The 113706-nt window shown below is 72.0% G+C and carries 100 protein-coding genes (1 of these 100 running past the window's edge); 70 read left to right on the top strand and 30 right to left on the bottom strand.

From position 1 onward, the window contains the following. Positions 1 to 1464 carry the 5' portion of a glycosyl hydrolase gene (locus ACFYS8_RS05455; protein ID WP_387636068.1) on the bottom strand. 1242 nt of this gene lie to the left of the window's left edge, so the window shows 1464 of its 2706 coding nt (coding positions 1-1464); the start codon lies at positions 1462 to 1464; the stop codon falls past the left edge of the window. A gap of 486 nt (positions 1465 to 1950) precedes the next feature. Between ACFYS8_RS05455 and ACFYS8_RS05450 the strand changes: the two genes are divergently transcribed. From ACFYS8_RS05450 to ACFYS8_RS05435, 4 genes are all read left to right on the top strand, one after another. Beyond that, the gene (locus ACFYS8_RS05450; RefSeq protein WP_387636065.1) at positions 1951 to 3318 is read left to right on the top strand and encodes a DUF1254 domain-containing protein; all 1368 of its coding nucleotides are present in this window, start codon (positions 1951 to 1953) and stop codon (positions 3316 to 3318) included. A 260-nt stretch (positions 3319 to 3578) separates the two neighbouring features. Further along, complete coding sequence (locus tag ACFYS8_RS05445; protein WP_387636861.1) at positions 3579 to 6224, top strand: glycosyl hydrolase; 2646 nt, start codon at positions 3579 to 3581, stop codon at positions 6222 to 6224. Positions 6225 to 6381: 157 nt separating this feature from the next. Then, a complete protein-coding gene (locus tag ACFYS8_RS05440; protein ID WP_387636062.1) occupies positions 6382 to 8223 on the top strand; it encodes a glycoside hydrolase family 15 protein in 1842 nt (613 codons plus the stop codon). Between the two features lie 29 nt (positions 8224 to 8252). Further along, positions 8253 to 9278: an alcohol dehydrogenase catalytic domain-containing protein gene (locus tag ACFYS8_RS05435; protein ID WP_387636060.1), complete on the top strand. Its 1026-nt coding sequence runs from the start codon at positions 8253 to 8255 to the stop codon at positions 9276 to 9278. 14 nt (positions 9279 to 9292) lie between these two features. Here ACFYS8_RS05435 and ACFYS8_RS05430 read toward each other — a convergent pair whose 3' ends face one another. Together ACFYS8_RS05430 and ACFYS8_RS05425 are read right to left on the bottom strand one after the other, a co-directional pair. Then, entirely contained in the window at positions 9293 to 11311 is a 2019-nt protein-coding gene (locus ACFYS8_RS05430) for an HAD-IIB family hydrolase (protein WP_387636057.1), read from the bottom strand. A 192-nt stretch (positions 11312 to 11503) separates the two neighbouring features. Next, entirely contained in the window at positions 11504 to 12160 is a 657-nt protein-coding gene (locus ACFYS8_RS05425; protein ID WP_387636055.1) for a TetR/AcrR family transcriptional regulator, read from the bottom strand. 82 nt (positions 12161 to 12242) lie between these two features. Between ACFYS8_RS05425 and ACFYS8_RS05420 the strand changes: the two genes are divergently transcribed. Then, positions 12243 to 12653 (top strand): Dabb family protein, encoded by a 411-nt coding sequence (locus ACFYS8_RS05420; protein ID WP_387636052.1) that lies wholly within the window; start codon positions 12243 to 12245, stop codon positions 12651 to 12653. 81 nt (positions 12654 to 12734) lie between these two features. On the opposite strand, the gene ACFYS8_RS05415 is transcribed toward ACFYS8_RS05420, so the two are convergent. After that, complete coding sequence (locus ACFYS8_RS05415) at positions 12735 to 13631, bottom strand: carbohydrate kinase family protein (RefSeq protein ID WP_387636049.1); 897 nt, start codon at positions 13629 to 13631, stop codon at positions 12735 to 12737. A gap of 146 nt (positions 13632 to 13777) precedes the next feature. Here ACFYS8_RS05415 and ACFYS8_RS05410 point away from each other — a divergent pair, with 146 nt between their 5' ends. The 4 genes from ACFYS8_RS05410 (at position 13778) to ACFYS8_RS05395 (ending at position 18223) form a co-directional block, all read left to right on the top strand. Next, complete coding sequence (locus ACFYS8_RS05410; RefSeq protein ID WP_387636047.1) at positions 13778 to 14509, top strand: SDR family NAD(P)-dependent oxidoreductase; 732 nt, start codon at positions 13778 to 13780, stop codon at positions 14507 to 14509. A 216-nt stretch (positions 14510 to 14725) separates the two neighbouring features. Further along, entirely contained in the window at positions 14726 to 15946 is a 1221-nt protein-coding gene (locus ACFYS8_RS05405) for a UDP-N-acetylglucosamine 2-epimerase (RefSeq protein WP_387636044.1), read from the top strand. Between the two features lie 35 nt (positions 15947 to 15981). Continuing rightward, positions 15982 to 17103 carry a DegT/DnrJ/EryC1/StrS family aminotransferase gene (locus ACFYS8_RS05400; RefSeq protein ID WP_387636041.1) on the top strand — a complete coding sequence of 374 codons (1122 nt, stop codon included), beginning with the start codon at positions 15982 to 15984 and terminating at the stop codon, positions 17101 to 17103. A gap of 19 nt (positions 17104 to 17122) precedes the next feature. Further along, a complete protein-coding gene (locus tag ACFYS8_RS05395; RefSeq protein WP_387636038.1) occupies positions 17123 to 18223 on the top strand; it encodes a Gfo/Idh/MocA family oxidoreductase in 1101 nt (366 codons plus the stop codon). Positions 18224 to 18314: 91 nt separating this feature from the next. Here ACFYS8_RS05395 and ACFYS8_RS05390 read toward each other — a convergent pair whose 3' ends face one another. After that, positions 18315 to 19601 carry a cytochrome P450 gene (locus tag ACFYS8_RS05390; RefSeq protein WP_387636035.1) on the bottom strand — a complete coding sequence of 429 codons (1287 nt, stop codon included), beginning with the start codon at positions 19599 to 19601 and terminating at the stop codon, positions 18315 to 18317. A gap of 16 nt (positions 19602 to 19617) precedes the next feature. Then, on the bottom strand, positions 19618 to 20973 hold the full coding sequence (locus tag ACFYS8_RS05385) for a glutamine synthetase family protein (RefSeq protein ID WP_387636032.1): 1356 nt from the start codon (positions 20971 to 20973) through the stop codon (positions 19618 to 19620). A 290-nt stretch (positions 20974 to 21263) separates the two neighbouring features. Between ACFYS8_RS05385 and ACFYS8_RS05380 the strand changes: the two genes are divergently transcribed. The 10 genes from ACFYS8_RS05380 to ACFYS8_RS05335 all read left to right on the top strand — a co-directional run bounded on the left by ACFYS8_RS05380 (position 21264) and on the right by ACFYS8_RS05335 (position 31238). Continuing rightward, on the top strand, positions 21264 to 21452 hold the full coding sequence (locus ACFYS8_RS05380) for a ferredoxin (protein WP_387636030.1): 189 nt from the start codon (positions 21264 to 21266) through the stop codon (positions 21450 to 21452). A gap of 19 nt (positions 21453 to 21471) precedes the next feature. Further along, complete coding sequence (locus ACFYS8_RS05375; protein ID WP_387636859.1) at positions 21472 to 22668, top strand: NAD(P)/FAD-dependent oxidoreductase; 1197 nt, start codon at positions 21472 to 21474, stop codon at positions 22666 to 22668. A 9-nt stretch (positions 22669 to 22677) separates the two neighbouring features. Next, a complete protein-coding gene (locus ACFYS8_RS05370) occupies positions 22678 to 23490 on the top strand; it encodes an acetoacetate decarboxylase family protein (protein WP_387636028.1) in 813 nt (270 codons plus the stop codon). Between the two features lie 29 nt (positions 23491 to 23519). Beyond that, on the top strand, positions 23520 to 24983 hold the full coding sequence (locus ACFYS8_RS05365; RefSeq protein WP_387636026.1) for an aldehyde dehydrogenase: 1464 nt from the start codon (positions 23520 to 23522) through the stop codon (positions 24981 to 24983). Continuing rightward, complete coding sequence (locus ACFYS8_RS05360) at positions 24976 to 25902, top strand: 3,4-dihydroxyphenylacetate 2,3-dioxygenase (RefSeq protein WP_387636024.1); 927 nt, start codon at positions 24976 to 24978, stop codon at positions 25900 to 25902. Before ACFYS8_RS05365 ends, ACFYS8_RS05360 begins: the two co-directional genes overlap by 8 nt. Positions 25903 to 25915: 13 nt before the next feature. Beyond that, on the top strand, positions 25916 to 26761 hold the full coding sequence (locus ACFYS8_RS05355; protein ID WP_387636021.1) for a fumarylacetoacetate hydrolase family protein: 846 nt from the start codon (positions 25916 to 25918) through the stop codon (positions 26759 to 26761). A 28-nt stretch (positions 26762 to 26789) separates the two neighbouring features. Continuing rightward, a complete protein-coding gene (locus ACFYS8_RS05350) occupies positions 26790 to 27395 on the top strand; it encodes a TetR/AcrR family transcriptional regulator (RefSeq protein WP_387636019.1) in 606 nt (201 codons plus the stop codon). 135 nt (positions 27396 to 27530) lie between these two features. Then, positions 27531 to 28982, top strand: coding sequence for an APC family permease (locus ACFYS8_RS05345; protein WP_387636017.1), 1452 nt, complete (start codon positions 27531 to 27533; stop codon positions 28980 to 28982). A gap of 61 nt (positions 28983 to 29043) precedes the next feature. Beyond that, on the top strand, positions 29044 to 30525 hold the full coding sequence (locus ACFYS8_RS05340; RefSeq protein WP_387636014.1) for an aldehyde dehydrogenase: 1482 nt from the start codon (positions 29044 to 29046) through the stop codon (positions 30523 to 30525). Beyond that, the gene (locus tag ACFYS8_RS05335; protein WP_387636012.1) at positions 30522 to 31238 is read left to right on the top strand and encodes a gamma-glutamyl-gamma-aminobutyrate hydrolase family protein; all 717 of its coding nucleotides are present in this window, start codon (positions 30522 to 30524) and stop codon (positions 31236 to 31238) included. Before ACFYS8_RS05340 ends, ACFYS8_RS05335 begins: the two co-directional genes overlap by 4 nt. Positions 31239 to 31242: 4 nt before the next feature. Here ACFYS8_RS05335 and ACFYS8_RS05330 read toward each other — a convergent pair whose 3' ends face one another. Together ACFYS8_RS05330 and ACFYS8_RS05325 are read right to left on the bottom strand one after the other, a co-directional pair. Next, positions 31243 to 31815, bottom strand: coding sequence for a MarR family winged helix-turn-helix transcriptional regulator (locus tag ACFYS8_RS05330; RefSeq protein WP_387636010.1), 573 nt, complete (start codon positions 31813 to 31815; stop codon positions 31243 to 31245). Between the two features lie 115 nt (positions 31816 to 31930). Next, positions 31931 to 33727, bottom strand: a complete 1797-nt coding sequence (locus ACFYS8_RS05325; protein ID WP_387636008.1) for a zinc-ribbon domain-containing protein — start codon at positions 33725 to 33727, stop codon at positions 31931 to 31933. A 111-nt stretch (positions 33728 to 33838) separates the two neighbouring features. Here ACFYS8_RS05325 and ACFYS8_RS05320 point away from each other — a divergent pair, with 111 nt between their 5' ends. From ACFYS8_RS05320 to ACFYS8_RS05310, 3 genes are read left to right on the top strand one after another with little or no spacing between them, the layout of a single operon-like run. After that, positions 33839 to 35548: a sialidase family protein gene (locus ACFYS8_RS05320; protein WP_387636006.1), complete on the top strand. Its 1710-nt coding sequence runs from the start codon at positions 33839 to 33841 to the stop codon at positions 35546 to 35548. A gap of 44 nt (positions 35549 to 35592) precedes the next feature. Beyond that, entirely contained in the window at positions 35593 to 35811 is a 219-nt protein-coding gene (locus ACFYS8_RS05315; protein ID WP_387636004.1) for a hypothetical protein, read from the top strand. After that, entirely contained in the window at positions 35792 to 35965 is a 174-nt protein-coding gene (locus tag ACFYS8_RS05310; protein ID WP_387636002.1) for a hypothetical protein, read from the top strand. Before ACFYS8_RS05315 ends, ACFYS8_RS05310 begins: the two co-directional genes overlap by 20 nt. 113 nt (positions 35966 to 36078) lie before the next feature. Here ACFYS8_RS05310 and ACFYS8_RS05305 read toward each other — a convergent pair whose 3' ends face one another. Both ACFYS8_RS05305 and ACFYS8_RS05300 read right to left on the bottom strand, forming a co-directional pair. Beyond that, positions 36079 to 36750: a hypothetical protein gene (locus tag ACFYS8_RS05305; protein WP_387635999.1), complete on the bottom strand. Its 672-nt coding sequence runs from the start codon at positions 36748 to 36750 to the stop codon at positions 36079 to 36081. Between the two features lie 631 nt (positions 36751 to 37381). Further along, positions 37382 to 38116 carry a FadR/GntR family transcriptional regulator gene (locus tag ACFYS8_RS05300; RefSeq protein ID WP_387635997.1) on the bottom strand — a complete coding sequence of 245 codons (735 nt, stop codon included), beginning with the start codon at positions 38114 to 38116 and terminating at the stop codon, positions 37382 to 37384. Between the two features lie 54 nt (positions 38117 to 38170). Here ACFYS8_RS05300 and ACFYS8_RS05295 point away from each other — a divergent pair, with 54 nt between their 5' ends. From ACFYS8_RS05295 to ACFYS8_RS05280, 4 genes are all read left to right on the top strand, one after another. Further along, a complete protein-coding gene (locus ACFYS8_RS05295) occupies positions 38171 to 38947 on the top strand; it encodes a gamma-glutamyl-gamma-aminobutyrate hydrolase family protein (RefSeq protein ID WP_387635994.1) in 777 nt (258 codons plus the stop codon). Then, the gene (locus ACFYS8_RS05290; RefSeq protein WP_387635992.1) at positions 38944 to 40374 is read left to right on the top strand and encodes an amino acid permease; all 1431 of its coding nucleotides are present in this window, start codon (positions 38944 to 38946) and stop codon (positions 40372 to 40374) included. The genes ACFYS8_RS05295 and ACFYS8_RS05290 overlap by 4 nt, the downstream gene beginning before the upstream one ends. Positions 40375 to 40534: 160 nt before the next feature. Beyond that, positions 40535 to 42067, top strand: coding sequence for a flavin monoamine oxidase family protein (locus ACFYS8_RS05285; RefSeq protein WP_387635990.1), 1533 nt, complete (start codon positions 40535 to 40537; stop codon positions 42065 to 42067). After that, positions 42064 to 43392, top strand: coding sequence for a glutamate-cysteine ligase family protein (locus ACFYS8_RS05280; protein WP_387635987.1), 1329 nt, complete (start codon positions 42064 to 42066; stop codon positions 43390 to 43392). Before ACFYS8_RS05285 ends, ACFYS8_RS05280 begins: the two co-directional genes overlap by 4 nt. 2 nt (positions 43393 to 43394) lie before the next feature. On the opposite strand, the gene ACFYS8_RS05275 is transcribed toward ACFYS8_RS05280, so the two are convergent. After that, positions 43395 to 44297: a RimK family alpha-L-glutamate ligase gene (locus ACFYS8_RS05275; RefSeq protein ID WP_387635984.1), complete on the bottom strand. Its 903-nt coding sequence runs from the start codon at positions 44295 to 44297 to the stop codon at positions 43395 to 43397. Positions 44298 to 44782: 485 nt separating this feature from the next. On the opposite strand from ACFYS8_RS05275, the gene ACFYS8_RS05270 reads away from it, so the two are divergent. Together ACFYS8_RS05270 and ACFYS8_RS05265 are read left to right on the top strand one after the other, a co-directional pair. Further along, the gene (locus tag ACFYS8_RS05270; protein ID WP_387635982.1) at positions 44783 to 45772 is read left to right on the top strand and encodes a DUF3103 family protein; all 990 of its coding nucleotides are present in this window, start codon (positions 44783 to 44785) and stop codon (positions 45770 to 45772) included. Positions 45773 to 45926: 154 nt separating this feature from the next. Continuing rightward, on the top strand, positions 45927 to 46880 hold the full coding sequence (locus tag ACFYS8_RS05265) for a helix-turn-helix domain-containing protein (protein WP_387635979.1): 954 nt from the start codon (positions 45927 to 45929) through the stop codon (positions 46878 to 46880). A gap of 67 nt (positions 46881 to 46947) precedes the next feature. On the opposite strand, the gene ACFYS8_RS05260 is transcribed toward ACFYS8_RS05265, so the two are convergent. Next, positions 46948 to 47397, bottom strand: a complete 450-nt coding sequence (locus ACFYS8_RS05260; protein ID WP_387635977.1) for an SsgA family sporulation/cell division regulator — start codon at positions 47395 to 47397, stop codon at positions 46948 to 46950. A gap of 440 nt (positions 47398 to 47837) precedes the next feature. On the opposite strand from ACFYS8_RS05260, the gene ACFYS8_RS05255 reads away from it, so the two are divergent. From ACFYS8_RS05255 to ACFYS8_RS05240, 4 genes are all read left to right on the top strand, one after another. Continuing rightward, entirely contained in the window at positions 47838 to 49097 is a 1260-nt protein-coding gene (locus tag ACFYS8_RS05255) for a PucR family transcriptional regulator (RefSeq protein WP_387635975.1), read from the top strand. A gap of 184 nt (positions 49098 to 49281) precedes the next feature. Further along, the gene (locus tag ACFYS8_RS05250; protein WP_387635972.1) at positions 49282 to 50103 is read left to right on the top strand and encodes an alpha/beta fold hydrolase; all 822 of its coding nucleotides are present in this window, start codon (positions 49282 to 49284) and stop codon (positions 50101 to 50103) included. 81 nt (positions 50104 to 50184) lie between these two features. Next, entirely contained in the window at positions 50185 to 51024 is an 840-nt protein-coding gene (locus ACFYS8_RS05245) for a helix-turn-helix domain-containing protein (RefSeq protein WP_387635969.1), read from the top strand. 61 nt (positions 51025 to 51085) lie between these two features. After that, positions 51086 to 51802, top strand: a complete 717-nt coding sequence (locus ACFYS8_RS05240) for an alpha/beta fold hydrolase (RefSeq protein WP_387635966.1) — start codon at positions 51086 to 51088, stop codon at positions 51800 to 51802. Between the two features lie 79 nt (positions 51803 to 51881). On the opposite strand, the gene ACFYS8_RS05235 is transcribed toward ACFYS8_RS05240, so the two are convergent. After that, complete coding sequence (locus ACFYS8_RS05235) at positions 51882 to 52718, bottom strand: alpha/beta fold hydrolase (RefSeq protein ID WP_387635963.1); 837 nt, start codon at positions 52716 to 52718, stop codon at positions 51882 to 51884. 254 nt (positions 52719 to 52972) lie between these two features. On the opposite strand from ACFYS8_RS05235, the gene ACFYS8_RS05230 reads away from it, so the two are divergent. Next, complete coding sequence (locus tag ACFYS8_RS05230) at positions 52973 to 53521, top strand: Dps family protein (RefSeq protein ID WP_387635960.1); 549 nt, start codon at positions 52973 to 52975, stop codon at positions 53519 to 53521. A gap of 125 nt (positions 53522 to 53646) precedes the next feature. Here ACFYS8_RS05230 and ACFYS8_RS05225 read toward each other — a convergent pair whose 3' ends face one another. The 3 genes from ACFYS8_RS05225 to ACFYS8_RS05215 form a co-directional block, all read right to left on the bottom strand. Beyond that, positions 53647 to 54354 (bottom strand): GPR1/FUN34/YaaH family transporter, encoded by a 708-nt coding sequence (locus ACFYS8_RS05225; RefSeq protein ID WP_387635958.1) that lies wholly within the window; start codon positions 54352 to 54354, stop codon positions 53647 to 53649. A 107-nt stretch (positions 54355 to 54461) separates the two neighbouring features. Continuing rightward, on the bottom strand, positions 54462 to 54944 hold the full coding sequence (locus ACFYS8_RS05220; protein WP_387635955.1) for a DoxX family protein: 483 nt from the start codon (positions 54942 to 54944) through the stop codon (positions 54462 to 54464). A 5-nt stretch (positions 54945 to 54949) separates the two neighbouring features. Then, positions 54950 to 55612, bottom strand: coding sequence for a hydrolase (locus ACFYS8_RS05215; protein WP_387635953.1), 663 nt, complete (start codon positions 55610 to 55612; stop codon positions 54950 to 54952). 301 nt (positions 55613 to 55913) lie between these two features. Between ACFYS8_RS05215 and ACFYS8_RS05210 the strand changes: the two genes are divergently transcribed. The 7 genes from ACFYS8_RS05210 to ACFYS8_RS05180 all read left to right on the top strand — a co-directional run bounded on the left by ACFYS8_RS05210 (position 55914) and on the right by ACFYS8_RS05180 (position 65003). Next, on the top strand, positions 55914 to 57005 hold the full coding sequence (locus tag ACFYS8_RS05210; RefSeq protein ID WP_387635950.1) for an LLM class flavin-dependent oxidoreductase: 1092 nt from the start codon (positions 55914 to 55916) through the stop codon (positions 57003 to 57005). Next, positions 57002 to 57610, top strand: a complete 609-nt coding sequence (locus tag ACFYS8_RS05205) for an FMN reductase (protein WP_387635947.1) — start codon at positions 57002 to 57004, stop codon at positions 57608 to 57610. The genes ACFYS8_RS05210 and ACFYS8_RS05205 overlap by 4 nt, the downstream gene beginning before the upstream one ends. A 55-nt stretch (positions 57611 to 57665) precedes the next feature. Continuing rightward, complete coding sequence (locus ACFYS8_RS05200) at positions 57666 to 59564, top strand: amidohydrolase (protein WP_387635944.1); 1899 nt, start codon at positions 57666 to 57668, stop codon at positions 59562 to 59564. A 157-nt stretch (positions 59565 to 59721) separates the two neighbouring features. Beyond that, positions 59722 to 60408, top strand: a complete 687-nt coding sequence (locus ACFYS8_RS05195; RefSeq protein WP_387635942.1) for a YoaK family protein — start codon at positions 59722 to 59724, stop codon at positions 60406 to 60408. Positions 60409 to 60569: 161 nt separating this feature from the next. Further along, positions 60570 to 63302 carry an AAA family ATPase gene (locus ACFYS8_RS05190; protein ID WP_387635939.1) on the top strand — a complete coding sequence of 911 codons (2733 nt, stop codon included), beginning with the start codon at positions 60570 to 60572 and terminating at the stop codon, positions 63300 to 63302. A gap of 128 nt (positions 63303 to 63430) precedes the next feature. Further along, positions 63431 to 64357, top strand: a complete 927-nt coding sequence (locus tag ACFYS8_RS05185; protein WP_387635936.1) for a helix-turn-helix domain-containing protein — start codon at positions 63431 to 63433, stop codon at positions 64355 to 64357. Positions 64358 to 64469: 112 nt separating this feature from the next. Then, a complete protein-coding gene (locus ACFYS8_RS05180; protein ID WP_387635933.1) occupies positions 64470 to 65003 on the top strand; it encodes a DUF2087 domain-containing protein in 534 nt (177 codons plus the stop codon). 184 nt (positions 65004 to 65187) lie between these two features. On the opposite strand, the gene ACFYS8_RS05175 is transcribed toward ACFYS8_RS05180, so the two are convergent. Next, complete coding sequence (locus tag ACFYS8_RS05175) at positions 65188 to 66024, bottom strand: CPBP family intramembrane glutamic endopeptidase (RefSeq protein ID WP_387635930.1); 837 nt, start codon at positions 66022 to 66024, stop codon at positions 65188 to 65190. A 111-nt stretch (positions 66025 to 66135) separates the two neighbouring features. Here ACFYS8_RS05175 and ACFYS8_RS05170 point away from each other — a divergent pair, with 111 nt between their 5' ends. From ACFYS8_RS05170 to ACFYS8_RS05160, 3 genes are all read left to right on the top strand, one after another. Beyond that, the gene (locus tag ACFYS8_RS05170; RefSeq protein ID WP_387635928.1) at positions 66136 to 67377 is read left to right on the top strand and encodes a sensor histidine kinase; all 1242 of its coding nucleotides are present in this window, start codon (positions 66136 to 66138) and stop codon (positions 67375 to 67377) included. Next, a complete protein-coding gene (locus ACFYS8_RS05165) occupies positions 67365 to 68015 on the top strand; it encodes a LuxR C-terminal-related transcriptional regulator (RefSeq protein ID WP_387635925.1) in 651 nt (216 codons plus the stop codon). Before ACFYS8_RS05170 ends, ACFYS8_RS05165 begins: the two co-directional genes overlap by 13 nt. A gap of 118 nt (positions 68016 to 68133) precedes the next feature. Next, positions 68134 to 68856 (top strand): alpha/beta fold hydrolase, encoded by a 723-nt coding sequence (locus ACFYS8_RS05160; protein WP_387635922.1) that lies wholly within the window; start codon positions 68134 to 68136, stop codon positions 68854 to 68856. Positions 68857 to 68863: 7 nt separating this feature from the next. Here the strand turns inward: ACFYS8_RS05160 and ACFYS8_RS05155 are convergent, their stop codons facing one another. The 3 genes from ACFYS8_RS05155 to ACFYS8_RS05145 form a co-directional block, all read right to left on the bottom strand. Then, a complete protein-coding gene (locus ACFYS8_RS05155) occupies positions 68864 to 70510 on the bottom strand; it encodes an MFS transporter (RefSeq protein ID WP_387635919.1) in 1647 nt (548 codons plus the stop codon). Between the two features lie 128 nt (positions 70511 to 70638). Continuing rightward, complete coding sequence (locus ACFYS8_RS05150) at positions 70639 to 72180, bottom strand: nitrilase-related carbon-nitrogen hydrolase (RefSeq protein ID WP_387635917.1); 1542 nt, start codon at positions 72178 to 72180, stop codon at positions 70639 to 70641. A 143-nt stretch (positions 72181 to 72323) separates the two neighbouring features. Further along, positions 72324 to 73547 carry a helix-turn-helix domain-containing protein gene (locus tag ACFYS8_RS05145; RefSeq protein WP_387635915.1) on the bottom strand — a complete coding sequence of 408 codons (1224 nt, stop codon included), beginning with the start codon at positions 73545 to 73547 and terminating at the stop codon, positions 72324 to 72326. 670 nt (positions 73548 to 74217) lie between these two features. On the opposite strand from ACFYS8_RS05145, the gene ACFYS8_RS05140 reads away from it, so the two are divergent. From ACFYS8_RS05140 to tgmC, 3 genes are read left to right on the top strand one after another with little or no spacing between them, the layout of a single operon-like run. Then, on the top strand, positions 74218 to 74460 hold the full coding sequence (locus ACFYS8_RS05140) for a putative ATP-grasp-modified RiPP (protein WP_387635912.1): 243 nt from the start codon (positions 74218 to 74220) through the stop codon (positions 74458 to 74460). Between the two features lies 1 nt (position 74461). Further along, positions 74462 to 75430, top strand: coding sequence for an ATP-grasp ribosomal peptide maturase (gene tgmB / locus ACFYS8_RS05135; protein WP_387635909.1), 969 nt, complete (start codon positions 74462 to 74464; stop codon positions 75428 to 75430). Beyond that, positions 75427 to 76569: an ATP-grasp peptide maturase system methyltransferase gene (tgmC, locus tag ACFYS8_RS05130; protein ID WP_387636857.1), complete on the top strand. Its 1143-nt coding sequence runs from the start codon at positions 75427 to 75429 to the stop codon at positions 76567 to 76569. Before tgmB ends, tgmC begins: the two co-directional genes overlap by 4 nt. A gap of 151 nt (positions 76570 to 76720) precedes the next feature. Here the strand turns inward: tgmC and ACFYS8_RS05125 are convergent, their stop codons facing one another. Beyond that, positions 76721 to 77458, bottom strand: a complete 738-nt coding sequence (locus tag ACFYS8_RS05125) for a VOC family protein (protein ID WP_387635906.1) — start codon at positions 77456 to 77458, stop codon at positions 76721 to 76723. 253 nt (positions 77459 to 77711) lie between these two features. Between ACFYS8_RS05125 and ACFYS8_RS05120 the strand changes: the two genes are divergently transcribed. From ACFYS8_RS05120 to ACFYS8_RS05090, 7 genes are all read left to right on the top strand, one after another. Continuing rightward, the gene (locus tag ACFYS8_RS05120; RefSeq protein WP_387635904.1) at positions 77712 to 78932 is read left to right on the top strand and encodes a sensor histidine kinase; all 1221 of its coding nucleotides are present in this window, start codon (positions 77712 to 77714) and stop codon (positions 78930 to 78932) included. Continuing rightward, entirely contained in the window at positions 78929 to 79609 is a 681-nt protein-coding gene (locus ACFYS8_RS05115) for a response regulator (protein WP_387635902.1), read from the top strand. The genes ACFYS8_RS05120 and ACFYS8_RS05115 overlap by 4 nt, the downstream gene beginning before the upstream one ends. A 111-nt stretch (positions 79610 to 79720) precedes the next feature. Then, positions 79721 to 81934, top strand: a complete 2214-nt coding sequence (locus ACFYS8_RS05110; protein ID WP_387635899.1) for a protein kinase — start codon at positions 79721 to 79723, stop codon at positions 81932 to 81934. A 293-nt stretch (positions 81935 to 82227) separates the two neighbouring features. Then, positions 82228 to 84471, top strand: coding sequence for a PQQ-binding-like beta-propeller repeat protein (locus ACFYS8_RS05105; protein WP_387636854.1), 2244 nt, complete (start codon positions 82228 to 82230; stop codon positions 84469 to 84471). Between the two features lie 73 nt (positions 84472 to 84544). Then, complete coding sequence (locus ACFYS8_RS05100) at positions 84545 to 84994, top strand: DUF523 domain-containing protein (RefSeq protein ID WP_387635896.1); 450 nt, start codon at positions 84545 to 84547, stop codon at positions 84992 to 84994. Between the two features lie 116 nt (positions 84995 to 85110). Further along, positions 85111 to 85740, top strand: a complete 630-nt coding sequence (locus ACFYS8_RS05095; protein WP_387635893.1) for a ClpP family protease — start codon at positions 85111 to 85113, stop codon at positions 85738 to 85740. Between the two features lies 1 nt (position 85741). Next, on the top strand, positions 85742 to 86344 hold the full coding sequence (locus ACFYS8_RS05090; RefSeq protein WP_387635890.1) for a ClpP family protease: 603 nt from the start codon (positions 85742 to 85744) through the stop codon (positions 86342 to 86344). A gap of 127 nt (positions 86345 to 86471) precedes the next feature. On the opposite strand, the gene ACFYS8_RS05085 is transcribed toward ACFYS8_RS05090, so the two are convergent. Both ACFYS8_RS05085 and ACFYS8_RS05080 read right to left on the bottom strand, forming a co-directional pair. Further along, positions 86472 to 86846 (bottom strand): helix-turn-helix domain-containing protein, encoded by a 375-nt coding sequence (locus tag ACFYS8_RS05085; RefSeq protein WP_387635888.1) that lies wholly within the window; start codon positions 86844 to 86846, stop codon positions 86472 to 86474. 91 nt (positions 86847 to 86937) lie between these two features. Continuing rightward, positions 86938 to 87513 carry an SUKH-4 family immunity protein gene (locus tag ACFYS8_RS05080; protein WP_387635885.1) on the bottom strand — a complete coding sequence of 192 codons (576 nt, stop codon included), beginning with the start codon at positions 87511 to 87513 and terminating at the stop codon, positions 86938 to 86940. 106 nt (positions 87514 to 87619) lie between these two features. Between ACFYS8_RS05080 and pip the strand changes: the two genes are divergently transcribed. Next, positions 87620 to 88591 (top strand): prolyl aminopeptidase, encoded by a 972-nt coding sequence (pip, locus tag ACFYS8_RS05075; RefSeq protein ID WP_387635883.1) that lies wholly within the window; start codon positions 87620 to 87622, stop codon positions 88589 to 88591. A 50-nt stretch (positions 88592 to 88641) separates the two neighbouring features. Here pip and ACFYS8_RS05070 read toward each other — a convergent pair whose 3' ends face one another. Continuing rightward, a complete protein-coding gene (locus ACFYS8_RS05070; RefSeq protein ID WP_387635880.1) occupies positions 88642 to 90336 on the bottom strand; it encodes an ABC transporter family substrate-binding protein in 1695 nt (564 codons plus the stop codon). A 396-nt stretch (positions 90337 to 90732) separates the two neighbouring features. Between ACFYS8_RS05070 and ACFYS8_RS05065 the strand changes: the two genes are divergently transcribed. From ACFYS8_RS05065 to ACFYS8_RS05050, 4 genes are all read left to right on the top strand, one after another. Then, positions 90733 to 91719 carry an ABC transporter permease gene (locus ACFYS8_RS05065; protein WP_387635877.1) on the top strand — a complete coding sequence of 329 codons (987 nt, stop codon included), beginning with the start codon at positions 90733 to 90735 and terminating at the stop codon, positions 91717 to 91719. A gap of 154 nt (positions 91720 to 91873) precedes the next feature. Continuing rightward, a complete protein-coding gene (locus ACFYS8_RS05060) occupies positions 91874 to 92848 on the top strand; it encodes an ABC transporter permease (RefSeq protein WP_387635874.1) in 975 nt (324 codons plus the stop codon). Next, positions 92845 to 95031 (top strand): dipeptide ABC transporter ATP-binding protein, encoded by a 2187-nt coding sequence (locus tag ACFYS8_RS05055; protein ID WP_387635872.1) that lies wholly within the window; start codon positions 92845 to 92847, stop codon positions 95029 to 95031. The genes ACFYS8_RS05060 and ACFYS8_RS05055 overlap by 4 nt, the downstream gene beginning before the upstream one ends. 189 nt (positions 95032 to 95220) lie before the next feature. Beyond that, complete coding sequence (locus ACFYS8_RS05050) at positions 95221 to 95664, top strand: rhodanese-like domain-containing protein (protein WP_387635870.1); 444 nt, start codon at positions 95221 to 95223, stop codon at positions 95662 to 95664. A gap of 25 nt (positions 95665 to 95689) precedes the next feature. On the opposite strand, the gene ACFYS8_RS05045 is transcribed toward ACFYS8_RS05050, so the two are convergent. After that, a complete protein-coding gene (locus ACFYS8_RS05045) occupies positions 95690 to 96613 on the bottom strand; it encodes a GNAT family N-acetyltransferase (protein ID WP_387635867.1) in 924 nt (307 codons plus the stop codon). Next, positions 96600 to 98009 carry a KamA family radical SAM protein gene (locus ACFYS8_RS05040; RefSeq protein WP_387635865.1) on the bottom strand — a complete coding sequence of 470 codons (1410 nt, stop codon included), beginning with the start codon at positions 98007 to 98009 and terminating at the stop codon, positions 96600 to 96602. Before ACFYS8_RS05040 ends, ACFYS8_RS05045 begins: the two co-directional genes overlap by 14 nt. A gap of 514 nt (positions 98010 to 98523) precedes the next feature. Between ACFYS8_RS05040 and ACFYS8_RS05035 the strand changes: the two genes are divergently transcribed. The 7 genes from ACFYS8_RS05035 (at position 98524) to ACFYS8_RS05005 (ending at position 106473) form a co-directional block, all read left to right on the top strand. Beyond that, positions 98524 to 99978: a DinB family protein gene (locus ACFYS8_RS05035; RefSeq protein WP_387635863.1), complete on the top strand. Its 1455-nt coding sequence runs from the start codon at positions 98524 to 98526 to the stop codon at positions 99976 to 99978. Positions 99979 to 100070: 92 nt separating this feature from the next. After that, a complete protein-coding gene (locus tag ACFYS8_RS05030) occupies positions 100071 to 101333 on the top strand; it encodes a SidA/IucD/PvdA family monooxygenase (RefSeq protein WP_387635860.1) in 1263 nt (420 codons plus the stop codon). A 29-nt stretch (positions 101334 to 101362) separates the two neighbouring features. Beyond that, the gene (locus tag ACFYS8_RS05025; RefSeq protein WP_387635857.1) at positions 101363 to 102532 is read left to right on the top strand and encodes an aminotransferase class V-fold PLP-dependent enzyme; all 1170 of its coding nucleotides are present in this window, start codon (positions 101363 to 101365) and stop codon (positions 102530 to 102532) included. 89 nt (positions 102533 to 102621) lie between these two features. Further along, positions 102622 to 103272, top strand: coding sequence for a hypothetical protein (locus tag ACFYS8_RS05020; protein ID WP_387635855.1), 651 nt, complete (start codon positions 102622 to 102624; stop codon positions 103270 to 103272). A 147-nt stretch (positions 103273 to 103419) separates the two neighbouring features. Beyond that, entirely contained in the window at positions 103420 to 104622 is a 1203-nt protein-coding gene (locus ACFYS8_RS05015) for an MFS transporter (RefSeq protein ID WP_387635852.1), read from the top strand. Further along, entirely contained in the window at positions 104619 to 105821 is a 1203-nt protein-coding gene (locus ACFYS8_RS05010) for an ATP-grasp domain-containing protein (protein WP_387635850.1), read from the top strand. The genes ACFYS8_RS05015 and ACFYS8_RS05010 overlap by 4 nt, the downstream gene beginning before the upstream one ends. A 178-nt stretch (positions 105822 to 105999) precedes the next feature. After that, positions 106000 to 106473: an Imm1 family immunity protein gene (locus tag ACFYS8_RS05005; protein ID WP_387635848.1), complete on the top strand. Its 474-nt coding sequence runs from the start codon at positions 106000 to 106002 to the stop codon at positions 106471 to 106473. A gap of 24 nt (positions 106474 to 106497) precedes the next feature. Here ACFYS8_RS05005 and ACFYS8_RS05000 read toward each other — a convergent pair whose 3' ends face one another. Continuing rightward, positions 106498 to 107019, bottom strand: coding sequence for a GNAT family N-acetyltransferase (locus tag ACFYS8_RS05000; RefSeq protein ID WP_387635845.1), 522 nt, complete (start codon positions 107017 to 107019; stop codon positions 106498 to 106500). Positions 107020 to 107060: 41 nt separating this feature from the next. Then, entirely contained in the window at positions 107061 to 107387 is a 327-nt protein-coding gene (locus tag ACFYS8_RS04995) for a putative quinol monooxygenase (RefSeq protein ID WP_387635843.1), read from the bottom strand. A gap of 121 nt (positions 107388 to 107508) precedes the next feature. On the opposite strand from ACFYS8_RS04995, the gene ACFYS8_RS04990 reads away from it, so the two are divergent. Beyond that, a complete protein-coding gene (locus ACFYS8_RS04990) occupies positions 107509 to 107709 on the top strand; it encodes a hypothetical protein (protein ID WP_387635840.1) in 201 nt (66 codons plus the stop codon). 10 nt (positions 107710 to 107719) lie between these two features. On the opposite strand, the gene ACFYS8_RS04985 is transcribed toward ACFYS8_RS04990, so the two are convergent. After that, positions 107720 to 108721 (bottom strand): oxidoreductase, encoded by a 1002-nt coding sequence (locus ACFYS8_RS04985; protein WP_387635837.1) that lies wholly within the window; start codon positions 108719 to 108721, stop codon positions 107720 to 107722. Positions 108722 to 108776: 55 nt separating this feature from the next. On the opposite strand from ACFYS8_RS04985, the gene ACFYS8_RS04980 reads away from it, so the two are divergent. Beyond that, on the top strand, positions 108777 to 109199 hold the full coding sequence (locus ACFYS8_RS04980) for a MerR family transcriptional regulator (protein WP_387635835.1): 423 nt from the start codon (positions 108777 to 108779) through the stop codon (positions 109197 to 109199). A gap of 271 nt (positions 109200 to 109470) precedes the next feature. On the opposite strand, the gene ACFYS8_RS04975 is transcribed toward ACFYS8_RS04980, so the two are convergent. Beyond that, entirely contained in the window at positions 109471 to 110553 is a 1083-nt protein-coding gene (locus tag ACFYS8_RS04975; protein WP_387635832.1) for a PRC and DUF2382 domain-containing protein, read from the bottom strand. A 211-nt stretch (positions 110554 to 110764) separates the two neighbouring features. Here ACFYS8_RS04975 and ACFYS8_RS04970 point away from each other — a divergent pair, with 211 nt between their 5' ends. From ACFYS8_RS04970 to ACFYS8_RS04960, 3 genes are read left to right on the top strand one after another with little or no spacing between them, the layout of a single operon-like run. Further along, positions 110765 to 111142, top strand: coding sequence for a hypothetical protein (locus ACFYS8_RS04970; RefSeq protein ID WP_387635830.1), 378 nt, complete (start codon positions 110765 to 110767; stop codon positions 111140 to 111142). A 30-nt stretch (positions 111143 to 111172) separates the two neighbouring features. Next, complete coding sequence (locus tag ACFYS8_RS04965; protein ID WP_387635827.1) at positions 111173 to 112072, top strand: ABC transporter ATP-binding protein; 900 nt, start codon at positions 111173 to 111175, stop codon at positions 112070 to 112072. Next, the gene (locus ACFYS8_RS04960) at positions 112069 to 113628 is read left to right on the top strand and encodes a hypothetical protein (protein ID WP_387635824.1); all 1560 of its coding nucleotides are present in this window, start codon (positions 112069 to 112071) and stop codon (positions 113626 to 113628) included. Before ACFYS8_RS04965 ends, ACFYS8_RS04960 begins: the two co-directional genes overlap by 4 nt. The last annotated feature ends 78 nt before the right edge of the window (positions 113629 to 113706 follow it).

The following is a 113706-nucleotide window of genomic DNA, read 5'->3' as shown; positions in this document are numbered from 1 at the left end:
CTTGCTCGGGTCGATGCTCCAGCAGGAGAACGGGAAGTTCCAGTACGGGCCGGGGACGGTCCAGCTGGCGCCGCCGTTCTTGGTCTCCAGCACCTCCTCCAGACCCGCGTACACGTGGTCGGGGTCGACCGGGTCGACCTGGAGGAACTGGTTGTACCAGGACTGGATGCCCGGCTGGTAGCCCTCGTCCTGCAGCGCCGAACCGGAGTCCTTGAGCTTGTCCTTGTCCGCGATCTGCGTCCACGGGCCGTACGGGGAACCGGACTTGGAGACGTAGATGCCCTTGAGGCCGGAGTCCGGGTCGGTGCTGGTGAGCAGCGGCGACTGGTCGATCGCGTAGTAGCGCGAGCCGTCCGCCGAACGCGCGAAGGTCACGTTGCCGACGTTCGCCGCGTCCGTCGGCAGCTCGCCGAGCGAACCGACGCGCTGCCAACTGCCGTCCGCGGCCTTGCTGTAGAAGCCGTTGTAGGTGTCGCCGCCGCGCCAGCCGATCGCCAGGACGACCTTGGACGGGTCCTTGGGGTCGATCGCGATGTCGTTGGCGATGTTCTTGTACGGCGCGGCCGGGTCCTTGGCCTTCGAACCGCCCGGCAGGTAGTCCGGGTTGGGCGCGAACTCCAGCGTCCACGGGCCGGACAGGTCGGTGCTGGAGTGGCTCCACACACCGCGGCTGGTGGCCGCCCACACCTTGCCGCCGCCGAAGCGCAGCGCGTGGATGACGGTCGACTCCAGCTCGGGGCCACCGACCCGGTTGCGGGGCTCGAACCGGCCGTGCTGCGGGTCGGCGAGCAGGTACACGCCGGTGCCGACGTACGAGGTGGCGCCGGTGTTGGACTCGCCGGTGGCGTACCAGAGCCGCCCGCGCTCGTCGAGGTCCAGCGTGCCGGTCGACAGCGTGGGCAGCTTGTCGGCGATCGGCTCCCAGTTGCCGCCGCCCGTGCGGGAGCGGAACACGCCGCCGTTGGCGCCGCCCGCGTACACGTAGCCGTCGTCGTCGGCGGCGACGCCGGTGATCCGGCCCGTCACGTACCCCGAACCGCCACTGGAGTTGGAGTTGATGTCGCGGTAGCGCGGGTCGTCCGAGTTGTACGGCTTGTTGGTGACGTGGTTCCAGGAACCGCCGGTGTGCGGCAGCGACTGGAGCTGCGCCCAGGCCGCGCCGTACGCACCCGGGGCGATGACGCCCGGGGCGGTGCGGGCCTCGGTGTACTGGGCGACGCCCTCGGCGGAGTTCTCCGCCTCGTCCGCGCCGTCGTCCCCGCCGGCCTCGGCCGCCGCGAACGCGGACCGGCCGGTGACCTTGCCCTGCACCTTCGCGGCGTGCTGCTTGCCGCCCTTGGCGAGTTGCTGCGCCTGACGCGGGAGCTCCTTGGTCGGAGCCGGTGCCGCGAGCGCCTGCGAGGTGGTCAGGCCGAGCGCGGTCAGGGCGACGGCGGGCAGCAGCAGCCGTCGGCGTTGCCTCATGGGCACGATGGTGTCCTTCCCGGACGGGTGGGGGTGCGTGTACGCAGAGCGAAGCTTCGCGGTTCGGCGGGTCGCTGGGAAGGGACTGGAGGCAATGAATGGTTAAAACCCGAACCGCGTCCGGGAGTTCAGCGGGCGGCGGTCGGTTCGGGGCACGGCGGTCCGCACCCCGCCCGGGCCGCGACCGGGCGGCGCCGGATTCGGCCACGGAGCCCGAACCCCTGCGCCGGCGGGCGGCCGGAGGGGCGGGTCGGGGGTGGTCCGGCGCTGCGAGCAGGGGGCTTGCCGCCGCCGGGTGCCGGGTGGCCGCGGATCCGAGGTCCTCGCGGGCTGTGACTGGTGGGACTGGTGTGACTTGCGAGGTGAATCGGAATCAAAACGTCCGATTGTGAGGGATCTTCACAACGGCTTGTTCTCGCGCTGTGGCGGTCCGGCACCGGCCACTAGCGTCGCTGCTCGAACACACCGGGGGAGAGGACAGACGGCATGACGACACCGACCACCAACGAGCAGGACCCGCTGGCCGGGGCGACGGACCTCTACGTCTTCGGCTACGCGCTGATCATGATGGAGCTGACCCGCCGGCTCCAGACCAACACCGAGCAGGTGAACGCGACCCAGGCGCCGGTCAACCAGTTCTGCCAGTACACCTCGCCGCCCACCCCGGAGATGAAGGACGTCGTCCGGCCCAACGTCGACACCCTCTACACCCAGGCGTGGATCGACCTGGCGGACGGGCCGATGGTGCTGACGGTGCCGCAGATGGACGACCGCTACTGGCTGATGCAGCTGATGGACGCCTGGTCCAACACCAGCGAGGACTCGCCCAGCAGCATCACGCCGCTCATCGGCACCAGCACCGACCCCGTGCAGGACATCCCGGTCTACGCCTACGCGCTGACCGGCCCCGGCTGGGAGGGCGAGATCCCCGCCGGCATCAAGCAGGTGACGTTCCCGACCGACACCCTCTGGCTGATCGGCCGCATCGAGCTGCACAACCTCAGCCCGGACGAGGTGCAGACCGTCGTCGGCTACCAGAACCAGATGCGACTGATGCCGCTGAGCGCCTGGACCGACGGCGGCACCTGGGTGGCCCCGGACGGCCACTACGACCCGAACGTGCCCACCACCCCGCCGTCCGAGCTGATCACCCAGTTCAGCGGCACCGAGTTCTTCGCCGAGCTGTCCGCCCTGCTCGAGCACACCCCCCTGGACCCGCCGGACGACAAGACCTCCGCGCTGCTCGCCGACCTCGGCGTCCACCCGCGCGACGAGAGCCGGCTGCCCGACGCCGCCACCCTCGACGCCGCCAAGGACGCGGCGCTGCCGGCCATCACCAACCACCAGGGGGCCCCGTTCATCAACGGGTGGAAGTTCGCCAAGACCAACATCGGCACCTACGGCACCGACTACCTGCAGCGCGCCAACATCGCCATGTTCGGCCTCGGCGCCAACCTGCCGCAGGACGCCCTCTACCCCAGCACCTTCAACACCTCAACCGATGCCGACGGCGCGCCGATCGCCTACACCCTCACCTTCCCCGAGGGCCAGCTGCCGCCGGTGGATGCCTTCTGGTCGCTGACCGCCTACGACGCGTCGAGCTTCCTGGTCGACAACAACGAAAACATCTACGCGATCGGCCACTTCGCGCCCCCGCTGGCCAACGCCGACGGCTCGACCACCCTCTACGTGCAGGCCGAAGAGCCCGCCGACCCCGAGATGGCGACGGCCAACTGGCTGCCCATCCCGACCGCCGGCAACTTCTCCGTCACCCTGCGCCTGTACGCCCCCGTGACCGACGAGGTCCTCCCCGACTGGCCGCCGGCGCTCACCCCGGTGCAGTCGCAGGACTGACCCAGCCGGTTCCCGCTTCCCAGAACCGGCACCCCCCGCCCGCCGTGCCCCCGCACGGCGGGCACTCCCATGTCCTGATGTCCCGTCAATTTCCCTGCCCTGTACCGATTTTTAAGCGTCACTTAGGCGCATGCTCTTTACCCGGACGGTGTGAGCCGGAAAGCTGCGACTGGTTCCGCCGGGTGGCGCGATCGCGCGGCCCGGACCACTTCTGGGGAGGACACCGCATCGTGCCGAACGGGAAGAGACGACGGCTGCTGATGTGCGCCGTCACCATCACGGCGCTCGGACTGACCACCTCGCAGGCGATCGCAGCGCCCGCGGGGCCCAAGCCGCAGCCCTGGCCGGTCCGCCAGATGGCCGAACTCGGCCAGCAGCACGCGCAGCAGGTCAAGGCCCGGACGTCCGCCGCCCTCGCGGGCGGCGAGGACCCGGGCGACGAGGCGGAGAACTCCGCCGAGGCCACCGAGCAGTTCACCGAGGCCCGCACCGCGCCCGGCCTGGTCGCGCCGGGCGCGTACAGCGCGGCCTGGGCGCAGCTCCAGTCGCTGCCGCACACCGGCGGGTCCTGGGGCCACGTCACCGACAAGCCGTACAACTCCGACGACCCGCGCTACCGCGACATCGACTCCAACTCCGGTGCCGGGTCCGGTTTTGTCACCGGCCGGGTCACCGGCATCGCCGCCGACGACGACGGCTACGTGTACGCGGGCGGCGCCAACGGCGGCGTGTACCGTTCCCGGACGGGTGGCGGCCACTGGCAGGCGATCTCGGACAAGCTGCCGTCGCTGTCCACCGGCGCGCTGAGCCTCGACGGTTCCGGCCGGCTCTGGTACGCCACCGGTGAGGCGAACACCGGTGGCACCGCGTACGTGGGCACCGGCGTGTACGTCCTCGCGGACCCGAAGCGCGGCGAGTTCCAGCCCCGGGGCCGCATCGGCGGCACCGAGCTGGAGTCGACCGTCATCCACGCCCTGCGCTTCAACGGCGACAAGGTGTGGGCGGCCACCAGCCGGGGCGTGTGGACGCACTCCACCACCGACCTGTCCGGCCCGTGGAAGCTGGAGTTCGCGCCCAATCCGACGTTCCTGCCGGGCGGCGCCGACTCCAAGGTGCCCAACGCCCCGTACAAGAACATCGCCAACGACATCGCCTTCGACCCGAAGGACCCGTCGAAGGTGGTGCTGGCGTTCGGCTGGCGCAGCGGTGACGCCTACAACGGCTTCTACGGCAAGGCCGGGGACGGCAGTTGGCAGCGGCTGAGCTCGCTCGGCGACCTGCCGACCGATGCCGCGGACGTCGGCAACGTCACCTTCGAACGGTCCGAGGACGGCTCGCGCTACTACGCGATCGACGAGTCGCCGACCAAGCTGGCCGGCGACCCGGACACCAACCTGCAGGGCGTGTACGTCTCCAAGTCCGGTTCGCCGCTGGGCCCGTGGACCCTCGTCGCGGACTCGGACAAGCTCAAGGGCTCAGGCTCCGCGCAGCAGGACGACAACTACCACCCGGGCATCCAGTCCTGGTACAACCAGTTCCTCCAGGTCGACCCGAACGACGCCGACCACGTCTACCTGGGCCTCGAAGAGGTCTACGAGAGCCGCAACGGCGGCACCGACTGGACAACCCCCGGCCCGTACTGGAACTTCTACTTCCCGTGCTGGAACATGGACCCGGCCAAGCGGACCTGCTCGACGACCCCGCACTCCGACCAGCACGCCATCGCCCTCGGCAGCTACCGGGGCAGGACCACCGTGTACGTCGGCAACGACGGCGGCGTCTACGGCCGCCCGCTGAACGGCAAGGCGGATTCGCTCGGCCACGCCACCGACTGGACGTCCCTCAACGACGGCTCCATGGACACCCTCCAGTACTACTCGGTGGGCATCGGCAAGGACCCGGCGGACCGCTCCGGCAAGGGCGTCGTCGTCTCCGGCGGCCTCCAGGACAACGGCCAGTCGATCCTGCGGGCCCGCGACAAGGCGATGGGCTCGAACTTCGGCGGCGACGGCGGCGACACCATCGTCGACCCGAACAACGGCTGCAACATCGTCGCCGAGTACGCGTACGCCGAGCTGCGGTCCACCCAGAACTGCGCCGTCAACGACGGCTCCTGGCAGGACGACCCGTCCAAGGCCACCACCTACGAGATCGCCCCGCCGGACCACGACACCCACGCCGCCCGGTTCATCGCGCCGATGACCACCGACGCGAAGAACCCCGACACCTGGGTGACCGGCGGCCGACACGTCTGGGTGCAGAACAAGGGCTTCGCGATCCGCAGCGGCGAGGAGTGGAACAACGCCTACGACCTCGGCGCCGGGCACTACGCCACCGCCGTCGCCGCCTCCGGCGGCACCGTGTACGCCGGCTGGTGCGGCCCCTGCAACAACCAGGGCTTCACCCGCGGCATCGCGGTCGGCAACGCCGACGGCACCGGCTGGCACCAGCTGAACCTGCCCGTGGACGGCACCCTGCCCAACCGGTACGTCTCCTCGTTCGCCGTCGACCCGGCGAACGCGAAGCACGTGCTGGTCGCGTTCAGCGGCTTCTCCCGGGCGTGGAGCGAGGGACCCGGCGCGGGCTACGGCCACGTCTTCGACAGCCGTGACGGCGGCGCCACCTGGACGGACGTCTCGGCGAACCTGCCCGACGTCCCGACCAACTCGCTGCGCCTGCTGCCGAACGGCGGCCTCGCGCTCGGCACCGACCTGGCCGCGTTCTACCGCGCGCCCGGCGAGAAGAACTGGAAGGTGATCGGCGACGGCCTGCCCACCACCACGGTGATGCAGCTCAAGATCGGCCCCGACGGCCGGCTCTACGCCGCCACCCACGGCCGCGGCATCTGGTCCATCGACCCCGACCGCTTCGGCCGCGTCCACCGCGAGGACGACGACCGGCAGTGACCTCGGCACGCCGGTGCCCGGGCCCGCTCACCCGGGCGGACGCCGGGCACCGGCGTCTTGCGGTCCACGGTCCGCTTCGGCGCTCCGGCGGCATGCGATCTAGCATGAACTGGAAGGTTCGGCTCGATGCCCCGCACCATTCAGGTGAGGAGGCCGCATGGGACGGCCAGGCAGTACTGGCGGATTCGGAGACCTCGGCGGTTACCGGTACCTGCCGATCTCCGAACATGGACTGATCGGCGACCTGCGCACCGCCGCGCTGGTGGCGACGGACGGCACCATCGACTGGTACTGCTGTCCGCGCTTCGACGCCCCGAGCATGTTCGCGTCCGTGCTGGACGCGGACCGCGGCGGCCGCTTCGAACTGGCCGCGGACACGCCGGCCCGCACCCGGCAGTTCTACTTCCCCGACACCAACGTCCTGATCACGCGGTTCTTCGCGGCCGACGGGGTGGCGGAGATCCAGGACTTCATGCCCGTGGTGGACGAGTCCCGCGAGGCGGACCGGCACCGGCTGATCCGGCGGGTGATCTCCGTCCGCGGCACGCTGCCGTTCCGGGCGAAGGTCGCGCCGCGGTTCGGCTACGGGACGCAGGAGCACACCGTCGAGCTCGAGGCCGGCCACGCGGTGTTCCGCTCGCCCGATCTGGACATCGCGCTGACCGCCACCGTGCCGGTCGAGACCGACGGGCGGGACGTGTGGGCGCACTTCAAGCTGCTGGAGGGCGAGTCCGCGGTGTTCGCCCTCGACCGGGTCAGCGAGGAGATCGGCCCGCGCGCCTGCCCCAACCGGGAGGCCGAGCAGCAGTTCGAGGCCACCGTCCGGTTCTGGCGCAACTGGCTGTCCCGCTCGCGCTACCACGGCCGGTGGCGGGAGATGGTGCACCGCTCGGCGCTGCTGCTGAAGCTGCTCACCTACGCGCCCACCGGCGCGATCATCGCCGCCCCGACCACCAGCCTGCCCGAGCAGATCGGCGGCGAACGCAACTGGGACTACCGCTACGTCTGGGTCCGCGACGCCGCGTTCTGCATCTACGCCATGCTCCGGCTGGGCTTCAGCTCGGAGGCCGAGGCGTTCATGGGCTTCATCTCCGAGTACGGCATCATGCGCGGCACCCGGGAGAGCGGCCCGCTCCAGATCATGTACGGCATCGACGGCCGCAGCGACCTGCCCGAGCAGGAACTGTCGCACCTGGAAGGCTACTCGGGCTCCGCGCCGGTCCGGGTCGGGAACGCGGCCACCGGGCAGCTCCAGCTGGACATCTACGGCGCGCTGATCGACTCCGTCTACCTGTACGACAAGTGGGGTCAGCCGATCAGCAGCGCGCACTGGGACGAGGTCGGCGCCGTGGTGGACTGGCTCTGCGACCACTGGGACCAGCCCGACGAGGGCGTCTGGGAGACCCGGGGCGGCCGGCGTGAATTCGTGTACTCGCGGCTGATGTGCTGGGTCGCCCTCGAACGGGCGATTCGGATGGCCAACCGGCGCGGCCTGCCCGCCGACCTGGCGCGCTGGCAACGGTCCCGCGACGCGATCTACCGGCAGATCATGACCCGAGGCTGGTCCGCCGAGCGCGGCGCGTTCGTCCAGGGCCTGGACGACAAGGTCCTCGACGCGTCGCTGCTGATGATGCCGATGGCCAAGTTCATCTCACCCACCGACCCCAAGTGGCTGTCCACCCTGGACGCGCTCACCGCCGACCTGGTCTCCGACTCCCTGGTGTACCGCTACGACCCGGAGTCCAGCCCCGACGGCCTGCGCGGCGCCGAAGGCACCTTCTCGATCTGCTCGTTCTGGTACGTCGAGGCACTGGCCCGGGCCGGCCGGCTGGAAGAGGCCCGGCTGGCGTTCGAGAAGATGCTCACCTACGCCAACCACGTCGGCCTGTTCGCCGAGGAGATCGGCCGCACCGGCGAGCAACTCGGCAACTTCCCACAGGCGTTCACCCACCTCTCGCTGATCAGCGCCGCCTTCAACCTGGACCGCGCGCTCGGCTGACCGCTCGTACCTCTTTCAGGAGTGCTGACATGGGCACCTACCGCGTCATGCAGGCCACCGCCCCCAACGGCCCGCTGGAGCCGGCCGAACGCGCGGTGCCACCGCCGGGCCCGGGCCACGTCCGCATCGCCGTCGAAGCGTGCGGGGTCTGCCACAGCGACGCGCTCTTCCTGAGCGGCGTGCTGCCGGGCGTGTCCTTCCCCGAAGTCCCCGGCCACGAAATCGCGGGCCGGATCGAGGAGTTGGGCGCGGGCGCCGACATCTCTGGCTGGCAGGTCGGGGACCGGGTGGCGGTCGGCTGGTTCGGCGGCAGCTGCGGCCACTGCCGGCAGTGCCGGGAGGGAGACTTCATCGTCTGCCCCAACCTCAAGGTCCCCGGCTGGGCGTACGACGGCGGATTTGCCGAGAAGGTGATCGCCCCCGTCGACGCCCTGGCCCGGATCCCCGTGAAGCTCGACGCGGCCGACGCCGCACCCATGTCCTGCGCGGGCGTGACGGTCTTCAACGGCATGCGACGCAGCTCCGCCCGGGCCGGCGACCTGGTCGCCGTACTCGGCCTCGGCGGCCTCGGGCACCTCGGCGTGCAGTACGCCGCCGCGATGGGCTTCGAGACCGTGGCGATCGCCCGCGGCCACGAGAAAGCCGCCTTCGCCGAACAGCTCGGCGCCCACCACTACCTCGACAGCACCTCCGACACTCCCGTCGCCACCGCCCTCCAAGCCCTCGGCGGCGCCAGAGTCGTCCTCGCCACCGCCGCCAACGCCGAAGCCATGACCGCCACCGCCGACGGCCTCGCCCCGCGCGGCGAACTCGTCGTCATCGGCGGCGACACCGCCCCCCTCGGCATCACCCCCGCCCAACTCCTGATGGCCGGCCGCGTCATCCGCGGCCACCCCTCCGGCACCGCCCAGGACGTGCAGGACACCATGGAGTTCAGCCTCCTGCACGACATCCGCCCCATGACCGAGACCGTCCCCCTCGACCAGGCCGAACAGGCCTACCAGAAGATGCTCGACGGCCGCGCCCGCTTCCGGATGGTCCTCAGCACCGCCTGACAGTGCCGAGGGGCTCAAGTGCGGTGCGGGGCCTGCCGGATGGCGTCGATGACGCGGTGGGCCCAGTCCACCGGGCGGTCGTGGCCGAGGAGGCCGGAGAGGGCCGTCATGCGGGTGCGGCGGTCGGTGGGGGTGGTGGTGAGGGCGTGGGCCAGTTGGGCGGCCAGGTCCTCGGGGGAGTGCGGGTCGGTGAGGAGGGCGGCGGGGCCGAACTCCTCGGCGGCGCCCGCGTGGTGGGAGAGGACCAGGACGCCCGGGCGGGGGAGGGCGGCCTGGGCGGCGATGAACTCCTTGGCCGTCAGGTTCATTCCGTCCTGGAGCGACGTCACCCAGAAGACGTCCGCCGCCAGGTATTCGTCGACCACCTCGGCGAACGGGAGGCTGTGCGGGTGGTAGTCGATGGGCTGCCAACTGCGGTGCTGCCAGCGGGCGTTCACCTCGGCGATGCGGTGTTCGAGCTGGGTGCGGGTGGTGTCGTAGGCGGTGATGCCGGGTTCGGGCGGTGGGCAGATCAGGCGGAAGGTCAGCCGGCCGCGGAGCTCGGGGCGGGTGGCGAGCAGGCGGTCGAGGGCGTCGACCTTCTGGACGGGGGCCTTGGCGTAGTCGAGCCGTTCGACGGACAGCACCAGCTGGCCGGTCGGCGGGCGGCGTGCGGGGGTGCGGGTGCGGGCGAGTGCCTCGATGGCGGGGCGGTCGACGCCCAGCGGGTGGACGCCGGTGCGCGGTGGGGAAGGAAGGGTGCGGCGGAAGCGGGACGCGAAGCCGGCGGTGTGGAAGCCGGCCCAGTCGAGGCGGGTGAGGGAGGCGCGCAGTTCGGCGGCGACCGGAAGGGTGGCGAACACCTCGGGCGGCGGGAACGGCGTGTGGTGGAACAGCCCGATGCGCAGGTCGGGGCGGGCGGCGCGGAGGAACCCGGGGACCAGCCAGAGGTTGTAGTCGTGCAGCCAGACCGTCGCACCGGGTGCGGCCTGGGCGGTGATGTGGTCGGCGAAGCGGGCGTTGACGTCGCGGTAGGCGGCCCAGGCGTGAGGGTCGAAGACGGAGCGTTCCGGTTCGGACATCAGGACCGGCCAGAGGATCTCCTTGCACGCCCGGTGGACGAAGCCGCTCCACTGTTCGGGGCTCAGCGAGACCAGGAAAGGCTGATCGGGGGGTGGTGACGGAGCCGGCGCGGCAGCGACCCAGATGCCCGGTAAGCCGTCGGCGAAGGCGCTGCTCAGGGTGGGCAGGATGCCGTTGGGGCTGGCCGGCGGCCGGTCCTGTGGGGGCGGGCGGTGGTAGCCGACGACGAGCGCTTGGCGGCGCGGCGGCGAGGAGGGAGTCACCCAGCCGAGGGTCTGGAGGGCCGCCAGAATGCCCGCCGCGCCCGGCCGGTCGGGCCGGTGGATCAGCGGGTCGTCGCCGACCGCCGCGTCGAGCGCGGCTTCGGCGCCGCCCACGATCACCCCGTGGGTGCCGAGCCGGAACAGCGACAGGTCGTTGAGCGAGTCCCCGGCCACCAGGATCGACTCGGCGGGCCAGTTCAGCTTCTCGGCCAGCGCCCGGACCGCCCCGCCCTTGGACGCCTCCGGTGGCAGGACGTCGAAGTAGCGGTCCCCGGAGTAGACCCAGGCCAGTCCCAACTCCTCGATGGCTGACAGGAGTTCGCCGGTGAGCCCGTCCGGCGTCAGGTAGTACGAGCAGCGGCCGTCCTGCGGTACCTCGTCCTGGTACTGGAGTGCGGGGAAGGCACTCAGCGCGGCGCGTACCCGGTGCGATCCCGGCCAGCCGGTGCGCAGTTGCTCCTGCAAGGGCTCGACGGGGGAGAAGTCGGTGCCGTCGAGGACGGTGGCGCCGACGTCGGCGACGATCCACCGCGGGCGGGGAACGAGCGGGTCGTGCAGGACGTCCCGGACCGATTCCGGCCCGCGGCCGGTGGCGAAGACCACCGTCACTTCGGGGTGGCGGGCCAGTGCCTCGCGCAGCCGGAGCCGGTCGTCGGCGTTGCCGCCGAGCAGGGTGCCGTCCAGATCCGTGACCAGAATCCTCGACATCTGACGGACGCTAACACGACGACCGGATGTGGTGAAGAGGTCACTTCGGACCGCCAGTACTCCAGCATGGCTTGGTGATCCGTCCGGTCGAGGGATCTGCGAGTCGTCGCCGGTCGTGGCTGCGGCGGCCGGTGGCGCGGTGGTGTCGGTGCCAGTGCAACCCTGGTGATCACCCGGTGTCAGAGGGTGGGATCACGAAGTCGAACCGGAATGCCGACCGGCGCCCGCCCCGTAGGCGCGGAGGAAGACCTCCACGGCCGCGTCCGCGATCACGTCCGGGTCGGCGTCGGGCCGGTACTCCAGTGGGCCGGTGAGCAGGGCGAGGAGGTGCTCGGTGGCGAGCTCCGGGTCGCACGGGCGCAGGTGGCCGGCGAGCGCCAGGCGGGCCAGGCGGTCGGCGAGCGCGGACCGTATCCGCAGGGTCGTGCGCTCGCGCACGCTTGCCGCCAGGCCGGGGAAGCGCCCCGCCTCGGCACTTGCCAACTGCCGTACTGCGCGGGCCTCTTCGCCATGGCATACCTGCAACAGCTCGCGGCTCGCGACCTCGAGTCCGGCGCGAGGGTCGCCATCCGCTGCAAGCTCCCGCAGCTGCTCGACGATGGCGACGCACCGCGCGCCCATCCGGTCGGCGGCGGACTCCACGGCCTCGCGGTAGAGGCTCTCCTTGTCGTGCAGATGGTTGTAGACAGTCGGCTTCGCGACGCCCGCCTCCTGTGCGACCTCCTGCACGCAGGTCTGCGCGTAGCCGTGCCGCGCGAACAGCGTGAACGCGCCGTCCAGGATCGCCTGCCGCCGATCGTCACGTCCACGAGTCTTGCGCCCGTTGCCAGTTGACACTTCTGAACTCATGGGTTCAGTCTAATGCTGAACCAGCCGGACCGGATTTCTGAACCAATGGGTTCAGTCGGACTCGAAAAGGGGTGGGGTGCACGTGATCGTCCACATGCTGCGTTTCTCGTTCAAGGAGACCGTGACCGAGGAGGAGCGCGAGCGCGTGCTCGCGGTGATGGGGCGCACGGCCTCGGTGGAGTCGGTGTCGTTCTCGACGGTGGGCCAGAACCTCGACGACACCGACGGCTTCACCCACGCCTACTGCGTGGGAATCGCGGACCTGCCGGCCTTGCGGCGCTACATGCACGACCCGGTCCACCTGGCCGGCGACCCGGAGATCATGCCGTTCCTGGCCAGGATCGCCATCGGCCCGGACCTGTCCGACGACATGTCGCCCACGCTCGCCCGGGAGATCCTCGCCCTGCACGAAGAGAAGGTCGCGCTCTACCCGGAGTGGGCCGTCGAACTCGGCCCACTGCTGGCGGCCCGGCATTCCGCTTCGGCTTCGTGATCCCACATCGGAGCCGGGTGGGAACGGCAACGGCCACCGCGCGACCATCAGGACTCCTGAAGGTCGCGTGGTGGCCGCGGGTCACTGTGCGAGGTCGGCTGCGTGCAGGGCCGCGCTGGAGCCCGGGCCGGTGACGGCGGCGGTGCCGCAGGTGGTGGCGATGGTCAGGCAGGTGGGGAGGTCGTGGCCGGACAGCAGGCCGTGGACGAGGCCCGCGTTGAAGCAGTCGCCGGCTGCGGTGGTGTCGACGGCGCGCACCAGTACGGCGGGGGCGTCGTAGCGCTTGCCGGACCGGAGCGCGATGGCGCCGTCCGCGCCGCGCTTGACCACCAAGGTCGGTACCAGGGCGGCGAGTTCGGTGATGGCGTCGTCGAGGTCGGTGGCGCCGGTGAGGTGGAGGGCCTCGGCGGCGTTCGGGGTGAAGACGTCGACCTCGGCGAGGATGCGGCGCACCGCCGGGTCCGTCAGGGAGGCCGGGACGTCGTGGCAGTCCTGTACCACCAGCGTGCCGAGCTGTCGGGCGACCTCCAGGGCGGCCAATGTCGTTGAGTCCCAGTGGAGTTGGGGGAGCATCAGGACGCGCGGGCGGTACCGGCGCAGCAGCGGGACGAGCGGCGCGGGCGTCACCTGGTCCTGGTAGCTGACCATGGCCCGGTCGTCCGGGCCGGAGAGGGCGACGGTCAAGCTCCGTACGGGGGACGGGTGGTGGCGGAAGGCGCGTTCGTCCAGGCCCTCCGCGCGGGCCGCCGACAGGACCTCGGCGCTGAAGACGTCCGTCCCGAAGTCGGCGCTCCACACCGCCGTGCGGCCGAGCCGGTGGACCGCCATGGCGAGGGTGTACGCGCCGCCGGGGACCAGGGCGAAGCCGTCGGCGAACACCTCGCCGCCCGGTTGGACCGGGCGTGGCAGACCGTGGAACACCAGATCGGCGAAGTAGGGCCCTGCGACCAGGACTTCACAGCTGCTGTCGCTCTCCATCGGGGGAGCATACGGGTGGCCGGGGAGCGGGCGGGTGGGTTTCGGCCGCCGATCGGGGCGTCTTCGTCGGCGCGTGGGCGGGTCCCCGTACAGGCGGCACGCCGCGCGGCAGCATCGCCATGTAGCCGAAAGCAGAGGGAGTGGACATGGCGGAGTGCATGGCGCTGGTGCTCGGGTCATCCCGGGGGATCGGTGCGTCGACCGCGCGGGCGTTGAGCGCGCAGGGGCATCGGGTGGTGCTGCACGGCCGGGCGCCGAGTGCGGCGCTGGCGGGGCTGGGGAGTGAGCTGGGGGCGCCGACGGCGGCGTTCGATCTGGCGGACGGGGCGGCGGTGCGCCGGGGCGTGGCGGATCTGGTGGCGGAGCACGGGCTGCCGCAGGTGGTGGTGTACAGCGCGGGGGTGAACCGGGTGGTGCCGTTCGAGGACGCGTCGCGCGCGGATCTCGCGGAGGCGTTCGCCGTGAACGTGTGGGGCGCGGTGGGGGTGCTGCAGGAGGTGCTGCCGAAGATGGCCGCGCAGGGCGGCGGGGCGGTGGTGCTGGTGTCCTCGATCCGGGGTGTTGACGGCCTGGCCAGCGACCGCACGGTCTTCTACTCGATGGCGAAGGCCGCCCTGGGCAACCTGACGGTTTCGCTGGCCAAGCGTTTCGCTCCGGCGGTGCGGGTCAACGCGGTGGCGCCGGGGTTCACCGTCACCGACATGGTCGCGACCTGGGACGAGGGCACCTGGCGGCAGGCCCGGGGCAATCTGCTCGGCCGTCCCGCGGAGCCGGACGAGGTGGCGTCGGCGGTGGCGTTCCTGGCCTCGGACGCCGCGCGGCACATCACCGGCCAGACCCTGGTGGTCGACGGCGGGTATGGCCTGGCCGGTAAGTAGCGCGCAAGCGGTGTCACTCGAACGAGTGGCGGCGGGCCCAGCGGCGGGGGCGCCGTCGGGCCCGCGGAAGCACCGCGAAGGCCGGTCCGACGGCCGGGCACCGCCCCCTTGGGCCACCTGGCCCAAGCGCCGGACCGGCCCGCCCCGGCCGAACCTAGGCTCCTCGTAGCTCGGCGAACAGCCTTGCGACAGCTGCCAGGGAGGCAGGTGGGAGACATGGACACCGGCCCGACGATCACCGTGTACCTGGGTGCCCGCCCCAACACGCCCAAGGTCTGGACGCTTCAGCAGGCGGTCGGCAAGATGCGCACGCCAGGCGCCGCCTGGACGTACGTGCACACCGGCCAGCACTTCGACCCACGCCTCGGGCAGGGACTCTGCGACGAGCTCGACCTGCACGTGGACCGGTGGCTGCGCTGCGGCGACGCCGCCAGTGACGCCGAGCAGATCGGCCGGCTGTGCGCCCTGGTCGAGCGCGACCTCGACGAGCACCCGGCGGAGGCCGTGGTGGTGGTCGGCGACGTGAACTCCACCGTCGCCGCCGCGCTGGTCGCCGCCCGCCGGGGCACTCCGGTGATCCACCTGGAGGCGGGCCTGCGCTCGCCCGACCGCACCCCCGAGGAGGCCAACCGCCGCATCGTCACCGCCTGCACCGACCACCACCTGGCCACCACCGCCGAGGCCGTGGACGCGCTGCACGGCGAGGGCATACCGGGCGGGTCCGTGCACTTCGTCGGCAACCCCATGGCGGAGTGCCACCTCGCCCACCACGACCCCGACCAGGACGCGGCGACCCTGAACCGGCTCGGCCTCACCCCGGGCACGTATGTGCTGGCCACGCTGCACAAGCCGGCCGCGCTCAGCCACCCCAAGCCGGTGCTGGACGTGCTGCGCGACCTGGCCGCGCACGGCCTGACGCCCGTCCTTCCGCTGCACCCCCGGGCCGCCGGGCACCTGGCCGAGAACGGCCTGCTCGACCGCAGCCTGAGCGAACGGGTGCTGCCGCCGCAGCCGTACCTGGCCTTCGGGGCGCTGCTGCGCAACTGCGCGTTCGTGGTGACGGACTCCGACGGCGTCCAGGAGGAGGCCGCCGCCGCGCGGGTCGCCTGCCTGGCCACGGTGCCCGGCAGTGCCCGCGAAGTCACCCGGGCCGTCGGCAGCACGCACTTCGCGGACAGCTGGCTGCACCTGCCCACCCGGGACATCCTCGCGCTGGCCGCCGGCCGGCCCACCCGGCGGCCGGAACGCTGGGACTCCCGGGTCAGCGACCGCATCGCCACCGCCCTCGACGGCATCCTGCCCGCGCTGCCGCACCGCGGCGTCCACCCGCGCGCGGAGCGCCTGGGCAGCCGGACGCCGCGCGAGCCGCGGCAGTCGCGGGAGTTGCGGGAGTCGCGGCAGTCGCGGGCCCGCACCCGGGCGCGTTCCGGGCGCTGAGCCGGAAACACCGAGAACCCCAGGAGGGCTGACCCATGAGCAGAGTCCTGCATGTGCCGTTCACCGGAGCCGATCGCGAATTCGACGACATCGGCCACGAGATGATGGCGGCGATCGAGAAGGTGTTCCGCTCCGGCCGGGTGATGAACGGAGAGTCCGTGCCGCGCCTGGAGCAGTCGCTGGCCGAGCTCTCCGGCCGCCGCCACGCGCGCGTGGTCAACTCGGGCACCGACGCCGTGTACTTCGCCCTGGTGGCGGCCGGAATCGGGCCCGGCGACGAGGTGCTGCTCGGCGACATCTCGTTCGTCGCGACCCTGCACGCGATCGTCCGGACCGGCGCCACACCGGTGTTCGTCGACGTGACCGACGAGGGCACCATCGACCTCGACCTGGCAGAGGAGGCTGTCGGGCCGCGCAGCAAGGCCCTGGTGATCGTGCAGCTGTACGGGCGGATGGCCGCGCCCGACCCGGTGGAGAAGTTCGCGCGGGCGCACGGCCTGGCGCTGGTCGAGGACGCGGCGCAGTCGCTGGGCGCCGAGGTGAACGGGCGGCGCAGCGGCACGCTGGGGCTGGCCAGTTGCCACAGTTTCGACGCGATGAAGGTCATTCCCGCACCGGGCACCGGCGGGGTGGTGCTGACGGACGATCCGGCGGTGGCCGAGAGCGTCGAGCAGCTCAGGCACTGGGGGTTCGCGGACGCCGAGAAGCGGCATGTGGTGCGGCTGGGGCACAACTCGCAGATGTCCTCGCTGACCGCCGCCGTCCTCGCGGTGAAACTCGCCCAGGAGGAAAGGTGGTTGAAGCAACGCCGTGCTACCGCCTCGACCTACTCGGCGGGGTTCGGCGACCTCGGGTGCGGCCTGCCGGAGCACGGCTCGCTGCGCGAGAACATCTTCCACAAGTACGTGCTGCGCACCCCGAAGCGGGACGAACTGGCCGCAGCCCTGCGGGCCTCCGGCGTCGAGACGCTGGTGCACTACCCGTACGCGCTGCACACGCTGCCGTTCCTGGAGCGGCACCCGCACCGGGTGGTCGGCGACGGCCGGGCGAAGAAGCACGCCGCCGAGGTGATCTCGCTGCCGATCCACCCCTACCTCACCGACGAGGAGATCGCCCACGTCGTGACCAGCACCCGCGAAGCGCTGCTCGCGGGCTGAGCTACAGGCGGAGGAGACCATGACCACAACGGACTTCGACGGGCACGTCCGCTACCAGTTCGAGTACGAGAACCCGATCCGCTGCGCCTTCATCGGCGCGGGCGGGCACTCGTACCGGAACGTCTACCCGTCGTTCCAGTACGCGCCGGTCGACCTGCGGGCGATCTGCGATCTCGACGGCGACCGGGCGGCGAAGTACGCGCGGATCTTCGGCGCCGCCCACAGCTACACCGACCACCGGGAGATGCTGGAGCGGGAGCGGCCGGACGCGGTGTTCATCGTGACGGCGTACGACAAGGACGGGCGGCTCCAGGCGGTCGATCTGGCGCTCGACTGCCTGGCGGCGGGCGCGCACGTGTGGATGGAGAAGCCCACCGCGACGTCGAGCGCGGAGGTGGAGCTGCTCCAGGAGGCGGCGCGGCAGGCCGGCCGGGTGGTGGTGACCGGAATGAAGACGGTGTTCTCGCCGGCCATGACCCGGGTGAAGGAGATCGTCTCCGGGGCCGAGTTCGGCGGGCCGTCGTCGATCTCCGTCCGCTACCCGCTGTCGATGCCGGCGTTCGAACGGCGCGACAGCCTGGTGGAGATGAACTGGTTCCTCGACTGCATCTTTCATCCGGCCGCCGTGCTGCTGCACCTGATGGGCCCGCTGGACCGGATCAGCCACGAGTGGGAGGAGCGCACCGGCGCCAGCGTCACCGTGATGCGGTTCGAGTCGGGCGCGATCGGCACGCTGCACCTGACGGCGGGGGAGTCGCCCAGCAGCCCGTCCAGCCGGGTGGAGGTGATCGGCCGCAACGCCAACGTGGTGGTGGAGAACGGCAATTCGGTCACCTACTACCGGCCGACGCCGCCCCGTGCGTACGGCCGCACCGGGTCGTACCTGGTGCCGACGGAGGACGCGCCGCTGCACTGGGAGCCCGAGTACTCGTACGGGCAGCTGTACAACAAGAACCTGTTCTTCCTGGGTTACGTGGACGAGATCAGGTACTTCTGCGACTGCGTGCTGAACGGCACGTCCCCCGAACTCGGTTCGCTGGACCAGGCGTTCCACATCCTCCAGCTCTTCGAGGCCTACCGCCGGGCCGAGCCGGGGACGTGGACGACCGTCAAGGTGTAGCGCCCGCTGTTGCGTTCAGGCCCGCCCTGGCCGTTCGGGACGAGGAGAAGCCCCGGACGGCCGGAGCGGCCTTGGTGCGGCCGGCGGAAGGTCAGGCGAGGGTCACCGAGACCGGGAGCTTCTTGATGCCGTTGACGAAGTTGGAGCGGACCCGGGGAACGTCGCCGGCCAGCTTGATGGAGGCCAGGCGCGGGATCAGCTCCTCGAACATGATGCGGATCTCGGTGCGGGCGAGCAGGTTGCCCAGGCAGAGGTGGGGGCTGCCCTTGCCGAAGGTGATGTGGTCGTTGTCCTGGCGGGTGACGTCGAAGTCGTAGGGGTTGCCGAAGACTTCCTCGTCGCGGTTGCCGGAGGCGAACCACATGACGACCTTGTCGCCCTCCTTGATGTTCTTGCCGCCGAGCTCGACGTCGCGCGTCGCGGTGCGGCGGAAGTGGTAGACGGGGGAGGCCCAGCGCAGGAACTCCTCGACGGCGGCGGGGATCAGCGAGGGGTCTTCCTGGAGGCGGGCGAGCTGCTCGGGGTGCTGGAGCAGCGCCAGCATGGAGTGGCTGATGGTGTGCCGCGTGGTCTCGTTGCCGGCGACGACCAGCAGCAGGAAGTAGTTGTCGAAGTCCTGCGCGGTCAGCGGGACGCCGTCCTTCGGGGTCTCGTTGACCAGGCGGGAGATCAGGTCGGTGCCGTTGCCGCCGCGGCGCTGCGCGGCGAGTTCGCGGCCGTAGGCGAACACCTCGAGCGAGGCGGGGGAGCGGAACGGCAGGTCGCGGTACTTCTCGCTCTCCGCGCTGTGCAGCAGGACGTCGGCGTAGTCGGGGTCGGTGTTGCCGATGATCCGGTTGCCCCAGTCGATGAGCTGCTGGTTGTCCTCCGGCGGGACGTCCAGCAGCCGGGCCAGCACGTTGATCGGGAAGTCGGCGGAGACCTCCTTGACGAAGTCGAAGGTGCCCTTGGCGAGCGCGGCGTCCAGCGTGGTGGCGGTCAGGCCGCGCAGGAAGTCGGCGTAGCTGTTGATGACGCTCGCGCCGAACTGGCGCTGGAGCAGGCTGCGCAGGGCGCGGTGGCGGACGCCGTCGAGTTCCAGGATGGAGGCGCGCTTCTTGATCTGGTCGTCGTCGACCTCCTCCAGGTTGACGAACCGGGCGGAGGTGAAGGTCTCGGCGTCGCGGTCGACGCGGGCGATGTCGGCGTGCTTGGTGAGCGCCCAGAAGCCGGAGTTGGGCGCTTCCTCCTCCTGCCAGTGCACCGGGTCCTGGTGGCGCAGGGTGTGGAACATCCGGTACGGGGTGACACCGTCGGTGAAGTTGTCGAGATCGGCCAGGTTCACCTGGTCCAGCGGCATCGGCTCGGCGGCGGCGGACTGGGCGGGCGCGGTGGTCATGGGTTCGCTCCTCGGCTTACAGGTGGTAGGCGTACTCGGTGAACTCCCAGTCGGTGACGTGCCGATGGAAGCGGGCGACCTCGTCGCGCTTGTACGAGAGGTAGGCGGTGGTGAAGTCCTTGCCGAGCACCTCGGTCAGCGCGGTGTCGGCCTCCAGCGCGTCGAGCGCGTCGGGCAGGGACTGCGGCAGGACCGGGGACTTGGCGGGGTCGTAGCCGTAGCCCTCCAGCGGGGCGGGCGGCTCGTCGCCGGCGATCACGCCGAGCAGCGCGGCCGCGAGGGTGCCGGCGATCAGCAGGTAGGGGTTGGCGCTGGCGTCGCCGAGGCGCAGTTCGAAGCGGGAGCCGCCGCCGCGCTCCGGGGGGATGCGGACCATGGCGCTGCGGTTGTCGAGGCCCCAGTCGATCAGCCACGGGGCGAGGGTGTCGGGGCCGAAGCGCTTGTAGGAGTTGATCGTCGGGTTGGACAGCGCGGCGAGCGCGGGGGCGTGCGCGAGGATGCCCGCGACCGCGTGGCGGGCGGTGGTGCTCAGCCCGTACGGGGCGGACGGGTCGTCGAACAGGTTGCCGCCCTCGTCGTCCGTGCAGGACAGGTGCAGGTGGAAGCCGGAGCCGCCGGCGCCCATGAACGGCTTGGCCATGAAGGTGGCCAACCGGCCTTCGGTGCGGGCCAGTTCCTTGATGGCGGACTTGAAGCGGAAGGCCCGGTCGGCGGCCGACATGGCGTCCGAGTGGGTCAGGTTGATCTCGAACTGCGAGCCGTCGAACTCGTGGTTCCCGCTGGTGACGCCGATGTTCAGCTCGCGCAGCCGGCGCAGGGTGCGCAGCAGGTGGTTGTCGCCGTCGGCGCGCAGGCCCGCGGTGTAGACGACACCGGAGGCGTCGCTGTAGCGGCGCCAGCCGCGGGCGGTGTCGGGGGCCGGGTCGCACAGGAAGTACTCGAGCTCCGGGCCGACGATCGGGTGCAGGCCGTACTCGCGGGCCCGTTCGACGACGGCGCGCAGCAGGTCGCGGGGCGACTCGGGGGCGGGGCGTCCGGTGGCGGGGTCGGTGACGTCGCCGAGGCAGGTGGCGACGCCGGGCTCCCACGGCAGCGGGGTGAGGGTGTCGAGGTCGGGGCGCACGCAGATGTCGGGCAGGCCCGCGTCCAGGCCGCCGGGGACGGCGACGACGTCGCCCTGCGGGCTGGTGTGGTAGACGGCGCGGCAGAACGCGAGGCCGTGGTCGCAGGCCGAGGGCAGGTGGTCCAGCAGCACGTCCCGGGCCCGTTCGGTGCCGATCAGGTCGGGATAGGTCACCCGGACCACGTCGATGCCCTGGGCGGCCAGCCGCTCCTGGTGGTGGCGGACGGGCGGGGTGTCGGATGCGCTCACCGGTGTCTCCTGTGGGGAAGTGTGGGGCGCCGCCCAGGACGCGCGGGGTGCGGGCACTCGCGGTGCTGGGGGGAGGGGAGCGGCAGGTTCGGACTGCGGTTGGGCGCAGGAACCGCTCGCTGTTGGTGGCCAACCGTAGAGACGCAGGTCACCGGCCCGCAAGGGGTCCGGCACATAAATTTATCCATCCGTATAGCTATTGACCCGGGGCTGACCGCTTCCTATGTTGTTTGACGCCAAATGACTTTCCGGCGCCCCCTCAGCCCCACCCATCCCCAGGAGGACCGGCCATGCAGGTCGTCGTCGACATGAACAAGTGCCAGGACCACGGCCAGTGCGTCTTCGCCGCCCCCGACGTCTTCTCCTTCGACGAAGCCGGCCGTCTCGCGTACGTCGCCGACCCCGACGAGGCGCTGCGCGCCGACGTCGAGGAAGCCGCCGACGTCTGCCCGCTGCAGGCCATCCGGATCGAAGGCTGAGCCGGTGAACGCCGCACCCATCGTGGTGGCCGGCGCCTCCATGGCCGGCCTGCGCACCGCCGAACAGCTGCGCGCCGCCGGCTGGACCGGCCCGATCACCCTCGTCGGGGACGAACCCCACGCGCCGTACAACCGGCCCCCGCTGTCCAAGGAAGTGCTGGCCGGCAAGGCCACCTTCGAGTCGCTCGCCTTCCGCCCCCGGGCCGCCGTCGCCGACGTCGAGTGGCGCCTCGGGACCTCGGTGGTCCGCGCCGACCTCGCCCGGCAGACCGTCGAACTCTCCGACGGCGAGAGCCTCACGTACGCCGCGCTGGTCGCCGCCACCGGCATGCGCTCGCGCCGCCTGCGCTGCCCCGGCCCCACCGCCGGGCGGCACACCGTCCGCACCCTGGACGACGCCCAGGAGCTGCGCGCCGCACTGACCGCGCCCGGTGCGCGGGTGGTGGTGGTCGGCGCCGGCTTCATCGGCTGCGAGGTCGCCGCCACCGCCGTGGCCCTCGGCGCCGCCGAGGTCACCGTGGTCGACCCGCTGCCGCTGCCGATGGCCGGACCGCTCGGCGAACTGCTCGGCGGCGCGCTGAAACGCCGGCACGAACAGCGCGGCGTCCGTTTCGCGCTCGGCTGCGGCGTGACCGGCTTCGAGGGCGAGGAGCACGTCACCGGCGTGGCGCTCGCCGACGGCCGGGTGCTGCCCGCCGACGTGGTGGTGGAGTCGGTCGGCTCGGTGGCCAACACCGAGTGGCTCGACGGCAACGGACTCGACCTCACCGACGGCGTGCTCACCGACCAGCACCTGCGGGTCGGCGGCCGGCCGGAGGTGGTCGCCGTCGGCGACGTCGCCCGCTTCCCCAACGCCCGCTACGACGGCGTGCCGCGCCGCGTCGAGCACTGGTCGATCCCCACCGACACCGCCAAGCACGCCGCCAAGGTGCTCCTCGCGCACCTCACCGGCACCGGGCACGGCCTCGACCCGTTCGCGCCGCTGCCGACCTTCTGGAGCGACCAGCACGACTTCCGCCTCCAGTCCTTCGGCGCCCCCGCCCTCGGCCGCGAGGACGTGCGCGTCCTGGACGGCGACCCGGACGGGGACGTCCTGGTCGGCTACCACCACGGCGAACGCCTGGTCGGCGTCGTCGCCCTCGGCGGCCAGCAGGCCGCGGCCGCCGCCGCCCGCTACCGCGCCGAGCTGCTCAAGCAGCCCGCCCCCACCGCGTAAGGAACCCAAGTGGCCGATGTCCGTGGATACTTCCACCCCAAGACCGCGACGGGCTCCTCGTCGCTGATCCCCTCGCCGCCGTGGCGCTACTCCGGCGACCTGCTCACCATCGAGTACCGCACCGACCCCGAGCGGGTGCGCGAACTGCTGCCCGAGCCGCTGGAACTCGCCGACGAGGACCCCGGCGCGGTCGCGCTGATCTGGGCCGACTGGCAGTCCTGCTCCGCCTCCGGCCGGGAACTGCTCGACCCGGTGCTCGCCCAGTACAAGGAAGCCTTCGCGGTCGTCCGCTGCAAGTTCCAGGGGCAGACGTACTCCCGCTGCGTGTACATCTGGGTCGACAAGGACTTCGCGATCGCCCGCGGCCTGCACCAGGGCTACCCGAAGAAGCTCGGCTCGATCCACCAGACCCGCCCGCACCCCTACGGCCCCGCGCCGCGGATCGAGGCCGGCGCCCGGTTCGGCGCCACCCTCGCCGCCGCCGACCGCCGCCTGGCCCAGGCCGTGGTGACGCTGCGCGAGCCGTCCGAGACCAACGGGTTCGTCAACGGCCACCCGATGGCCCACCACCGCTGGCTGCCCTCGATCGAGAAGGGCCAGGGCCTCGCCCTGGACGAGCTGGTCGCCTCCGGCGCCGCCTCCTTCGAAGCCGGACCGGCCTGGGTCGGCGACTTCGACCTGGACCTGTTCGAGTCGCCCACCGAGGAGCTCGCCCGGCTGGAGATCCGCGAGCCGATCGCCGCCTACTACCGCCAGGTCGGGGTGGTCTGGGACGGTGGCCGGCTGCTGGCCTCCAACACCACCACCGTCGCCGCCGAGTAACTCCCGTGCCCAGCAAGGAAATTGACGCAATGAGCGGACACCTCACCACCGTCGCCGGGGTCACCGTCGACACCCGGCACTGGATCGGCGGCGAACGCGTCGCCTCCGCCGCGACCTTCACCGACCACTCGCCGATCGACGGCACCGTCCTCGGCGAGATCGCCCGCGGCACCGCCACCGAGGCCGAGGCGGCCGTCGCCGCCGCCAAGGCCGCCTTCCCCGCCTGGGCCGCCACCTCCCGCGAGGAGCGCGCCCGCCTGCTGCACGCCATCGCGGACGGCGTCGAGCGGCGGCTGGAGGACCTGGCCGTCGTCGAGACCGCCGACAACGGCGCCCTGCTGCGCTCGCACCGGCGCGGCGTGATGCCCCGGGTCGCGCACAACTTCCGGTTCTTCGCCGACTGGCTGCTGACCCTCGGCCACGAGGACTTCGACACCCGCGGCCACACCAACCACGTCAGCTGGGACCCGGCCGGCCCCTGCGTGCTGATCACACCGTGGAACGCGCCGCTGATGCTGGCCACCTGGAAGATCGCCCCCGCGCTGGCGGCCGGCAACACGGTCGTCCTCAAGCCCGCCGAGTGGACGCCGATGACGGCCTCGCTGCTCGCCGACATCGCCGCCGAGGCCGGGCTGCCGGCCGGCGTGTTCAACGTGGTGCAGGGCCTCGGTTCGGAGATCGGCGACGCGCTGACCTCGCACCCCGACGTGCGCCGGATCAGCTTCACCGGCTCGGTGCCGACCGCCAAGCACATCGCCGCCTCCGCCGCCGCCAACCTCACCCCGCTCAGCCTCGAACTCGGCGGCAAGTCACCGCTGTTGGTGTTCGCCGACGCCGACCTCGACCTCGCCGTCGACCTCGCCGTCGAGCAGTACGACAACGCCGGACAGGTCTGCCTGGCCGCCACCCGGCTGCTGGTCGAGGAGTCCGTCGCCGAGGAGTTCACCCGCCGCTTCGCCGAGAAGGCCGCCGAGCTGCGCCAGGGCGACCCGCGCGAGCTGCCGACCGACATCGGCCCGAACATCCACGTCCGCCAGCTGGAGAAGATCGACGGCTTCGTGCGGCGCGCCATCGAGGCCGGCGCCCGCGCCGTCATCGGCGGCGAGCGCCTGGCCGGCCAGTTCTACGCGCCGACCCTGCTCACCGACGTCGCGCAGGACTCGGAGATCGTCCAGGAGGAGGTGTTCGGCCCCGTCCTGACGCTCCAGACCTTCCGCGACGAGGAGGAGGCCGTCCGCCTCGCCAACGACACCCGGTTCGGCCTGGCCGCCACCCTCGCCACCGGCGACCAGGAGCGCGCCGCGCGGGTCACCGAGCAGCTGGTCGCGGGCACCGTCTGGGTCAACTGCTTCTTCGTCCGCGACCTGCAGGCCCCGTTCGGTGGCTCCCGGCACTCGGGCGTCGGCCGGGAGGGCGGCACCTGGAGCTTCGACTTCTACTGCGACGTCAAGAACACCGTCACCGCGCCGAAGGGTTGGAAGGACCATGGGTGAGATCGTCGGGGCCGGCCTGCTGGCCCACGTCCCCACCGTCGTGCTCCCCGAGGAGATCCGGCGGGAGCTGAACGAGGGCAAGGAGATCACCCTCGTCACCGGCCTCCAGCAACTGCGCGAGGAGGTGTTCGGGCGCGACGACTACGACACCGTCGTGGTGCTCGACTCGCACTGGGCGACCACCGTCGAATTCGTGGTCACCGCGCAGCAGCGCCGGGCCGGGCTGTTCACCTCCGAGGAACTGCCGCGCGGCATGTGCCGGATGCCCTACGACTACCCCGGCGACCCCGAACTCGCCCACAACATCGGGAAGTTCGCCGACAAGCACGGCACCTGGATCACCCCGATCGACGACCCGTACCTGCCGATCTTCTACGCCACCGTCAACCTGTGGAAGTACCTCGGCGAGGGCCTGCCCGACAAGCGCTGGGTGACCATCGGCGTCTGCCAGACCGGCGACGCGGAGGACCACCTGCGCCTCGGCCGCGCGCTGGCCGACGGCATCGCCGCCACCCCCGGCCGCCGGGTGATCGTGATCGCCTCCGGCGCGCTGTCGCACACCTTCTGGCCGCTGCGCGAGCTCCGGGCGCACGAGTCCAGCGACCCCTCGCACATCTTCACCCCCGAGGCGCGGGCCGCCGACGAGCAGCGGATCGAATGGTTCAAGGAAGGGCGGCACGACCAAGTGCTCGACACCATGGACGAGTTCGCCACCTACAAGCCCGAGGCCAGGTTCGCCCACTACCTGATGATGGCCGGCGCCCTCGGCGAGCGGGCGTGCACCGCGAAGGCCCGCCAGTACGGCGAGTACGAGAACTCCATCGGCACCGGCCAGGTCCACCTCTGGTTCGACCGCCCCGAGGACGGCTGGACCGGCACCGGCCTGCCCGCCCCGCGCAATCCCCACAGCCTCGTCTGAGAAAGGCCCCACCGTGCCCGAGTACCGCCGCATCCTCCTCGACGGCGCCGTCGTCGAGACCGTCCGCGACGGCGACGAGCTGGTCGCCGGTGACGGCCGCCGGGTCGCCATCGCCGACGCCCACCACCTGCCGCCCGTGGTGCCGTCCAAGGTGATCGCCGTCCACCTCAACCACCGCAGCCGGGTGGACGAGTTCCAGATCAACCTGACCGACACCCCCACCTACTTCCACAAGCCCACCTCCTCGCTGAACTCGCACGGCGGCGCCATCGTCCGCCCCGAGGGCTGCAAGTGGCTCAACTACGAGGGCGAGGTGGCCATCGTCATCGGGAAGACCGCGCGCAACATCTCCCCCGAGGAGGCGGGTGGCTACATCGCGGGCTACACCGTCGCCAACGACTACGGCTTGCACGACTTCCGGGACACCGACGCCGGCTCGATGCTGCGCGTCAAGGGCGCCGACACGCTGTGCCCGCTCGGCCCCGGCCTGGTCACCGACTGGGACTTCCGCGGGAAGAAGCTGCGCACCTACGTCAACGGCGAGGTGGTGCAGGACGGCTCCACCGACGAGATGACCTGGGACATGCACTACCTGGTCGCCGACATCGCCCGCACCATCACCCTGTACCCCGGCGACGTGCTGCTCTCCGGCACCCCCGCCAACTCCCGCCCCGTCCAGCCGGGTGACGTCGTCGAGGTGGAGGTCGAGGGCCTCGGCAAGCTGACCAATCACATCGTCACCGGCCCGACGGCGATCCGCACCGACGTGGGCGCGCAGCCCACCGAGTCGGAGGAGGTGCTGTCCACCGCGCTGGGCGGGGACTGGGAGTTCCGCGGCATCCGGCCTCCGAAGCGCTGAACCGGTGCCTCCCGGTAGGGTCACGGCCATGAACGACCCCGACCAGCTGCCTTCCGCGAAGCCCGCCACCCGCAAGCGCGTGAAGAACTACGGGACGGGCCGCACCGCGCTGCTGGAGGCGGCGGTGCGGGTGGTGGCCCGGGGGGGCTTGCGCAACCTCACCTACCGGGCCGTCGCGGAGGAGGCCGGGGTCACCCACGGCCTGGTCGTGCACCACTTCGGCTCGCGCGACGCGCTGATCGAGGAGGCGGTGGCGCACGCCGTCCGCTCCTCGATCAGCAGCAGCGCCCTGGAGTCCGGCGCGGAGAGCCCGGCGGAGTTCGCCACCGGCCTGGCCGACATGGTCGAGGCCGGGCCCGAACTCCAGGTGTTCCAGTACGAGTTGCTGCTGGAGGCGCGCCGCCGTCCGGAGCTGCTGGCGCACCTGCGCGGGCTGTACGAGGAGTACTTCGAGGCCAGCCGGCGCGAGCTGGGCCGCCTGCTGCCCGAGCCGGTGAGCCCCGGCCTGTCCCGGCTGGTGTTCGCCGCGCTGGAGGGCCTGGTGCTGCATCAGCTGGTGTTCGGCGAGCGGGCGGCCACCGAGGACGCGCTGTCCGAACTCCGCGCCCTGCTGGAGGGCTTGGCGGACCGCTGACCTGCGCGGCCTGCTTCAAACCGTTACCGCGGGAGCGGTGCGAAACCCTTGCCAAACGGATCGCCTGCCTCCACGATGAGGCAACTCGTTTGACCTGAAACGATTCCCCCCACTTCGATCTGGCAGGTGATCCGTGTGGACAGTCAGACGGCTTCCCGTGAACGGACCGTGCGGCACGCCCCCACCAGTGCCACCCTCAAGCCCAACGCCCTCGGCGTCCTGGGCATCCTCTTCTTCGTCCTGTCCGGCCAGGCGCCGCTGACCGGCATCGCCGGCGCCGCCCCGATCTCCGTCGCCATCGGCAACGGCTCCGGCACCCCCGCCGCCTACGTGGTGGCCGGCGCCGTGGTCCTGCTGTTCTCCGTCGGCTTCATCGCGATGGGGCGGCACGTCGTCGACGCCGGCGCCTTCTACACCTATATCGGCACCGGCCTCGGCCGGACCGCCGGCGCGGGCGGCGCGAGCGTCGCGCTGTTCTCCTACTGCGTCATCCAGGCCGGCATGTACGGCCTGTACGGCTCCATCGTCAGCTCGCTGGTCGCCGACAACACCTCGGTCGACCTGCCCTGGTGGGTCTACACCCTGGTCACCATGGCCGTGGTGCAGGCACTCGGCGCCGCGGGCATCGAGATGGGCGCCAAGGTGCTCGCCGCGTTCGTGCTCGCCGAGTTCAGCATCCTGCTGGTGTTCAGCCTGGTCACGCTGTTCAAGGGCGGCGGCCCCGAAGGGCTCGGGCTGGCCGAGAGCTTCTCCCCGTCGGCTGCTCTCCAGGGCGCGCCCGGCATCGCCGTGATGTTCGCCCTGGCGTCCATGTTCGGCTTCGAGGCCACCGCCATCTACGGCGAGGAGGCCCGCGAGCCCAAGAAGACCGTTCCGCGCGCCACCTACCTCTCGGTGCTGGTGGTCACCGGATTCTTCGCTCTCACCTCCTGGTCGCTGATCTCCGCGCACGGCGCCTCCAAGGCCCCCGACGCGGCCAACTCGGCGCTGGCCGCTGGCGACTCCGCCGGGTTCGTGTTCGCGCCCATCGCCGACCTGTTCGGCGGCTGGGTGAACGGCGTGCTGCCGGTGCTGCTCGCCACCTCGCTGTTCGCCGGCGTCCTCACCTTCCACAACTCCGCCAGCCGCTACCTGTTCTGCCTCGGTCGCGACGGCCAACTCCCCGCCGCGCTCTGCCGGTTGAACGGCAAGCACGCCCTCGCCGTCGCCGGCCGGGTGCAGACCGCCATCGCCGCGCTGCTGGTCGTGCCGTTCGCGATCGCCGGGCAGGACCCGGTGCTCACCCTGTTCTCCTGGTTCAGCGGCCTCGCCGTCCTCGCCATGATGCTGCTCTACCTGCTGACCTCGGTCTCCGTGGTGGTGTTCTTCCGCCGCAAGCAGGTCGACACCCGGCTGTGGAACACCCTGATCGCCCCGGTGCTGGGCGCACTCGGCATCGCCGGCGCCATCTGGCTGATCCTGGCCAACTTCACCACCCTGATCGGCGGCCAACTGAGCACCGCCCTCTGGCTGGTGCTGTCGGTGCCCGTGGTGCTCGCGGCCGGGGTGGTCAACCAGCGGATCCGGCAACGGCGTTCACTCACCTGATTCAACCTGCGGCGCGCACCCGGCAGTTGTCGGGTGCGCGCCCCCGCTCCTGGAGGACCGCATGACCTACGAGGACTGGCTGCGCCGGGCCGAGGCACTGCGCCCCGTCACCACGCACCTGATCGACGGCGCCGACGAGGCCGGCGGCGGCGGGACGTTCGCCGTGGTGTCGCCCCGCGACGGCCGGGTGCTCGCCCAGGTCGCCGACGCCGGTGAGGCCGAGGTGGACGCGGCCGTCGCCGCCGCCCGCCGGGCCTTCGACCGCGGCCCCTGGCCCCGGCTCTCCCCGACCGAGCGCGGACGGGTGCTGCTGCGCTTCGCCGACCTGCTGGAACAGCACCGGGTCGAACTCGCGCTCACCGTCAGCCTGGAGATGGGCAAGCCCGTCACCGACGCGCACGACATCGAACTGCGCGCCGCCATCAACACCTTCCGCTGGTACGGCGGACTCGCCGACAAGCTCACCGACGAGGCTCCGCACACCGCGTCCGACGCCCTGGCGCTCGTCACCCGCGAGCCCGCCGGTGTGGTCGGCGCCGTCGTCCCCTGGAACTTCCCGCTCACGCTGGCCGGTTGGAAGATCGCGCCGGCCCTGGCCGCCGGCTGCACCGTGGTGCTCAAGCCCTCCGAGAACTCGCCGCTGTCCGCGCTGCTGCTCGGCCGGATCGGCCTGGAGGCCGGACTGCCGCCGGGCGTGCTCAACATCGTCGCCGGCAACGGCCCGGTGGCCGGCCGGGCCCTCGGCCTGCACGCGGACGTCGACGTGCTCGCCTTCACCGGCTCCACCGCCGTCGGACGCCAATTCCTGCACTACTCCGCCGACTCCAACCTCAAGCGGGTCTGGCTGGAACTCGGCGGCAAGTCGCCCAACATCATCCTCCCCGACGCCCCCGACCTCGACCGGGCCGCCGCCACCGCCGCCTGGGGCATCTTCTTCAACCAGGGCGAGATGTGCACCGCGCCCTCCCGGTTGCTGGTGCACCGCTCCATCGCCGAACAGGTCACCGAGGCCGTGGTGGCCCGCGCCCGCGCGCTGCGGGTCGGCGACCCGCTCGACCCCGCCACCGAGATGGGCGCCCTGGTCGGCGAGAGCCACCTCGGCCGGGTGCTCGACCACGTCGGCACCGCGCTCGCCGACGGCGCCCGGCTCCGTGCGGGCGGCGCCCGCACCCTGGCCTCCTCCGGCGGCTCGTACCTGGAACCCACCGTCTTCGACCAGGTCGCCCCCGGCAGCCGCCTCGCCCGCGAGGAGGTCTTCGGCCCCGTCCTCTCCGTCCTCGCCTTCGACGACCTCGACGAGGCCGTCGCCCTCGCCAACGCCACCGAGTACGGCCTCGCGGCCGGCCTGTGGACCTCCGACCTGTCCACCGCCCACCTGGTCTCCCGCAGCCTCAAGGCCGGCACCGTCTGGGTCAACTGCTACGAGGAGGGCGACCTCACCGTGCCCTTCGGCGGCATGAAGCAGTCCGGCAACGGGCGCGACAAGTCCGCGCACGCGCTGGAGAAGTACACCGAACTCAAGACCACCTGGATCCAGCTTTGAGCCACCGCCCGCTGATCGCGATACCCGCCCGCTTCGCCGCCAGCACCTCCGCGCTGCGGTACGCCGCCGAGGTCAACGCCCGCGCCCTGATCGAGGCCGTCTGGCGGGCCGGCGGCGAACCCGCCACCCTGCACCCGCACGCGCCCGGCGGCGTCGCCGACCCCGCCGAGGTGCGGGAGCGGCTCGAGCGCTTCGACGGGCTGCTGCTGCCCGGCGGCGGGGACCTCGCGCCGCACCGCTACGGCTGCGCCGACGTGCACGAGGCCGTGTACGACGTGGACGACGAACAGGACGCCTTCGACCTCGAACTCGCCCGGGCCGCCATCGACTTGAGGCTGCCGGTGCTGGCGATCTGCCGCGGACTCCAGGTGGTCAACACCGCGCTCGGCGGCACCCTGCACCAGGACATGGGCGGCCCCGACCACGAACACCGCCACCTGCGCCACCCGGTCTCGCTCGCCCCCGGCTCCGCGCTTCTTTCGACCACCGGCGCGGACGTCGTGGAGGCGTCCTGCTACCACCACCAGCACGTGGACAAGCCGGGGGAGGGCCTGACCGTCACCGCCCGGGCCGCCGACGGAACCGTCGAGGCGCTCGAACTCGCCGGTCACGAAGGGTGGTTGGTGGCCGTGCAGTGGCACCCGGAGGACACCGCGCACCAGGACGCGGCGCAGCAGTCGATCTTCGACGCGCTGGTCCGGGAGGCTTGCTGAGTCGTCAGCCGCGAGGACGCCGGCCGCTGCGGCGCGGGGCCGGCTCCTCGCCGTTCAGCAGCGACCGGCGCCGGTCCTCGCCGTGCTCCTCGACCTGGAGCACCACCCGGCGCAGCCCGTCGGCCAGGCTGTGGCACTCCTCGTCGCTCAACTGCGCGGTGACGAACGACTCTTCCTCGTTGAACGCCGGGAACACCTCGCGCATGAACTCCTCGCCCTCCGCGGTGAGCGCGAGCAGCACCAGCCTGCCGTCGGTGGGATGGTCGACCCGCCGCAGCAGGCCGCGCGACTCCAGCGTCCGCGACACCCCGGTCAGCGTGCCCTTGGAGATGCCCGCCTCCTCGGCCACCCGCCGCGTCTCGGACTCGCCCCACACCCACACCACCCAGAGCACCACGAACGCGGTCCAGGTCAGGTCCGAGCCGCGCAGCACCGAGTTCTCCAGATGCTGCCGCACCGCGGACGCGGCCCGGTAGATGTTGGCCACCGCCGCCATCCGCTCCGCCCGGACGGGGATGCCGCCGAGCTTCGCCCCGACGAGCCGCTCCGCCTCGTTGATGGACCGTTGGCTGGGCACGGGTGCTCCCTCCGTCCGTTTCGTCATCGGAAGCCGCGGGCCGACCCGCGGCAGTTCGGTGTCGCATTGTACGGGCGCGCGGAACGCGGCCCGGCCCTCCGGCATCCCGGCATTCTCAACTCCGCTCGGCGAGCGCCCAGTTCTTCACCCGCTCGATGACCTCGTCCGGGCGCGGGGCGCTCGAGTGGACGGTGAACTCGGCGTAGCCCGGGTGGTCGACGGGCAGTGGTGGGAGCGGGTGTTCGCGGAGGCGGGCGACCAGGTGGCCGGCGGCGAGCAGGTCGCGGGACTTGTCGGTGTCGAGGGCGGTCTTGTCGGCGTGCCAGTAGGCGCCGTCGTACTCGATGGCGAGGGTGCGGCCGTCGGGGAGGTCGACCGTGATGTCGACGGACCAGCTGTTGCGCCGGACGAAGGCGGCGTGACGTACGGTCCGGCCGGACGAGGCGGTGCCGAAGACCCGTTCCGCGGCCGCGTGGTGGCTCAGCTCCACCTGCGACTTGCCGTGCTCGCGGCACTCCGGGCAGCCGCTGCCGTTGGTGCGGGAGGCGAGCGGCGCCTGCCAGGTGTGCCCGCCGGGGCAGGTCCAGACGGGGATGAACAGGGTCTGCGCGGTGGGGCGGACCTGCCAGGGGGAGAGCGGGTTGGCGGGCGACCACTCGGCGGCGAGGTCGGGGAAGTGGAAGGCCAGCGAGTCGAGGATGGTGCGGCACTCGGGGCAGCGCAGTCGATGTCCCTTTTCGCGCTGCTCGGGCGTGTCCTGCCACTCGTGGCCGCAGACCGGGTCCTGCCACCAGACGGTGCGGCGCGACTTGGGCGAGATCTTGGCCAGGCTGGTGCGGCCGTTGCGGGTCGGGTGCCACTGGCCGGCGAGCTCCGGGCTCAGCCGGAACGGGGCCGCCTCGAGGGCCTCGGCCTCCTTGCGGGCGGCGGCGGTCTTCAGGCTCCGGCAGGACGGGCAGCCCGACTCCAGGTACCGCAGCGGGGTCACCCGGGGGTGGTGGCCCTGCGGGCAGCGGAAGCGGCGCAGCCAGTGGTCGCCGGCGACGCACACCGTGCGCGGGTCCTCCTCGTCGGCCCACGCTTCGAGGAGCTCGGGTATGTCGGCGACCGGCGTCACCTTCAGCCGGGCCAGCTCGGCGTCCCGTTCGGCCCGGCGCTTCGGCTCGCAGGCCGGGCACCGCCGGCTGTGCAGCATGTCGCTGACCCGGGCCCGGAACCGCAGGTCGCAGTCGGGGCAGTGCCAGGCCACCTCGCGCACGGCGGTGACGGTGACGGTCTCCCACTGCGCGGCGTCATTGGCCTCGTGGTCCCACCAGTCGAGCACGGGCAGCCCCGAGTCCTTGAGCAGGTCCCGCTTCTTCTCGCCCGGCGCGTTCGAAGTCTGCCGGGCCCGGCTCGGGTTGGTCCCGCACCGGCAGCCGAACGCGATGTCGCCCATCCGCTCGGCGGCCTGCCGCCCGCAGTAGCGGCAGCGGACGTGGTGGGGGTCGCCCTCCAGCGACGGTTCGGTCAGCGCGGCCAGGTGCTCGTAGCCGTGCTGCTCGGCGTGGGCGCGCGCCTGCTCGACCGGAACGGGCGTCAGGTCCACGTACGGGCCCTGGTTGCGGCGGACGTCCAGCGCCCACTGCCGCCAGTAGCAGGCCCGGCAGGTCGCCTCGCCTTCCTTGTTCTTCTCCAGCGTGTACTCGAGGCGGTAGTGCGCCTCGCAGCCGCAGTTGAGGCACCTGGTCAGCCGCCAGGCCGTCGGCTTCGCGAAGGGCTCGAGCGGCTCCAGGCCGCCGGCGCGCAGGATTCCGGTGATGTGGTCGTCGCACCAGGCGTCGCGGGAGCGGGTGCGGTACGCGGTGGGCTGCGAACAGCCGGGGGCCGCGCACAGCTGGACCGGCTTACTGGGCGTCGATATGGCACTCACCTGCGGATCTTCCCACAGAGGCGGTTCCGGACGCCTATTCGGTGTTGACGGAGCATTTACTCGCGCTTGCCACCCTCTGGGGTACCGCAACTGGAAACCCAGGGGGTCAAGTTGTCCAGACGATTCCTGGCCGCGGGCCGGTCGGTGGCTCTGCTGCTGACCGGCGTCGCCGCCGTCGCATCCGTCCTCGTCGCACCGGGCCGCGCGCAGGCGTCCCCGTTCTGCGACCAGCCCGATCCGCCGCCGATCTGCTTCGAGCAGCCGGACCCGCCGGAGCCCGACCGGGCCGCCGAGGGCTGGCTCGACGCGATGTACGGCGCCAACGGTGGCGTCGTGGTGGCGGGTTGGGCCGCCGACCCCGACACGACCGGACCGGTGCAGGTCAGGGTTCGCCGCAACGGCACGCTGGTTCAGACGTTCACCGCCAACACCTACCGCCCCGACGTCGGCGCCCACGGCTTCTCGCAGACGCTGCCGGCCGCTCCGGCAGGCCCGCAGACCATCTGCCTTGCCGCCGTCAACGTCTACGGCGGCGCACCGCGCCGGGCAGCCGAGACGTCCCTGGGGTGCCGCACCTTCACCGCCGGCCTCTACACCGTCGGCACGGACCCCTACAGCAACGCCGACACCCAGCACTCGGCCGCCGTCGAGGCGGACAGCTTCGGCTGGGGCGGCACCGTCGTCAGCGCCTACCAGGTCGGCCGGGGCTACAGCGGCGGCTCGACCAACACCGGCTTCGCCGCCTCCCGCGACGGCGGACTCAACTGGACGTCCGGCGCCCTGCCCGGCCTCACCGTCGCCGCCGGCGGCACCCACGAACGCGCCAGCGACCCGGTGGTGGCGGACAGCGCCCGGCACGACACCTGGATGGTCGGCAGCCTGGTCTTCGACGGGGGCGACGGCCGCGGCATCATGGTCAACCGCTCCACCGACGCCGGCAGTCACTGGTCCGCCCCCACCTGGGCGATCGGCAACGACGGCGGCGCCTGGGACAAGGAGTGGATCGCCTGCGACAACTGGGCCTCCAGCCCCTCCTACGGCACCTGCTACCTGACCGTCACCAAGCTCGCCGGCTACCAGGTCGAACTCGCCAAGTCCGTTGACGGCGGCCTGAGTTGGACGCCACTCAACGGCCCCCGACCGTCCGCCAACGGAAGCTTCCCGGTGGTCCGCCCGGACGGCACCCTGGTCGTCCTGTACGGGCTGGCCGGCCGCGTCAGCTCCTTCACGATGACCGGCGGCGGCACCGCCTGGACCGGCCCGGTACCGATCAGCAGCGGCAGCCAGTACGACGTCCCGGGCCTGCGCGACGTCTCCGTGGTCTCCGCCGACACCGACAGCACCGGCCGCATCAACGCCGTCTGGCACGGCTGCCGCACTGCGACCGGCTGCGCCTGGAACAACCTCGTCCAGGCCACCTCGACGGACGGCCAGAACTGGACGGTCACCGAGATCGACACCTGCCCCGACACCGCCCTGTGCGCCGCCAGCAACCAGTTCGCCCCGTCGATCACGGCCGACCCGCTCAACCCCGGCCGCTTCGCCATCGTCTACAACGACCTCTGGAACGGCGCCGTCTCGGTCAAGTACCTCTCCTCCACCGACGGCGGCCGCACCTGGAAGAAACGCACCACCCCACTCGCCGACGCCATGCCCCTCACCCGCATGCCCGACACCAACCAGGGCCGCATGCTGGGCGAATACCTCGGCATCGCACCCGCCAACGGCAGCGTGGTCACCACCTTCCCGGTCGCCGCCGCACCCGCCGACGGGCAGGCGTTCGCGCAGACGATGTCCACGTACACACCGCTGGGCTTCTAGGCCGACCTGGCCCATGCGGTACGCCGCCGGTGTAAGTTCGCGGAATGGCTGATGCGACGATCGAGCAACCCACTGCGGAGCAGATCGCCGAGCGGGTGGCCGAGGGCCGCCAGCTGCTGCGCGAGCACTTCGGGATGACCCTCACCGACGCGGAGCTGGACCAGGGACCGGACCTGTTGCGGAGGGTCTACGGCATCGCCACGGCGGATGCTCGCGCCGCTCGACGCGAGTACCGCCGTGCTGGTGGCGACGATGGTCCGTGACGGCTACGGGAGCCAGGGCCTGGCGCACGCGATCGCCGCGAGTCTGCCCACCCCGGCGCGCCCGCAACAGCACCTGATCCTGACGGCCGACCCGGAGCTCTACCCGCCCGGGGTTGTCACCGTCGGCATCGACGATCCCCGGCTGGAGCCGTAGGCGCTGCGGCTCCTGTGCCGGCTCCGGCGACGGTCGCCCCGGCGCCGAGCATCAGGATCGCGGTACCGCCGACGGCGATCCGCGCCGTGTCGCGTGCGCCGGTCTCGGCGAGCTCAGCGCCCCGTGCGGGCGGCCTGCATGGCCGGCGGAGTGGCCGTTGTGGCGCTGTCCACCACGGCGAAGCCGTGGAACGCGTATCCGACGAACTGCGTGCAGACCCCGGTGCCGTTCTGGTTGGACGCAGGCTTCTGCTCGGCCGGGTCCAATGGAACGAACGTGTCGCTGTCGTCCTCCAGGAGCGCCGACCCGCCGCTCTCCATGGCCTGGTAGGTCCCGGCGGGCGCCGTGGCGGTGGCCGCGATACGGAGTGCGAGCGTCAGCGAGGCATCCTTCGGGAGCTGGTACGTCCCGGAATTGATGATGGAAGAGAAGTCACCGGTGCCGAAGTCGACCTTCGTCCACTCACCGCCGGGAGCCTTGAGCTCGACGGCGAAGGAGCCGGCCGGCAACGCGCCGCTCAGGTAGGCGACGTAGAGCGAGGTCTGGAAGTCCTTGACCTCGTGGTCCACAGAGTTCTGGAAGGTGACGGTCGACTCCACGGCCGGGCCGCCCTTGACCAGCTCGGTGGGGAATCCCGGCCAGGTGGTGGCGAGTTCGGGGTGGTTCTGGACACCGCCGAAACACGGCATCTTCGGTGTCACGGTCGCAGACGCGGTGGTGGAGCCGAGGCCGAGCGCGGTGGTGGCGAGAGCCGCGGTGGCGGCCAGCAGGCGGATGGAGCGCATGGGAATATCCCCCCCAGAAACGTGGTGGAACGGGCATTTTGCCCGTGGAGGTAATTGTGCGAACCGTGTTGCGTGCGTGAACGATACACGCGCACGACTGCACGGGGTGGGTGGATACCAAGGTGGACGGCGAACTCATGGGGGTGGGAGGCGAGTTGAGGTGAGGCCGGGGGCCAATGGGGTGGGACGGGCCGTCGGCATAGTCGGTCAGCAGGGCGGCGGGGTCGTGGTTCTGCGGCGCGTGCCAGTACCGGAGTTGACGGTTCGGTAGGTCGCTGGTGCTGCGGCCGCCGGCCACGCCGGTCTCGCGCCATCAGGCGGTGGGGTAGGCGAGGAAGAGCTTCGTCGCGGGGGGCGTGGTGCTGACTGGCCAATCCGCGGGGCACGGCCGTGGGGAGCAGCGGCGTGGCAGCCGGCGGGTGATGGAGCCGGCCCGGGTCCCGGATGGGGGACGGATGCTCGACGACTGGCGGGCGGACCCGTCCCGGCTGCTGCTGGTTCGCGACCACAGCGGACTGTGGGCGCCGGGCGACCGGCTCGGCGCCACCGGGCAATCGAATTCCCCTGACCCCGGCCGGAGTTCATGGCCTGGGAGTTCAGGGCTCGGCCGGCTCCTGAACCCGGCGGGAGTTCAGGACTCGGCCGGCTCCTGGACGAAGGGGAGGCAGAGGTCGGCGGTGGCCTCCGCGTGGATGGTGAACTGTTTGCGGGCGCGGGACGGGTCGCGGGCCTCGATGGCGGCGGCGAGGGCGCGGTGGCGTTGGGAGGGGGTGCTGCGGGATTCGGTGCCGCCGGGGTGGCCGGCGAGGAGGCGGGTCAGTTCGTGCTGGATGCCCTGTTCGGCTTCCAGCAGGCGCCTGGAGCCGGAGAGTTCGGCGATGTACAGGTGGAGGCCGGCGTCGGCGGTGCGGTAGGCCTCGGAGTCGGCGACGACGGCGTCGGCGGCGTCCTCGAGTTCGCGCATCCGGGCCAGGCCGGCGTCGGAGGCGCGTAGTGCGGCGCGGGCGGAGGCTTCGCCGGAGATGGCGATCCGCCAGGCCGTCAGTTCTTCGATATCGGCGCGGGTGTAGGGGTGGAGGGCGGTCAGTTCGCCGATCCGGGTGAGGATGTCGGGGACGACGAAGGTGCCGGCGCCGCGGCCGCGGCGGGTTTCGATCAGGCCGTCCTCGCGGAGGACCGCCATCGAGTGCCGGACGGTCATCACGGCGACGCCGAACAGTTCGGCCAGGGTCTTCTCGGGTGGCAGGCGGTCACCGCCGACCAGGATCCGTGCGCCGATCAGCTCGCCGAGCCGTCGCGCGATGGCCTCGGCCGCCCCTGCGGCGCGCACCGGCTCGATGTGTTGGGTCCACCCCTTGCCATCCATGAAATCTATCTTCTAGATTTCGGATCTCATCCGCAAGCTGTTCATGGAGAGCTTATGAGCGTCACCGATCACCCGGAACCCCTCATCGGGATACCCGTCCGTCTCAGCGACGGCGACGCTCCTGGCGCCGACGTGCGCATCGGCGAGGCCAACGCGATCTTCGAGCAGGTCGTCGACCTGATCCGGGCCGCCGGCGCGCGCCCGGTCCTGCTCCGGCCGGACGCCGAGGGCAACCCGTCGGGCGCCGAACTGGCCGAGTGTGCCGGCTTCGTGGTGCCCGGCGGCGGGGACGTCGACCCGGCGCTGTACGGCGAGGACGCGAACCACCCGTCGCTGTACGACGTCAACCCCGTGCAGGACCGGCTGGACGAGGCCGTGCTGCGGTACGCGCTCGACAATGGCCGCCCGATGCTCGGCATCTGCCGCGGCATGCAGCTGCTCAACATCGTCCGCGGCGGCACCCTGCACGTGGACATGGCGCCGACCGACGTCACGCACAACCCGCAGGCCGGGGTCGAGTGGGCCACCCACGAGGTCTCGCTGGAGGCGGGCAGCGCGGTCGCCGAGGCGTTCGGCCGCGACCGGATCGACATCGCGTCCGGGCACCACCAGGCGGTCGACCGGGTCGGCGAGGGCCTGACGGTCTCGGCCCGGGCCGACGACGGCTGCGTGGAGGCCGTCGAGCTGACCGGCGACGCGGACGCGGCCTGGACGGTCGGCGTCCAGTGGCACCCGGAGGCGCTGGAGCCCGTGGAGGAGCTGCGACTGCCGCTGTTCCGCGCGCTGCTGAACCAGGTGGAGGCCCGGCACGGAGTGGAGCTGCGGTCGTGAGCGAGGTAAGAGAGAACACCGAGGCGCAGCTGCTCGAGGACGCCCACGACACGGCCGTCGCGGCCGGCGGGGCACAGCTGTCGCGGAGCCTGCTCAGCCGCCACATGACCATGATCAGCATCGGCGGCGCGGTCGGCGCCGGGCTGTTCGTCGGCTCCGGCGTGAGCATCCAGCAGGCCGGCCCGGGCGTGCTGATCTCCTACGCGCTGACCGCCGGCATCGTCATCGTGGTGATGCGGATGCTCGCCGAGATGTCGGTGACCCGCCCCGACACCGGCGCCTTCGCGGTGTACGGCCGCCTGGCGTTCGGCCGCTGGGCCGGCTTCGCCAGCGGCTGGATTTACTGGGTGGGCTGGCCGCTCGGCATGTGCATCGAGTCGATCGCCGCCGGGAAGATCGTGCACGGCTGGATCCCCGCCATGCCGGTCTGGCTGATCGCCGTGCTGATGCTGGTCGTGGTGACCGCCGTCAACCTCGGCTCCGTCCGCGCCTACGGCGAGATGGAGTTCTGGGTGGTCTGGGTGAAGGTCGCCGTGATCGCCCTGTTCATCGGCGTCGGCCTGGTCGCCGTGTCCGGCCTGCTGCCCGGCACGCCCGCACCCGGCACCGACAACCTGCTCGGCCAGGGCGGCTTCCTGCCGATGGGCTTCAGCGGGATCGTCATCGCCACCTCCGGCGCGATGTTCTCCTTCTCCGGCACCGAGATCGTCACGATCGCCGCCGGTGAGGCCGAGGACGCCGCCGCCGCGATCCGCAATAGCACCCGCACCATCATGTGGCGGGTCACCGTGTTCTACCTCGGCTCACTGTCCGTCGTGGTGCTGCTGCTCCCGTGGAACAGCGCCGCCGTCGGCGACAGCCCGTTCGCCGCCACCCTGGACCACCTCGGCATGCCCGGCGCGTCCACCGTGCTGAACGTGGTGCTGTTCGCGGCGATGCTCTCCACCATGAACTCGCAGGTCTACGCGAGCTCCCGGATGCTGTTCGCGCTGGCCCGCGACAAGGACGCGCCGTCGCTGTTCGCCCGGATCTCCCGCCGCGGCGCCCCGCACACGGCGATCCTGTTCACCTCCGCGCTCGCGGCGGCCTGCCTGGTGCTCGAGGTGGTCCACCCGACGGACGCCTTCAGCCGACTCGTCGACATCACCGGCGACACCGTCTACGTCACCTGGATCGGCATCGCCGCCGCCCACCTGGTGCTCGGCCGCCACGACCGCGCCGACGGCCGCCGCCCCGCCGAGGGCACCGCCGTCTGGCTGTTCCCCGGCCTCACCTGGGCCGTCCTGCTCGCCCTGCTCGGCCTGTACGCGGTGATGATCGTCCTCGCCGAGTCCCGGGTGGACGCCCTGCTGGCCCTGGCCCTCACCGTGGTCGTGTCGCTCGCGGGCTACTGGCTCCAGCGCAAGCAGGAACCCTCCCTGAAGTAAGGGCCTGACCGGCGGCCGGTGGGGGGCCGGCCGGCGGTGCGGATGCGAACCGGCCGGGCCGGTGGCAGCGTGTTCCGAAGACGCGGCGACGTCCGGGCACGGGAGGGTGCGAGCAGGGCAGGACAGGGCGCCGCGCGGTTCGCGAACCGAAGGGGCCCCGATGTTCGACACCAGTTTTGCGTTCCCCCGCGCCCTGCTGACACCGACCGCCGGACCCGGCGGCCGAGTGGTCGTGATCGGCGCCGGCATCGCCGGCCTGGTGTGCGCGTACGAGCTCCAGCGGCGCGGATTCGACGTGACGGTGTACGAACGCGGCAACCGGCCCGGCGGACGGATCCGTACCCACCGGTTCTGGGACGGCACGCACGCCGACCTCGGCGCGATGCGGATCCCCGCCAACCACCACTGCGTCCTGCACTACGTGGAACGGTTCCGGCTGGCCACCCGGCCCTTCGTCAACACCAACCCGCAGGCCTACTACCACCTGCGTGGCAGCCGGGTCCGGGTCCGCGAAGTCGCCTCGCTGTTCCCCGCCTTCGCTCTCCGCCCCGAGGAACGCCACGCCCCGTCCGCCCTGCTGGAACGCGTCCTCGCCCCCGTCTGGCGGGCCCTCACCGTCGAACAGCAGCGCCGCGCACTGGACGGCCGCTGGGACGACCCGGCCCTGGAGCGAGCCGCCTCGGTCTCGCTGTGGCAGTTCGTCCACCAGCACCTCTCGCAGGACGCCTGGGATCTGTTCGGCCACGCCAGCGGCCTCGCCCACTACGAGCAGTCCTCGCTGCTGGAAGTCCTCGTCGACTACTTCGGCCTGTTCCACCGCGGCCAGGTCGAACTCACCGACGGCATGGACTCCCTGGCGCACGCCTTCGTCCGCTCGCTGCGCCCCGGCACCCTGCGGCTGTCCACCCGGATCGACGAACTCACGCTGCGCGCCGACGGCGTAAAGGTGCGCGGGCGGCGGATCGGCAGCCGGATCGACGACCGCGCCGACTTCGTGGTCTGCTGCATCCCCGCCCCCGCGCTCGACCAGATCACCGTCACCCCCGGCCTGCCGCACGCCCAGCGCCACGCGGTGCGCGGCATCAGCTACGCGTCCAGCGCCAAGACCGTGCTGCACGTGACCCGCCGCCGCTGGGAGATCGAGGACGGCATCCACGGCGGCGGCAGCTTCACCGACCTGCCGATCCAGCAGTGCTGGTACCCGTCCGACAACGCGGTGCGCACCGACGGTGGCGTCAACGGCTCCGGCACCCCCCGCTGGGGCGCCCTCGACCGGCTGCGCTCCGCCGAACCCGCCGCGCTGCTCGGCGCCTACCTGTGGGGGGCCAACGCGCGCCGGTTCGCCGCGCTCGAACAGGCCGACCGGGAGGCGCTGGTGCTGGAGTGCCTGGAGAAACTGCACCCCGGCATCACCGGCGACGTCGACGACATCGTGCACTGCAACTGGGACGTCCAGACCGGCATGGGCGGCGGCGCGTTCGCCCACCTCACCCCCGGCGAACACACCCGCTACCTGTCGGTGCTCGGCGCGCCGCACCCCGCGAACCGGCCGCGGATCTTCTTCGCCGGCGAGCACCTGTCCGGCGCGCACGCCTGGTGCCAGGGCGCCGCGCAGTCCGCGCTCGGCGCCGTCGTCGCCCTGCTCGACCACGCCGGGCAGGCCCGCACGGCCGCCCCGGTGAGCGCCCCGTGACGGACCGCTCCGTGATGGACCGGGCGCGGCTGCTCGCCCCGCTGACGCCGCCCGCCGGCGCCACCGAGCAGGTCGGCGTCGAGGTCGAGTGCGGCCTGCTCGACCCCGCCACCGGCATCGGCGCCCGCTACTCCGGCCCGCGCGGAGTGCGGACTCTGCTGGAGGCGGTGCTCCAGCACTGGGGCGGCGAACCGGAGTTGGACGGCGACTGCCTGACGGGCGTCCGGCTGCCCGACGGCAGCACCGTCACGCTCGAACACGGCGGGCAGATCGAGTACTCCTCCACCCCCGGCCCCGGCGTCGGCAAGACCATGGACGAAGTCCGCGCCGCGCTGGCCCGGCTCGCCGACCTCGCCGCCGGCTTCGGCCTGGCCCTCGTCCCCGGAGGCAACCTGCCCTTCGGCCGGCTCGCCGACGTCGAATGGGTACCGATGTCCCGCGGCGCCCTGATGCGCCAGTACTTCGCCGACCTCGGCCCCGGCGGGGCCCGCGCCCCGCACGTGATGGGGCTGTCGCTGTCCACCCAGGCCACCCTCGACTTCCTCGGCCCCGAGGACTTCACCCGGAAACTGCGGATGCAGACCGCCGTCGCCCCCGTGATCTCCGCCCTGCTCGTCAACTCGCCACTCCACGAAGGCCGTCCGTGCGGACTGCTGTCCCACCGTTCCTGGGCCTGGCTGCGAATGGACCCCCGCCGGGCCGGCCTGCTGCCGCCCGCGCTGCGGCCCGACGTCGCCGCCGACGACATCGTCGACTGGGCGCTCGGCATCCCGCTGATCCACTACCGCACCCGCGACGGCCACTACCACCGCGCCCCCGACGGCACCTTCGCCGACCTGCTCCGCCACGGCCTCGACGACGCCCGTCGGCGCTGGGCCGCCCACCTCGACCAGCTCTGGACCGACACCCGCGTCCGCCACACCCTCGAACTGCGCGGCGCCGACGGCCCGCCCCACCCCCACCTCGCCGCCCTGCCCGCGCTCTGGACCGGCCTCACCTACCACCGCCAATCCTGCGACGCCGCCTGGGAGTTGACCGGCCACCACAGCGCCGCCGAACACCGCGCCGCTCGCAACCGACTCCCCGTCCACGGCCTCGACACCCGCCTCGGCGACACCCCCGTCCGCCCACTCGCCGCCGAACTGCTCCGCCTCGCCCGGGCCGGCCTCGACGCCAGGGTCGCCGCCGGACTCGAACCCCCGCACGTGCCCGGCTACCTCGACCCGCTCGACGAGATCGTCGCCACCGGCCGGACCTTCGCCGCACAGACCCTGGCGCGCTGGGACGGCGACCCGGCGCGCTATGTCGCTGCCTACCGAATCTGACGCTACGTCAACCTGCCCGCGCAGGCGGCGATCAGGGCGTCGGTCACCTGAGTGACCCGCGCGCCCCAGCGGACGTTGGCGTTCACCTCGCACACGGTGAAGGTGCCGTCCTCCTCGAAGAGCAGATCGACACCGGCCAGCACCAGACCGACCTCCTCGGCGGCCCGCACCGCGAGTTGCTCCGCCACCGGGTAGCGGCCCGGGCACGGCTCGACGGTGCCGCCGAGCGAAACGTTCGACTGCATCAGGCCGTTGGCGGACGTGCGCAACCCGACGGCCACCGGCCGGCCGTCCACCACGATCACCCGCAGGTCGCGGCCGTGCGAGTGCTCGACGTAGCGCTGGAACAGGAACGGCACGTCCGGGCGCAGACAGCCCTGGACGTCCGCCACCATCGCGGCGTCCCGCGCCAGGAACACCTGGTGGCCGCCACTGCCGCGCACCGCCTTCACTACGCACGGCTCCGGGATCCCGACCAGCGCCCGGTCCGGCCGGGTGTCGGTGTAGGTGCGGGTGTCCGGTACGGGCAGACCGGCTTCGGCGAGCCGCTGGAGCTGCCAGAACTTGTTGACGCAGGTCAGGATGGCGTCGGGTGGGTTGATCAACTCGGTTCCCATCGCCTGGAGTTGACGCAGCAGGGTGATCTCCCGGTCGCTGCTCAGCGAGGTCATCGCCAGCCGCACCACAGCCACCCGGGGCGGAGTCACCGGACGCCCCGTCAAGTCGTACAGGCTCAGCTTCCCGCCCGTCACGCCCAGCAGCAGGCTGTCGGTCGACACGACCGCGAACCGCGAACCGAAGGCCTCGGCGAAATCCCGGCCCAGCCGCTTCGCCACCGGGGAGTCCTGGACGGCGCGGCCGAGCAGCAGCCACAACTCGGCCTCGGGAAGGGGCTCTTGGGCCACGGGGCGGTCTCCTCGGATCAGCGGTTGAACGGGCGCCCCCATCATCGGTGCAGAACCTGTCCCGGCGGGGGCGAAACGCAGGCGGGAGCGAGAACCGGGGCGCGGGGGCCCCTGTTTTCTGCGGCCGCTGGTGGGAGATTTTGAGCAGACACGGTCACGATTTGGGACAGACATTACGGACACTTCATGACCGGTCCGTACTGGACGGTCGCACGAGGTCTATTCGCGTAGACGCCTGATACCCCACCATGGTGCCGCTCCAGGAACCATCACGTCGGACCGACCCGGGTTCGGCGTCCATGGCCTGCCCGGGATCCCGGGCGGTCACCACAGGTGGAGGCTCCCCCATGTTCTCCCTGCACTCTGCACGGCGGTTCCGTGCGGTGTTGACCGGTCTGACGTTGACCGGTCTCGCCGTTACCGCAGCTCCGGGCCTGGCGTCCGCGGCCCCCGCCCCCCAGCGGCATGCGACGCGTGTCTCGGCCGTGGACGGCATCGAGGACGGTACGGCGCGGTCGCTCGCGCTGTCGCTCGGTGACAAGGCCTGGCAGCGCCAGGTCTCCGGCGCGCTCGCCCAGGGCAAGGCGGTGGGCCTGCGCGGGCTGACGGCCGGGTCGGCGACGGCCGGTGCGAACGGGTTCGGTGCGCACATTGCGAAGGCGGACCGGCAGGTCGCGGACGCGAAGGGTCTCGGCGCGGAGGTCGGTCCGCTGCTTCAGGCGCGGCTGGTCGGTGCGGCCGTCGACGGGATGGAGCCGCTGGTGGCTTCTTCGCCGTCGGACGACAACGCCACCGTGGTGGTCGCGTACGACAGCGCCGGCAAGACGTACAACCTGGCGGCGGACCACGCCCCGGACCGTCCGGTGATCCTGGTGGACGTGGACACCGACAAGGCCACCGAGGCCGGGATGAAGGTGCTGCGGCAGGAGCTGGCCGCGGCCGGTCTGCAGGCGCCGGTGAGTGCGCCGGCCGCCGCGGCTGCCACCGGTTTCTGGACCACCCGCGTCACCGCCGTCACCGTCAAGGACGTGAAGGAGCCCTGGTTCAAGGGCGCCGCGGAGATCTTCGACCTGGTGACGGGCTTCGGCCTGGACGGCAAGGTGCGGGTCGACACCGTGACCATGCCGTACCTGGACGACGCGAACAAGACGTACTACCCGAACCAGATCCTGGTGAACTGGTCGCTGTACAAGTACAACCTGGCCGACGTCGTGATGATGGAGGACGACGGCAACACCAACTACTCCTCGCTGGCCAAGGCGCTGGCGGCGGTGCTGCTGACGATCACCGACCAGGGCGCGTACATCCCGCTGGTCAACGCGATCATCGACGCGATGCCGTCGTCCTGGTGGACCGACGACCCGGACTACGTCGAGTCCTGGTACACCCTGGCCACCACCACGACCGGCACCCGCACCGGTGCCTCGGGCAACGGGACGATGACCTTCGACCGGTACTGGGTGTCCGCACTCTGACCGACCGACGGACGTGAGCCGGGCGCCGGCGGGAGGCACTGCTCCCGCCGGCGCTCCGGCGCGGGGCAGCCGCGAATTGGGCCGGGGCGTCCGGAGATGGTGTGATTTCGGGGTCGGCTCCCGACGGGCCGGCGTCGAACGAGAGGAACGTCCCGTGTCCGCCGAGCTCCCCACCGGACCGCTGTCCGCCGCCGAGCACGCGGAGATGTGGCACGCGGCGGTGGCCACCGCGTACGTGCCGATGGCCGTGGAGTTCCTGGAGGAGGAGCCGGCGCCGGGGACGATCTCCAGCCACCGGCTCGGCCCGATGCGGATCCTCCAGGTGCGGGCCGCGCCGCAGACGGCGACCCGCACCCGGCGGATGATCGAGCGGGACGAGTCCGCCGCACTGATCCTGACCCTCCAGCAGAGCGGCACCGCGCTCAAGGAGCAGGACGGGCGGGAGGCGTTGATCCGGCCCGGGTCGTTCTCGATCACCGACGCGTCCCGGACCTTCCGCAAGCGGGTGGCCGAGGACTTCGTGTTCACGTCCTTCCACTTCCCGCGCGCCGCACTCGACGTCGAGGAGCGGCATCTGCGTGCGCTGACCGCGACCGCGTTCGCCCCCGAGGGCAGCGCGGCCCTGGCGGCGACCTACCTGGCGGGGATGGCCCGCGAGGCGGCGACGCTGGACGAGGCGGTCGGGCGGCGGGCCGCGGCGACCGCGCTCGACCTGCTGTCGCTGGTGGTCGAGGACCGGTGCGGGCGCGAGCGGCCCCCGCAGGCGCATGCCGCCGCCTCGCTGGCGCGGATCAAGGACCACATCCTGCGCAACCTCGGGGACCCGGACCTGTCGCCGTCCGGCATCGCGGAGGCCAATCACGTCTCGTTGCGGTTCCTGCACAAGCTGTTCCAGCAGGAGGGGGCGACCGTCGGGGCGTGGATCCGGGCACAGCGCCTGGAGCGGTGCGGCCGGGACCTGCGCCGGCCGATGGCCGAGCAGGCAGGTGTGGCGGGGATCGCCCGGCGCTGGGGTTTCGTCAACTCCAGTCATTTCAGCCGGGCATTCCGGGCGACCTACGGGATGGCGCCGCGCGAGTGGCAGCTGCTCGGCCGGTCGGAGGGCTGACGGCCCGGGGCGACGGGCCCCGCGCGATGGGGCCGCGCGGTGAGGCCCAGGCATCGGGTTTGGGGGGTCAGCCGGTCAGGGTGTGCAGTTCGGTGTCCCAGTCGATCCGGGTGCCCTCGGTGCCGGGCGGGACGAGGGAGAAGGTGTCGCGGCGCAGCCAGCGGCGGATCTGGCGGGCCGGCAGGTCGAGCAGCACGCTGCCGTCGTCGCCCTGGAGCATGATCCGCAGCTCGGTGCGGCCGTGGCACGGGCAGGGCGGCCAGACGCGGACGTCGCCGAGGCCGGTGGGCTTCTGCAGGCCTTCCCAGAGCAGGTCGCGGGAGAACTGCCAGACGCCCGCCTCGGAGGCCTGGCCGAGGAACTCCAGGGCGACGGCGTACGGGTCGTCGGCGCAGTAGCCGAGGCGGACGGGTACGGCGATGGACTGGTGCTCGCCGAGGACGATCTGGGCGTCGAGCTCGAGGTCGGTGCTGATGGCCTCCGGCTGCGGGTCGGACAGCGGGTGGGGGGCGGACATGAAGTTCTCCTGAATCCGGTGGGGACGGGCGGGGCCGTCCGGTGTGCGCGCGGTGAAGGTGCGGCCGGTCGGTGGCGTGGCGGCCGGCGGCGGTGCGGTGCTCTCGCCCCGGTCCTGGGAGCTGCCGGCGGCCAGGGGGGGGAGGTGGAGCCTCCCGGCAGGTTACGTGGACGCCGATCGGGCGGATGTTCCGGCGATGCACGGGGACGTGACGATCCGTGCACCGTTCGCCCGCCGCCGCGGCGGGGGCCGTCCGGTGCAGCGGGGTCGGGCGCGGTTGGGGGCTTTGGCCAACCTGCCTGATGTGCGGGGGAGTTCGGGCGATTGAGGCGGGTTTCGGGAGGGCGCCGCGGACCCGTCGGCGGGGCCGTTTTCGCGCTTTGTTGAACGTTTGGCTATCGCGTTTCGCTTCTTGTATGAATGCGGCGGGAGGCTTGATCATGACGATGTTGATCCAGCGCGCTCGTCCTGGCGGCGAGGCGCTCCAGGCCCTGGTCGACGGGCTGGCCGAAGAACTCGGCCGTTCCGTCGTCCTGGACGACCCGCTGGTGCGGATGATCTGCACCAGCCGGCACTTCGGCGACGAGGACGGTGTGCGGGTGCGCACGCTGCTTCAGGGCATCGCGGACGACGAGGCCATCCGCTATGTGCTGTCGCAGGGCGTCGTCCAGTGGACCCGGCCGGGCGTGCTGCCCGCCCGGGACGACCTGGGGCTGCGGCCGCGCTACTGCGTACCGATCCGCGAACGCGGTTACCTGCTGGGCATCCTGATGGTGGTGGTCACGGACGCCGCGCTGACCGGCGAACAGATCGCCGCCATCGACCGGGCCGCCCGCGCGCTGGCCGCCGAGATGTACGCCCAGCGCCTGGCCTCGGACCTCGACGAGGAGGAGAGCCGCCAGCTGGTGTCCCGGCTGGTCGGCCACGACTCCGAGCAGCGCTGCGCGGCCCACCGGCGGCTGGTCGAGGACGGCCTGCTCCCGGAGGGACCGCACACGGTGGTGACCGCTGTGGCCGTCTCCCGGCAGCGCGACGCCCCCGGCCGGGTCGAGGTGGCGCTGTGCGCCGCCCTCGACCCGTTCCGCCGGACCAGGGCGGCGCTCGGGCTGCTCGCCGTCGAAGGGGACCGGGCGGTGCTGGTGCAGGTCTTCGAGCGCGAGCCGACCGAGGACGACCTGGATTTCCAATGCCGCACCGTGGCACGCTCGTTGAAGACCTTCCTGGAACCGGGCACGGCCGTCGTGATCGGCGTCGGCGGCCGCCGCGGCGCGCTCGCCGAGGCGTGGATCTCCCACGACCAGGCCCGGGTGGCGCTCCGCGCGGCCCGCCGGCTGCCCCGGCTGGAAGGCATCGCCGACTGGGAACGGCTCGGCGAGTACACCGTGCTGCTCCAGCTGCCCGAGGACGCGCTGAACAGTTCGCTGCTGCCGAAACCGCTGCGGAAACTTCTGGACGGCGGCGCCAACGCCAAGCTGGAGGAGACGCTGCGCTGCTTCCTGGAGAACGCCGGCTCGGTGCCCCGGACCGCGGAGACCCTGGAGGTCCACCGCACCTCGCTGTACTACCGCCTGCGGCAGATCCAGGAGATCACCGGCCTGGACCTGGACAACGGTGCGCACCGCCTGGTGCTGCACACGGGCCTGCGGCTGCTGGAACTGATCGGCAGCCGGACCGACCCGGCCGCTGCTACAGACCGATGACATGCCGGCCCTACAGAGGGAGAAAGATCCGGCAGGCAATCCCTACGCCGGTCGGTGGTCAGCGCCCCGCCGCCCCGACCAGAATCGACATCACGAGCTGCCACCGGGCCCACTCCTTCGGACCTGGACGTTTCCCGCATCCACAGCCGACCCGAACGGACCGGACACCGACACCATGAACGAAATGATCACCAAGGACGGAGTGCGCCTGAGCTACCGCGACAGCGGCGGCGACGGCGTCCCGCTGGTCATGCTCCATGGCTGGGGGCAGACCCAGGAGATGTTCCGTCACCAGCTCGCCGGACTGGCCCCGGGCCGGCGGGTGGTGACGGTGGACCTCCGCGGCCACGGCCGCTCGGAGAAGCCCCACCACGGCTACCGGATCGCCCGGCTGGCGAACGACGTCCGCGAACTGGCCGACCACCTCGGCCTGGACGCGTTCGACGCGCTGGGCTGGTCGATGGGCGCCTCGGTGTGGTGGAGCTTCGCCGACCAGTACGGCACCGGGCGGATCCGCCGCCTGGTGCTGGTCGACCAGCCCGCCGCCGTCGCCGCCGTGCCCTGGACGGCGACCGCCGAACAGCGCGAGTCCGGCGCCGTCTTCGACGTGGCCGGGCTGCTGGAACTGTGCGCCGCGCTGGCCGGGCCGGACGGCGCGCAGGTCCGCGAGGGCTTCGTCCGTTCGATGTTCAGCGGCGACACCGACCCCGGTGTGCTGGCCTTCGTCCTGGACGAGATCCGCGCCACCCCCGCGTACGCGGGCGTCCCGCTGCTGTTCGACCACTGCGCCCAGGACTGGCGCGACGTGCTCGGCCGGATCGACGTACCGGCACTGGTGCTCGGCTGCGAGGGCAGCCACATCGACCCCGCCTCGCAGCGCTACATCGCCGAACGGATCCCCGGAGCGCGGCTGCACGTGTTCCCGAAGTCCGTGGCGAGCTCGCACTTCCCGTTCCTGGAGAACCCCGACGCGTTCAACGCCGTCGTGGAGAAGTTCCTCTCCTAGATCTGGCTCCTGTCCCAAGTAATTCGCACCACCGCCCACAACCGGTCGGAGACTCCCGTGATCCCCTCGGGTTCCTCACCCATGCCCGAAAACCACTGCTCGCTGCTCGACCAGGCGCTCTACGCCGGCGTCATCGACGTCCTCTCGCCGCCGCCCGGCGCCGATCCCCTGGACTGCCTGTACATCGCCATGCACGTGCAGGGCGCGGCCTCGCTGCGGCAGGGCGAACACTGCACCGTGCTCGCCCCCGGCGACCTGCTGATCGGCACCACCCCGCACCCGGTGGGCCTGCTGCGCGACGCCGAGTGCCGGATGCTGCGGTTCCGCGTGCCGTGCTTCTACCTGGGCGTCCGGCAGGCCGACGTGCGGCGCACCGGCGGACTGCTGGCGCGCGGCGACGCGGGCGTCGGCGCGCTCGCCTCGCAGTTCCTGCACACCCTGGCCGGCCAGTCCCAGGCCCACCTGGCCCGGCCCGGCAACCACCTGGCGCGCAGCGTCTCCGACATCGTCGCCATCCTGGTGACCGAGCTGCTGGAGCGCGAGAGCGCCGAACAGCCGTCCGGCGCGGGCGAGATGCTCGCGCGGCTGCGCGAGCACATCGAGGAGAACCTCGCCGACCCGGACCTGTCGCCCGAGTCGATCGCCCGCTCGCAGCACATATCGGTGCGCTACCTGCACAAGCTCTTCCAGCAGGACGGCACGACGGTCGGCCAGTGGGTGCGGCACCGGCGCCTGGACGCCTGCCGCCGCGAACTGGAGCGCCCCGCGCGCCGCCAGACCAGCGTCTCCGCCGTCGCGCACCGCTGGGGCTTCGTCAGCCACTCGCACTTCTCCCGCGCGTTCCGCGAGACCTACGGCGTCTCGCCCCGCCAGTGGCAGGCCTACGCCGCCGCCCGCGTCGACGGCGTCCACCCCGCCTGACCGACCCACCCCCCGCGCCCGCAGTCCCGCCCGGCTGTGGGCAGCCTCCCGAAAGGCCGTTATGTCCGCCACCCGGCCCACCGTCGTGCTCGTCCACGACGGCTGCTCCGACGCCGCCACCTGGGTCGGCGTCGTCGCCGAACTCCACCGCCGCGGCCTGACCGTGTTCGCGGCCGCCAACCCGCTGCGCGGACTCGCCCACGACGCCGCCTACTTGGGTTCGCTGCTCGCAGGCGTCGACGGCCCCGTGGTGCTGGTCGGCCACGCCTACGGCGGGGCGGTGATCACCGAGGCCGGGGCGGCGCCCAATGTGGCCGCGCTGGTCTACATCGCCGCGTACCTGCCCGACGTGGGGGAGAGCTACGACGGCCTGGTGGCCCGCCACGCCCCCGGGCAGGGCCGGGCCCACCTGCTGCGCTCCGCCGTCCACACGCCCGGCGCGGGGCAGGCGACCGAACTGACCGTGCCCCGGGAGTGCTACCGGTCGCTGGTCGCCGCCGACCTCGACCCGGAGCTGGCGCAGGCTCTCGCCGCGCTCCAACGCCCGGTCGCCGAGCGGGTGTTCAGCGACGCTCCGACCGTCACGGCGTGGCGCGAGCTGCCCTCGTGGGCGCTGGTGACGGGCGCCGACCAGGCGCTGCCGCCGGAGGTGCAGCGCTTCACCGCCGAACGCGCCGGCGCCCGGGTGACGGAACTCGCCGAGGCCTCGCACGCCGTGGCCGTCTCCAGGCCGAGCGCCGTCGCCGAGCTCATCCACGAAGCGGCGCGCGGCATTTGACGCCGCGCCGGAAATGGTTCGCGCCCGGCATCCGCGGAGAGCGGATGCCGGGCGCGAGGCTGTCACGTCCGGTGCGGACTTACTTGGCCAGGAAGGCCAGCAGCGCGGAGTTGACCTCGGCGGCGTGGGTCCAGAGCAGGCCGTGCGGCGCGCCCTCGATCTCCACGTAGTCGGCGGTGGGCACCGCGCGGTGGAACGGGCGGGCGGTGTTCTCGATCGGCAGGATGCGGTCGCCGGTGCCGTGCAGGATCAGCGTCGGGACGTCGATCTTCGGCAGGTCGGCGCGGAAGTCGGTGTACCAGGTGGCCGGCGCGGCCGAGGCCGCGAAGGCGCCGCCGGAGGCAGCGGCGTTCCAGCTGTTGCGGACGGCCTCCTCGCTGATCCGGGAGCCGAGGTTCTCGTCCAGGTTGTAGAAGTTCTCGAAGAAGTCGGTGTAGTAGGCGTAGCGGTCGGCCTTCACCGCGGCGATGATGCCGTCGAAGAACTCCTTCGGGGCCGCGCCCTCCGGGTTGTCCTCGGTCAGCAGCAGGCACGGCTCGAGCGAGGCCAGGAAGGCGACCTTGGCGATCCGCTCGGTGCCGTAGGTCGACACGTAGCGGGCGACCTCGCCGGTGCCCATCGAGAAGCCGACCAGGACGGCGTCGCGCACGTCCAGGGTCTCCAGGACGGTGTTCAGGTCGGCCGCGAAGGTGTCGTAGTCGAAGCCGGTGGTGGTCTGCGAGGACTGGCCGAAGCCGCGGCGGTCGTAGGTGATGACCCGGTAGCCGGCGTCGAGCAGCGCGGCCTCCTGGAGCTCCCAGGAGTGGCCGTTGAGCGGGAAGCCGTGGATCAGGACGACCGTCTGGCCGGTGCCGTGGTCCTCGTAGTAGACCTCGATCGGGGTGGTGTTCTCCTGGCCAACGGTGATGAACGGCATGGCACTTCACTTTCGTTACGGGGCGGTCGGCCCGGCTGGCGGGCTGTTGACGAGTCACACGGTAGGAGCGGTGGGAGGCGGTCGATCGTCTGGGAGAGCACACGCGGTCGTCCCAGAGCGCCTTCCTGCTGACCTGCCGTCAACTGGTGTCGCCCGTGCGCTCACCGGCTGCGGATCGTGCGCGGTCAGGACAGGACAGGGGTCCGGCTGTTCCTACGCTGGTGCCGCCCGACCCCGAGATCACCAGGAGCACCATGTCCAGCCAGCCCCGCCTGCACCAGAGCGGCCCCGCCGTCCAGGAGTTCGGCACCGTCACGCAGCTGCCGATCGCGCTGTCGCACGACGCCCGCCTGTACTCGGCGCAGCGCCTCAACCGAATCCTCGCGGACAGCCAGTTCCTGTACGGGCTGTACAAGAAGTACCACTGGGGCATGCGCGGCCCGACGGCCTACCAGCTGCACCTGCTGTTCGACAAGCACGCCCAGGAGCAGCTGGAGCTGATCGACGCGCTCGCCGAGCGGGTGCAGACCCTCGGTGGCGTCGCGGTCGGCGACCTGCGGCACGCCGCCGAGTTCACCAGCGTGCCCCGCCCGCCGGACGGCCTCGAGGATGTCCGCTCGATGCTCTCGCGGCTGCTGGACGCCCACGAGCGCGTCATCACCGACGCCCGGGACGCCGCCAACCGCACCGCCGAGCTCGGCGACGACGGCACCCAGGACCTGCTGGTGTCGCAGATCATCCGCGGCGGCGAGACCCAGGTGTGGTTCCTCGCGGAGCACCTGGTCGCCACGCCGGAGCTGTAGGCCGGTGCTGTAGGCACACACCAAAAGGGGCCGTCCTCGGACGGCCCCCTTTTTTGTGGCCTGTGCGTTCGGTCAGCAAGAGGGGCCGTCCTCGGACGGCCCCTCTTTGTTGCTCGTGCGGTCGGTCAGAGCGTGCGGCGGATGCCGGCCTGGCGCTCCAAGCCGTGCAGCTGATCGGCGAGTTCGGCGGTCATGGCGTGCTTGACGGGGCCGCTGCGGCCGATCGGCAGGACGTCGCGGCCGCGCAGTTCCTCCACCATCAGGGCGTACGCGGCGTACACCGCGACCAGCGCGAGCAGGACGCCGAGCACGCCGGCGATGTGGGTCAGCCACTCGAAGCCGGTGACGCCGCCCAGGCCGGCCACGAAGTAGCGCGGGGTGGCGACCAGCAGGACCGCCCACAGGGCCTTCTTCGGCCGGGCCACCGAGGCCATCAGGGCGGCGAACACGGTGAACGTCAGGTTCAGCACGCCCATCACGTGCCGGGCGCCGGGCGCGTCGAACGCGGTGACCAGGCCGAAGGACAGCCAGGCCCCGGCGAAGACGCCCATCAGGGTCGCCGCGATCACGTCCCGGGCGCCGAACGCCAGGATGGCGACCACCAGTTGGAGCAGGAAGGCGGAGAACACGGTGAGCGCCACGGCCTGCCGGTAGGCGCCGTCGATAAGGCCGAGCTGCAGGCTGCTGGTGACCGCCGAGGCGATCGCCACGGCGAAGAATCCGAGCGGCATCGGCGAGGCGATCGGCCGCAGGTGGATCCGGGTCATGGTGTGCAGCTCCGGCCGGGGCGCGGTGTCCGCCTGCTGGTGCTCTTCCATCGTCGCTGCCGTCATCTGTTCTGTTCCTTGCCTTGGGGATGTGGGGAGTTGATGGTGTGCGGAAGGGCTCGGGCCCCTGGAGCGAGTGCGTCCAGGGGCCCGAGCCCTTCTGCGGTGCTGCCCTACTTGCGGTGCAGGACGAACCGGGTGACCAGACCGCCACCGACACCGGCGACCAGCGCCGGCGCGAGGCACCACAGGGGCCAGTCGGCCAGGCCGAGCGCGCCGTCCACCGACCACTGGCCGGGGCCGGTGGCGGTGAGTGCGGCGGCCGCGACGATCAGCACGAGCGGGAACTCGTACCCGTCGTGCTGGACCCACAGGCCGTGCGGCCACTTGACCGTCAGGGCGACGGTCATGACGCCCATGACGCCAGCGCCCGCGAGCGGGGTGAGAAGACCGACCGCGAGCATCAGCCCGGCGCCGATCTGGGTACCGCCGGCAGCCAGGGCGGTGAGCATCCCGCCCCGGAAGCCATCACCCCGGAATTCGGCGGTACCGCCCGCCAGTCCGCTGCCGCCCAGGTGGTAGCTGACCTTCTGGACGCCGTGCCCGGCGATCAGCAGGCCGACGACCAGGCGGAGCAGGAGGAGACCGGTGTTCATGACGGTCAGCCCGCGGCGTGCGGGTTGATCATCGACTGGGCGTAGAAGACGCCGAGGCCGTAGGTGCCGCCGTGCTCCTTGACCAGGTCGGTGACGGCGACGTAGGTCTCCGAGCGGGCCCAGTCGCGCTGGAGCTCCAGCAGGACCTGCACCCAGGTGACGGGCACGGCGCCGGCGGCGGTCATCCGCTGCAGGGCGTGCTCGTGGGCCAGCGGGCTGACGCCACCGGAGGCGTCCGCCACGACGTAGACCTCGTAGCCCTGGCTCAGCGCGGAGAGCGCCGGCAGGACCAGGCAGACCTCGGTCCACAGACCCGACAGGATGATCTTCTTACGGCCGGTGGCCTTGACGGCCTCGACCAGGGCCTCGTCCTCCCACGCGTTCATCGTGGTGCGGTCGATGACTTCCTGGTCCGGGAAGACCGCCTTGAGCTGCGGCAGGATCGGGCCGGAGAAGGACTCGGCGGCGACGGTCGACAGGACCACCGGCACGTCGAAGATCTTCGCGGCCTTGGCCAGACCCACGGTCGAGTTGATGATCGAGGTGCGGTCGCCGGAACCGGTGCCGAAGAACATCTGCGGCTGGTGGTCGACGAACAGCATCATCGAGTTCTCGGGGGTGAGCAGGTCCGGGCTGGGGGCAGCCTTGACGTTGGCGAAGTCGACCATGATGGTTCCTTCTTCTTTGACAATCACGGGAATTGACGGAGCGTCAGACGCTCGGCCCGGCACTCAACCGGTTTTGCCGGGGTGCCACGTCAACCAAGCTAATCCCCGTTCGGCGCCAGGTTCTGCCCGCTGCGCGCCCGGCGCTGTTCCGACAACGCACACCGTCCGTGGCCTGCAACTTCAGTGCACTCCGGGGCAATTGGTCATGCGCTGGAAAGGCGATCGGCCGCCCGTTCGGTGCCTACGGTCGAGGCGCGGCCCGATCCGGTCGTGCACAGCTTGTGAAAGGCGGTACCACCCCGTGCAGTTCGGGATATTCAGCGTCGGCGATGTGACGGTCGATCCGACCAACGGGCGGATGCCCACCGAAGGGGAGCGGATCAAGGCGATCCTGGCGATCGCGCTCAAGGCCGAAGAGGTCGGCCTCGACGTCTTCGCCACCGGCGAGCACCACAACCCGCCGTTCGTGCCGTCCTCGCCGACCACCATGCTCGGCTGGATCGCCGCGAAGACCGAGAAGCTGATCCTCTCCACCGCGACCACGCTGATCACCACCAACGACCCGGTGAAGATCGCCGAGGACTACGCGATGCTCCAGCACGTCGCGGACGGCCGCGTCGACCTGATGCTCGGTCGCGGCAACACCGGCCCGGTCTACCCGTGGTTCGGCCAGGACATCCGCCAGGGCATCGCGCTCGCCACCGAGAACTACGCGCTGCTGCGCCGCCTCTGGCGCGAGGACGTGGTCGACTGGGAGGGCCGCTTCCGCACCCCGCTGCAGGGCTTCACCGCCACTCCGCGCCCGCTCGACGGCACCGCGCCGTTCGTCTGGCACGGCTCGATCCGCAGCCCCGAGATCGCCGAGCAGGCCGCCTACTACGGCGACGGCTTCTTCCACAACAACATCTTCTGGCCGCAGGAACACACCCGCCGGATGATCCAGCTGTACCGCACCCGCTTCGCCCACCACGGCCACGGCACCCCCGAGCAGGCCATCGTCGGCCTCGGCGGCCAGGTCTTCATGCGGAAGAACTCGCAGGACGCGGTGCGCGAGTTCCGCCCCTACTTCGACAACGCCCCCGTCTACGGCCACGGCCCGTCGCTGGAGGAGTTCACCGAGGCCACCCCGCTGACCGTCGGCAGCCCGCAGCAGGTCATCGAGCGCACCCTCTCCTTCCGCGACGCGGTCGGCGACTACCAGCGCCAGCTGTTCCTGATGGACCACGCCGGCCTGCCGCTGAAGACCGTCCTCGAGCAGCTCGACATCCTCGGCGAAGAGGTCGTCCCCGTGCTGCGCAAGGAGTTCGCGAAGAACCGCCCCGCCGGCGTGCCGGACGCCCCCACCCACGCCTCGCTGGTCGCGGCCGGACAGCAGACCGAGGCCGCCAAGTGAGCACCGTGAACCTGGCCGTGGTCTCCGGCGGACTCAGCGTCCCCTCCTCCACCCGGCTGCTCGCCGACCGCCTCGCCGAGGCCACCACCGCCGCGCTCGCCGCGAGCGGACGCGAAGTCAACGTCCAGCTGCACGAGCTGCGTCCGCTGGCCGGACCGATCTCCAACCACCTGGTCACCGGCTGGCCGGCGCCCGCGCTCGGCACCGCGCTGGAAGAGGTGAGCGGCGCCGACGCGCTGATCGCCGTCTCGCCGGTCTTCTCGGCGTCCTTCAGCGGCCTGTTCAAGTCGTTCTTCGACCTGCTCGACCCCGGCGCGCTGGCCGGAAAGCCGGTCCTGGTCGGCGCGACCGGCGGCACCGCCCGGCACTCGCTGGCCCTCGACCACGCGCTGCGCCCGCTGTTCGCCTACCAGCGCGCCCTGGTCGCCCCGACCGCCGTCTTCGCTGCCTCCGAGGACTGGGGCGGCACCGGCGACTCGCACACCGACACCCTGCCCAGCCGGATCGAACGCGCCGGGCAGGAACTCGCCGCACTGGTGACTCTCGGCGGCATGCGCCCCGCCGACGGCTCGAGCCCGACCGCCCCCGTCCTCGGCTTCCACTGACCGTCACCCGCACCACCACTCGCACCGCCCCCGCACCGCCCGGAAGGGACCCGCCATGTCCACCATGCCCGTCGCCGGAATACGCCCCGGCACCCCCGCCCCCGAACAGCCCGCCGACCTGGTCGTCCGCAACGCCAAGGTGTTCACCAACGACCCGCGCCGCCCGCAGGCCACCGCGGTCGCGATCCGCGACGGCGTGATCCGGGCGGTCGGCGAGGACGCCGACATCGTCCCGCTGGTCGGCCCCGGCACCCGGGTGGTCGACGCGCTCGGCCGCCGGGTCGTCCCCGGCCTCAACGACGCGCACCTGCACGTCATCCGCGGCGGCCTCAACTACGTGATGGAACTGCGCTGGGACGGCGTCCGCTCGCTCCGCCAGGCCCTCGCCATGCTGCGCGAGCAGGCCGAACGCACCCCCGCCGGCCAGTGGGTGCGGGTCGTCGGCGGCTGGTCCGCCGACCAGTTCGTCGAGCGCCGGCTGCCCACCCTGGCGGAGCTGAACGCCGCCGCCCCCGACACCCCCGTCTTCGTGCTGCACCTCTACCAGTCGGCGCTGCTCAACAAGGCCGCGCTGCGCGCCGCCGGCTTCACCCGCGACACCCCCGACCCGGCCGGCGGCCAGATCGTCCGCGGCCACGACGGCGAGCCCACCGGCCTGCTGATCGCCGCCCCCGGCGCGCTGCTGCTGTACTCCACCCTCGCCAAGGCCCCGATGCTCGACGAGGCCGACAAGCTCGACTCCACCAAGCACTTCCTGCGCGAGCTCAACCGCTTCGGCCTGACCTCCGCGATCGACGCCGCCGGCGGCTTCCAGGCGTTCCCCGAGAACTACGGCACCGTCATGGAACTCGCCCGGCGCGGCGAGCTCACCCTGCGCATCGCCTACCACCTGTTCCCGCAGACCGCCGGACAGGAACTCGACGACCTCAAGCGCTGGATCGACACCGTCCGCCCCGGCGAGGGTGACGAGTGGCTGCGCCTCAACGGCGCCGGCGAGAACCTCACCTGGGCCGCCGCCGACTTCGAGAACTTCACCGAACCGCGACCGCAACTCGGCGCGTACGAGAGTGAGTTCGAGAAGGCCGTCCGGATGCTGATGGAGAACGGCTGGGGCTTCCGGCTGCACGCCACCTACGACGAGACGATCCGCCGCGACCTCGCCGTCTTCGAGAAGCTCGCCGCCGAAGGCCTGTTCCCGCAGGGCAACCGCTGGCTGTTCGACCACGCCGAGACCGTCAGCGGCGAGAGCCTGGACCGGATCGCCAAGCTCGGCGGCTCGATCTCCGTGCAGAACCGGCTGTCCTTCCAGGGCGAGGCGTTCGTCAACCGCTACGGCGCCGCCAAGGCCGCCGAGGCCCCGCCGCTGCGCGCCATGCTGGACCGCGGCCTGACCGTGGCCGGCGGCACCGACGCCACCCGGGTGTCCTCCTACAACCCGTGGGTCGCGCTGCACTGGCTGGTCTCCGGCCGCGCGCTCTCCGGCCGCCGCCTCGCCGCCGAGCACAACCGCCTCGACCGCGCCCAGGCCCTGGAGCTGTTCACCCTCGGCGGCGCCCGCCTCACCGGCGAGCAGGACGTCAAGGGCCGCCTCGCCGTGGGCAGTTACGCCGACCTGGCGGTGCTGAGCGCCGACTACTTCACGGTCGAAGAGGCCGACATCGCGCACATCGAGTCCGTGCTCACCGTCGTCGGCGGCAAGATCGTGCACGCCGTCGCCGAGCACGAGGGCCTGATCGCCGACCTGCCCGCCATCAGCCCCGAGTGGAGCCCCGTCGCCCGCTTCGGCGGCTACCAGGCCAGCCCCGCGCCCGGCCTGGCCGGCGCCCAGCAGGCCGACCGGGTGCTGGAGGCCGCCGCGTCCTCCGACGAGCAGTACGCCTGGCGGGTGGCCCGCGGCCGCGCCCTCCCCGCCTCCGGGCAGCCGGTGCTGCCGCAGGACCCCTGCTTCTTCTGACGCCCACTTCCCTCCGGGGGCATCGCCGCGCATGCTGCGGCGGTGCCCCCGCACGCATCCCGCCCGCGTCCCGCCCGTATCTCGCCCGCGTCCCGCCCGCATCCCGCCCGCATCCCGTCCGCATCCCGTCCGCATCCCGTCCCCAGGAGGCGCCGCCGTGTCCACCCCCACACCGTCCGCACCGCCCGCACCACCCGCACCGCAGATCACCGACCGCCACCCGCTGGCGCTGGCCCTGTTCGGGCTCACCATGGCCAGCGGACTGATCGACGCCGTCAGCTACCTCGGCCTCGGCCACGTCTTCACCGCCAACATGACCGGCAACGTGGTCGTCATCGCGTTCGCCCTGGCCGGCGCACCCGGCTTCTCCGTCGCCGCCTCGGTGACCTCGCTCGGCGCGTTCCTGCTCGGCGCCGTCCTGGCCGGCCGGTTCACCACCGGTCGGCGCACCGGACGGCTGCGCACCGCACTGGCCCTGGAGGTCGCGCTGCACGCGGTGGCCGCCGCCGTGGCGTTCGCCTGGACCGTCGAGGGCTCCGTCGCCCGGTACGCGGTGATCACGCTCGGCGCGGTCGCGATGGGCATCCGCAACGGCACGGTCCGCGCCCTCGGCGTGCCCGACCTCACCACCACCGTGCTCACCCTCACCCTGACCGGCCTGGCCGCCGACTCGCGCCTCGCCGGCGGCACCGCCCCGCGCCAGCGCCGCCGCATCCTGTCCGTCGCCACCATGCTGGCCGGCGCGATCCCCGGCGCCGTCCTGGTCCTGCACGGCCAGCTCGCCTGGGCCCTGGTGGCCGGCGCGGCACTGGCGGGCGTCACCGCGCTGCTCTACCGGGAGTGAAACCGGTCCGTTCCACCGGGAGTGAAACCGGTCCGCTTTACCGCGAGTGAAACCGGCCAGCTTCACCGGGAGTGATCGCCGCAGGTCAGGGGCGCCGTTCCGGGCCGGGAGGGGTGGGGATAGCCTGGGGCGCGGGGCGACTGGCGATGGAATGAGGAACGGTGGACGGCGGGCGGCTTCCCGGCCTGATCGGCCGGCAGCGGGAGACCGAACTGCTGACGGCGGCACTGGTCCAGGCCGAGGACGGCGGGAGCGGCTCCACCGTGCTGCTGCGCGGCGACGCCGGGGTCGGCAAGAGCACCCTGCTGGCCTGGGTGGAGCGCAAGGCCCGCGAACGCGGCTTCACCGTGCTGCGCGCCGTCGGCGCCGAGGCCGAGACCGACTACGCGTTCGGCGCCCTGCACCAGGTGTTCTGGTCGCTGCTCCAGGACTCGGAGGCCCTCACCGGCCACCAGCGGGAATCCCTGGAGAGCGCGTTCGGCGTCCGCTCCGGCACCCCGAGCGGCTTCGCCGTCGGCGCCGCCGCCCTGACCCTGCTGGACGAGGCGGCCCGCACCGCCCCCGTGCTGCTGGTCCTCGACGACCTGCACTGGCTCGACTCCTCCAGTGCCGGCGTCTTCGCCTTCCTGCAGCGCCGCGCCGCCCGGCTGCCGGTGGTGATCGCGACCGGCAGCCGCCCCGGCGGCCGCTCCACGCGGATCTGGTCCGCCGAGGCCGTCGACCTCGGCGCGCTCCCGCCCGCCGACGCCGCCGCACTGCTGGACAGCTACCGGCCCGAACTCGCCACCACCACCCGCGAGCGGGTGCTCGCCGAGGCGGCCGGCAACCCGCTCGCCCTGGTCGAGCTGCCCGGGCAGCTGGCCGCCGCCCAGCAGCGCGGCGTCGCCCCGCTGCCCGAGCTGCTGCCGCTCGGCGGCAGACTGGAACGGATCTTCGCCGAACGGCTCGGCGAACTGCCGCCCGAGGCCACCCGCCTGCTGCTGCTCGCGGCGCTCGCCAGCGGCCCCGGACCCGGCCCTCTCGTCCGTGGCGGCTGGCTGCGGGCCGACGACGGCCACACCCTGAACGAGGCGCTGGCCCGGCTCGACGCGGACGGCATCGCCCGGCTCGACGAGAGCGGGGAGCTGGTGTTCCGGCACCCGCTGGCCCGCACCGCCGTGGTCTCCGCCGCCTCCGAGGCCGCCCGCCGCCAGGCCCATCGCGACCTCGCCGAGGCGCTCGCCCCCGACGACCCGCGCCGCCTCGCCCACGAGGCCGCCGCCGCGCTGCTGCCCGACGACGCCCTCGCGCACCGCCTGGAGACCGCCGGCCGCGACCTCGCCGCGCGCGGCGGCGACGCGGAGGGCGCGCTGCTGCTGGAACGCGCCGCCGTCCTCAGCACCGACTCCCACGACCGCGCCCGCCGGACCGGCTGGGCCGCCGTGATGGCTGCCCGCAGCGGCCAGCTGCGGCACACCGCCGCGCTGGTACGGGAGTTGACGGCCGGCCCGGCACCCGCCGAACTCGCCCCGCTGCTCGCCTACGCGGTGGTCTACGCGGACCAGTGCCACCACGTCGACTTCGAGTCCTCCGCCGCGCTGCTGCCCGCCGCCCTCGACACGCTGACCGCGCCCGGCGCCGACACCTTCGGCGAGTTGCTCGAACAGATCTGGTTCAAGCTGCTGCTGGCCGCCGCCTACACCGACGACCCGTGGGCCTGGCGGGCCCTGCAACGGCACCGCGAACACGTCTCCGAGGCGGGCCGGCTCTGCCTGAAGCTCTGGACCGACCCCGGCCCCGGCACCGCCGACGCCCTGCTCGCGCTGGCCCGCGAGCTGCCGGCCGAGCGGGAGGTCGGGGTGGCCTGGCTGCTGCTGTGGACCGCCTGCGCGCTCGACTCCGCCGACGGCGAGGTGTGGCAGCACTGCGCCGGCCTGCACGGCTACGCCACCCAGGGCTCGGTCGCCAAGGCCAAGGCCCACCAGGACTTCCTGCTCGGCCGCTGGGACCAGGCGGCGCTGTGCCGGCGCGAGGCCGAGATCGCCGACGAACTCGGCTACCACACCAACGCGTTGATGTTCCGCCAGTCCCTCGCGCACTTCCTGGCCGGACGCGGCGACGAGGCCGGCCTGCGGGAGATCGACGACGCGATCCGGCCGATCGCCACCCGGGCCCGGATGCGGTACGTGCTGGACCGGCTGACCCACCTGCGGGCCCTGGTCGCGTTCGCCCACCGCCGCCCCGACGAGGCGTACCTGCACCTGCGCGAACTCGCCCCGCCCGGGCAGCCGGTCGCCGGTCCGCCCTGGCGGCACGCGCTGCTCTTCGACCTGGTCGCCGCCGCCGTGCTCACCGGCCGCCGCGACGAGGCGCTGGCGCACCTCGCGGCGGCGCGCGCGGCCGGCACCGCGGCGATCTCCGACCGGCACGCCTTCCTGTTCGCCGCCGCCACCGCGCTGGCCGCCGACGACGAGCAGGCCGAGGACGCCTACCTGGCGGCGTTCGCCGTCCCCGGCGCCGAGCAGTGGGTGTTCGACCTGGCCCGGCTGCGGCTCGCGCACGGCGCGTGGCTGCGCCGCCGCCACCGGCCCGGCGCCCGGGAGGCGCTGCGCGCCGCGCACCTCGACTTCGGCCGGCTGCGGGCGCTGCCCTGGGCGCGCTGGTGCGAGGAGGAACTGCGGGCCGCGGGCGACCCGGTGGCGGTGCCCGCCGGCGCGCCGCCCGGGGACGCGACCGAGCTGACCTGGCAGGAGCTGCGGATCGCCCGGCTGGCCGCGACCGGCCTGACCAACAAGGCGATCGGTTGCCAGCTGCAACTGTCGCCGCGCACCGTCGGGACGCACCTGTACAAGGTCTTCCCGAAGCTCGGCATCACCTCACGGGCCGCGCTGGCCCACGCGCTCGACCAGCGCTGACTGTTCTCTCCGTGCACAGAGACCGGGCTCACAGTGCACAGGCACACTCGGTCAGTCAGATGACTTAAGCCGTCGCCCGGGTCACGGAGCAGGCTCGCAGCAGGACCTCGGTGGAAGGAGGCAGTCGGATGACAGGGTGGATGGCGAACGGGTGCGTGCCCGGCGCGACGTGGCCGTGGCCGCCGGCCGCGACGGACCCGGCGTTCGCCGGGGCGTCGCCGGGCGAGCGGGCGATGCTGTCCCGGCTCGGCTACCTGCGGGTCGCGACGCTGGAGACGGCCGTGGCGCTGCCGCCCCGCCTCGCGGGCCGGTACGCCTGGGGCGGGCAGGAGCCGATGGTCGGCATCGGGCTGCAACTGGCCGGCGAGTGCCTGATCACCCAGGACGGGCAGCGGACGGTGCTGGGCCAGTGCGAGTTCGTCCTGTACGACACCGCGCGGGCCTACGTCATCGAGTACCCGAAGCCGTCCCGCGCCCACCTGTTCCACCTGCCGCGCCGGCTGCTCGGCGTCCCCGAGAGCGAACTGCGCCAGGTGACGGGCACCCCGGTGACCGCCGACGACGGGTTCGGGTCGGTGCTGCTGCCGTTCCTGCGGACGCTGGGCGACTCCGCGCCCTCCTACACCACGCCGGTCGCCGACCGGCTGGCCGGCAGCGTCGCCGACCTGGTGGGCACGATGGTCGCCCAACTGTCCGCGACGCGGGCCGCCGACGATGCCCGCACCTCCAACGGACACCTGGTCCGGCGGATCCGCGAACACATCGCGCGCAACCTCGGCGACCCCGGCCTGTCGCCGGAGACGATCGCCCGGGCCCACCACATCTCGCTGCGCTACCTGCACCGACTGTTCGAGGGCGAGGGCGTGACGGTGAGCCGGCTCATCCTGCGGTCCCGGCTGGACGCCTCCGCCCGGGACCTCTCCCGCCCCGGGCCGCCGGTGGCGGCGGTCGCGCAGCGCTGGGGGTTCGTCAGCCCCGCGCACTTCAGCCGCGCCTTCCGGACGGCCTTCGGCGTCTCGCCCCGGGAGTGGCGCGCCCAGCGCACCGGGGGCTGACCGGCCGGGCGACATTAATCGGTTCGGCGTCGAACTCGGCTGCGGGTACGGTGAGTTGCGGCCGTTGTTTCCGGCCGGGACCACGCAGCTTCGGAGAGGACGCGTTCCCCGCATGACACCCGACCAACTCGCCATCGAGCTCGCCGACCCGATCCAGCGCCGGGTGTTCGCGGCGGTCGCCCTGGGCGCGACGACCTCCACCGAGATCCTCACCACCTCGGCCCTCACCGCCCCCGACGCCGCCCCGGCCATCGGCCGACTCGTCCGGGCGGGCCTGCTCGTCCAGGGCCGCGGCACCGTCGCCCTCAACGAGGACGCCCTCACCACCGCCGCGGACACCGCCACCCGCCGCCTCGCCGACGAGGCCGCGACCGACCAGCCCGACCCGAGGCTGCGCGGCCACATCCGCGGCGGCACCCTGATCGACCTCCCCGACGAGGACCACGAAGCCCGCCGTGCCGTCCTCGGACACCTCGCCGCGACCACCTTCACGCCCGGCGACGAGTACGACGAGCGAACGGTCACCAACCGCCTCCAACCCTGGTGCGAGGACGGCCCCTTGGACGCCGTCTCGCTGCGGCGCGCCCTCGTCGACGACGGCCTGCTGACCCGCGAGTCCGGCCACTACCGGCTGACCGCCGGCTGAGCGCTCCCGTCCGGGGCTGCTCGGTTCGGCTCGGATCAGCCGGTCCTGTGCTTCCCTTCGCGAAGCGTGGGGCGCCTTCGTAACTGCCGCAGCCGCCGGGCGCTTCGGCGAAGTCCGAGCCCGTACCGACCGGCCCGGAGACCCCACCGTCCAGCCGGGCGGCGGGGTCTCGGCATGCTGCGGTCTATGCCTCCGTGCGACGGCGGTGGGCCAGCCAGGCTCCCAGCACCGCCAGGGTGGTTGCGGGCCAGGTTGTGATGCTCAGCGGGCCGGCGAGCAGGGGGTCGACGAGGCGGGCGGAGACCTCGTGGGTCAGGGGGAGGGCGAACTCGTTGAGGGAGATGTGTGTGGCGACGGCTGCCCAGACGGAGCCGGTGGAGAGGCGGACGGTGGCGATCACGGTGCCGAGCAGCATGGCGGTCACGACGGCGACGGGTATGCCGAGCAGGACGGAGTGGCCGGGGTAGCTGCCGCCGAGGGCGGTCATCGGGACGTGCCAGGCGCCCCAGATCGCGCCGCCGATCAGCAGGCCGCGCGTTCGGCCGTAACGGAGCAGGCGGGGCAACAGGTAGCCCTGCCAACCGAGTTCCTCGCCGAAGTACAGGGGGACGGACACCAGGGCGCTCAGTACGAGCGGTGTGATCGTGGCGGGGCCGGGCAGGTGGGCGGGGGAGTACCAGCCCGCGAGCGTCGACAGGGTCAGGCCGGCGGCGGTGAGGCCGAGGGGGATCGTCAACGCGACTGCCACGGAGCGGAGTTCGTGGCGCCAGGGGGTGGCCCTGGCGAGTCCGAGGATTCGTGCGGCCGCGCGGGGGCCGTGGCGGCGGGCGGTGAGGCCGAAGGCGGTCAGGGCCGGGACCAGCATCATGAGGATCATGCACAGGGCCGCGAGTGGTGGCGTGCCCTGTGCGGCGCTGGTCCGGCGGAGGCCGTCGAGCCAGAGCGGGACCATGGCGAGCCATGCCCCGGCGAAGCTGATGGCGAGGAAGGGAAGGAGGCCGGAGGGTGGGGTCGGTTTCATGGCGGCGACGCTACGAACCGCGTGGTGGCTGGGGCGATCGTGCAGGCTCGTCGATCGATGGTGTAGCAGGCACCACTGTGCCGGGAGGGCCGGACGGGAAGACTGGCCGCCGTGAACAAGTTGTCGAAAACGCTTGCGGTGGCCGGTCGTTCGGCGCGGGCCGCCGGGTACTGCGCGGCCAGCTTCGGCTGCGGGCTGGCGCTGATCGTGCTGGTGCCCGTGCTGGTCTACTCGTCCGTGCTCTGCCTGGTCGGGCTGGGTCTGCTGGTCCTGCCATACGAGTTGCGGCTGCTGCGCCGGCTGGCCGACCTCGAGCGCGACCGGCTGGGGCGGTGGGTGGCGCCGGTGGCGAGGGCCGGGGTGCACGGGCGGCGGCGGCTGATGGTGATGCTGTCGGATTCGGCGACCGGCCGGGATCTGCGCTGGGCACCCGGGATGATGGTGGCCGGGACGGTGCTCGGGCTGCTCGGGGTGGCGCTGTTCCTGTTTCCGGTGGCGGTGTTGGTGCTGGCCGGGCTGTGGTGGCTGTTCCCGGCGGGGGAGCCGATCAGGCTGATTCTGGATGCTCCGATCGACAGTTGGGGATCCGCGATCTATGTCGGCGTGCCGCAGTTCCTGCTGGCCGTGCTGCTGGCGCTGTTCGGCCCGCCGCTGGTGGCGGGGGCGGCGGCGTCCGTGAGCCGGTGGCTGCTCGCCCCCTCGGCGGCCGAGGCTCTCGCCGAACGGGTGGCGACGCTGGACCGGACGCGTACCGGCGCGATCGACGCGCACGGCAGCGAGCTGCGCCGGATCGAGCGCGACCTGCACGACGGCACCCAGGCCCGGCTGGTGAACCTGGCCATGCAACTCGGGCTGGCGGAAAGGACGTTCGGCATCGACCCGGCTGCGGTGGGCCCGCTGCTGACCAGGGCGCGGGAGGGCGCGGAGGAGGCGATGGCCGAACTGCGCGACGTGCTGCGCTCCGTCTACCCGCCGATCCTCGCCGACCGGGGCCTGGCCGGCGCGGTCGCGGCGGTGGTCGCCCGCTGCCCCGTCCCCGCCACCCTCGACGTGGGCGAACTCGGCGACGTACCGGCGCGGATCGAGGTCGCCGTGTACTTCGCCGTCACCGAGGCGCTCACCAACGCGGCCAAGCACAGCCAGGCCGAGTCCGTGTCGGTCACCCTGACCAGAACGCGCGCGGCCGTCCGGGCGGAGGTCGTCGACGACGGCCGGGGCGGGGCCGCCGAGGGCGGCGGCACCGGGCTGCGCGGGATGCGGCAGCGGGTGGAGGCGGTGGACGGCGCGCTGCGGGTGCAGAGCCCGCCCGGCGGACCGACCGTGATCACCGTGGAGTGCCCGTGCGCATCCTGATCGCCGAGGACAACGCGCTGCTCGCGCAAGGGCTTTCCGCGCTGCTGGGTGCCCTCGGCAACGAGGTGATCGGCACGGTCGGGGACGGCGAGTCCTTCGTCGCGGCCGCCGTCGCCCACAGGCCGGACGTGGCCGTGGTGGACGTCCGGCTCCCGCCGAGCTTCACCGACGAGGGCATCCGGGCCGCGCTGCGGGCCAGGGAACAGGTGCCCGGTCTGCCGATCCTGGTGCTCTCCCAGTACGTCGAGGACACCTACGCCCGGGAGTTGCTCGCCGACGGCACCGGCGTCGGCTACCTGCTCAAGGACCGGGTCGCCCGGGTGGACGACTTCCTGGAGGCGCTGCACCGGGTGGCCGCGGGCGGCACCGCGCTGGACCCGGACGTCGTCCGGCAACTGTTCGCGACGCACGGCAACCCGCTGTCCCGGCTCACCGAACGCGAACGCGAGGTGCTCGCGATGATGGCCCAGGGGTACGGGAACTCCGAGATCGCCGACCGCCTGGTGGTCACCGAACGGGCCGTGCACAAGCACATCGGCAACATCTTCGTGAAGCTGGACCTCCCGCCCGAGGACAGCGGCGACCGGCGCGTCCTCGCCGTCCTCACCTACCTCGGCGCCCCCCAGCGGCCGGGATAGGGCGTGGCTGGGCCGGACGGCGTGCGCTGGCGGAACAAGCGCGACGGGCGCGGATTCCTAACCTGGGCCCCTCCCCTGCGGGGGACGTCAACTGCCAACCGATTCCGAGGACTTCGTCATGACCGAGAACACCACCCCTACCGTCGTGCTGGTGCACGGCGCCTTCGCGGACGCCTCCAGCTTCGCCCGGCTGATCCCCGAACTGCTCGCCGACGGCCTGAACGTGGTGGCACCCGCCGGGCCCAACCGCAGCCTGACCGGGGACGCCGCCTACCTGGCGTCCGTGGTGCGGCAGATCCCGGGGCCGGTGGTGCTGGTCGGGCACTCCTACGGTGGCGCGGTGATCACCGTCGCGGGGGCCGAGGAGAACGTCAAGGCGCTGGTGTACCTCGCGGGTTACGCGCTGGAGGAGGGCGAGAGCCTGGGTGAGCTGCAGGGCCGTTTCCCGGCCTCCGAGCTGGCCGAGGCACTGGTGTACACGCCGTTCCCGCTGGACGGCGGCGGCGAGGGCACCGATGTCTCGGTGCAGGTGGACCGGCTGCCTGAGATCTTCGCCGCGGACGTGGACCCGGCGCTGGCCCGGGTGCTCGCCGTCTCCCAACGGCCGCTGGCCGCCGCCGCGTTCGGCGAGAGTGCGCCGAACGCGGCGTGGCGGACCAAGCCGTCCTGGGGGATCGTCGCCGCCGCCGACCGGACCATCAACCCGGAGGTCGAACGGTTCGGCTACCGGCGGGCCGGGATGACCACCGTCGAGCTCGACACCTCGCACCTGATGATGCTCTCGCAGCCCGCGCAGGTCGCCGAGGTGATCCGCGAGGCCGTCCGGTCCGTCACCGGCTGACCGTGCGTCACAGCGCCGCCCGGGCGGTGACGGCGTGGGTCACCACCGGCTCGCCCGTCACCAGCGCCCGGGCGGTGCGTTCGAAGGCGTGGTCGACGCCGGTCCAGCGTTCGTGGTGCTGCGCGCAGTGCTCCGCCCAGGAGGCCACCGTGAACACCTCGACGAACTTGGTGGGTTCGGCCCCGTCCTGGTACAGGCCCCAACTGACCGCACCCGTTCGCCGCCGGGACGCCTCGACCTCGTCCATCGCCCGGACGAACGCCTCCGCGGTGCCGTCCGCCACCCGGTACTCGACGGAGACCAGCACCGGCCCGTCGGCCGCGGCGGGCTCGACCGTCAGCCGCGGCTCCGGCCAGCTGTCGGACAGCGACGGGTCCACCTCGGCGTCCAGCAGCGGGAGTTGACGCAGGGAGAGGGCGCCCAGGGCCAGCAGTGCGGCCGGGACGGTCAGCGCGATCAACAGGCCCGCGTACTGGGCGAGTTGGCCCCACACCAGGGCGCCCAGCGCGTTGCCGCCCTGGAAGACCAGCAGGTAGAAGGCGACGGCGCGGGCCCGCACCCAGTTCGGCAACTCCAGTTGCAGGGCGGCGCTCAGGGTGGACAGACCCCAGATCCAGGCCGCGCCCGCCCACACCAGCGCCAGGCTCACCAGCACGGTGTTCCCGGCCAGCGCCACCACCAGCAGCGCACCCGCCGTCAGCAGCCCCGACAGCGCCAGCACACCGTTGCCGCGCAGCCGGGCACTCAGCTGCGGCAGCACACCCGCACCCGCCACCGCACCCACCCCGACGGCCGCCAGCAGCAGGCCGTACCCGGACGAGCCGAGGCCGAGGCGCTGCACCGCCACCACCGGCAGCAGCGCCCACAGCGCCGCCGCGCCGGGCACGAACAGCGCGCAGCGCAGCAGGATCCGCCGCACCCCCGGCGCCCGCCGGACGTACCGCCCGCCGGCCCGCAGCGCCGCCAGCGCCTGCTCGCGCTGCCGCTCACGGACGGGCGCCTGCTCGTCCGGGAAGCGCCGCAGCAGGACCACCAGAATGCCCAGGAACGACAGCGCGTTGAGGGCGAACGTCCAGCCCACGCCGGCCGCCGCGACCAGCAGGCCGCCCAGCGCGGGGCCGACCGCGCGGGCCACGTTCATGTTCACCGCGCCCAGCGCCGACGCCTGCCGCAACTGCTCGCGCGGCACCAGACTGGGCTGCACCGCCTGCCAGGCCGGGCCGTTCAGCGCGGAGAGGCAGCCGAGCAGGAAGGTCAGCAGCAGCAACTGCCACGGCCCGAGCACCCCCAGCAGCGCCAACACCGCCAGGACGGTGGCGACCGCCGCCATCGCCGCCTGGCCCACCAGCAGCAGCCGGCGGCGGTCCACCAGGTCCGCGAGGGCGCCGGCCGGCAGCGCGAGCAGCAGCACCGGCAGGCCCGACGCGACCTGCACCAGCGACACCAACCCCGCGCCGTGCCCGACCAGCAGCCACTGCGCGCCGACGGTCTGCATCCAGCCGCCCACGTTCGAGACGAACTGGGCGATCCAGAGGGCGCGGAAAACCTTCTCCCCGAACGGCGCCCAGGCGGACTCCTCGCTCGTACTGCGTCTCATCTGCACCAGGCCCTCGGCTCGTCGGGTGGCGGGCGCGCCCGGCTCGGGGCGGCCCATGGAGCCGCCGAGGCTAGTTCGGGTGCTCGCGTCCGGCTGTCCGCTGCGTGCCCCGGCGGTGGTCCGAGACCGCACAGCCGCTGTTCAGCGCACAGCCGCTGTGTGGTCCGAGACTGCACAGCCGCTGTTCAGCGCACAGCCGCTGTGTGGTCCGAGACCGCACAGCCGCTGTGTGGTTCGAGACGGCGGGTCAACGCGGTGACGGCCAGGGCGGCGACGGCGGCCAGGCAGAGCCAGGCGAAGGCGTCGCCGATCCGGGCGTACACGGTGGTCACGCCGTGGACCGGGAGCTGGGCGACCACCGTCTGCTGATCGGAGCCGAACCAGTCGGCCGTGGCCAGGACGCGGCCCCGGCTGTCGAACGCGGTCGAGACGCCCGACTCGTCCTGGCGGACCAGGGCATAGCCGTTCTCGACCGCCCGCAGCGCGGCCTTCTTCGTGTGCGCGCCGCCGTACTCCCGCCAGTCGTGCGAGGGCACCAGCATCAGATCCGCGCGGACCCGCATCAGCGCCGGATAGTCGGCGTCGTAGCAGATCACATCGGCGATCCGCCCGTACGGGGTGTCGGCGACCGGGACCCGGCCGTCGCCCGGCGCGAACCGCTCGGAGCCCGGGATGGGGTGCGCCTTCTGATACGTCCACAGCACCGCGCCGTTGGGGTCGATCAGCAGCGCCTCGTCCCGGTCGTGGGCGGAGCCGGCCGTGCCGTCCACCCGCAGCCCGAACTCCAGGTAGACGCCCGACTGCCGGGCCGCGTCCTGTGCGGCGGCGATCACCGCGTCCGCGTGCGCCTCCTGCGTCCGGACGGCTTCCTCGGGCCAGACCACGATCTTCGCGCCCGCGGCGGCCTCCCGGCGGGTCGAGGCCAGCAGGTCGTTCTCGACGGCGTCCGTGACCGGCGTTGTTGCAGACGCGGGCGCTTCCCTGAACTGGACGTTCTCGCCCGCGAGTTGCTCAAGCGCGGCCTGCTGGGCCTCCGTCACCGCCCGGCTCGGACTCACCCCCGCCACCCGCACCGTCGCCCCGCCCACCGGGTCGGTCGCCAGCCGCGCGCCACCCGCCAGCAGCACCGCCACCAGCACCGACCCGCACACCACACCGCTGCGCCACGACGGCCACCGACGGACCCGCAGGACGGTGGACGCGAACCACCCGACCAGGAAACCGACCCCGTACGGGCCGGTCACCGAAACCACCTGCAACAACGGCAAGTTGTCGTACTGCGTGACCGCCAGCGAACCGTACGCCGTGCCGAACGGCGACAACACCGTGATCAGGAACTCGCCCGCCGCCAACCCGGCCGGAAACACCAACGCCGCCTGCCACGGCCGCAACCGCCCGACCAGCAGCCGGTCCGCCACGAACGGCACCGTCTGAATCGCCGCCAACCCCGCCGCCCCCGCCACCACCACCGGATTGAACCCGATCGCCGACTCCCACACCCAGAACACCGCCGCCCCGACATGCGCCAGCCACATCCACAACACCCCCCACCACACCCCGGACCGCCGCGAGAACGCCAGCAACAACACCGGAAACACCCAGGCCAGCGCGGCAACGTCCCACCGCCCACCGACCGCGAACAGCATCGCCGCAGTACCGGACAGCAGAAGCGCGGGGCGGCTGCGCCACCACGAACGAACGGATATTTCAGAGGAGTTGGAGGTCATGGAAACGACGCTAGGCGGCCGCCCCACCCCGCCGCCTCGGCCGCGACGCCGAGACTGCGGGCCACCGCGCAACTATCGATGCACACCCTGCGGAGGACCCCCGAATTGGGGGTCAGGGTGGGGATATTTTTGTGTTCGCGCTGTTAATCGCCCGCCGGCTCTATCTGTAGGCGCATCCCTTCGTAGACTTCTCGGAGGTCCCGCGCATCGGAAATCCTGCGCGCTTCTACTGCTCTGACGACTTCGAGGGCGCGCCAATGGTTGGATGGCGCTACTCGGCCAGACAGCATGGCGTGCTGTGCCGAATCACATGCCTCATCCAATCGATTAGTGGCCACCAGGGAGAGCGCCAGGTCGATATTGGCCGATGCCATCCGGCGAGGCCATTTTCGAATGTCCTCCGAGGGCGAGAGCCGCGAAATTACTTCTCGCGCATATGCTTCGGCTGCCGGATCGCCGAGCCATGCAAGCGTGGTCGCCGCATAGGCGAGTGACTTGGCTGGGTCATATTGGAAATGATGTTCCGGCTGATTTGGAGTACCCATCGCGGCGGAAAGCGCTTGCACTCGGTCTATTGCGGCATAGGTTTCGGCCGAATAGCCCAATCGCGCAAATGCTCGCCCCTGCTGTGCAAGGGACTGGATTTCAACCGAACTTCCGGCAGGCGCCAACTGTTGAGCGGTCTCGCTAAGGGCCGCTGCCTCGGAGTAGTCGCCGTTGGTGAGCACCCGCCAAGCGTCAGTTTCAAAGCACCAAGCCTGAATTTCTGAATTTCCGGCATGCCGCGCCAGGGTCGCTGCCGTTCGCAGTCTCGCCGCTGCTGCGCCTTGCTGGTTGAGGTCAATATGCAGAGTTGCGCCAAGGAGAGAGAACCAGCCGCCGATCACGAGTAGCTGCTGGTGTTCGGCGAGAGTCTTCTTTGCGTCCATGAGCCCGGATACGTAAAATGCATATTTCCGCACCTGCCCCAAGAGTGCCTGGGGGGCTACGGTCGGATATTTGATTGCCAGGTCATGAAAAGTCAGCTCAAGGCGTTCGAGTGTTTCCTTCCCTACGTCGCTGGAAGAGACCCTCCGTGCAAGCTCCAGTGCTTCAAGCTCATCATCATATTCCGGCGGAGTAGTGGGAGTATTTTCGTCCAGAGAGTGCTTGGGATTCGCTTCGGCGGACAGGAGAGAGTCGAGCTCAATTAGTGTGACCTGCAGGAATTTGGCCAGGGTCGGGCGCTGCCAATCCTGGGGGTCTACCTTGCCACTTTCCCATCTGGCCACTGTAGAGCGATCGACACCCAGGCCCTGACTCAGGGACTCCTGGGTAAATCCAAGGGCCTTTCGCCTTTCAGTAAATTCCCTGCGCCGCTCTGCCATGCCGCCTCCCGGTCTCTGGCTACCCGTTCTAGCAGGCCAGGGCACTCAGTGCAGGCACTCTGAGGCATGGATGCCACATGAATGCCATATGGATGCGTCATCCCTGCTCTGTTCAAGCGTGAACGGCAGTCCTGTACTGGTGACTCACACAGCACGGCATTGATCGGAGGGGCAGCAGTGAAACGCCTGAGCATCGTGACCAGCGCTCTGGCCGTGGCGGTCGCTCTCGGACCCGCCGCACTGGTGCTCTCCCTTGCCAGGCTCGATCCGTACGCCGCACGCTGCTGGGTGTGGTGGTCTTTCGCCCTGGCGGTCGCCACGCTCGGCATCGTGTACGGCGGGGACTGGGAAACGTGGTGGCGTCAAAGACGTGCCGCGCGGCGGTCCCGGTTGCGGGTCACGATTCGCCACGTTCGTCCCGGGGATCCGCCGTGACCTCGCTTTCGAGACCAACGCTGACCGAGATCGGTGTAGGACGTACCCCTTCGGGCGCACCAAGGCGCCCCCACAAGTCCTGTCCCGGCGGGCGGGGAAGGGGCAGTACCTCCGCCGGGACGGGGTTGCCAGGAACTCTGCCTTTCCGCCGGGTAGTTGGACCTACTTGGCGCTGCAACGACAAGGAGGAGCAGCACATATGACGACAACACCTGCACCTTGGGGTACGCGGCGAATGGAGCCGTACGCGCCCACCGTCGCCGTTCCGCAGTACACGCCCGTGATCGACCCCAAGACGCAGATCGCCGTAATCGTGGACGAGCATGGCCGTACGGTCGAGATGGGTGCGCACGGGACCAGCACGAACACCAGCACGCCCACCAGCACGGGCGGTGGTGACGGGCAGAGCGGCGGGCAGGCCGCGCCCACCGACCTGGACAGCATGCAGGCGAACGACCAGGACCAGGGCACAGGCTGACATGACGGATCGGCACGGGGCCGTACTGGTCCTGACCAACCCGTACGACGCGACAGCGGACGTGGTGCTACGCGTGTTGGCCGACCGCCGAGTACCGGTTGTCCGTGTCGATCCCGGCGCCGATCTGCACGAGGGTGCCTCACTGACTGCCCGCTACAGCACGGGCCGGCGGTGGGGCACCCTCCGCACGGCAAGCCGGGAACTCGACCTGTCCGACGTGCGGTCCGTCTGGGTCCGCAGGCCCTCGCCCTACGACGCCCCTCCCGGCATGGCAGAGCACGACGCCAAGTTCGCCGGCGCACAGGCGTTCTGGGGCGCCGGGGGCATCCTGGCCTCGCTGGACGGGGCCCACTACGTGAATCACCCGTGGCACATCCGCAATGCCGAGTACAAGCCCGCGCAGCTCACGGTGGCGAGCCGGTGCGGGTTGCTGGTGCCGGGCACGGTCATCACCACCGACCCGCAGGAAGCGCGCGAGTTCTGCGTCCGCCAACCCGGCGGGGCCGTCTACAAGCCGCTGTGGGACAGCCGGTACCGTGACAGCGAGGGAGCCGCGCAACAGGTATGGGTGCGAGGGGTGGAAGCGGCCGAGATCACCGAGGCTGTGGCAGCCTGCCCGCACCTCTTTCAGGCGAAGGTGCCGAAGGCGTTCGACGTGCGCGTGACAGCCGTCGCCGACCGCCTGTTCGGGGTCCGTATCGACAGCCCCGATCTCGACTGGCGCCACCGGCAAGACCTGATGACGTGCACGCCGGTCGAGATCCCCGAACCAGTTGCACGTTCGATCGCCGCTTATCTCGGCGAACTTCGTTTGATCTACGGCGCGTTCGACTTCGCTGTGACCGACGATGGTTCCTGGTACTTCCTTGAGTGCAACGCAAACGGGCAATGGGCATGGCAGCCGGCGGAGACCACCGCAGGAATCGCCGGGGCCCTCGCCGACCAGCTGGAGAAGGGCCCCGACACGTGAGCACATCGGCCGAACTGCATGCCGCCCTGGTGGAACAGCTCACCCAGGACGGAACACTCACCGAACCCGAGTGGCGCGCCGCCGCCGAGGGCGTACCCCGGGAACTGTTCGTCGGGTCGTTCTTCCTGCCGGTCCTCGGAAGCAACCCGACCGCCTACCGGCCCGTACACAGGGGCGAGCCGGGGTGGCTCGAACGGGTCTACTCGAACGAAACGCTTGTCACCCAACTCGACGGTCATATCCGGCCCGAGGACGTGACCGAGGGCACCGTGACCGGTTCCCCGTCCTCATCGTCCACCCTGCCGTCACTGGTGCTGACCATGTGGCAGCAACTCGGCGCCGAGACCGGGCACCGCGTGCTGGAGATCGGCACCGGAACCGGACTCTCCACCGCCTACGGCGCGAACCGCCTCGGGGACGCCAATCTCACCAGCATCGAATACGACCCGGCGGTGGGCGCGAGGGCCGCCGCTTCGCTCAAGGCGGCCGGGTACGCGCCTCGGCTGATCATTGGTGACGGGCTGCTCGGTGACCCGGAGGGGGGCGAGTACGACCGGCTGATTGCCACCTGTTCAGTCCGCCACATCCCCCAACCGTGGCTCTACCAGGTGAAGCCCGGTGGTCGAATCCTGGTCACCCTCTCCGGCTGGTCATTCGCGTTCGGCCTCGCCCTGCTGACCGTGACCGGCCCCGGTGAGGCCACGGGCCGGTTTCTGCCCGGATACGTCAGCTTCATGATTGCCCGACCGCATGACCGGCCACCCCGACAGAGTCTCGAGCTACTGCCCGGGGACGAACGACCGACCCGGATCAACCCCGAGATCATCAGCACGTGGACCGGCGGTTGGGTCGCCCAACTCGCGGCTCCCTCGGCCGAACGCATGGGGGCTGGTGGGCAACAGATCCTCTCGGACGTGGCCACCGGATCGCAGGCCCGGACCATGCCCAACCCTGACGGGGGGTGGACCGTGGTTCAGCGCGGGCCGCTCCGATTGTGGGATCAGGTGGAGAGTGCCGTCGAAGCCTGGCAGGCCGCCAACTCGCCCCACCAGGAACGGTTCGGAATCACGGTTTCGGCCGCCGGTCAGCGCGTGTGGCTCGGCGCCGAGGACGGCCCCGGGTGGGACCTGCCGATCTGACGCACGCGGGCGGTGTGGGCCGGTTCGCGTGCGTCGTGCCGTTCCGCACGCGTTCGTTGAGCGTGGGTGTCCGGACGGATGGGCTGCCGGTCCCAGGCGCGCGGGGCCGACTGTCCGTCGTGGCCGACACCGGCGGAGTCGTGGCGGAAGGTCAGCTGGGGCTGAGGAGGCAGAACTCGTTGCCTTCCGGGTCGGCCAGAACTGTCCAGTGGATGGCGGACCGGTCGAAGTCGGGGTCGGTGGCGCCCAGGGCGCGCAGGCGGTCGGCTTCTGCTGCCAGGTCGTCGCCGGGGTAGGGGCGGACGTCGAGGTGGACGCGGTTCCAGACGGTCTTGGTGTCGGGTGTGCGGATGAACTCCAGGTAGGGGCCGACGCCTTGGGCGGATCGCAATGTCGCGTGGTCGTCGGTGACCTCGTGCAGCGTCCAGTCCATCGCCCGGCCCCAGAACCGGGCCATCTCGCGCGGGTCGGCGCAGTCGACCACCACCGCGGCGATCGGCCCGGTGCCCTGGTAGACCGGGCGGGGCTCCAGGACGCAGAACTCGTTGCCTTCCGGGTCGGCCATGACCGTCCAGGGGACGTCGCCCTGACCGACGTCGGCGAGGGTCGCGCCGAGAGCCTTCAAACGCTCGACCAACTCCGCCTGGTGGGCGGCCGAGGTGGTGGCCAGATCGATGTGCACCCGGTTCTTCACCGTCTTGGGTTCCGGGCGGGCGACGATGTCGATGCAGACGGCCGCGGGGTCGGGGTAGGCGAAACCGACGGGTTCGAGGTTGGTGACGCCTGGTCCCTCGCTGTCGATACCCCAGCCGAGTGCCTCCGCCCAGAACCGGCCGAGTGCGGCGTCGTCCTGGGCCTTCATGTTGATCTGCACGAGTCGTGTTGCCATGCGGCGGATCCTAGGAGCCAGCACCGGCCCTGGCCAGCGCGATTTTGCAGTCGCGCGTCCGGTGGGTTCGTCGTTTCTCTGTGGACGTACTACTGACGGCTGAACCCGGAGCCGAACCCGTGTTCCAGCGCGGATCGTCGTGTGCCGCTGGCTGTGCCTGCGGCGCGTGCCGCCGGCCGTGCCCGCGCAACTATCGATGCGCACCCGGGGGAGGATCCGCACCGCGCCGGTGCTCGTCTAGCCTGGCGGACCGATGGCTACCTCGACGACGACGGCCCTGCGCGCCGCACCCCGATGGATCGCCGACCGGCCGCGACTGACGGATGTCGCGCTCGGCGGCGGGCTGACCCTGTTCGACGCGGTCACTGTGCTGAACCACACGCCTGCGCCCGATGGTTGGGGCGTCGCGTTGTGGGCCGCGCAGACCGTCCCGCTGCTGTGGCGGCGGCGGTGGCCGCACGCCGTGCTCGCGGCGATGACCGCCCTCTACCTGCTGTTCCAAGTGCTCGACCCGATTCCGGGGAAGATCCCCGGCCCGTACCTGCTGATGCTCGGCGTGTACGCCGTGGCCCGCTACGGCCCGCGCCGGGCCGCCCTGCCCGCAACTGCCCTGTGCCTGGGGGCCGTTACGATGGGGGACGCGCTGACCGGGCACTGGCAGGTGCCGCAGCTCGGGTCGTTGGAGCCGATCAGCACCACCACGTTCGTGTTCTTCTTCGCGCTCGCCTGGATCCTCGGCTCCGGTCGGCGCCGGATCGGTGCCGACGCGGACCGGCTGCGTGAACTCAACCGGCGGCTGCGGGCCGAGCAGGAGCTCAACGCCCGGCAGGCGGTGGCCGGTGAGCGGGCCCGGATCGCCCGTGACCTGCACGATGTGGTCGCGCATCATGTCAGCGCGATCGCGGTGCAGGCCCGGGCCGCCGAGGACGTGCTGACGGACGATCCGGTGCTCGCCGTCCAAGGCGTCGGCCTGATCGCCCGGACCGCCGACACCGCGCTGATCGAGATGCGGCGCATCCTCGGCCTGCTGTCCACCCGTGAGCGCGACCTCGCGCCCGAACCGTCCCTCGCCCATCTCGACCGCCTCGCCGACGCCGCCCGCGCGGCCGGCTGCCGGGTCGCCGTCACCGTCCAACTCCCGGAAACCGGCGTGCAGTTCGCAGGGCTCGAGGTCTCCGGGTACCGGATCGTCCAGGAGGCGCTGACCAACGTGCTCAAGCACGCCGGCCCGGTGGACGTCCGGGTCGCCGTCCGCGCCGACGCCGGGCAGCTGCTGATCGAGGTCGAGAACGACCCGCCCGCCCCTGACCACCGGCCCGCCCCCGGCCACTGGCCGGTCCCCGGCAGCGGGCGAGGGCTGATCGGCATGCGGGAACGGGCGGCGGCCTTCGACGGCACCCTGGACGCCGGGCCGCGGGCCGACGGCGGGTGGCGGCTGCGCGCCACACTGGATGCGCGGGTGGTGGCGGCGTGAGCGTACGGGTGCTGGTCGTCGACGACCAGGAGATCGTCCGGACGGCGCTGCGGCTGGTCATCGACCGGCGCGAGGGGCTGACGGTGGTCGGCGAAGCCGCCGACGGGGGGCGGGCGTTCGCGCTCGCCGTCGAACTGCGGCCCGACGTCGTACTGATGGACATCCGGATGCCCGGCACCACCGGCATCGAGGCCACCCGCCGGATCACCACCGAGTGGCCCGGCCCGGAGCCGGCGCCGCGGGTCCTGCTGCTCACCACCTTCGACCTGGACGAGTACGTGCACGAGGCGCTGCGGGCCGGCGCGCACGGCTTCCTGCTGAAGAACAGCGCCCCCGAACAGCTGGCCCGGGCGATCCGGGCCACCGCCGCGGGCGAGTCCGTGCTCGCGCCGAGCGTCACCCGCCGCCTGATCGACACCCTCACCGCGCTGCCGCCCGCCCTATTGCCAACACTTGACGATGCGTTGGTAAAAACTCCGTCCGTCGAGCTGCTCACCGAACGGGAGCTCCAGGTGCTGGTGCTGGTTGCCCGCGGCCTGTCCAACGCCCGGATCGGTGACGCGCTCGGCCTGAGCGAGGCGAACGTGAAGAGCCGCGTCAACCGGATCCTCAGCCGCCTCGGACTGGAGAACCGCGTTCAGGCCGCGCTCTTCGCCCACAAGGCTGGACTGAGCTGACGGAGCATCAGCGCAACAGTCCAGGTGAGGATTCGGTGTGCGCGGCTGCCGCACCCAGCCCGCAGACCGTATGGTTCGTCCCGCGCACCCGACGGGGGAAGGGAAGGGCAGGTGCAGCCACTCGACGGGATGGATCCGCGGCAGGTCGGGCCGTACACGCTGGTGGGCCGACTCGGGGCCGGCGGCATGGGTGCGGTGTACCTGGGGCGGTCGGCCGGCGGGCGGGCCGTCGCCGTCAAGGTGGTTCGGCCGGAGCTCGCCGAGGACACCGAGTTCCGGCAGCGCTTCCGGCAGGAGGTGGCCGCCGCGCGGCGGGTCTCCGGCGCGTTCACCGCGGCCGTGGTGGACGCCGACACCGAGGCCGCGCTGCCGTGGATGGCCACCGCCTTCGTCCCCGGACTGTCGCTGCGGCAGGTCGTCGAACGGCACGGCCCGCTGCCCGTCGCCACCGTCCGCACACTGGCCGCCGGGCTCGCCGAGGCGCTCGGCGAGGTGCACCGCGCCGGGCTGATCCACCGCGACCTGAAGCCCGGCAACGTGCTGCTCGCCCTCGACGGGCCGCACGTCATCGACTTCGGCATCTCCCGGGCCGCCGACGCCGGCGGGCTGACCACCACCGGCTCCGTCATCGGCTCCGCGCCGTACATGTCCCCCGAACAGGCCCTCGGCGAGCCGCTCACGCCCGCCGGCGACGTGTTCTCGCTCGGCTCCACCCTGGCGTACGCGGCCCTCGGCCGGAACCTGTTCGGCGAGGGCGCCGGCGCGGCCGTGCTGTTCCGGATCGTCAACACCGAACCCGACCTCGGCGAACTCCCCGCCGAACTGCGCCCATTGGTCACCGCCTGCCTCGCCAAGACCCCCGCGCACCGGCCGACGCCCCGCCAACTCGTCGCCCACGTCGCCCAGTCCGGGCACCCCACCGACCCGGACGGCTGGCTGCCACCCGCCGTCGCCACCGAGGTGCGCGCCGTCCGCGCCGTACTCACCGCGCCGCCCGCACCACCGCCGATGCCCCCGCCCGCCCCCTCGGACGCACCCATCGACCAGCCACCACCGGCCCGCCGGATCGGCCGCCGCACGCTGCTCGGCCTCGGCGGCGCCGTGCTGGTCGCCGGCGGGGCCGGAACCGCGTTCGCGCTGATCAACCGCGACCGCGACCGCGGCTCCTCGACCGGCAAACAGACCGCCGCCCCGCCGGTACGGCCGAGCGCGGACGTCCCGGAAGCCGTCCCGCTCTGGCAGAACCGGGACGCCAACCTGCCGTGCGTCCAGCTGCTGTCACTGGACGGCGTGGTGGTCGGCATCACGCCCCGGCAGGTGTGGGCGGTCGGCGGCGACGGCAAGCCCAAGTGGACGCTGGACGCCGGTACGACGGGCGTCAGCTTCGCCCTCGGCTCGGGCGTGCCCACGCCCGTCGCCGGGTTCGACGGCCACCGCATCCACCTGGCCGGCCTGGGCAGCACGGGTGTCCCGGGCAGCATGGCGACCCTCCTGCTCGCGATCGACCCGGCCGAGGGCAAGACCGACGGGAAGGTGACGCTCGACCAGCCGCATGCGGCCGGGGTGCTCCGCTTCGCCGGGATCCGCAGCGGCACCGCGTACGTGATCGGCCTGGGCCAGGGCCAGCACCAGGACGGCAGCAACATGTGGGCGATCGACCTGGCCGGGCGGCGCACCGCCTGGTTCCACGGCGACGACGCGCTACTGGTGGAAGCGGCCCTGCTGCCCGGGAGCGACCGGGTCCTGGTCTCCACCGCCGACCGCCTCAAGGCCATCGACGGCTCGGGCACCGTCACCTGGCAGGCCGGCATCCAATCCTTCGGCATCGCCGCCGGTGGCGGCTGGTTCCTCACCCCCGACAAGGAGGGCACTCTCACCGCCCTCGACCCTGCCACCGGCAAAGCCGCCTGGAACGTTCGCGGCATCACCACCCCCCGCCTGGGCGGCAGCGCCTACGCGCACGGCCCCGACGACAGCCTGCTCCACTGCCAGTGGACCGACGCCGACGGCGAGTTCTCCATCGGCGCCGTCGACCTGAAGAGCGGCGCCCCGCGCTGGAAGACCCCCCTCCCGCCCGACGGCAACGGCATCGGCAACGGCGCCTACGGCGCCGACCTGCTCCACGCCGACGACACCCTCTACCGGATCGGCCGTGACTCGGTCGTCTGGGCCCTCGACCCCGCCACCGGCAAGCCCCGCTGGAAGTACTCCGGCTACAAGGGCACCGACCCCGCGACGCTGACCTGGACGGCCGGCGCGGGACGGCTGTGCGTCTCCGCGCCGAAACCGTCGATCCTCACCGCCCTGCCCGCGAAGGCGAGTTGACGACAGTGAATCCGCTCGGCCCGACCGGTCCCGGCGCGGCGAACCGGACGGCCTGTGCGCGCCGCCGGTGCCTAGGGCCTGTCTTCAAACCCCCGCCTGCCCCACAACGCCTGGCACGCACTCTCGCCGCACCGGGCGAAAGGCCAAGTACACCCAGTACGAGGCCTTCCACCCGGCACGCCGAGAGCACGCACCAGACGCCGCGGGGCTGCGACGCGGATTTGAAGACAGGCCCTAGCCGTCCCGTGTCCCTCCACCCTCACCATCCTGCCTTCGAAAGCGAGTTGACGACGATGCACCCGCTCGCCCCGACCGACCCCGCGCAGGTCGGCCCCTACCTGCTGCTCGGCCGGCTCGGCGCGGGCGGCATGGGCGCCGTCTACCTCGGCCGGTCGGCCGGCGGCCGGACCGTCGCGATCAAGCTGATCCGGCCCGAACTCGCCGACGACCAGCGGTTCCGGGCCCGCTTCCGGCGCGAGGTCTCGGCCGCCCGCACCGCGTCCTCCGCGTTCACCGCCCCCGTCGTGGACGCCGACCCGGACGCGCCGCTGCCCTGGCTCGCCACCGCGTACATCCCCGGCATCCCGCTGGACGAGGCGGTCCGGCTGGTCGGGCCGTTCCCCGAACCGGTGCTGCGCATCCTCGCCGCCGGCATCGCCGAGGAACTCGCCGCGATCCACGCCGCCGGACTCGTCCACCGCGACATCAAGCCCAGCAACGTGCTGCTCGCCCTCGACGGCCCGCACGTCATCGACTTCGGCATCGCCCGCGCCGCCGACGACAGCGTGCTCACCGCCGAGGGCGCCATCCTCGGCACCCCCTCCTACCTGTCGCCCGAACAGGCCCTCGCCCGGCCGATCGGCCCCGCCGCCGACGTCTTCTCGCTCGGCTCGACCCTGGTGCACGCCGCCACCGGCGCGGGCCCGTTCGGCGGGGGCCTGCCCATCGAGGTGGTCCGCCGGGTCGCCGCCGAGGAGCCCGACCTCAGCGGCGTCCCCACCGGGCTGCGCCTGCTGGTCGCCGCCTGCCTCGCCAAGGACCCGGCCGACCGGCCCACACCGCGCCAACTCGTCGAGTCCCAGCGGCTCGAACCCCAGCCCCCCGGCACCTGGCTGCACCCCGCGCTGGTCGCCGCCGTCGAACGCTCGGCGGCCGTCCTCGCGCCGACGCTGCCCCCACCGCTCCTGCCCACGATGGAACTGCCGCCGCCCGAGCCCGAGTTGAAGCGACCCACGCGGCGGACCCTGCTGTACGGGCTGGCCGGCGGAGCGGTCGCGCTGGCGGGCGGCGGGACGGCGCTGTACCTGACGACAGGCCGGACCACCGACAAGTCGGCTACGGTGAAAGGCAGTTCGTCACCGGCGCGTGACCTCACCGACCCGGAACGCCCGCTGGACACCACCAACATCGCCACCGCACTGTGGACGGTGCCCGTGCCCGAACCGCTCACCCAGATCGTCGGCGACGGCGAGAGCATCCTCACCGTCGACGCCAAGACCATTCGCGGCTTCGACCGCGACGGCAAGCCCCGCTGGGAGCCGAAGACCGCCCAGGGCAACATGCCGGTACTGACGCTCGGGCAAGTCGTCGCCGCCAACGGCAAGGGCTACTACCTCACCCGGGAGCAGAGCGCCCCGCCGAACTTCAGCATTCGCACCTTCCTCAAGGCGATCGACCTGGCCTCCGGCGAAATCGCGTGGACGTACACCAGCGCCGCACTGAACGCCACCTCCGGCGCGGTCTGCGGTGTGCTGGACGGTGTCGTCTACGTCCAGGGCTCCGGCTCGGCCGCCGGGGTCGCCGGCCAGACGATGTTCCTGTGGGCGATGGACACCGCCACCCACGAGAAACGCTGGGAGCAGCGATTCCCGGACGCCGGCCTCGGCACCGGCCGGCTAACCGTCCCCACCACCGGCACCCGCCTGCTCTGGCAGCGGAGCGACATGTCCAACGGCACCTCCACCCTGTCCGGCCTCGACACCCAGGACGCCGGCATCTCCGCCTGGCACCAGAGCCCGCCCGGCACCACCCTCGGCGCGGGACCCCTCGTCCAGCCCTTCACCGACGGCCCGCACAGCTCCGGCGGTGGCCACCTCCTCTACCTCGCCGACCGGGTCTACGCCCTCAACCCGGCCGACGGGACGGTGGCGTGGAAGACCGAGGCCACCATGACCTACCAGGCGGTGGTGGCGAACGCCGACGGCTCGACCGTCTTCGCCGCGGGCATCGACTACAAGACCCTCGCCGTCAAGGTCCAGGCCCTGAACGCGACCGACGGCACCGTCCGCTGGGCCGGCACCCTTCCCGCCGGCGCCCTCATCACCAACCTCGGCGCCCAGTTCGCCGACGACACCCTCTACCTCTGGCTCCACGGCAAGACCTGGGCCCTCGACCCCACCACCGGCAATGCCCGCTGGACCTACGGCTTCCAAGCCACCACCACCGCCCTCACCGTCCCCCTCTGGGCCGGAGGCGGCCGCGTCTACGGCCCCGCCGAAGGCGGCCTGACGGCCGTCGCCGCCACCGGCAAGGCCTGACCGGCCCGCCGATGGGCATCGGTGCTGGTCACGGGCGCGGTCGGGCGGGTGTGTGGCCCGGTAGCCTGGGCGGGTGGATGCGATTTTGGTGAGTGCTTGTCTGTGTGGGGTGCCGTGTCGGTTCGACGGGCGGGACAAGGCGTCGGAGGCGCTCGCGGGGGTGTTGGAGGGGCGGCGGGTGGTGGCGTTCTGCCCGGAGGTGGCGGGCGGGCTGGAGACGCCGCGGCGGCCGGCGGAGCTGGTCGGGGGTGACGGGCACGACGTGCTGGACGGGACGGCGCGGGTGGTGGACGACGGCGGGCGGGACGTGACGGCGGAGTTCGTGGCGGGGGCCGAGCGGGCGCTGGTCGCGGCGCAGCGGGCGGGGTGCACGGAGGCGGTGCTGATGCCGCGGAGCCCGTCGTGCGGCCGGGGCAAGGTCTACGACGGCTCGTTCGCGGGCGCGCTGGTGCCGGGCGACGGCGTGACGGCGGCGCTGCTGGAGCGCAACGGGATCACGGTGCGGCCGGCGCCCGGGGTCTGAGTCGGCGTGGCTCTGCCCGTGGCTAATCTGCGGCGGGCAGAGAAGCGTCTGCGAGGGGTCGTTCGGGGTGAACAGTGGAGTGGAAGACGCGCTCCGGCCCCGAGGAGGAAACCCCGATGAGTCCGTTCCCACCCCGTGCGGAGGACGGCGACACTCCGCCCAGTCGCTTCGACGACCACCTCGCGGCGCAGCTCCTCGCGCAGCGGATCGTCCTGCTCGGCACCCAGGTCGACGAGGTGTCGGCGAACCGGGTGTGCGCGCAGCTGCTGCTGCTCTCCGCGGAGGACCCGCGCACCGACATCAGCCTGTACATCAACAGCCCGGGCGGGTCGGTGACGGCGGGCCTGGCGATCTACGACACCATGCGGCTGATCCCGAACGACGTCTCGACGCTGGCGATGGGTTTCGCCGCCAGCATGGGGCAGTTCCTGCTGACGGTGGGCGCCGCCGGCAAGCGGTTCGCGCTGCCGAACGCGCGGATCATGATGCACCAGCCGTCGGCGGGCATCGGCGGCACCGCCTCGGACATCGAGATCCAGGCGGAGAACCTCGAGTGCACCAAGAAGGCGATCGAGCGGATCACGGCCGCGCACACCGGCCAGAGCGAGGACACCATCGCCAGGGACGGCGACCGCGACCGCTGGTTCACGGCCGAACAGGCCCGGGAGTACGGGATGGTGGACCAGGTGGTGGAGTCGCTGGCGGACATCCGTCCGGCCGCGAACCGTCGACGGATGGGGTTGTGACATGGGCTCGTACACGGTTCCCTACGTCATCGAGAAGACGGCTCAGGGCGAGCGGTCCTACGACGTGTTCAGCCGGCTGCTGAACGAGCGGATCATCTTCCTCGGCACCGAGATCGACGACGGCGTCGCCAACGTGGTGATCGCGCAGCTGCTGCACCTGGAGTCGGCGAGCCCGGGGGAGGAGATCGCGATCTACCTCAACTCGCCCGGCGGATCGTTCACTTCACTGATGGCGATCTACGACACCATGACCTTCGTGCAGTCGCCGATCTCGACGTTCTGCGTCGGCCAGGCGGCGTCCACGGCGGCCGTCCTGCTGGCGGGCGGCGACCCCGGGCGGCGGTTCGTGCTCCAGCACTCGCGGGTGCTGCTCGGCCAGCCGGCCAGCGGCGGCCGGCAGGGGACGGTCTCGGACCTGAGCCTGGCGGCGAAGGAGATGCTGCGGATCCGCTCGCAGGTCGAGGAGGTACTCGCCCGGCACACCCACCACGACCCGGCGACGCTGCGCGCGGACATGGACCGCGACAAGGTGTTCACCGCCGAGGAGGCCGTCGCCTACGGCCTGGCCGACGAGGTGCTGAACCGGCGCCTGGTCCTGGCCTGACGCACCGAGAACCGGCCGGTGCGGCGGCCAACTTCCGTCGTGTCGGCCAGCGTTGCTCGGGCGGCCAACTGCCGCCGTGCCGGCCGGCGTTGCTCAGGCGGCCAATCGCCGCCGTAGCGGCCGTTGTTCAGGCGGCCAGGCAGAGCCCGTTGTACGGCGCGGCGGGCGCGGCGCGGCGGATCTGCGAGTAGCGGACCAGGTCGTCCTGGGCGAGCGACAGCAGATCGCCGAGCCCCAGCCCGAGCGCGCGCGCGGCGGCCGCGAGCACCTCCGAGGAGGCCTCCTTGCGGCCGCGCTCCAGCTCCGACAGGTACGGCATGGAGATCCGCGCCGCCTCCGAGACGTCCTTCAACGTCCGCTGCTGGGCGAGCCGTTCACGCCGCAGCACACCACCGACCACATCACGCCACAGCGGCTCCTTCACCGCCGCCGGCTGCTTGGCCGCCCCGCCCTGCGGGCGCAGCGGGATGACGCGGGCTTCGTTCTGGCCTTGAGTGCTCACCACTTCAGCGTAGACATCCCGCGCGCGAGCGGAAGGGAGCGGCGTTCTGCTGTGGGTGAAGTGCGGAAGCGGAAGGGTAGTTGACGGATGCTCAGTGCGGGTCGCCCAGGAGGTAGCTGACGTAGTGCAGGACGGTGAACCAGCAGGACTCGGGATTCTCCATCGCGAGGGGATCGACCCGGCGCATCGTCCGCAGCAGCCTTGCCTCGGCGCCCGCGGGGTCGAGCTCGTCCGTACCGGCGTCGGGGTCGTAGGCCGGTCGTTCCTCCTCCAGGGCGTGCAGGAAGAAGGCGAGGGCGTCGACCGTGCTGTTGAGCAGGTGCGGAGTGCCACCCTCCGGGATGCAGTAGACGATGCCGGTGGTGACGTCGACCATCACGTCGTCCAGCCGGATACTGCCGAGAGTCAGCCAGACCGACATGTCGAACGGGCAGCTCGGGTACCGGCCGGCGACGCGCTGCCAGGCCTCGCCGCCGATCCGCAGGTCGCCGTCGACCATCAGCTGGTCGGTCTCGAACCAGCCCATCCGGTCCGGCAGTCCGACTTCGCCCAGGAACTCCCGGGTCGCCCGGTGGGTGATGCCGTCGAGCAGGTGGTCGGCCGGAGTGACCAGTTCCTCCGCGCCGAAGACCGACTCCATCGCCTTCCGGTCGATCAAGGGGCTCATGGAACTCCGCACTTCCGCCGGGGCCTCGGGTTGGCCAAATGGTCCGACGGGCAGTTTAGTTGGCGTTATTTGCAGGTCGGAATGCGGCGCGGAAGGACGAACACCCATGGTTGATCTCTATGAGCCGATGCACCCCTACGACACCGGTTTCCTGGACACCGGAGACGGCAACCGCATCTACTACGAGCAGCTCGGCAACCCCGAGGGCAAGCCCGCGCTGTACGTGCACGGCGGGCCCGGGGCGGGGTTCCCGAAGCGGCCGACCCGGGCGTGGGACCCGGAGTCCTACCGGGTGATCCGGTACGACCAGCGCAACTGTGGGCTCAGTACGCCGCATGCCAGTGATCCGGCGGCGGACATGGCGCTGAACACCACGCAGCACCTGATCGACGACATCGAGCGGCTGCGCGAACACCTCGGTGTGGAGCGGTGGTTGCTGGACGGCGCGTCCTGGGGGTCGACGCTTATCCTGGCTTACGCGCAGCAGCACCCGGAGCGGGTCAGTGAGATCGTCATCCAGGCGGTCACCACCACCCGCCGGGCCGAGACCGACTGGCTGTACCGGGGCGTCGGCGGGTTCCGGCCCGAGGCGTGGGACCGGTTCCGGGACGGCGTCCCGGAGGGCGAACGGGGCGGTGACGTCTACCAGTTGCTGGCGGCGTACGCGCGGCTGATGGAGCACCCGGACCGGGCGGTGCGGGAGAAGGCCGCCAACGAGTGGCTGGCGTGGGAGGACGCGGTCATCGAGGGCGAGCCGAACGGCATCCCTGGGATGTACAGCAACCGCGAGATGGACGACCGGATCGCCTTCGTCCGGATCTGCTCGCACTTCTTCAGCAACGGCGCCTGGCTGGAGGAGGACCAACTGCTGCGGGAAGCCGACAAGTTGGCGGGCATCCCGGGCGTGCTGGTGCACGGCCGGTACGACATGGGCTGCCCGGTGCAGACCGCGTGGGAGCTGGCGAAGGCCTGGCCGGACGCGAAGCTGCACATCTTCGACGACTCCGGGCACGTGGGGAGCCAGGACATGGCCGCGACCGTCCGGCAGGCGCTGGAGGACTTCAAGCACCGCAGGTAGCAGGCGCGTTGACGCCCCGCCAGGCAGGGCATGGCGGGGCATCGGCGGTGCTACTTCTGCCAGCCGACCGAGGTGATCACGGTGTCGGCGAGGCTGCCGGCGCCGTAGTTGGCCAGGCCCTTGCGGACGGCGACGATGCTGGGGCGCTGGTAGAGCTCGACGGTGTGGGCGAGCTCCCAGATCTTCACGTCGGCCTGGTTGTAGAGCTCGTCGGCCTTCGCGGGGTCGAGGGTGGCGGCGGCGGTGCGCAGCAGGTTGTCGATCTCGGGGGTGCTCAGCTTGGAGTAGTTGCCGAACACGTTGTCGCCCTGCGGGGCACGGTAGAGCGGCACCGTCTTGGAGAGCGGGAAGGAGTTCGTGTTGCGCCAGCTGGCCAGGTCGAACTTGCCCTGGTCGATGTACTTGGAGAAGTACTCCTTGCTGGGCACCTTGTCGACGGTGACCTTGACGCCGACCTGCTGGAGCATGTTCTGGGTGGCGGCCGCCAGGTCGATCTGGGCCTGGTTGGAGGCGTCGTTCAGCACGTAGTGGAGCTCCAACGGCTGTCCGTCCTTGCTGCGGGTGCCGCCGGAGTCCTTCCAACCCGCCTCGTCCAGCCACTTCTTGGCGGTCGTCGGGTCGTACGTCACCCAGTCGCCGGCGTTGGCCTTGTACCCGTTCTGGTTGGTCATGAACAGGTGGCTGTCGAGCGGTTTGAACTCCACCGGGACGCCCTTGTTGGCGACCTTGATCAGCGCGGTGCGGTCCAGTGCCTTGCCGAGCGCCTGACGGACCTTCTGGTCGGCGAGCACGCCGTTGCCGCCGAAGGAGATGTGCACCTCGTCCCACGGAGTGCCGGTCCGGATCACCGAGTCCTTGGCGTCCTTGAGCTGGCCGTAGGAGGCGGCGGCGCCCGCGGACGCGAAGTCGATCTCGTTGTTGAGGTAGGCCTGGGTGATCGCGGCGGCGTCGAGGACCCGGAAGGTGATCCGGTCGAGCTTCGGCTTCGGACCCCACCAGCGGGGGTTGGGGGTCAGCGTGATGGTCTGCGCGGTCTTGTCGGCGTTGGCGAGCACGAACGGGCCGCCGAAGACCGGGACCTTCTCGATCCAGCCCTCGTTGAAGGCCTGCGGGGTGGAGAGCCCGGAGGCGGGCAGCAGCGGGCTGAACAGGCTCTGCCAGTCGGCGTACGGCTGCGAGAAGGTCACCTTGACCTCGCTCGCGTCGGCACCCTGCTCGACGCCGGAGATCTGCTCGTAGCCGGAGGAGTCGGCCAGGTTGTACGCCTGGTCCTTGCCGTTGGAGGCCTTCCAGACCGCCTCGAAGTCCTTGTAGCTCAGAGCCGTTCCGTCGGACCAGACCGCCTTCGGGTTGAGCTTGTACGTCACCACCTGCGGCGAGGTGGAGGTGACCTGCGCGGAGACCAGGTACTCGGGGACGGGGTGGTAGACGCCCTTGGCGTCGGAGCGGAAGAGCTTGGCCTCCACGTAGCCCATGATCTCCACCGCGTCGCCGTAGTTGCCGTCGACCTGGTACGGATTCCACTGGGTGATCCACTGCTGGAGCGGTTCGCGCAGCTCGCCGCCGTCTCTGACGTTCTCCAGCGGCTGCGGGTTGTTGTCCTCGGCGTCCACGGTCGGTGCCACGGTCTTGGCGACGTCGCCCCCCGAGCCGCTCTGGCTGCTGCAGGCGCTCGCGGCCAGGAGCGCGGCGAGGGCGGCGGCGACGGCGCGGCCGATTCGGCGGGTGGCGGGCGATGTGTCCATCGGCGGAGTCCTCGGGGTCTCGGAGGCGTGCGGAGGCGTGCGGAGGGTTTTGGCGAGTCTTCGGGCGTCGTCAGGTGTGGCGATGCTTGATCGTGGGCAGCCAACTCGATGCCGGCGGGCCGAACGTAACAGCCCATCAGCCGCCCCCACCAGGGTGATGCGCGGAACTGATCGAAACGAAACGGAGCGAAACACCGCCGCAACACCCCGTCCGTACCCGTCTGATCAGCTGTGACCAGCGGGTTCGCCGGAACGGGCGAACCGCCGACACGATCGACCCTGGACGGGCCGGTCGCGCGTGGCGTACAACTGCTGCGCGAATGTGCGCCAAAGTCCGTACTAGCGAAGGCAAATGACCATGTTCAGCAGGTGTGCGAACCAGGCCGGAGGTGCGCCGTGACGGGCTACCTGGCCAGGCGGCTCGGCTACTACGTCGTCCTGCTGACCGCCGCGGTGTTCCTGGCCTACGCGCTGACCGGCACCGCGCTCGGCCCGCGCGCCTACTTCGAGGCCAAGCAGCCGCGCCCCTCCGCCGCCTCCGTCGACCGGCAGCTGACCGCGCTCAACCTCAACGACCACACCCCCGTGGTCGAACGCTTCGCCACCTGGGCGGACGGCGTCCTGCTGCACGCCGACCTCGGCCGCACCATCCACGACACCTCCGTCAACGACGAGTTCGGCCGCCGGATCTGGGTCTCACTGCGGCTGCTGCTCGTCGGCAGCGTCCTCGGCATGCTGCTCGGCGTGGCCGCCGGCGCATGGAGCGCGGTCCGGCAGTACCGGCTCTCCGACCGGGCACTCACCGTGCTGTCCTTCGTGCTGCTCTCCACCCCGGTGTTCCTGCTCGCCCTGCTGCTCAAGAACGGCGCCATCGCCGCCAAGAACGCGGCCGGCCACGACGTCATCCCGTTCACCGGCTACGAGACACCCAACCTCTCCGGCGGCCTCGGCACCCACCTCGCCGACTGGGGCCTGCACCTGCTGCTGCCCACCCTCTCGCTCGCCCTCGGCGGCCTCGCCACCTACAGCCGCTACCAGCGCTCCACCATGCTCGACGTCCTCGGCGCCGACTACCTGCGCACCGCCGAAGCCAAGGGACTCACCCGCACCCGCGCCCTGCTCAAGCACGGCCTGCGCACCGCGATCATCCCGATGACCACGATGTTCGCCTACGCCTTCCTCGGCCTGTTCACCGGCGCCGCCTTCACCGAAACCATCTTCGGCTGGCACGGCATGGGCGAGTGGTTCATCCAGGCCGTCAACGAACAGGACGTCAACTCCGTCGTCGCCGTCAACCTCTTCGCCGCCGTCGTCGTCCTCGCCGCCGGCTTCCTCGCCGACGCGCTGCACGCTGCGCTCGACCCCCGAGTGAGGACGGCATGAGCGGGATGCGAAACCAGAGGAAGCACAACCAGGGGCGCTGGGGGTACCCCCAGCGAAGCGAGGTGGCGGAACTGCGCGACGCGGGCTGGTGGCTCACCCATGGCCACACGACGCAGAAGGCTGCGCCCTGCGGGCGTGTCCGAGGGAGGGCTGCATGAGCGCCGAGCTGGTGGAACAGACTGTCGCGGCGCAGACCGATCAGCGGGTGCCCGCAGGCCGCCTCCGGCTTGCCACCCGGCGACTGGCAGGCTCCCGCGGAGCGGTTCTCGGCCTGGTGGTCATGGTGCTGCTCTTCCTGCTGGCCTTCCTCGGCCCGTACCTCACCCCCTGGGACTACTCCACCCCCGACTACACCGCGCTGCGCCAACCCCCGTCCCCGCAGCACTGGTTCGGGACGAACGGTCTCGGCCAGGACGTGTTCGCGCAGACCGTCCGCGGGCTCCAGAAGTCGCTGGTGATCGGCCTGCTGGTGGCTGTGCTCTCCACCGGCCTGGCCTCGCTCGTCGGCGCCTGCGCGGGGTACTTCGGCGGCTGGACGGACCGGCTGCTGACCTTCCTGGTCGATCTGATGCTGATCTTCCCGGCGTTCCTGGTGATCGCGGTGATCTCGCCCCGACTGCGCGGCAGCGGCTGGATCGCGTTCGTGCTGCTGCTCGCGGTCTTCAACTGGATGATCACCGCCCGGGTGATCCGTTCGATGACGCGGTCCCTGCGGGAGCGCGAATTCGTGGTCGCCGCACGGTTCATGGGCGTCGGGCCGTTCCGGATCATCTGGCGGCACATCCTGCCGAACGTCTCCTCGTTCCTGATCATCGACGCCACGATCACCGTCGGCGGCGCCGTGATGAGCGAGGCCGCGCTCTCCTACTTCGGGTTCGGTGTGCGCCCGCCCGACGTCTCGCTCGGCACCCTGCTGGCGGCCGGTGCCAGTGACGCCCCCGTCTTCCCCTGGCTGTTCTACTTCGCGGCCGGCCTGCTGGTGCTGTTCGTGCTCGCCGTCAACCTGGTCGGCGACGGCCTGCGCGACGCCCTCGACCCCACCGCCGCGGCCGGACGCAGGCCCTCCCGCCGTGCACAGGGCCGAAAGAACCGAAAGACCGCCACCCCCTCGCGTCGGAGCACCCCTTGACCACCCCGCTGCTCGCCGTCCGCAACCTCACCGTCGACTTCGGGGACCACCCGGCGGTCCGCGGCGTCGATCTCGACCTGCGTCGCGGGGAGACTCTCGGCCTGGTCGGCGAGTCCGGCTCCGGCAAGTCCGTCACCGCGCTCGCCGTGCTCGGCCTGCTGCCCGGCACCGCCCGGATCGGCGGATCGGTCCAGCTTGACGGCCGCGAACTGGTCGGCCTGCCCGCCCGGCAGCTGGCGGAGATCCGCGGCCGGCGGATCGCCATGGTCTTCCAGGACCCGCTGTCCGCGTTCACCCCGGTCTACCGGATCGGCGACCAGATCGCCGAGGCGGTCAGGGTTCACCAGGCCGTCGGCAAGGCCGCCGCCCGCAAGCGCGCCGCCGACCTGCTCGACCTGGTCGGCATCCCCGACCCGGCCCGCGCCCTGGACGCCTTCCCGCACGAGTTCTCCGGCGGCATGCGGCAGCGCGCGATGATCGCCATGGCGGTCGCCAACGACCCGGACATCCTGCTCGCCGACGAACCCACCACCGCCCTCGACGTCACCATCCAGGCCCAGGTGCTGGACGTGCTGCGCACCGCTCAGCGGGAGACCGGCGCCGCTCTCGTCCTGGTCAGCCACGATCTGGGCGTGATCGCGGGCAGCGCCGACCGGGTCGCCGTCATGTACGCCGGACGGATCGTCGAAACCGCCCCCGTGGACGAGCTGTTCACTGCACCACGCCACCCCTACACACTCGGCCTGATCGGCGCCGTCCCCCGCCTCGACGGTCGCGGCGGACCGCTGGTGCCGATCCCCGGCCGCCCGCCTGCCGCCGGTGAACTGCGCGGCGCCGGCTGCCCGTTCGCCGACCGCTGCCCGCTGGTCGAGGATCGCTGCCGCACCGCCGAACCGCAACTCGTCGACGACACAGGCCACTTGGCCGGCGGACGTCCGGCCGGTGGCAGCGCGCACCCGGCTGCCGAGACGCAACCTGCCGGTGCCGATGGCCGTGAGGCCGTCGAACCAGCACCGGCCGACGACGGCCGGGTGGCATCCGAGCCGCAACCCGCCGACTTCGGCGTGCACTTGGCCGCGTGCGTGCGCGCAGCGCATCTCGCCGCCACCCGGCCCGCCCCCGCCGAGGTCTACCCCGTCCCCGCGGTGCCCGCCGCCGAGGCCCGGCCGCGCGAGGAACGCGAGAGCGTGCTGGCCGTCACCGGCCTCACCCGCAGCTTCCCCCGCTACCGCGGCAGCCTGCTGCGCCGCCGGATCGGCGAGACCTTCGCCGTGGACGGCGTCGACCTCGACATCAGGCGCGGCGAAACCCTCGGCCTGGTCGGCGAGTCCGGCTCCGGCAAGTCCACCACCCTGTACGAGGTCCTCAAGCTGGCCGCCCCGCAGGGCGGGCGGATCGAGCTGCTCGGCCAGGACACCGCCCAGCTCGACCGGGCCACCGCGCACCGGCTGCGCTCCCGTGTCCAGATCGTCTTCCAGGACCCGGCGGCCTCCCTCGACCCGCGGATGCCGGTCGGCGACGTGATCGCCGAACCGCTGCTCGCCCAGCGCACCCCCGCCGGGGACGCTCGCCGCCGGATCCCCGAACTGCTGCGCCAGGTCGGCCTGGACCCGGCACACGCCGACCGCTACCCGCACGAGTTCTCCGGCGGCCAGCGCCAGCGGATCTCCATCGCCCGCGCCCTCGCCGTCCGCCCCGACCTGCTGGTCCTCGACGAGCCGGTCTCCGCGCTCGACGTCTCCGTGCAGGCCGGAGTGCTCAACCTGCTCCAGCAGCTGAAGGCCGAACTCGGCCTCGCCTACCTGTTCGTCTCCCACGACCTGTCCGTGGTGCGGCACTTGGCCGACCGGGTCAGCGTCATGTACCTCGGCCGCACGGTGGAGACCGGCACCGTGGAGCGGGTCTTCGCCGCGCCCCGCCACCCCTACACCCGCGCCCTGCTCGCCGCCGTCCCGCTGCCCGACCCGGCCGCCGAACGCGCCCGCCCCCGGCTGCTGCTGGCCGGCGACCCGCCGTCGCCCGCCGAACGCCACCTCGGCTGCCCGTTCCGCGCCCGCTGCCCCGTCCACGCCGCGCTCGCCCCCGAGCAGCGCACCCGCTGCGCCACCGAGCAGCCGGTCGCCGTCCCCGCCGCCCCCGGCGTGGACCACGCGGCCGCCTGCCACTTCCCGGACGGCGCCTGACAGGACGGGGCCTGACGGGTCGACGCCTGACGGATCGACGCCTGACGGCCGGGGCCTGACAGCTCGTCGGTCGGTGAATTCCGCCGAGTCGAATTGGCGGATTCGGCTTTCGAGAATGCTTGCGGCACTCGGGGCCCGGATCATAGGCTGTTCGACACCGACGCCATTTCGTTGAAAAGGGGTGTTCCCGTGTCCGACCGGCACGAGCTCTTCCAGTTCCTCACGGCCGACAGCAAGGTGAACGGGGTTCCGGCGACGAACTACCTCTCGACCACCTATTTCCTGGCGAAACTCGCCTCCGAGTGCGACCCGTCGGACGTGGAGCACGACATTTCGCACAAGGTGCCGGGCGTCCGGGTGGTGGACACCCGCAGTGCCGAGTCCTACCGGGAGGCGCACATCCCGGGCGCGCTGAACCTGCCGCACCGGGATCTCGGGCCGGAGCACGTGACCGGCCTGGACCGCGAAGTCACCTACGTGACCTACGGGTTCGGGCCGGACTGCAACGCCGGGACGAAGGGCGCGGCGAAGCTCGCGGTGCTCGGGTTCAAGGCCAAGGAGATGATCGGCGGCTTCGAGTACTGGAAGCGCGACGGGTTCCCGGTGGAGTCCGGGAACCCGTCGGACAGCTGAACCGCAATTAATTCTGGAGCCTCGTTCACCGGGAAGGTGTGCGGGGCTCCACGCCTTCCAGGAAATCGGCCCGGAATTTCGCCGCCCGGGAAATGTCCTCGGTGAGGAAATAGGCGCGCAGCCGGCGGTCGTCGGCGGGCAGTTCGGGCGGATATCCGAGAATCAGGCCGGGGTCGTTCAGGGCGGAGAAATTCAGTACCAGGTCGGCCTCGTCGCAGCCGGTCGGGTCGCCGAAGTCCTGCGAGGGCACCGCCCGGAAGCCCATCTTCACCTTGAAGGCGAACAGCCCGACCTGGGTGAGGTGCCCGTACAGGTTGGGCTCGTCGCCGAGGGTGGCGTAACGGAGGCCCTTGGCCCTGGCGGTGCGCATCGCGGTGAAGTAGAGGGCGCGCGACAGGCTCGCCTCCCGGCGCCAGTACTCGGTGACGGCGGAGAACCGGACCCGGATCGCCGAGACGTCCGGGCACTCGGCGACCAGGCAGCCGCCGACCAGTTCCTCGCCCTCGAAGGCGAACACCCCGAAGTACTTCTGCGGGCCGTGCAGCACGGCCTCCCGATGGCGCTTGGCGTAGGGCACGCCGAACTGCATCTGGGAGACCCGCTGCTCGTAGAGGGCGAGGAAGCGGTCCAGGGTGTCGGCGTCGACCTGGTCCTGGACCTCCTCGCGCAGGACGGCGGCGCGGCGGCGGGCGCGCAGGATGTCGCGGCGGGGGTTGGCCTCCAGCCGGGCCAGGAAGTGGTCCTCGTCGGGGCCGAGTTCGGCGAGCCAGGTCAGCATCTCGGGCTTGACCACGAAGCCGGCCGCCCGCAGGGCGTCGATCCGGTCGGCGGGCGGCCGGAGCATCCGGACCACGTCGATGTGGCGATCGCTCGATGTCCAGGGCCGGGCGTCGAGTTCGTCGGGGTCGATCAGGGCGACGGACAGTCCGTGCTCGTCAATGAGCTTCATGCGGCGTCTTCTTCCACCACTCCTGGCCCTCCGGCGGAAGGCTCGGGATCGGGTCGTAGTAGGGGTGGGCGCGGCCGCCGGCCGCCGGGTCGGCGGCTTCCAGCGGGGTGAGGTAGTTCTTCGTCCAGTAGGAGATGCCGCGTTGGCGGTCGTAGGAGTCGACCTGGTCGACCCAGCGCTTGCCGACGAACGGGACGTCGCAGACGATCCGCGGGGTGGCGAAGCCGGGGAGGTAGCCCATCATGCCGCGCTGGAGCGCCTGCGCCTCCCACAGCGCGACCCGCCAGTGCTCGCTGTTGGGGATCATGTCGCAGAGGTAGAAGTAGTACGGCATGATGCCGGCGCCGTCGAGCAGCCCGAAGCTGAGGTCGAGCAGCGCCTCCACCGAGTCGTTGACGCCGCGCATCAGCACGCCCTGGTTGCGGACGTCGCGCACCCCGGCCTCGAACAGCGCGGTGGCGGCGCGGGCGACCGAAGTCGTCACCGACTGGGCGGCGTTGGCGTGGGTGTGCACGGCGATCTGCACGCCCTGCCGGCGGGCGCGGGCGCAGACCGTGGCGAGGCCGTCCAGGACCTCCTTCTGCAGCCAGTGCTGGGGGAGGCCGACCAGGCCCTTGGTGGCGAGCCGGATGTCGCGGATGTTGGGGATGTCGAGCAGCGCGGTGAGGAAGGACTCCAGGCGCGGCCAGGGCAGGTTGGCGAGGTCGCCGCCGGAGACCACCACGTCGCGGATGCTCGGGTGGGTGCGCAGGAATTCCAGCATCCGGCCGAGCCGGTCGGCGGGGCGCAGGTCGAAGCGGTGCTTGGTGAACTGCGGGGTCGGGTTGCCGACGAGGTCCATCCGGGTGCAGTGGCCGCAATACTGCGGACAGGTGGGTACCAGCTCGGCCAGCACCTTGGTGGGGTAGCGGTGCGTCAATCCTTCGACCGCCCACATCTCGCTCTCGTGCAGCGAGTCCCGGGTGGCGAACGGGTGGGAGGGCCAGCGCGGGTCGCGGTCGGAGAACACCGGGATCATGTAGCGCCGCACCGGGTCGGCGTACAGCGCGTCCAGGAAGCCGGCCTCGCCGGGCGCGAGGTGCGGCACCATCGTGTTCAGCAGCTGCGGGGTGACCAGCATCGACATGGTGGCGCGCTGCTGCTGGTCGCGCACCAGGTCGGCGAGAAAGGAATCGCCGATTCCGGGTCCGAGGACGGCGCCCAGTTGGCGCGCGCTTTTGACGCAGTTGGCGCGTTGCCACTGCGCGGAATCCCATTCGTCGGCGGTGACCTGCGACCAGCCGGGGAATCTCCTCCATTCCGGCTCGACCGGCTCGCGGAATCGGTAGGAATACGGCTGGACGGGTGTTGTCGCCGGGTTGTTGGTCGATGGGCCTGCATTGAGATGGATCGTCATACCGCCCCCGCTTTCAGTCGCCCCGGGGCCATGGTCCTGCGACGGAAAAGGTCGCAGAAATACGCCTCCGGCCATGCCGGGTCGAGTGAGGAGAAAAACAGAGAAGACTGCGGAAAGGAGTGTCGGAACGCCTGTGGAGGGTGATCGCGGCGCCGGGCCGGCCGCTCGGTGCCGTCGCCCCGGCACACACCCGCCAACTGTTCTAACCCAGGTCGGGGCGCCGATCAAGGACCTTCGCGGCACTGTTCCGGTATGGGTGGAGCTTTCACTGTTGGGCCGCCTGGGGCGGCTACCGACCGATCGGTCGGGAGTGTCCGTTTTTGCCCGGTAGGGATTCGGTAAAAACCGCAGGTCAGTTTACTGGGCGCAACATCAACGCAACAATATTACCTTTGAACGCTTGACAGTGGACACGCCGAGCGGGGTAGGTTCATGATCGTGGCAGGGGGAGCCATGGCACGAATCCGCTGCCCTCCAGCCACTTCCGCCAAAAGCGCAAGGATTGGGTCCTACGTTGGCAGTTAAGTGGGCAGACCAGCACGACTTCCAGGCGCTTCTCAAGCGCTCCGAGATCGAGGACAAGCCGGTCCTCCTGGACCTCCACTCACCCGACTGTTCCGGCTGCGGAAATCATGACCGCAGCATTTACTCCGACCCGGAAATCGCCCGGGACATCATGGAGTACACGCTCCCCGTCCGGGTGGTCACCACCGACCCGGACCGGGCCAGCACCGACATCATCAACAACCACATCTTCATCTGGTCGCCGACCGTGCAGCTGCTCGCGCCGGACCAGACCCGCTACCACGAGTGGAACGGCGCCCCGCGCCGCACCCGCCTGTCGGTCGGCTACCAGACGGTGTTCCACGACACCCCGGGACACCTGACCGCCGACAGCTTCAAGGCCCAGCTGCTGGTCGGCCGGGCCAAGGCCGCGCTGCGCAAGCAGAAGTACGGCGAGGCGATCCGGCTGTTCGACGAGGCCACCGCCCGCTTCCCGCAGGACAAGGTCACCGTCGAGGAGGCCGCCCGCTGGCGCAAGGTCGCGCAGAGCGGCGGCACCATCGAGACCTCCTGGTCCCGCCACAGCCAGGTCACCACCTCGCCGCTGGCGGCCGCCGTCGAGCGCTTCGCGCAGACCGTCGCGGTGCTGCCCGACAGCGTCCTGATGAAGGACTGGATCGGCAAGCCCGGCCCCGGCGACTGGCAGTGGTACTCCGACTGCCTGCGCGAGGTCGTCCTGCAGGCCTACCAGGAGCTGTGCGACTTCGCGGTCGTCGCGGAGCGCGAACGTGCCAAGAACGGGCCGGAGTTCAACGACACCCACCGGCTGCTCGGCCAGCACCGCTTCGCCTACCGCGAGTTCCAGTCGCTGTTCGTCGGCGTCCCGGACGCGCTGCTCGACACCACCCCGCTGCGCTCCGAGCGCTCCATCCGCGAGAACCTCGCCCACGTGGTGATGGCCGAGTGGTGGGCCTACCGGCCGCAGATCCTGCACGCGCTGGACCGCGGCCGCAACGGCCTGCCGCCGGAGGTGGTGCCGGCCACCGACACCGTCGCCGAGCACGGCGAGCCGCTCGGCAGCCACGAGAGCCTGCACGAGCTGCTCGCGCTCTACGAGCGCCTGCACCTGCGCAACACGCAGGACTACTCGGAGATCACCGAGAAGGAGCTCGGCATCCGCTCCGCCTGGTGGGAGCTCGGCCCGGTCGAGCTGCGGTTCCGCCTCAAGCGGTACATCTGGCACCCGCGTGACCACGCCGTCTCGATCGACAAGATCCTCGACGCGGCCGGCCACCGGCACACCGCCAACCACCGCTTCGCGTCCCGGCTGTTCAGCGGCCTGGGCACCGCCGAGGCCGCGCTGATCGGCGCCGACGGCTTCATGGCCGACCGGGTCGCCACCCTCGCGGCCACCATCAACGAGCGGGCCGACGAAGCGGCGCGCCTGCTCGGCCAGGTCTCCTGACCTCTCGCACCACCCAGGGCCGGTTCCGCGCCCCCCGCCGGGCGCGGGGCCGGCCCCCCGACCGTGCCGTCACCGAGGAAGGACCGACAACCGTGACCGTGGCAGACGTTGACGTGGAGATCCTCGGCATCGGGGCCGGCCCGGCCAACCTGGCGCTGGCCGTCGCCCTCGAGGAACTCGCCCCCGACCTCGCCCGCCGCACCCTGCTGGTCGAGCAGAACAGCCACACCGTGTGGCAGAGCGGCCTGCTCATCCCCTGGGCGCAGAGCCAGGTCTCCTTCCTCAAGGACCTCGCCACCCTGCGCAACCCGCGCTCCCGCTACACCTTCGTCAACTACCTGCACCAGAGCGGCCGGCTGGACGACTTCATGAGCCTCGGCTCGTTCACGCCCTACCGCAGCGAGATCTCCGACTACCTGCGCTGGGTCGCCGAGGGCCTGGAGCACGTCGCCGTCCACCACCACCGCCGCGCCGTCCGCATCGACCCCGTCCGCGACCCGCAGGGCGCCCTGCGGCGCTGGGACGTGGCGTTCGCCGACGGCAGCACCGTGCGGGCCCGGCACCTGGTGCTGGCCGGCGGCCGCGACCCGCGGATCCCCGAGGTGTTCCGCGACCTGCCCGCCGAACGCGTGGTGCACAGCAGCGTCTACTCCGAGCGGATCGCCGCCCTGCCGCGCGACATCCCGCAGCGGATCGCGGTGATCGGCGGCGCGCAGAGCGCCGTCGAAATGGTGCAGGCCGTCCGGGACGACCTGCCGGGCTGCACCCCGGTGCTGGTGGTCCGCGGCCTCGCCCTCACCCCGTACGTCACCTCCAAGTTCACCAGCCGCTTCTACTCGCCCGCCGCGTCCCGCGAGTTCCACGACCTCGACGAGCCGGCCCGCGCCCTGGTGCTCGCCGAGATGGCCCGCAGCAACTACGCGGGCGTCACCCCCGAACTGCTCGACAGCCTCTACCACCAGCAGTACCGCGACCGGCTGGAGGGCAAGGACGGACTGCGCATCCTCACCGCCACCGAAGTGGTCGCGGCCACCGCCGACCAGGACGGCGTGGTCCTGACCCTGCACGACCGGCTCACCGGCGAGAACACCGAACTCGCCTGCGACCGCGTCCTGCTGGGCACCGGCTACGAACCAGGCATGCCCGCCGCCGTACGTGGGGTAGGAGAAGCGCTGGGGCTGCCCGAACTCACGGTGCAGCGCCGCTACCGGGTCCGCACGGCGGAGGGCGACCACGCCCGCCTCTACCTGCAGGGTGTCAACGAAGCCACCCACGGGATCGCCGACTCGCTGCTCAGCACCATGGCGAACCGGGCCGGCGACATCGTCGCCGACCTTCAGGACGAAGGGGTCTGACCACCCCCGCCCGAAAGGGAGTTGGCACCATGGACATCACGCACCTGCGGGCACGGACGCCCGGCTGCACCGAAACCGCCTTCTTCGACAACGCGGGCGCCGCGCTGCGCACCGAACACGTCACCAACACCGTCATCGACCACCTGACGCTGGAGAGCCGCCTCGGCGGCTACGCCGCGGCCGAGCAGGAGGACGACCGGGTCGAGGCGGTGTACACCTCGGTGGCCCGGCTGCTGAACGCCCGGCCCGAGGAGATCGCCCTGGTGGACAGCGCCACCCGGGCCTGGGACATGGCGTTCTACTCCATCGCGTTCCGCCCCGGCGACCGCATCCTCACCTCGCGCAGCGAATACCCGTCCAACGGCCTGGGGTACCTGCAGGCCAAGCAGCGCTTCGGCGTCTCCGTCGAACCGATCCCCGACGACAAGCACGGCCAGGTCGACCTCGACGCGCTCGCCGAGATGCTCGACCAGGGCGGCGTCCGGCTGGTCGCCGTCAACCACGTGCCGACCTACAACGGCCTGGTCCAGCCCGCCGCCGAGATCGGCGCACTGGCCCGCCGGGCCGGCGCGCTCTACCTGCTGGACGCCTGCCAGTCCGCCGGCCAACTCCCGCTCGACGTACGGGAGATCGGCTGCCACCTGCTGTCCGCCGCCGGCCGCAAGTACCTGCGCGGCCCGCGCGGCACCGGCTTCCTGTACGTCGACCGCGAGGTGGTCACCACCCTGGAGCCGCCGGTGCTCGACCTGCGCGCCGCCACCTGGACCGGCCCCGACAGCTACCAGATCCGCCCCGACGCCCGCCGCTTCGAGAGCTGGGAACGCGGCGTCGCCGACCTGCTCGGCCTCGGCGCGGCCGTGGACGAGGCCCTCGAGCTCGGGATCGGTCCGATCCGCGAACGCATCGACGCCCTCGCCGAACAACTGCGCGCCGGGCTCTCCGCCCTCGACGGCGTCCGGGTGCACGACCGCGGGCAGGTCCGCAGCGGCCTCGTCACCTTCACCAAGGACGGCCGCGACACCCAGCACCTGGTGGACGGCCTGCGCGCCGCCGGAGTGATCACCCTGCTCTCCCGGCCGTCCGCCGCCAAGTTCGACACCCACCCGGAGAAGCCCACCGAGGTGGTCCGCGCCTCCGTGCACTACTACAACACCGACGCCGAAATCGGCCGCCTGCTCGACGGCGTCGCGCAGCTGTGACACCAGGAACCGACCGCGGCACCGGCGCACCACTTGGCGCACCACCCGGCGACCGCACGCGCACCCGCACCGAGGCCAGGCAGCAAGGCATGACGTACCGGTTCTTCACCGTCGACGACACCCGCTCCGGCGAAGGCCCGGCGGCGGCCTCGCTGCTCACCAGCACCGCGATCGGCGTGTTCCGCACCGACCCGAGGCGGCTGATGGAACGGCACTTCGACATCCACCTCGCCGCCTCGCCCTGGGGCACCCGGGAGGTGATCTTCCGGCTGCCCGGGGGCGGCGTCCCGCCGGACCTCGCCCAGCAGTACGGCGCCGAGGCGTGGACGGTCGGCGAACACTGCCTGGTCGCGTTCCGCACCGACTTCGCCGGCCGCGGCGCCAGGGCCGACCACCCGCTGGAGCGGCTGGCCGGCGTCCGGGCGGGCCTGGCGGCCGGCGACCACCGGGCGCTGTACCTCGGCTGGCTCGCCCTGCTGGGCAACCCCGAGCAGTACGGGCCGGACGAACTGCGGGAACTGGCCGAGGAGTTCGAGCCACCCGTGCCCGCCCGGCTGGCGGAGCCCGACGCCGGACTGCGGCTGCTCTCCGAGATCCTCTGCGTGGACACCCGGCTGCTGCGCGCCGCCACCCGCCCGGCCCCCGGCCCGACCCGCCCCGCCGCCGTCCGCGCCCGCACGGTCGCGGCGCTGCTGCGCGCCGCCGCCGCCCAGGGCCTCGCCCGCCGGGAGGCCGGCTGACCGCGACGCGCCCAGACACCACGCCCCATCCCCGGCCGGGCGCCCGCCACTCGCGGCAGCGCCCGGCCACCGCACGAGAAGGGATTCGCGGATGCCCCCGGCCGGCCTCTTCGAACGCTCCGTCATACCCACCGGGCGGTCCGCCCGGTGAAATCGTTCTGGCTCCTCACCGGCGCCTCCGCGGTCTCGACGATGGGGAACACCTTCCTCTACGTCGCCGTCCCGCTGGCGCTGCTCCAGTCCACCGGCTCCCCGCTGCTCGCGGTGCTGAGCGTCGCCGCGCAGAACCTCCCGTATCTGCTGGCGCCGCTGCTCGGCCCGTTCATCGACCGCTACGACCGGCGGGTGCTGTTCGCCCTTGGCGAGGTCGTCCAGGGCCTCGCGGTCGCCGCCATCCCGCTGGCGCTGTGGCACTCGCTGACCTGGGCGGTGTTCCTGGCGCTGTTCGTGATCGGCCTGGCCAACGTGGTCTCCGACGTGGCCGGCGACTACGGCCTGATCCCGCTGCTGGTGCCCGCCGAGCGGCTCGACCGCGCGTCCGCCCAGTTCACCGCCCTGCTGCTGGCCGCCCGCTTCGTCGGCCCCGCGCTGGCCGGCCTGATCATCGCCGGCCTCGGCTCCACCTGGGCGCTCGAACTCGACGCCGTCACCTTCCTGTTGACGGCGCTCACCACCCTCGGCATGCCCTACGCCCGGCAGGAGCCCACCGAGTCCTCGCTGGTCGCCATGCTCCGCGAGGGCGTCGCGTTCTTCCGCTCGCGCGCCGACCTGCGCCGGCTGACACTCGTCACCGCGCTGTACAACGTCGGCGCCGGCGCCCTCGAATCGACACTGATCACCGTCGGCCGCAGCGACTGGGAATGGTCGGCGCGCACCCTCGGCATCGCCATGTCGATCGCCGCGGTGGCCGCCGCGATCGGCGCCTGGCTCGCCCCGCGGGTGCTGATCGGCGACGACCGCAAACGCCAACTCGCGATCTGCCTCGGCGTGTGCGGCATCGGCACCCTCGGCCTGCTCACCCCGTGGCCGGTCGTGATGGTCGGCGGGTTCGCGGTGCTCTGCCTCGGCGAGGGCGGCATCAACGCCGCCGTCATGGGCTACCGGCAGCAGGCCATCCCCGACCACCTGTCCGGCCGCGTCAACGCGGTGATCCGCACCTTCGTCACCGGAGCCGTCCCGGCGTCCTCGCTGGTACTCGGCCTCACCATCTCGCTCGGCAGCTCCGCCCTGGTGTTCGCCCCCGTCACCCTCGCCGTCGGCGCCGCCTTCCTGCTCTGGACGACGATGCGCCAACCCGGGCCGCCCGAACCGACCTTGACGCCCGTCATCGAAGAGAGGATCGCACAGTGAAGAGGGTTCTCCTCGTCAACACCAGCGGCGACGTCGCGGCCCGCCGGCTCCAGGACCGCACCGACCTCCAGCTGTCCGTCATCACCAGCCCCAACTACCGCGGCTTCTACCGCGACGACACCGACGTCACCTACGTCGACAACGTCGAGGACCTCACCCAGGTCCGGCTTGCCGCACTGGAGATCCGCCGCCGCAACGCCTTCGAGCACGTGGTCTCGCCCTCCGAGTACAGCCTGCAGGCCGCCGGGTACGTCCGCTCCTACTTCGGCATCCCCGGCGTCGGCTACGAGACCGCCAACGCCTTCTCCAACAAGTACGTGATGAAGCAGCGCCTGCACGCCGCCGGCCTGCCCGTCGCCCGGTTCCGGCTGCTCGGCTCGTTCGACGACGCCGCCGAAGCCGCCCGTGAACTCGGCTGGCCCGTCGTGGTCAAGCCCGCCCTCGGCGGCGGCAGCGAGGACATCTTCGCCGTCCACAGCGCCGAACACCTCGCCGAACTGGCCACCTCCGAACGGACGTTGTCGCTGCGCACCTCGCCCTACCCCATGATCGCCGAGGAGTTCGTCGACATCGCCACCGAATACCACTGCGACGGCATGGTGGTGGACGGCGAGGTCCGGTTCGCCTCCGTCGCCAAGTACTTCACCCCGCTGCTCCAGGCCGTCGGCGACCTGGTCGGCTCCTACACGGTGCCCGTCGACGACCCCGTCGCCAAGGAGATCCGCGACCTGCACGACGCGGCCGTCGCCGCCCTCGGCCTCACCGGCGGCGTCACCCACCTCGAGGTGTTCCAGACCTCCACCGGCTTCCTGATCGGCGAGGTCTCCTGCCGCCCGGGCGGCGGCGGCATCGCCGACCTGGTCGCCCACCACCACGGCATCGACCCGTGGCACGTCCTGATCGAAACCGCCCTCGGCGAATCCCCGGCCGTCGACGCCCACACCATGGACGGCTGCTCCGCCGTCTACTTCCTGCCCCGCCCCCAGGGCACCATCGTCGAACTGTCCACCGAGGCCGAACTCCGCGCCCTCCCCGGCGTCACCCACGTAGAGATCCGCGCCCGAATCGGCGAGCTCGAGACCGGCGCCATGCACTCCGCCACCCAGACCGGCTTCGTCCTGCTGAACGCCCCCACCGAGACGGAGGTCGCCGAACACGTAGCCGCCCTGACCCGCGCCTACCGGATCCGCACCGAATAGACGACTGCTGAGCGGATTGTCGGTGGGCCGGGCAAGAATCGCCGGCGGCTCGACGAATCGTCACACCCCGCCCTGCCGTCGGCAGCGCGGGGGCTCAGGATCGGATGTCCACAGTGCACCTCAGCATGCCCGCCGCCGCGCGGCGCTCCCCTGCGGCACCGGCAGGGAGCGGCCGGCCGTGATTCTGGAGATCTGGTACGACCGAGAGGCCAGGCGCCCTGCCGACGCGGAGGAGACCGAGACCATGGTCGCCGAGGCCCTCCGCGCGGCAGCCGGGAGCCAGGCAGCGTTCTGCTTCCGCGAACCGGGAGCCGAGCACCGCAGCGCCGAGCTCTGTGTGACGGTCGACGAAGCAGGCGAATACGGAGCCCTGTCGTGGCTGAACGTCGGCCACAAGGGCGGAATCCACGACTGGCTCTGGCTCTCCGACAACCCCCACCCCTCGGGCGCCGAGCCGGCGTTGGTCGCGGACGACCACACCGGCGCGCAATTCGATCCCGCCAGCGTCCTGCCGATGCCGCTGATCGCCGCGGCGGTCCACGAGTACTGCCGCGGGGGCACCGGCGAACGCCCGCCCTCCGTCGACTGGGTCACCGGCGAGTACAACGGATACCGCAACGACGACGGCAAGGGCGGCATCCCCGAGGACTGAACCGCCCCCGTCCCCGGTCTGCTCTCAGCCCGCCCCGGCCGCCCGTTCGGCGATCGCCGGGGCGGGCCAGGCGTACTCGTAGCCGGGGCGCCGGAAGCCGGGGAAGTCCACCTCGCGGTGGGCGACGGGCGTGCCGCCGTGGCGTTCGTAGAAGGCGATGGCCCGGGTGTTGTCGGCCAGTACCTCCAGGTAGAGGCTCTGGCCCGGGTGCCGGTGCAGCATTCGGCCGAAGACGTGGGTGAGCAGGCGGTGTCCGACCCCGGAGCCGATCAGTCCGGCCCGGACGTGCAGGTTGTCGAGCAGGACCCGGCCGTCCGGCTCCGGCACCAGGTAGGCGAAACCGGCGAGCACCGGCCCGTCCTCCGCCAGCGCCAAGTGGCCGTCTTCGCCGCTCAATCTCCGTTCCCAGAGGGCGAGTTGCTCGGCGGCCAGCGGCCCGGCCAGGTATTCGGCGGGCATCAGTGCCGCGTACGCGTGCTGCCAGCTCGACGTGTGGAGCCGGGCGATCTCGCCGGCGTCCCGGGCGCCCCCGGCGCGAATCCTCATCGTCCGGATCATACCGACGGCGCCCGATGCGGACCGGGTGGTCAGCCGCGCGGCTGGACCTCGGCCATCTGGGACCAGCCGTTGCCGGGGACCTTCATGTTGACGATCTCGGGGATGGTGGCGACCGCGCCGGACATCTTGTCCATGGCGTCCTTGAAGTGCGCGGAGTTGACGTGCTGCGAGCCGGCCTCGTCGTCGGCGAAGGCCTCGAGCAGGACGAACTGGTGCGGGTTGTCGACGCTGCGCGACCACTCGAAGAACAGGTTGCCGGGCTCGTTGCGGGTGGCGGCCGTGAAGTCGGCGACCAGGTCCAGCCACTTGTCGCTCTGCTCGGGGCGGACGGTGAACTTCACCGCGATGAAGATCATGAGGGTCTCCTTCGTTCGTTTTCGGACCCCGGGAACGGGCCCCGGAAAATCGTTCGTGCGAACTCCAACGATCCCCCACCTGCGGTGTCACGCGCGCACCGGGGTCAACCCCAGGGTTGCCGTGCCGCTGTCGGCGGGCCTGTGGCTGGCGGCGGGGTTCGCGGCCAGGGTGAGCGTCGAGGTGGCGCCGGCGCAGCCGCTGATCGGGACGGGCACGGTGTGGCTGTTCGCCAACCGCGTGATGTCCGAACTCGGCCTCGCCAGCCGCGCCCAGGCCGTCGTGGTGGCCTACGAGAGCGGGCTGGTGACCCCCGGCACCTGAGCGGGCGGCGTCAGCCGGGGATCGGTGCTGCGCCGGTCGCGGCGAGGGAGAGTTCCCACAGGCGGGCGGCCGCAGCGGGGTCGATGGCGTGGGTGTGGACGCCGCCGTCGTCCATCGGTGTTCCGGGGGAGACGGCGACGGCGACCTCGCAGTCCTCCAGGTACAGGCCGCCGTGCCCGGCGAGGAGTGGGGAGGTGGCGGCCCACAGGCCGGTGGCGGCGCCCTGCGAGGGTGTCTTGAATCCGGCGCCGATCACCGTGCCCTGCTCGTCGATCCAGCCGCGGTCGATCTGCTCGCGGAGCGTCATCTCCCGCTGCAGGCCGGTGATGATCTTTCCCGGGTGGAGCGCGAAGGCCCGGACGCCGTCCCCGCGTCCGAGCGCGTCGAGGTGCACGGCGAACAGCGCGTTGGCGGTCTTGGCCTGGCCGTACGCCAGCCACTTGTCGTAGCCGGTGCCGAAGTGCGGGTCGCGCCAACGGAATTCGGTCAGGGCGTGGCCCGCCGAACTGTTCACCACCACGCGCGCGCCGCCCGCCGCGGCGAGTCGGGGGTAGAGCGCGCAGGCCAGCGCGAAGTGCCCGAAGTGGTTGACGGCCAACTGGCTCTCCCAGCCGGGCCCGACCCGCCGCTCGGGCGTGGCCATCACCCCGGCGACGGCCATCAGCAGGTCGATCCGCGGCAGCAGACCGGCGATCCGGGAAGCGGCGGCCCGCACGCTGCCGAGGTCGGCCAGGTCCATCGGGACCACCTCGCAGCCCGCCACCCCCGCGAGCGCGGCGCGGGCGATCCCGGGGCGGCGAGCGGGGACGACGACCCGGGCCCCGGCGGCGGCCAGCGCCCGCGCGGTCTCCAGGCCGAGCCCGGAGGAGCCGCCGGTGACGACGGCGTTCGTGCCGGACAGGTCGAGTCCGGCCAGCACGTCCCGGGCGGTACTGGCGGCGGAGAAGGGCGAGCCGACCAGCCGCTGATCGGCGACGGGCACAGCAGTTCGGGTGGTGTCGGAGCTGGTCATGGCGAGGACGCTACGAGCTGGAGCGCGGTCCAGCTCAAGTCCTACGCTGTGGTCCATGACAGCCACCGGGACCCCCGCAGAGCCGCTGGGCATCGGCGAGGTCGCCGAACGGACCGGGCTCAGCATCGACACGCTGCGCTTCTACGAGCGCGAACACCTGCTGGTCGGACCGGTCGGACGCACCGCCGGTGGCCGGCGGAGGTACAGCACGTTCGACGTCGAGTGGCTGCTGATCTGCGTCAAACTCCGGGAATCCGGAATGCCGTTGGCCGAACTCAGGCGCTTCGCCGAGCTGGTGCGCTCCGGCCCCGGCAACGAAGCGGAGCGCCTCGACCTGCTCGAAGCGCACCGGCAGCGCGTCGACGCCCGGATCCGGGAACTCGAGGAGTGCCGCGCCGTCATCTCCTGGAAGGTCGGCGTCTACGCTGAACACCTCGCCCGCGGCAAGGCCGGCGGCCTCTGGGACCCGACCGCCTGACACCCGTCCGGCCGCGCTGCAACCGGCGCGGTAGCGGGCGGAGCGACATCGACCCCAGGTGTGACGCCCCGTCATGGACCGGCTGGCTACGGTGCCCTACCGGCGGTCGGTGGCGCACGCACCGTGCCGCCCGGACGGATCGGCGAAGAAGGCTACGGGGGCGCTCGCAGCCCGGGACCAACTCGGTCGACTTCTACAGCGTGTCCTACTGACCCGCCCGGGGCCGCGAGCGACCGTTCAGGCCGGTCGCTCGCGGCCCCGGAGCGACCCCTCAGCGGCCGGCCCGGCCGCCCTTGTCCTCGCCGGACATCCGCCGGGTGGCCGTCTCGTCGGGCAGTTCGGCCTCGATGCGTTCCTTGCGGACCTCACCTGTGACGGTCTGCTGCTCGACGCGCTCCTCGGTCACCAGCCGCACCCGCTCGACCGGCACGGCCTCGGTGTGCACGATCGGGCGCTCCGCGTGCAGGACGACGTCGTACTCGGCCTCGGCGATCGGTTCGCGGGACATCGCCGCGGTCCGGTTCGCCTCGGTGATCGGCTCGCGCTCGATCCGGACCTCCTCGTGCCGGATCGGTACGGTCTGCCGCTCCTCCTCGGTGACGACGTACTTGCGCAGTCGGGCGCGTCCGGTCTCATACCGCTCGACGCCGACGTGCAGCCGCTCCTCGGAGAGGGTCATCACGTCGTCCCGCCCCGCCCGGCCGCGCATCCGCTCCTCGGACCGGGCCATCGTCTCGTCCCGCGCCGTCCGGGCCTCGGTGGTCCGGGCGTCGGCCCTGCCCCCGGTCGCCGCCACGCCCGTGGCCGCGGCGCCGGTGGTGCCCGTCCCGGTGGTGGCGGTGACCCGGGTGCCGGACATGTCGGAGGCGCGGGTGGGGGACTCCCGGCCGGCGCTCGGCATGGTCGGCCTGGTCGCCGCCGTCGTGTTCTCGTCCGTGCGGGCCCGCTCGGACCTGCCCGTGGTGGCCGCGCTCCCGCTGTCCCGGTGCGCCCAGCCGCCCTCGCCGGGCTCGTTGGCGGCCTTCCAGGCGTCGTCCCACTCGATGCCGTAGTGGCTGAACAGCCGGCGCTCCTCCTGCTCGGACAGGTGGCCGCCGCGGTCGACGTCCACGTTCGGGGCGTCCTTGACCTTGTCCTTGCCGTACGGGACCTGGAGGTGGTCCCCGACCATCTCGGCGTCGCGGATCGGCACGAAGGACTGGTTGGACCCGAACCGCCCGGTCTTGATGCTGACCCACTCCGGCCGGCCGGTGGCGTCGTCGAGGAAAAGGTGGTCCGCGGTGCCGATTCTGTTGCCGTCGGCGTCGTGCACGGGGTGGTGCAGGACGGAGCGGATCTGTTCTTCGGTGATCATGAATTCACGCCTCCTTCACATATCCAGCGTCAGGGCGGATGGTCCAACGGCGCGAGTCCAAACCCCGGCAGAACGGTCCGCAACACGACGGACGCGAACGGTGACGCACGAATGCCGGAAGGCCGCGAATATCTGCCGAACGGCAGATGGCGGCCGCGCCCGGATCGGCGAGGCTCGGCACCGTACCCGACCGAACCGCCCGGAGGAACCGGTGAACCGACGCCCGAAGACTCTCCTGCTCGCTCTCGCGGTGGCCGCCCTGCTGCCGCTGACCGCCTGCGCCGACGCCTCCGAGGCCAAGCCCGAGGAACACGCCTTCGAGTTCACCGGCACCACCCTGGACGTCAAGGCGCACGGCAACCCAACCGACCTGATCCCCGCCGACCGCACCGACGTCAAGGTCACCCGCTGGTTCGACACCGGCGCCCAGGTCGGCAGCAAGAAGCTCAGCTGGACGCTGGAGGACGGCACCCTCGACCTGCACGCCGGCTGCACCGGACTGGCCGACTGCGAAGCCAGGTTCCGCGTCGAGGTGCCCCGCAACGTCGCCGTCACCCGCGACGGCAAGCCCACCGACCTCAAGGGCTGACAGCGCCCCGCGAACCACGGAGACCCACCCATGACCGACCTGACCATCGAACTCGCCGGCATCGGCAAGGAGTACCGCGGCGGCAAACGCGCCCTGGACAGCCTCACGCTGACCCTGCGCCCCGGACTCACCGGCCTGCTCGGCCCGAACGGCGCCGGCAAGTCCTCGCTGATGCGGATCCTGGCCACCGTCACCCGCCCCACCCGTGGCCACTACCGCTACCGGGGCGCCGACGCACTCGCCCAGCCCGACCGGGTGCGCCGCGAACTCGGCTACCTGCCACAGGACTTCGGCGTCTACCCCAATCTGACGGCGCGCGAGTTCCTCGGCTACCTGGCCGCCGCCAAGGGCCTGTCCGCGCGCTCCGCCCGCACCCGGATCGGCCAGCTGATCGAACTGGTCAACCTGACCGAGGCCGTCCGCCGCCCGCTGCGCGGCTACTCCGGCGGCATGCTGCGCCGGGTCGGCATCGCCCAGGCCCTGCTCGCCGACCCCCGGGTGCTGGTGGTGGACGAGCCGACCGCCGGGCTCGACCCCGAGGAACGGGTACGGCTGCGCAACCTGCTCGGCGAACTCGCCGCCGACCGGATCGTGCTGCTGTCCACCCACATCGTCTCCGACGTCGAAGCATCCGCCGCCGACCTCGCCGTCCTCGCCCACGGCCGACTGCTGCGCCGCGGCACCCCCGACCAGCTGCTGCGCGAACTCGACGGGCAGGTCTGGGAGGCGGTGGTCGCACCCTCCGAGGTGCCCGCCGTGCAGGCCCGCCACCAGGTCGGCCGCACGGTGCGCACCACCGACGGCGTCCGCCTGCGCGTCCTGGCCGGCTACCCGCCCACCCCGGACGCCGTGCCCGCGATGCCCGACCTCGAGGACGTGTACCTGGCCGCCGTGCACGGCGCGCCCACCCGGCCGGAGGCCCTGCGATGAGCGCGCTGGCCCGGCTCGCCGCCGGAGACTTCCGCGACCGGGTGCGCCGGCCCGTGTACGCGGTGACGCTGCTCGCCGCCGTCGCGCTCGGCTACCTCGCGGTGCCCGCCGCCGACAGCCACTGGGTGATCCTCGACGTCGGCGGCAACCGGGGCGTCTACAACAGCGCCTGGGTCGGCACCGCGACCGCGCTGGCCGGCGCCCTGTGGCTGACCGTCGGCGGGTTCTGGGTGGTCCGCGGCGGCATCGCCCGGGACGCCGCCGGCCGGGTCGGCGAGATCCTCGCCGCCACCCCGCTGCGCACCGCCGGCTACCTGGCCGCGAAGTTCCTCGCCAACCTGCTGGTGCTCGGCTCGATGCTCGGCGTGCTGGCCGGCACCGCGCTGGTCCTGCAACTCGTCCGCGGCGAGGACCGCGCCGTCGACCCGCTCGCCCTGTTCGGCCCGTTCGCCGTGATCGCCCTGCCGCTGATCGCGCTGACCGCCGCGGCCGCCGTGCTGTTCGAAACGGTGCCGCTCCTGCGGGGCGGCTTCGGCAACGTGGTCTGGTTCGTGCTGTCGCTGGTGCTCGCGATCGGCGGGCAGTCGGCGAACGCCCCGCTCGGCGGGATCGGCGTGCAGCAGCTGACGCAGTCCCTCACCGGCGCCCTGAACCGGCAGCAACTCCCGGTCGGGGACGGCGAGTTCAGCCTCGGCCTGACCCAGGTGCCGCAGCCGCTGCACACCTTCGTCTGGGACGGCGTCCAGTTCACCGGCGGCTTTCTGGCGACCCGCCCGGTGATCGTCCTGTGCGCGGCCGTGCTGGCGGTGCTGCCCGCGCTGTGGTTCGGCCGCTTCGACCCGGCCCGCAACCCCGGCCGTACGTCCTCGGCACCGGTGGCCGACGAACCGGCGGTGGCCGCGCCCGCGCCGTTCGGGGCGCTGCCCACCGCGGCGCCGGTCCGGGCCGGGGCGTTCGGGCGACTGCTGGCCGGGCAGACCCGGATCCTGGTGCAGGGCGTGCCGTGGACCTGGTGGGCCGTCACCGGCGCGGTCGGCGCGGCCGCGCTCGCCGTGCCGCTGCCGATGGCCACCGGGCTGCTGCTGCCCGCGCTGTGGCTGTGGCCGGTGCTGATCTGGTCCCGGCTGGGCACCCAGCAGGTGGAGAACGGCCTGGAGGAACTGCTCGGCGCGCACCCCGCGCCCCGCCTGCGCCTGCTGGCCGAATGGGCGTCGGGCGTGCTGCTGGCGGCGGCCGCCGGCCTCGGTCCGCTGCTGCGGATGCTCGCCGCGGGCGACGCCACCGGCGCGGTGCACTGGCTGGCGGGCGCGCTGTTCGTCCCGGCGCTGGCCCTCGGGCTCGGCACGGTGGCCCGCAGCCACCGCCCGTTCCAGGCCCTGTACCTGCCGCTCTGGTACCTGCTGATCAACCACGTCGCCCCGGTCGACTTCATGGGCGCCGTCCGCGACGCCGGCCACCCGGCAGGACCGAACCCGCTGCTGGTCGCGGCCCTCGCGGCGGCCCTGCTCGGCGCGGCGTTCCTGACCGGCGCGGCCCGACGTGACGTCAAACGCTAGACCCTGGCGGGTCGGGGGCGGAACGCCGGACCCGGCGCCGGTCGTCCCGTCGGGCGGCGCAAGCCCGCCTTCGGTACG

Origin of the sequence: Kitasatospora sp. NPDC004615 (genome assembly GCF_042873545.1) — a bacterium.
In the GTDB taxonomy this organism is placed as follows: Bacteria; Actinomycetota; Actinomycetes; order Streptomycetales; family Streptomycetaceae; genus Kitasatospora.
This window is presented reverse-complemented; position numbering and strand designations above follow the sequence as displayed.

Excerpts from the sequence above, each read along its gene's own strand:
- ACFYS8_RS05180 (WP_387635933.1), top strand. The coding sequence starts at position 64,470 with ATGACACCCGACCAACTCGCCATCGAGCTCGCCGACCCGATCCAGCGC.
- ACFYS8_RS05300 (WP_387635997.1), bottom strand. The coding sequence starts at position 38,116 with ATGGATGGCAAGGGGTGGACCCAACACATCGAGCCGGTGCGCGCCGCA.
- ACFYS8_RS05200 (WP_387635944.1), top strand. The coding sequence starts at position 57,666 with ATGTCCACCATGCCCGTCGCCGGAATACGCCCCGGCACCCCCGCCCCC.
- ACFYS8_RS05350 (WP_387636019.1), top strand. The coding sequence starts at position 26,790 with ATGAACGACCCCGACCAGCTGCCTTCCGCGAAGCCCGCCACCCGCAAG.
- ACFYS8_RS05025 (WP_387635857.1), top strand. The coding sequence starts at position 101,363 with ATGGACATCACGCACCTGCGGGCACGGACGCCCGGCTGCACCGAAACC.
- ACFYS8_RS05140 (WP_387635912.1), top strand. The coding sequence starts at position 74,218 with ATGGAGCCGTACGCGCCCACCGTCGCCGTTCCGCAGTACACGCCCGTG.
- ACFYS8_RS05105 (WP_387636854.1), top strand. The coding sequence starts at position 82,228 with ATGCACCCGCTCGCCCCGACCGACCCCGCGCAGGTCGGCCCCTACCTG.
- ACFYS8_RS04995 (WP_387635843.1), bottom strand. The coding sequence starts at position 107,387 with ATGATCTTCATCGCGGTGAAGTTCACCGTCCGCCCCGAGCAGAGCGAC.
- ACFYS8_RS05250 (WP_387635972.1), top strand. The coding sequence starts at position 49,282 with ATGATCACCAAGGACGGAGTGCGCCTGAGCTACCGCGACAGCGGCGGC.
- ACFYS8_RS04980 (WP_387635835.1), top strand. The coding sequence starts at position 108,777 with ATGACAGCCACCGGGACCCCCGCAGAGCCGCTGGGCATCGGCGAGGTC.
- ACFYS8_RS05360 (WP_387636024.1), top strand. The coding sequence starts at position 24,976 with ATGGGTGAGATCGTCGGGGCCGGCCTGCTGGCCCACGTCCCCACCGTC.
- ACFYS8_RS05020 (WP_387635855.1), top strand. The coding sequence starts at position 102,622 with ATGACGTACCGGTTCTTCACCGTCGACGACACCCGCTCCGGCGAAGGC.
- ACFYS8_RS05040 (WP_387635865.1), bottom strand. The coding sequence starts at position 98,009 with ATGACGATCCATCTCAATGCAGGCCCATCGACCAACAACCCGGCGACA.
- pip (WP_387635883.1), top strand. The coding sequence starts at position 87,620 with ATGGTTGATCTCTATGAGCCGATGCACCCCTACGACACCGGTTTCCTG.
- ACFYS8_RS05410 (WP_387636047.1), top strand. The coding sequence starts at position 13,778 with ATGGCGGAGTGCATGGCGCTGGTGCTCGGGTCATCCCGGGGGATCGGT.
- ACFYS8_RS05185 (WP_387635936.1), top strand. The coding sequence starts at position 63,431 with ATGACAGGGTGGATGGCGAACGGGTGCGTGCCCGGCGCGACGTGGCCG.
- ACFYS8_RS05125 (WP_387635906.1), bottom strand. The coding sequence starts at position 77,458 with ATGGCAACACGACTCGTGCAGATCAACATGAAGGCCCAGGACGACGCC.
- ACFYS8_RS05405 (WP_387636044.1), top strand. The coding sequence starts at position 14,726 with ATGGACACCGGCCCGACGATCACCGTGTACCTGGGTGCCCGCCCCAAC.
- ACFYS8_RS05255 (WP_387635975.1), top strand. The coding sequence starts at position 47,838 with ATGACGATGTTGATCCAGCGCGCTCGTCCTGGCGGCGAGGCGCTCCAG.
- ACFYS8_RS05285 (WP_387635990.1), top strand. The coding sequence starts at position 40,535 with ATGTTCGACACCAGTTTTGCGTTCCCCCGCGCCCTGCTGACACCGACC.
- ACFYS8_RS05295 (WP_387635994.1), top strand. The coding sequence starts at position 38,171 with ATGAGCGTCACCGATCACCCGGAACCCCTCATCGGGATACCCGTCCGT.
- ACFYS8_RS05060 (WP_387635874.1), top strand. The coding sequence starts at position 91,874 with ATGAGCGCCGAGCTGGTGGAACAGACTGTCGCGGCGCAGACCGATCAG.
- ACFYS8_RS05230 (WP_387635960.1), top strand. The coding sequence starts at position 52,973 with ATGTCCAGCCAGCCCCGCCTGCACCAGAGCGGCCCCGCCGTCCAGGAG.
- ACFYS8_RS05090 (WP_387635890.1), top strand. The coding sequence starts at position 85,742 with ATGGGCTCGTACACGGTTCCCTACGTCATCGAGAAGACGGCTCAGGGC.
- ACFYS8_RS05095 (WP_387635893.1), top strand. The coding sequence starts at position 85,111 with ATGAGTCCGTTCCCACCCCGTGCGGAGGACGGCGACACTCCGCCCAGT.
- ACFYS8_RS04960 (WP_387635824.1), top strand. The coding sequence starts at position 112,069 with ATGAGCGCGCTGGCCCGGCTCGCCGCCGGAGACTTCCGCGACCGGGTG.
- ACFYS8_RS05245 (WP_387635969.1), top strand. The coding sequence starts at position 50,185 with ATGCCCGAAAACCACTGCTCGCTGCTCGACCAGGCGCTCTACGCCGGC.
- ACFYS8_RS04975 (WP_387635832.1), bottom strand. The coding sequence starts at position 110,553 with ATGATCACCGAAGAACAGATCCGCTCCGTCCTGCACCACCCCGTGCAC.
- ACFYS8_RS05225 (WP_387635958.1), bottom strand. The coding sequence starts at position 54,354 with ATGACGGCAGCGACGATGGAAGAGCACCAGCAGGCGGACACCGCGCCC.
- ACFYS8_RS05435 (WP_387636060.1), top strand. The coding sequence starts at position 8,253 with ATGGGCACCTACCGCGTCATGCAGGCCACCGCCCCCAACGGCCCGCTG.
- ACFYS8_RS05415 (WP_387636049.1), bottom strand. The coding sequence starts at position 13,631 with ATGGAGAGCGACAGCAGCTGTGAAGTCCTGGTCGCAGGGCCCTACTTC.
- ACFYS8_RS05175 (WP_387635930.1), bottom strand. The coding sequence starts at position 66,024 with ATGAAACCGACCCCACCCTCCGGCCTCCTTCCCTTCCTCGCCATCAGC.
- ACFYS8_RS04985 (WP_387635837.1), bottom strand. The coding sequence starts at position 108,721 with ATGACCAGCTCCGACACCACCCGAACTGCTGTGCCCGTCGCCGATCAG.
- tgmB (WP_387635909.1), top strand. The coding sequence starts at position 74,462 with ATGACGGATCGGCACGGGGCCGTACTGGTCCTGACCAACCCGTACGAC.
- ACFYS8_RS05080 (WP_387635885.1), bottom strand. The coding sequence starts at position 87,513 with ATGAGCCCCTTGATCGACCGGAAGGCGATGGAGTCGGTCTTCGGCGCG.
- ACFYS8_RS05145 (WP_387635915.1), bottom strand. The coding sequence starts at position 73,547 with ATGGCAGAGCGGCGCAGGGAATTTACTGAAAGGCGAAAGGCCCTTGGA.
- ACFYS8_RS05150 (WP_387635917.1), bottom strand. The coding sequence starts at position 72,180 with ATGACCTCCAACTCCTCTGAAATATCCGTTCGTTCGTGGTGGCGCAGC.
- ACFYS8_RS05365 (WP_387636026.1), top strand. The coding sequence starts at position 23,520 with ATGAGCGGACACCTCACCACCGTCGCCGGGGTCACCGTCGACACCCGG.
- ACFYS8_RS05235 (WP_387635963.1), bottom strand. The coding sequence starts at position 52,718 with ATGCCGTTCATCACCGTTGGCCAGGAGAACACCACCCCGATCGAGGTC.
- ACFYS8_RS05425 (WP_387636055.1), bottom strand. The coding sequence starts at position 12,160 with ATGAGTTCAGAAGTGTCAACTGGCAACGGGCGCAAGACTCGTGGACGT.
- ACFYS8_RS05120 (WP_387635904.1), top strand. The coding sequence starts at position 77,712 with ATGGCTACCTCGACGACGACGGCCCTGCGCGCCGCACCCCGATGGATC.
- ACFYS8_RS05390 (WP_387636035.1), bottom strand. The coding sequence starts at position 19,601 with ATGACCACCGCGCCCGCCCAGTCCGCCGCCGCCGAGCCGATGCCGCTG.
- ACFYS8_RS05430 (WP_387636057.1), bottom strand. The coding sequence starts at position 11,311 with ATGTCGAGGATTCTGGTCACGGATCTGGACGGCACCCTGCTCGGCGGC.
- ACFYS8_RS05215 (WP_387635953.1), bottom strand. The coding sequence starts at position 55,612 with ATGGTCGACTTCGCCAACGTCAAGGCTGCCCCCAGCCCGGACCTGCTC.
- ACFYS8_RS05240 (WP_387635966.1), top strand. The coding sequence starts at position 51,086 with ATGTCCGCCACCCGGCCCACCGTCGTGCTCGTCCACGACGGCTGCTCC.
- ACFYS8_RS05380 (WP_387636030.1), top strand. The coding sequence starts at position 21,264 with ATGCAGGTCGTCGTCGACATGAACAAGTGCCAGGACCACGGCCAGTGC.
- ACFYS8_RS05450 (WP_387636065.1), top strand. The coding sequence starts at position 1,951 with ATGACGACACCGACCACCAACGAGCAGGACCCGCTGGCCGGGGCGACG.
- ACFYS8_RS05395 (WP_387636038.1), top strand. The coding sequence starts at position 17,123 with ATGACCACAACGGACTTCGACGGGCACGTCCGCTACCAGTTCGAGTAC.
- ACFYS8_RS05260 (WP_387635977.1), bottom strand. The coding sequence starts at position 47,397 with ATGTCCGCCCCCCACCCGCTGTCCGACCCGCAGCCGGAGGCCATCAGC.
- ACFYS8_RS05445 (WP_387636861.1), top strand. The coding sequence starts at position 3,579 with ATGTGCGCCGTCACCATCACGGCGCTCGGACTGACCACCTCGCAGGCG.
- ACFYS8_RS05045 (WP_387635867.1), bottom strand. The coding sequence starts at position 96,613 with ATGAAGCTCATTGACGAGCACGGACTGTCCGTCGCCCTGATCGACCCC.
- ACFYS8_RS05000 (WP_387635845.1), bottom strand. The coding sequence starts at position 107,019 with ATGAGGATTCGCGCCGGGGGCGCCCGGGACGCCGGCGAGATCGCCCGG.
- ACFYS8_RS04965 (WP_387635827.1), top strand. The coding sequence starts at position 111,173 with ATGACCGACCTGACCATCGAACTCGCCGGCATCGGCAAGGAGTACCGC.
- ACFYS8_RS05340 (WP_387636014.1), top strand. The coding sequence starts at position 29,044 with ATGACCTACGAGGACTGGCTGCGCCGGGCCGAGGCACTGCGCCCCGTC.
- ACFYS8_RS05160 (WP_387635922.1), top strand. The coding sequence starts at position 68,134 with ATGACCGAGAACACCACCCCTACCGTCGTGCTGGTGCACGGCGCCTTC.
- ACFYS8_RS05400 (WP_387636041.1), top strand. The coding sequence starts at position 15,982 with ATGAGCAGAGTCCTGCATGTGCCGTTCACCGGAGCCGATCGCGAATTC.
- ACFYS8_RS05315 (WP_387636004.1), top strand. The coding sequence starts at position 35,593 with ATGGCTGATGCGACGATCGAGCAACCCACTGCGGAGCAGATCGCCGAG.
- ACFYS8_RS05305 (WP_387635999.1), bottom strand. The coding sequence starts at position 36,750 with ATGCGCTCCATCCGCCTGCTGGCCGCCACCGCGGCTCTCGCCACCACC.
- ACFYS8_RS05220 (WP_387635955.1), bottom strand. The coding sequence starts at position 54,944 with ATGAACACCGGTCTCCTCCTGCTCCGCCTGGTCGTCGGCCTGCTGATC.
- ACFYS8_RS05155 (WP_387635919.1), bottom strand. The coding sequence starts at position 70,510 with ATGGGCCGCCCCGAGCCGGGCGCGCCCGCCACCCGACGAGCCGAGGGC.
- ACFYS8_RS05440 (WP_387636062.1), top strand. The coding sequence starts at position 6,382 with ATGGGACGGCCAGGCAGTACTGGCGGATTCGGAGACCTCGGCGGTTAC.
- ACFYS8_RS05070 (WP_387635880.1), bottom strand. The coding sequence starts at position 90,336 with ATGGACACATCGCCCGCCACCCGCCGAATCGGCCGCGCCGTCGCCGCC.